Genomic DNA, 88,061 nt, shown 5'->3' on the forward strand with positions numbered 1-88,061 from the left:
CGACAACCTGTTAGGCAACTTAGGAAATGACACAATTAATGCTGGCAACGGCAACGATCTTGTGTTTGGTAATGAAGGTACAGACTTGCTGTTTGGTGGGGCAGGAAATGACACGGTTTATGCCGGCAAAGAAAACGACAGTCTCGATGGCGGTATTGGCAACGACTTGCTGGTTGGTAACGATGAAAACGATCTTCTCTGCGGCGATACTGGTAACGATACGCTTTTCGGCGGTAAGGGTAACGATCTCCTCGCTGGCGGTGCTGGTTCCGATTTCCTTTCCGGGGATATAGGAGATGATACTTTGACTGGCGGTTCGGGAAATGATGTATTTCTACTAAATCAAAGTTTGGGTAGTGACATCATTACTGATTTCCGCAAGGGCGAGGATTTAATTGGGTTGGCTCCCGGTTTGAGTTTCAATCAACTCAGCATTACATCTAGCAACAATCAAGCCTTGATTAGCGTCACAGGTAGCAATCAGTTGTTAGCGAAGCTTAACGGTGTTGCTGCGAATGCTCTCACCGCTACCGATTTTATCACTCTGTAGTTACCTCTTTTGTGCAGCAGTGCGATCGACAGTTAAAACCCCTGACAGTTGACAGTTAATAGTCTAAGATATTGTAGGGTGCGTCAGCGATTAGCCTAATTTTTAGGTAGTCCGCCATCCGTGCCTGACGCACCCTACTACTACTTTATTCCTTCGATTGCCAGGACTAAAGTCCTCACTACAAACTCATTCTATCGACAATGATATGAATTGTTAATTGTCAATTTTTCAATATTAAAAAATAAAAATAATTTGCAGATCCACTTCTGAATTTTCCCGAATTATTTCAATGCGATCGATAAACTCTCGAAAATAAAACCTGCGTTCCGATTCCGACAAATCCAGCCAAAATTGGGGAAGAGAAACAGTTTGAGCAGTTTCTCGCAAATTTACGGGGGGCATTTTCGCTAATTTACTTTGCAGTTCTGCAACTTCTGTGCGGATGTCCAAAATGCCGCTTTCAATCAGGGCGGGAAGTTGTTCTATAATTTTTTGTTTAGATGCGATCGCCCCGGCAATTCCGGCTTTGATTCCTTGGATGTCCGGCATTTGCAACTGGGCGATCGCATCGGGCAAATCGCGACAAATCCCTGCTATGGTTAATTGCAACACTTCTTCGTAGGAAATGCCGCTGCATTTAGGCTGTTGGGAACAGTTAATCGGTCGCAAATAAAGGTATTCTTTGTCTTTGCGGTAGGCTGTGACTTTCGCAACTGTCATGGACGATTTGCACTCGGCGCAAATTGCTAAACCTGCGAGGGAACGCGGGGCGCTGGCGCTGCGGGGAGCAAGGCGACTGTTACGCCGCAGCAATCTGTCTACTTGGGCGGCTTCTTCTCTGGAAATAATCGGGACGTGGGTGTTAGAAATTACTTCACCGTTTTGATATTCTAAATCGCCTCGGTAGGCGGGATTTGTCAGCCAGCGGCGGCCTGTGCTGACGGAGATTTTTTTGTTGTATTTCTTTGCTAAATGGCGCACGGAACCGCGCAGGGAACCGTAGATGAGAAAGTGTTCAAAAAAGTCTTTGACGGCGGGGGAGGCGGTTTTGTCGATCGCATATTTGTCTTTGCCGCGCCGATAGCCGTAGGGGGCTTTTCCGGGTGGGGGAAGGGATTTGATGCGGTTGCGGGCGTGTCCTTTGCGAATGCTGCGGCTGTGTTGGCTGCGCTGGAGTTCGGCGAGGAGTTTGAGCAAATTAACTCTATTTTCTGTTTGTTTTTCGTCTGTGACAATTAGTTGGATGCCGAGGTTTTCTAGTTGTTCGAGGTGGGCGCACACTTGCTGTACTGTGTCGCCGAGTTCTTCAAAACGCTGAATTAGCAGGTATTTGACTGGTTCTGTTTGGCAGTCTTTTAGCAGTTGCTGGAGTTGCTGGCGCCCTCCTAAGTCTTGGTAGGTGCGATCGACCTCTTGGCCCCAAATTTCGGCTGCTGGTGCGGCTTCTAGCAGCGGTTCGGTGTAAGAGTAGGCGATGATTTTCATCTGTTACTCGCTGAGTTCAATGATATTCCCGTCTGGATCTTGGGTAAATAATGCCGATCGACCTGACGCGCTCATTTGTACGGGGCAATTGTGAGCGATTAATTGCTCTTTGGCTGCCTCTAAGTTAGCCACAGCAAACGCTAGATGTCGATTGCGCCCCAATTTCTCATGGTCTACGGCATCTGGTATAATTGTTGCCGCTAGAATTAGGTGTATCTGGAAGTTACCGATTTGATACCAGATTCCGGAAAATTTTAATTCGCGATCGATTTTTTGCAGTCCTAATACATTGCTGTAAAAGTGTTGGGATTTTTCGAGGTTGGAAACGAGCAGGGCGCTGTGGAGGGCTTGATTAATTTGCATTTTTGTTTGGTATTTATTTTTGTTTTTATTTTAACCGCTGATGAACGCTGATTTGTTGATGTTGGTAGAATTTTTGATAGGATAACATTATTAGTCCCCCTTAATACCGTCACAAAAATTCATAAACTGTAGCTAGAGCTTTTAAAACGTAATTCCGTCCGTTGAAGATACCTATCTATTGTAGCATTTCTATTGAGCTGAGGTACTCTCGGCAGTTAATTAACAATTCCTCAATTCCCCAATCTCAAAGCAAAAAATGGAAGGGTGCATCTCAATGCAAGCGAATATATCCGTAGGGGCGAAGCATGACCGCAGTCAATATGAGATTATAACTAATAATTTATATGCGGTCATGCTTCGCCCTCTTCAAAAGTGAGATGCACCCTAAAATCTCAAATCTGAACCTGTACCTCATCTATCTGAGAAAAGCTATATGGCCTCAACTCTTTGGCAATTTCGCCTCCGCACCGCCCTCGTAGTTCCCTTTGTCCTGCAAATCGTTGCAGCCGTTGGCTTAGTCGGTTATCTTTCCTTCCGCAACGGACAACAAGCGGTAACGCATTTGGCTAACCAGTTAATGACTCAGGTGAGCGATCGCACTTATCGGCACTTAGATGATTATCTCTTAACTCCCCATCAAATTAATCAAATCAATATCGATGCGATCGAAACCAGATTGCTCGACATAAATAACTTAGATATTGCGGGACTTTATTTTTGGAAACAGGTGCAAGCATTCGATAATCTTGGCTTCATTTCCTATGGACTTTCAGATGGACGCTTCATTGGTGCTGGGCCAGTAAGACCGGGAGAAGGCATCAGCATTGCCGAAGTTTCAGCAAGGACAAACTGGAAAATTAACGCCCATTTAACCGACCGCCAGGGCAATCGAATTAAGGTAACACAGGTTGCTCCTTACGATACCGTGAAATTAGAATGGTACACTCAGGCAGCTCAAGCCGGGAAACCTATCTGGACTTCTGTTTATTCGCTAGATGAGCTTAACTTTATTGCTGTAGGGGCAATGCGTCCCATGTATGCCAAGGGCAAGCTAATCGGAGTGATCGGGGTCGATTTACAACTATCCAATATTACTACATTTCTGCACAACTTAAACTTTAGCAAATCCGGGCGAATTTTCATCATGGAACGAGACGGACAATTGATTGGAAATTCTGGCCCACAACCCTCTTTTATCAAGGTAAATAATCAAGTCAAACGCTTTAGCGCTCTCAACATCTCCGATCCTGCGATCCAAGCTGCTACTAAAGCGTTGCAAGAACGGTTCGGTAGCTTTAAAAATATTAAAAATAGCCAAAAAATTAATATTAAAATTAAAGGTGAAAATTACTTTGTCCTCGTTGCTCCGTGGAAAGACAAGTTTGGGTTGGACTGGCCGATCGTAACGGTGGTTCCAGAATCTGATTTCATGGATAAAATTAATGCCAATACCCGCACCACAATTCTATTGTGTGCGATCGCATTTACTGTGGCAACGGCAATTGGAATTTTCACAGCCCGCTGGATTGCTAGCCCCATTGAAGCCATCACCCAAGCTTCGGAAGACATGGCTAACGGCGCTCTCGACAGACAGGTAAAAACTAGCTCCCTCATGGAACTAAAAAAACTTGCCAACTCCTTTAACAGCATGGCAGGACAACTCAAAGAATCCTTTGAAACTCTAGAAGATAAAGTTACAGAACGCACCACTGAACTCGCCACAGCTAACGCCGAAATTGTGACGCTCAATCACCGACTAAAAGCCGAAAATATGCGGATGAGTGCCGAACTATACATCCTCAAACAAATGCAGCAGTTGATTTTGCCTAAACACCAAGAAATGGAGGCAATTGAAGACTTAGATATTGCCGGATTCATGGAACCAGCCGATGAAGTAGGTGGCGATTATTACGATATTCTCCAGACTGAAGGTGTGGTGACTATTGGCATCGGCGATGTCACCGGACATGGCTTAGAAAGCGGTATTTTGATGGTAATGACTCAAGCGGTTGTCCGCACTCTTCACGAAATGCCCGAATTAAATCCGGTGCGCTTTTTAGATATTCTTAATCGCACTATTTATCTAAATATTCAGCGCATGAATTCAGATAAGAATTTGACGCTTGCTATCCTCAATTATGCCAATGGCAAAATCTGCATCAGTGGCCAGCATGAGGAAACTATTGTCGTTAGAAAAAGCGGTCAAATCGAGCGGATAGATACAATGGATTTGGGATTCCCGATTGGTTTAGACGAAAACATTTCAGAGTTGATTGACCAGGTTGTAGTAGAGTTAGAACCGGGGGACGGGGTGGTGCTATATACCGATGGCATTCCCGAAGCCAGAAATATCAACAAAAAATTCTACGGAATTGAAAGACTCTGTGAAGTGGTTTCGATTAATTGGCATAAAAGCGCCGAACAAATTAAGCAATCAGCCATTGAAGATTTGCGGGGATTTATTGGAGAACAAAAGGTTTTTGATGACATTACCTTGGTGGTTCTTAAAAAAAAGGATTAAGTCCTGTCTATCCCATAGAGTGTTCTGGATACAATGTTGGCAATCTGAAAATGACACCAAATAGTCCCGATCGCCATTTATCTTTCATCGCTCAGGCCCAACACACTCGATCGCTATTATTGTACCCTTTCCGACAAAACAAATAGCGATGCACTAATAAATTTGTAGGGAATTCAACCAACAGGAAGCTGGATATCCCAGATGTGACTGGAACAGGCTCCCGCTTCCCGGAAGCAAGCGCTTCAAAGATTTTTAACAAAATTCATGAGACGTGCGATGGTTAGCGCTCGACATATCATTATTTTTTGTCAAATCTTCCCGAAATCTTGGGAGCAGTAGTAAACTAATAAATAATGAACACAAACAAGTTTGATAGTGCTTAAACATAACTTACGCGCAGGCAGCCAGAAACCGGGTTTTTTTACTACAATACAGAGGTTGTAGCCAGCGGATTAGGTAAAAAACCCGGTTATGAAGGTCGGAGTGCGTAAGTCCTCTTAAACCAAAAGCTGACTAGGATTTAGCAACTATGACCCCGATCTCAATTCCCGGCTACCGCATGAGCGAACAACTCTACTCCGGCACCCGAACCTTGGTTTATCGAGGTTTTTCGGAATCAGACAATCGACCAGTAGTCATCAAATTGCTCAAGTCTGAGTATCCGACTTTCACCGAACTGGTGCAGTTTCGCAATCAGTACACCATTGCCAAAAATATTGATAATTCCGGTATAGTCAAACATTTAAGTCTGGAAACATATCGTAACGGTTTTGCTTTAGTAATGGAGGACTTTGGCGGTATTTCTCTGGCTGAATACATCACCAACGATGCTTTTGGAGTCCAGGGTAAATTCACCAATCGCCTAGCCATCTTTTTGCAAATAGCCATTCAAATTTGCTCGACATTAGAAATAATATATCGCAGCGGCATTATTCACAAGGATATCAAACCACAGAATATTATAATCAACCCTACAACCAAAGAAATCAAACTTATAGATTTTAGCATCTCATCGTTTTTGCCTAAGGAAAATCAAGAAATCAAAAACCCCAATATCTTGGAAGGGACATTAGCTTATATGTCTCCCGAACAAACTGGCAGAATGAATCGTGGGATTGACTACCGCACCGATTTTTACTCGCTAGGAGTAACTTTTTATGAACTGTTGACAGGACAATTGCCATTCCAATCTAAGGAGCAGATTGAGTTGGTTCACTGTCACATTGCTCGCCATCCAATTCCCCCGATCGCCCTAAATCCTGCCATCCCCCAAGTATTGAATGACATCGTGCTAAAACTGATGGCTAAAACAGCGGAAGCACGCTATCAAACAGCTTTTGGTATCAAACACGATTTAGAAAAATGCTTAAAAGAATACTCAGATTGTGGCACTATTCAACTGTTTGAATTAGGCAGCAGAGACATTTCCGAATGCTTTGTGATTCCAGAAAAACTTTATGGCAGAGAAAGCGAAGTTTCGAGCCTATTAGCAGCCTTCGGGCGCGTTGCCTGTCTCCAGGAAAATCCCCCAGCATCCGATTTGGAGGTTTCCTCTTCTAACAGCCGAGAACCGCATAAAATCCCCCGTACAGCTACTACCGAAATCATGCTGGTAACGGGTTTTTCTGGGATTGGCAAAACCGCTGTGATTAACGAAGTTCACAAGCCCATAGTTCAGCAGCGGGGATACTTTATCAAAGGGAAATTTGACCAATTCAAGCGCGATATTCCCTTTTCGGCATGGGTACAAGCTCTGCAAAGTTTTATGCGGCAATTGCTGACAGAAAGTGCTGCTCGCGTTCAGCAGTGGCAAGCCCAAATTTTGTCAGCTTTAGGGGATAATGCTCAGGTAATTATTGATGTTATCCCAGAATTAGAACTGCTGATTGGCAAGCAACCTGTTGTACCGGAACTAGAACCAAATTCTGCACTAAATCGCTTCAATCTATTATTTCAAAAGTTCCTTCGTGTCTTTGCTACCAAAAATCACCCCTTAGTCATTTTCTTAGATGATTTGCAATGGGCAGATTCAGGATCTCTGAAATTAATGCAATTGTTGGTGGGCGAATCAGAAGGTCAACATTTGTTGCTAATTGGCGCCTATCGAGATAATGAAGTGTCCAAGGTTCATCCATTAATGCTGACTTTATCAGAGATTCGCAAGCTAGGTGGGGGTTCATCTTCTCTACAAAAACAGGGGAGCGCTCGCTCGGGCACTATAATTAATCAAATTACTCTCGCGCCACTTTCAATATTTGACTTGAATCGTCTGGTTGCTGATGCTTTAAGTTGTGCGATCGACAGAGCTCTTTCCTTGACAGAAATCATTTTCAAAAAAACTAATGGAAATCCTTTTTTTAGCAATCAATTCCTCAAGAAACTCCACGAAGATAAGTTAATCTATTTCGATTTTGCATCCCGATTGCCAGGGGGAGATAGGGGTGGTTGGCAGTGCGATCTTACTAAAATCAGAGAATTGGCAGTCAGCGATGATGTAGTCGAGTTTGTTGCGAATAACTTGCAGAAATTGCCGATCGCTACTCAAGATGTTTTAAAATTAGCTGCTTGTATTGGTAGCCAATTTGATTTAGAAACTTTAGCGCTAGTCTGCGAAAATTCTCAAATAGACACCGCAGCCTCCTTGTGGAAAGCATTGCAAGAAGGCTTAATTTTACCGCAAAGCGAAGTTTACAAATTTTTTGCAGACGATCGGGAGTCTGCACAATTGCCTGTTGCCGATCGTCAATTGCCAAGTTACAAATTTTTGCACGATCGCGTTCAACAAGCCGCCTATTCTTTGATTCCAGACGACGCAAAGCAGTCAACTCACCTGAAAATTGGCAGATTGCTGCTGCACAAGGGCGGGCACGCACCATCCACCGCCCCTACGGAAGAGCGGATATTTGATATTGTCAACCACTTGAACATGGGAGTGGACTTAATTTGCGATCGCACCGAAAGACATCAACTAGCTTCCTTGAATTTAATTGCTGGGCGCAAAGCTAAAAATTCCACAGCTTATGCTGCTGCTGTTGATTACTTAACTACCGGCAGAAATCTGCTACCAGATGATAGCTGGACGAATTTATACGACTTGACGCTCGATCTTTATGTAGAAGCGGTTGCAGCCGAATATTTGAATACCAATTTCGATTTATCGCACCAACTGGCCCAAATAGTTCTATCTCGATCGCACAATCTCCTCGATCAATTCCGAGTTTACGAAGCGCAAATTCAGTCTTATATTGCCCAAAATCAGATGAAATCGGCAGTGGATACTGGATTGCAAGTTCTGGGAATGCTGGGTGTTGCTTTGGAAACACAACTGCCGGCGGTGGTGCAGATACCCGCTTTAGCTAATCTGGCAGAAATCAACGATCGTTATAAAATTGCTGCTTTGAGGGTTTTATGTGCGATCGCATCTGCCGCTTATCTAGCTAGTCCAGAACTTTACCCAGCCGTTGTCTTTACAATGGCACATATTTGCAGCAAATACGGAAACTCTCCACCTGCTAGTTATGCCTATGCTTGTTGCAGCTTAATCTGTCAAACAATCGGAGACATTGAATTAGGCTATCAATACGGTCAACTATCTTTGCAAGTATTAGATAAATTTCCCTCCACAGAATTTGAATCTAAAGTTATAATGGTCTACAATGCTTGCGTGAGACATTGGAAAGAACCTAGTCGAGCGACAATACCGTCTTTGATGTCAGCAGTCCACAGCGGTTTAGAAAGCGGCGATATCGAGTATGCTTGCTATTCTGCTATGTATCTTTGCATCTACAGCTTCTTTAGCGGTGAAGATTTAACATCTGTAGATCTAAAATACGACCAATATCTTGAATTAATGCTCAATTCCAAGCAAGAATATCAGACTTATTATACCCAGATATGGCGACAGCTAACATTAAATTTACAAGGATTAGCTGAGGACAAATGTCGGTTAGTTGGCGATAGTTTTAATGAAGATGAACTGCTGCCTGTTTTGCTAGCAGCCAATAATGTTTCTTCCCTCTTTGGAGTTTATTTTGCTAAATTGGTTGTCAACTATTTGTTTGGCGATCGCGAAAGTGCCGTAGAAAATGCCCAGCTAGCAGAGCAATATGTCGTTGGTGTCGGTTCGCTGATGATGGTACCGCAGCACAACTTTTACCATTCCCTAGCCCTGCTGGCGCTGTATCCCGATGCTGAGCCGATCGCGCGATCGCAATATTTGACCCAAGTGAGAGCCAATCAGGAAAAAATGCAAACCTGGGCATTCCACGCACCGATGAATTACCAACACAAGTATGACTTAGTAGCAGCAGAAATAGCACGAATATTGGGAGACAGGCTCGAAGCCATCGATTTGTACGATCGCGCCATTGCTACCGCCAAACAAAACCAATACCTTCAAGAAGAAGCACTCTTCAGCGAACTTACAGCTAAATTCTACCTGGAATTAGGCAAAGATAAAATTGCCCGCGTCTATCTAACAGACGCTTACTACGCTTATGCTCGCTGGGGTTCCCAGGCAAAAGTCCATGATTTACAACAAAAATATTCCCAATTGCTCGGCCCCATTCTCCAACAAGACAACACTTTTTATACAGGAGAGACAATTGCTGAAACAATTGTGGCAGAGATTACTTCCAGCAGCCAAAATGTTTCCAATTTCCTCGACCTAGAAACAGTAATTAAAGCTTCTCAAGCCATATCGGGAGAAATCAATGTCGAGGAACTGCTATCAACCTTAATCCGAATACTGATCGAAAATGCAGGTGCATCCAAAGGCTCTCTGATCTTAGAAAGGGATAGTAAATTATTGATTGTTGCTAAATGTTTAGACAAACAGTCTTATTTGCCAAATATTCCAGTTTCTCAAAGCCAAGATCTTCCCATCACAGCCATTAACTACGTCTGGCGTACCAGAGAAACCTTGGTAATTAACGATATTGCTGTAGAAAATATCTTTGCAGCAGATCCCTACATTATTCAGCACCAACCCAAATCTGTATTGTGTACTCCCATTGTCAACAAAGGTCAAGCGATCGGCATTCTGTACTTAGAAAACAGTCTCGCCACAGGTGCATTTACTGCTGACAGATTAGAAGTATTAAAAATCCTATCTTCCCAAGCTGCTATCTCCATTGAAAATGCTCTGCTCTATCAAACTCTAGAAGATAAAGTAGAAGAACGTACTGCCGAACTTGCTCAAGCTAATCAAGCAATTTCTGCCCTCAACCAGCGCCTCAAAAACGAAAATGTTCGGATGAGTGCAGAACTCGATATCATCAAACAAATGCAGCAGTTAATTCTACCAAAGCCAGCGGAATTAGCAGCAATTGCAGAGTTAGATATTGCAGGATTTATGGAAGCAGCCGATGAAGTTGGTGGCGATTACTACGACGTACTTTTTAATGATGGGGTGGTAACGCTCTGCATTGGTGATGTCACCGGACACGGACTAGAAAGTGGTATTTTGATGGTGATGACTCAAACGGCTGTTCGCACTCTCCAGGAAGTTAAAGAACTTGACCCTGTGCGCTTTTTAGATATCCTGAACCGCACTATTTATAAAAATATTCAGCGGATGAACTCGGACAAAAACCTGACGCTAGCTCTCCTCAATTACGCAGACAGCCAAATTAGTATTAGCGGTCAACATGAGGAAACTCTCGTAGTCCGAAAAGGCGGTAAGATTGAACGCATTGACATGATGGATTTAGGATTTCCCATAGGCTTAGATGAGGATATTTCAGATTGGATCGGTCATCTTTTAGTAGACTTAGAGCCGGGGGATGGTGTCGTGCTTTACACTGATGGCATCCCCGAAGCTAGAAATATCCACAAACAATTCTACGGCCTGGAAAGACTCTGTGCTGTGGTTTCTCAAAACTGGCATTTGAGCGCCGAACAAATCAAGCAATCTGCGATCGATGATTTGCGAAAATTCATTGGAGCGCAAAAGGTATTTGATGACATTACTTTGCTAGTATTGAAGCAACAGGGAAATCTTGTGCATAATTTATGATTGACGGTCATCAACCAGGTTTATAACATCGCTGTTTCATTGAGTGGCGAAGCATCGAAGCAGAAGCCGGATTTGCAGAGCCGCCCGTGTAAGTTATAGTAATGAACAGCGAGCGAGTGAAACAATTTTACGTTCCCAGATTCGGGAGTATAAATTATGAACCCCAAAATAAATTTAGCACAATCTACATCTACAGAATCACTCAATACCCAGCTACAGAATTTGATGCAAAAACTTGAGGAAGCCGAAGAGGAAAAAAATAGCTATGAAACTTTAGTAGACATTATCACGGAACACTCCACCGCTCTGGAAAAGCAGATCCGTCATAAAAATAGAGAAATGCAGACTTACATTCACCAGGTAAAAAAGGTGATAGATGCAGCTATTGCTGTGAAAAACAACAGCTTTGAACCCCAGATATTGTCAGAGGTGGCGGCGCGCAGTGATGCACTGGGAGAACTGGCACAGGTGTTCTCGCATATGGTGCAAACGGTGAAAGCGCGGGAACAGGAATTAGAGAAACTTTTGCAAGCCTACGGACGTTTTGTCCCCGATGAATATCTCCAATTTCTGGGAAAGAAAAGCATTGTAGATTTCCAGCTTGGAGATCGCGTCAGCAAAGAAATGGCAATCATGTTTTCGGATTTGCGTTCGTTTACAACGATGGCGGAGCAAATGACTCCTCAAGAAAACTTCAATTTCATCAATACATACTTACAGCAAATTAGTCCCGAAATTCGCAAGCACAACGGTTTTATTGTCAAGTATATGGGAGATGGACTGATGGCAGTTTTTCCCGACGGCGTTGATGATGCTATTCAGGCGGGAATTATGAAGGTTGAACAGTTGCAAAAATTAAATCAAAGCCGTAAAATAAATGGGGAGATACCGCTGAATATTGGCATCGGTATCCATGTCGGTGATACGATGGTTGCAATTATTGGAGATGCCAATCGGATGCAAGCTGATGCGCTGTCCGATCATGTCAATCTCACGGCTCGTCTGGAAAGTTTAACTAAGTATTATGGCGTCTCTTTATTAATTTCAGGAGATGTGGTAAAACGTTTGAGTCAACCCGAAAAGTATCATATTCGATTTTTGGATCGGGCAATTGTCAAAGGTAGACAAGAAGCCATTACTGTTTGTGAGGTGTTAGATGTTGAAGTAGAACCTGTGCGATCGCTCAAAATTCAAACTTTGCCTATTTTTGACGAAGGTCTAGAACAATATTGTCAGGGAAATTTTGCTAATGCCCAAGATTGTTTTGAACATATAGTAGAGCTAAATCCTGCTGACAAACCCAGCCAAATTTACCTAAGACGCATCCAAGAATTGTTAGAAAAGAGTCTTCCCGCTAACTGGAATGGCGTCTGGAAATTTACCCAGAAGTGACATTGACACATTAACAGGAGGCAGAAAAATAATGACATCTGGAAGTTTACAAACTATGACACAAGTCTTTGGAGAATTCATCGACCAGTTTCCACCGGAACACGACTCCCTAGAACTTACATTTACGCCAAGTTCTCGCCCCATCAAGCAGCGCTGGCGCAACAATAGGGTATCGGCTCATTTTGTTGCCGATTATTTGTCCAGCTTTCTCCCGGTGGACGAGCAGGATGCTAGCAGCGAGAAACGGATTAAACAAAGTAAGGGAGCTGTGAGCTACATTGCTAATGAACTATTAGAAAATGCCATCAAGTTTACTGATGATAATTGCAATCATAAGGTAAGGTTTGGGATACACTTTATAGGAGAATCTGATGTGACTGCCGTAATTTTTGCCACTAACTATGTGCAGCAACCAGCGGCTAATAAATTGCAGGAATTCATTGCAGAACTGTTTAATTCCGACTCTGATGAACTATATTTACAGCAGCTTGAAAAGAATGCTGAATCTGAAAGTGAAACATCGGGACTGGGATTGCTGACGATGATTAATGACTATTCAGCTAAGATTGGTTGGAAATTTGAGAGGATCTCTGATGGTTCCAATATGCTAGCTATTACGACAATCGTTCAAATTAGCGTTTAATTTCAATTTTTTTAAGATTGACGAATTCACAAATGGATACAAGCCCCCCCCACACTTCTCAGTGGTTAACCCCAAATTTTAGACCGAAGTTGAACCTCCTAAATTGATCTGTGGAGTCAATCTCAAATCGAAAAATGGAAATCGACTGATTCTTTTGTCCCACAATAATTCACTCAGGAAACGACAAAACAATGGATATTCAGGAAATCAAAGGTCAAGACTACTGTATTCAATACGATCCAAAATCGGTGACAGTCTGTTTCCAAGGCGAACTCAGCTTAGATGGAGCGCCAGATTATAAGCCAATCGTCGATCTATTAGATGAGGTAGCTAATCCCGAACCGCCTACTATTACCTTGAACCTAACAAAATTGGATTTTGTTAATAGTTCTGGTATTAATATGCTGTCTAAGTTTGTGATTAGTGTACGGAAAAAGAAAACGATTCAACTTTTGGTAGTGGGTTCACAAGATGTTCCTTGGCAACAGAAATCTCTCAAGAATCTAGAAAAGCTATTGCCAACTTTGAAGTTACAATTGGAGTAGGTGATGTGTAATTTTTAAGCACAATTAATTATTTTCACGGGACGCCCGTGCCACACTTATTTTCACGGGACGCCCGTGCCACACTTATTTTCACGGGACGCCCGTGCCACAATTTATCATAAATTTGGATGCTTATCAACTGTTTAAGTTTGTTGTACTGGCAGTTCAATGATAAACTCGGTTCCCTTCCCCAATTCGGACTCGCACCTGAGCGTTCCTCGGTGATTTTCTACTAGGATTTTGTAGACAATAGATAATCCTAAACCAGTACCTTTACCGATCGCCTTGGTGGTAAAAAACTGCTCGAACATTCGTTTTTTTACCTCTGCTGTCATTCCCGATCCCGTGTCAGAAATCCTGACTCTGACGCAATCTAGCCCAGCGAGTTCTGTGCGTATCGAAATTCTTAGGGCTGGATCGGGCTGATTTTTTGCTGCCTCGTCCAAAGCATCGATCGCGTTACTAATTAGATTCATAAATACTTGATTTAGTTGTCCGGCATAACACTCTACACCAGGCAATTTTTCATAATTTTTAACTATTTGAATCTCGCGACGGTCTTTTTTAGCATTGAGACGGTTACGCAAAATTAGGATGGTGCTGTCAATACTGTCGTGCAAATCGCACAGGTTCATGTTAGTGTTATCTGTTCGCGAAAAGCTGCCCATGGATTTGACTATTTCGCGAATGCGATCGGAACCCATGTGCATGGAAGACATAACTTTAGGCAAGTCTTCAACTAGAAATTCGAGATCGATGTCTTGGATTTGATCTTTTATTTCGGAACAGGGGTTGGGATAGTGTTCTTGATATAGACGCAGCAGGTTCAGTAAATCTTGGGTATAAATTTCGGCATGGCTCAAGTTGCCGTAAATAAAACTAACTGGGTTATTAATTTCGTGGACGATACTTGCCATTAGGGCTCCCAGGGAAGACATTTTTTCGCTGTGGAGGAGTTGAGCTTGAGTTTGCTTGAGTTCGCGAAGTGCGCGATCGATTTGGGCTGCTTGAGCTTCGGCTTTGGAGGTGGCTGCACAGCTTTCTTGATAAAGTTCAACCTGTTTGAGGTCGATTTCAAATTGTTCGATTTCGCTTTCTTGCTGGTACTGACTCACGACGGCATCGAAAGCTGTTAACAATTCGCCACCGGCAGCTTCGATAATGTACTGTAGATGGGGATTCTCCTGCCTGAGTTCGGTGTCTGGAACTTGCACTAATGCTTTTATGCGATCGATATATTCGCGCAGTTGCTTGTCTAGATACAGCGGCGCCTCAAAATACATCGCTTTGACGGTGGGTGAAGGGGGACTCGCCAAGTTGATGCTGCTGTCAGTATGAATTAAATCGTGGTGAGATTTTTCCATAAGCTCGATCGCCTCTAACAAATTTCCGCGCAGTTTGGCTCTTTCTGGCGCATTCCCAGAGCCAACTAACCTCATGCAAAAAAATGCCGATCGCTGGGAAAGCATTCGCTGGCGGCCGCTGATGTTAATTACCGCTGCACTAACTTTTCTGGCTGTCGTAATTTCTTCCAGATTAAAGTAGTTTCTCAGTGCCGCCATTCGTAATACTCCAGAATCAACTAAATGTTTGTAGCTCGTGCTGATACAAGATTGTATAACCATAAAAAAAATTGTACAATACAGCAAGTAATATATGCTGTCTTTACTATTAAAGTAGTATACTTTAATACAATTATTTTTTATTGCTTGCTTGTAGCAGAAGAAAGAAGGAAAAAGAAGGAAAAAGAACAAGAATAAGCAATCAACTGCATGGGGAAAAGGCTATTCAGAGTGTTCTAACCGTCGAACGTGCCATATCATAATTTTCTAGAATTTCGCTTGTTGCAAAGGTTTTCTTAATTATCCAAAAATTTACTAATCAATTTTGCGATAATTTGAGCTTGAGTTTGCGGCAACCCGTGAGTGGCGTTGGGAATAATTGCTAACTCAGCTCCCGGTATCTCATTGGCGTAGGTTTGACAGTGCCATAGAGGAATTGTTTCGTCGCTATCTGCTGCAATGACTAAGGTAGGAATTTGCAATTTGTGAATTTCTTTTTCTACTGTGTCAACGGCGTCTTCTGGTCGCATCCGGCTCATTAAAAATGACCTTGCTACTGGTTGATACATTAGCTCCCTGCGCCACCCGGAAATTTCTTGCAATTTCTCACTTTTCCCCGCTAATCTAGCAAAAGGTTTTGCTAGCTGCAAGGCCCAATCAACGGCGGGTGTTTCCCACAGCAATGGTCGCAAAGCATCGTACTGACCGCAAAAACTGTCGTCCCGGATTCCCGCAGGTGCTGCTAACACTAAACTGCTGACAGATTTGGGATATTTTAGGGCGTATGCAGATGCTACCCAACCGCCAAAAGAATGTCCGATGATGCCGCATGGTTCGATGTTTAGTTGTTGTACAACTTGCCGCACAAAAGCAACTTCTACAGCTACGTCGTATTGGATTTGTGGTTTGCTGGATTCTCCAAAACCTAACATATCTAAACTGATGCACCGAAATTGAGATTGCAATAATTCAATTAAGGGTAGCCAGCAAGTCTTTTCTCCGAAAAAACCGTGCAGCAACAATAAGGGTGGGCCGTTTCCAATGTCGAGGTAGGTGGCTGTTTGGCTGTGGCTATTGACAAATGTACTTAATGTGTGCTTGTGTGCTACTGCTGCTTGGGACTGCATGGGCGATCGACTCCTGATCAGAAGGAAGAAGGAAGAAGGAAGAGGGAAGAAGGAAGAGGGAAGAGGGAAGAGGGAAGAGGGAAGAGGGAAGAAGGAAGAAGGAAGAGGGAACAGTGCCCTTCGGCTTCGCTCTAGGTAAAAAGAGGGAAGAGGGAAGAAGGAAGAGGGCTTTTTTTATTGTCGTGAGAGAAGGAAGAAGATATACACGGCAGGCTTGAGCGCGATCGGCATTTTACTTTTAATGAGGTGGATTTACTTAATTTAAGCAATACTTGTAAATAATTGTAACAAAAGAGCAGTCCAAAGGTTAAACTTCATTACAGAGTACAGAATTAGAAATAGAGCGTGATAGTCTCTATTATTATTTCAAAAATACTGCAAACTCAAAGCAGGAGAACACTTTGAACTCTACTTTAAAACGTTACCCGGCTTGCTCCCTGCGCGAAGATGTCAGTGAGTACGTAGCACACCTACAGCTTCACATGACTTTACAAGCTCGAAATTTGCTCCCTACGATTACTACTGCTAAGGACAGCCGCGAACAACTGTTGCAGCAGACTCAGGCTCATTTTGAGAAGCGTGTTTCTCGCCAATCTCTTTAAAGAATTTTTCGGTTTCCCAATTGTTACGATCGCCCACGATCGATTTTTCCCCAAGTTTCATCATCCCAGAAACCCGGTATCTTCAAAAATATCGGGTTTCTTTTCGCGGAATAGGCAGGAGACGCGGTTTTGGGTAAGATGCGTTGAGTATGCTTTAGTTTTATGTTTATGCGAATTCCGATTATTGCATTTTTGAGTTTGGCGGCGGTGGCTGGTGGGGAATTGGCGGCGCGGGCGATCGATGCGACAGTCGTACCGAGTGAGGTGGAGGTTAGAGAAGGAAGCGGAGAAGTTGACAGGCGAGACGCCTATTCCACAAGGGCGCAGAGGGAGGAGGATGAGGTAATTGGTGATAACTTAACGTCAAACCCACCGTCTCTCTTGTTTGTAGCCGAGTCTCGATCCCCCCTAACCCCCCTTAATCAGGGGGGGACAAGAGATATTCTCAAAGTCCCCCTTAATCAGGGGGGGACAAGAGATATTCTCAAAGTCCCCCTTATTAAGGGGGATTTAGGGGGATCTAGACTCGACTACAAGCGACATTTATTATCGGTTTCAGTCTTAAGTTCTCATCAATCGGATGAGGTGAGTGCAATTGTGCGGGATTTGCCAACATCTGATGAGATTGCTGTTGCTCCTGAAGTTCGATCGCCCTCAGCCCAGGACGATCGCCATAAAGATTTTACATCTCTGTTACCAACTGCGGGGACGATCGCCACCAAAGCCGAAATCCCGGAAGCAGTCAACGGCAACGCGCAACAGCTAGGCGGTACTCTACCAATCAGTCAAGGGAGAAATGTTGAGGGCGTTTACGTTGCAGAGGTGAAAATTCGCTTTGTTAATTCCCGAGGCGAAGCTGTTGATAAAAAAGGGAATCCGATTAAGGGGAGAATTTCGGAAGATTTTATCCGAGGCGAGCTCAAACTTAAGGCGGGGGATAATTACAGCCAGCAAGTTGTACAACTCGATTTACAACAGTTGCAACAGTTGGGATTGTTTGACAAGGTGACGGTTTCTACTGAAGAAGTTGGGACGGATATTAATGTAATTTACAATGTCGAAGAGCGATCGGCTCGTTCTGTTGGGGCGAGTGTCACTTTGAGTGATGATGTTGGTGTGGCTGTTCCTCTTTCCTATGTCGATCGCACTTTCGGCACAAACGGCCAGCGGTTGTCGGTGGAAATTCAGCCCAGCCTCCGAGGTGTGGAGTACGATGTGCGGTTTGTCAGCCCTTACGTTGCGGCCGATGACCGTTTGGGATACAGTGTGAGAGCTTTTGGCGATCGCAGAATCTCGGAAATTTTCAACAAGGATATTAATTTGCCCAATGGCGATCGAGTTCGAGAAATTCGGATGGGCGGAAATCTCGCTGTTACGCGGCCTTTGGGCGATTGGCGGGGAACTTTGGGACTGAATTATACCAATATCAGCACGCGCGATCGCAATTTAAATCTTGCCCGCCGGGACGTACTCGGCAATCCTCTCACATTCAGCGGTGCGGGCGTTGACGAATTGTATACTGTTTCTTTTGGCGCTACGCTCGATCGGCGAAACAATCCATTCAACCCAACCAGCGGCTCGATTCTCAGCCTCAGTACAGAACAGTCGATACCTCTCGGACGCGGCAACATTGTGAGCAACCGACTGCTAGCAAATTATATACAATATGTACCAGTAACTTTGCTGGGCATCAGCGAGTCGGAAGCTTTGCCAGAAATGTTGGCTTTTAATCTGCAAGGGGGAACGGTAATTGGAGATTTGCCACCGACGGAAGCGTTTCGCCTGGGCGGCCGCAATTCTGTGCGGGGCTACGACGGCGGGGAAATTGGCAGCGGGCGGAGTTATTTTTTGGCTTCCGGCGAGTATCGGTTTCCGGTTGGTAGGGATGTGGGTGGCGTGATATTTGTTGATTTTGCGTCGGATTTGGGAACGGGTGACAGCGTGTTGGGAAAACCGGCGGTAGTCAGGGATAAACCGGGGACTGGGGCGGGTGTTGGTTTGGGTGTGAGAGTGCGATCGTCCTTGGGATTAATTCGCTTGGATATGGGTGTCAGCGATGACGGGGACATCAAATTTGTACTCGGTACAAAGCAGCGATTTTAAATAGTTGACAGTTGTCAGTTGACAGTTGTCAGTTGGCAGTTGGCAGTTGACAGTTGGCAGTTGGCAGTTGACAGTTGACAACTGAAATTTGTCATATCAAATCCGGTAGCATCGGAATAATATATTTGAATTATATAGTGCGAGCGTCTCGCTCGCGAACCAATCGTTCGCTATGGACGCTCGCACTAATATCAGTTGACGATATCTGCTCATTGACACTCTCGGGAGCATCTCATTTTTGCAAAAAACATTTCTTTCTACAGTGCTGTCCCCGCTCGCTTGGTTCTATAAGCAAGCGAGCGGGGACAGCACTATTTTAAAAGCAAAACTGAGAAGCGACCAAAATTAAAGACACAACAATGTTGTGTCCCTACGGTGTTTTAGGCAATTGAGAATTGCTATATTTAGGCTCGTAACTGCTTAACGCTTTGGTTTCTTCATATCCATCAGTTTCGGTTTCACCGCCGGAGTGCGCGGGTAAAACTTAAACTTATTGAGCGCCGCACTTGCCGATTTGGCCACACCGCTATCTGTATCTCGCAAAGCTCTTTGCAAGAGCGGAATCACTTTTTCAGACTTAATCATTGCTAGTGCTTCCACAGCAGCTTCGCGCACTTCCGGGTTGAAATCTTGAGCTAATTTACCCAAGGTTTCTATGGCTCGCTGACCGTCGGTTCTCAAAGCATTAGCCGCACCCATTTTACCTAAAGCAGACGCTGCAAATTTGCGAGTTTCTGTGTCCTGACTTTGAACGCATCCCATCAACTGCGCCACCGATGAGTAGTTTGGTGTTTGTCTGGGAGATTCAAGCGTTTGTCTGATTTCGAGTTGTTCTAAATCAATTGATTGTGGTTCGGAAAATTCTGTGTAATTTAACTCTTGTTCAACTTCAGGTTGATTGAACTCAGGTTGATTGAACTCAGGTTGATTGAACTCACTTGATGGTTCTTCTTGCCAAACTTCTTGTTGTGGTAAATCCGATGTAAATTCTGTTGGATTTAACTGACTGAACTGTTGCTCCGGGATTTCTTGTTGTTGTACATTACTCTCGTATTGCTCTTGCAAAGACCTGATAGTAGCTTGCATCTGAGCTTCGCGAGCTTGAAACTGCTCGTGAGCGGCTTGCAACTGACTTTCGTATTGCTGTTGCAAAGCCTCCGTCGTTGATTGTATGTCAACTTCGCTGTTCCCATATTGCGAGGCAGCTTGTCTCAATTGAATTTCGTGTTGTTTTTGCAGGTTTTGAAAATGTTCATCCATCTGAGCTTGATAACTGTCATGCAATTCGTCAGAAAGTGTGAGTATATGACGTTCGTGTTCGGCTTGCAAAGATTGTATGTTTTCCTGAAGCTTAGCATTGTAAGCGGCTTCTAATTCCTGGGTGACTTGTCGGATCTGCTGCTCGTGGGAGCCTCCAACTTGTTGGAGCCGATCGCGTTCTGCTAAAACTTGTTGGAGTCGATTTTCGTATTGAGTCGCAACTTGTTGAATCTGATTTTCGTATTGAGTTGTAACTTGTCTGAGTAAATTTTCGTGTTCAACAGTAGCGCTTCTAAACCGATCTTCTCCTTCTCGGTGTGGAGATTCGGTAGTTTGTTGCATTCGAGATATCTGAGCTAGTTCTATATCCTGAGCTATTCTGCGAGTTTGCAGCAAGTGTTCTTGCTTTTGCTTGTGCAACCGCTTTTCCACTAACCAGTAAGCCGCTGCTATCCCCGCCAAAAAACCTACGATCGCTCCTATGATTTCCACAACTGAGCTCCTCCGGACAATATAGTGATGCTGGACTTTTTACAATTTAACCATACAGCCGGGAAGTCCCGCGCTCTACCTGTACAATCCGTGAGCGTCGGGCTCAAAGGCGAGCGAGTTGACGATTACAGCCGAGCCGCACAACGCGCAGCGTTTGAGGTTTGAGGCTTGATGAGAAAACGAGCCAACTTATTGACAACCGCAAAATCCTTGTGTTAATTTTTTACCAGAAATGCCGATAGCCGATAAATGCCGAAAGCTTACAAGTTCCGAATCTACCCAGCGCCCACCAGCAACAGTATTTTGCTGGTGATGAGAGGTTGTTGTCGATGGTTTTGGAACTATAGTTTGAATAAGAGCCAAGTAACCTATAAGGAAACTGGTAAGGGATTGAGCAGATTGGCTATTCAAGGTATGCTACCAGCGCTCAAGAAGGAATACCCTTGGTTGAAAGATGGGGCATACTCACAAAGCTTGCAAGTAGTAGCACTGAATCTATCAACTGCTTACAAAAACTTCTTTGAGAAACGTGGTGGGTTTCCTAGCTTCAAATCCAAGCACAACAGGCAATCTGTCAGCTATCCCCAGAATGTGAAAATTCTGGAGAGCACTATAAAATTTCCGATTATTGGTGAAGTCAAAGCCAAGATTCATCGCCAGTATGATGGCACGATCAAAACTGTAACGGTATCCCAAAATCGAGATGGTTCGTATTTTGCATCGGTACTTGTTGATGATAAAATTGGCACTCCAGATGCTAATATCGAAGGAAAAGCAATTGGCTTAGATGTTGGGCTAACTGATTTCTTGGTCACGTCTGACGGCTCTAAGTACAAGCATCCTAGAGCAACCGCTAAACATCGTAAAAATCTGAAGCGCAAGCAACAGAAGCTAAACCGAAAAGTCAAAGGCAGTAACCGACGGAATAAAGCCCGGAAGTTAGTAGCCAAGGTGAATTCTAAAATCAAAAGAGTGCGTGAGGATTTTCTGCACAAGCTATCCCGCAAGATAGTCAACGAAAACCAAGTAATTGTAGTAGAAGATCTAAATATCAAAGGAATGGTAAGAAACCATTGCCTAGCCAAAGCTATCTATGATGCTGGCTGGGGAATGTTTGGAACAATGCTTAAGTATAAAGCCGAGGCAGAAGGCAAGGTCTATTTAGAGATTGACCGATTCTTTCCTAGCTCCAAAACTTGTAACCATTGCTTGTTCAAAGTTTCTAAAATGAATTTGAAAATACGCCAATGGAAATGTCCTAAGTGTGATTCTGTGAATGATAGAGATATCAACGCAGCGCTAAACATTAGAGACGAAGGCTTGCGGTTTTTGGCGTTGGGAATCAGCGCTACTGCCAGTGGACGCAATGTAAGTCAACCCGGAAGAATCTCGGTTCTTTCGGATGCTGTTGCGGTGGAAGCTGGAAGCCCACTCTCTACCGCAAGGTGAGAGTTGGGTAATTCACCCATATAGCCTCTTGTAACCGCCCAAGAGCAGCAGCCAGACTGTCACTCCCAGCCAGTGAATCACCACCGCAGGCCAGATGGAACCGATGAGCAGGTATGCGATGGAGCACGCTACTCCCAAAACAGCGGCGAGTAGCAAAAACACGGGATTCTTGACATACCTCCTCGTCCTGAAGGAGCGAGGATTCCTTGACGCTTCACAGCAATGTGCTACCGAAGTAGTCTTACCCTCGCTCTGCGTCCGTTTAGAGTCTCCCAATGCCCTGTGGCGACTATGTTTCATTGTACTCAAGCCTAAAGCTTATTGTCTTCAGGGATGTAGTTAAACATTGCCCCTCGGAACTGTCTAGGTACGCTCTCATCGTAGCTATTTCAACGTGTCTTGAGCCTGTAGACTTCTCTATTTTAGCACAAAGCCGTCCTAAAAGGACGGGGTTTTAAACCCATTTTTCTGATAAAGGTCGATCGACCGATCGGATAAAAAGTCAGCGCGTTGAGCGGGTGGTAAGCTACAAACAGCACCAAACTGGAGCATCCCCAAAACCACAGCATTAGCCCAGAAGCATTCTCAAAAGCGTGCGGGAGCATTAACACGCGGAAAAAAACTTCCTCAGTCAGCCCCGGAGTTAACAAACAGCCCGCGAGCACTCCCGCAATTATCGGCCCGGAGGTTTGCACGTCTACTTTCAGAAATCCCGACCAAAAACCGATGGGAAGTGCGATCGCGCTATAAACTAGCACCAGCAGAGCTACAACCAGCCAATCGGTGAAATCGGGAATAGTTGAAAAAGCGTGGGTGAGGCGGCGTGCTAGCAAGTCGAAGGGAAGAAGCGAGAATAAAGAGAGAAAAGGAAGCATCTCAGTTTTTGCTTTTATAGTGCGAGCGTCCCCGCTCGCTTGGTTCTATCAACAAGCGAGCGGGGACAGCACTCAAACACAAAAAATGCTTTTTACAACAATGAGATACTACCGTTTATTTTAAAGCTTTTAATCGATCGAATAACTGAGCAACTTTGGTCAAATCTTTATCTCCCGGCGCTATTTCTACGCCGCTCGAAAGGTCAACACCGCTGAAGTTATTGCCGATCGCGCGATCGATCGCATTTAAAATATTATCCGGTGTTAAGCCGCCCGCCAGCAGCCAAGGACAAGCTGGTTTAAACTCTGCTAACATCATCCAATCTATAGTTTTGCCAGTACCGCCAAGTTGAGCCGGATGGTAAGCATCCAACAGTAAAGTATCGACACGCAGGGCGTAAATTGCAGCGGTGGCTAACGTTTCATGACTCTTAACTCTCAAAGCTTTGATAATTTCAATTCCCGGCAAAAACTCGCGCAGCCGATCGCAATATTCCGCTGTTTCATCTCCGTGCAGTTGCACCCCACTTAAATTTGACTCTGCCGTTACTTGACAGATATTTTCTATTGTGGTATTTGCAAACACGCCAATGCGATCGACATTTTTCGGCAACTGTTCGACAATCAGGCGAATGGTTTCGGGGCTGACATAGCGCGGGGAAGCGGGTACGCAGATAAACCCCAAAGCTTGGGCTCCCAAACGGGCGATCGCCATTCCCTGGTCTAATTTAGTGATTCCGCAAATTTTTACCCGCACTCTTTTTCCTCTGTGCTGAATTTGTATCAAAATATAAACGAATTGTTAACTATTAAAACAAATCTTAGTTTAATGCAAAATACTTTTTATAATTTTCTAAATCAATTAATCTGTGAAATCCGGAGCATATAAACATGATTAACTCATCTTTGCTGTTAGCCGTACCATCTGCCACTGCCTTAACGGTGGAGTGGACACCAATGGTAGGACTGACAATGATTATATGCAACTTGCTGGCGATCGCGATCGGCTACTACGGCATCAACAAACAAAACCGAGGCAAGGGCCCAGCTTTACCCGTTGCAGTCCCTGGAATGTTCAAAGGCTTCGGCATCCCAGAATTGCTGGCCACAACCAGCTTGGGCCACTTGCTCGGGGCAGGAGTAATCTTGGGCTTGGGTAACGCCGGAGTGCTTTAAAAATCACGGTTTGGGAAAGGCAAGGGTTTGAAAAGATATAATAGAAATTCATTCTTCCTCTCCTTTCCCAGGAAACTTTCATGCAGACAGGTTGGCGAATCGGCTCTTTATTTGGCATCCCGCTACTCATAGATTATTCGTGGTTTATAATTTTAGCCCTAGCAACCCGCGAATACGCCAGCAGTTACCGATTGTGGGGATCTGCGCTCTCCTGGAGTGCCGGGTTCGCAATAGCTTTGCTACTATTTGCTTCCGTACTGTTGCACGAATTAGGGCACAGCTTGGCGGCGATGTCGCAAGGCATTAAAGTTAATTCTATTACTCTATTCTTATTTGGCGGAGTAGCTTCGATCGACTCTGAATCAAAAACTCCGGGTCAAGCTTTTCAAGTAGCTATTGCTGGCCCTCTCGTCAGCTTTGCGCTGTTTTTAATCCTCGGTTTGGGTTCTCAAGTTTTCCCCCAGACAAGTTTGCTATCAATTATAACAGAAAAAGTAGCAGTAATCAATCTAGTTTTGGGATTATTTAACTTGATTCCCGGGCTGCCTTTGGACGGAGGACAAGTTTTAAAAGCAGCAATTTGGAAAATCACTGGTTCTCGATTTGCCGGCGTGCGTTGGGCTGCAAAAACAGGACAAGTTTTGGGTTGGTTGGCTGTTGCTTTCGGTGTCAGTTTATGTTTGTTAGCGCGCCAGTACGGCGGTTTGTGGATGGCGCTGATCGGCTCTTTTGCGATTCGGAATGCTAGTAGCTACAGTCGCTTTACTTCGTTGCAAGAAGCGCTGCTCAAAACTAAGGCCGCCGATGCAATGAGCCGCGAGTTTCGAGTTGTCGATGCAAATTTGAGTTTGCGAGAATTTGCCGATCGCTATTTGCTAGAAGTCAATCCCTTTCCATTTTACATCGCTGCGACCAACGGGCGGGATTTGGGCTTAGTGTCGATCGACGATATCCGCTGCACAGAGCGCAGTCAGTGGCAAATTCAGACTTTGCACAACATTTTGCAACCCCTGGAAAAAACCCCCACAGTCTCCGAAAAAGCATCCATTGCAGAAGTAATTAACAGCATGGAAGCCCGCCAACTCCCGCGAATCCTCGTCCTTTCGTCCATTGGTGCAGTCGTAGGGACGATCGATCGGGGCGACGTGATGAAAGTTATGGCAAAATACCTCAAACCCAAGATTTCCGAAGCTGATATCAAGCACAGCAAAGAAGAAAACAGTTATCCGCAGGGATTGCAGTTAAGTGCGATCGCTAAAACCGTACAAGAAAATTAATTTAAAATGGGGCATCAATAATCCAGATTAGTCACAATTTCAGGTTTCATTCAGTTGACAGTTGACAGTTGACAGTTGACAGCTTGATAGCTTGATAGCTTGATAGCTTGATAGCGACATCTACCTAGAAGGAAGAGAATTGGAATAATGAATAGTCTTCTTTTTTTAAAGTTATCCCGATGGGGGGAGAGGCTTTAAACCAATTATTTCTGCTAAATAGGCGTGCATAAATAAACTCAACCTAAAAAGCTAATTTCCTTGCTGTCAGGAACTTATGACCCACGGTATTGTTCTGTTAATTATGACCGCCTACATAGCACATTTTTTTGTCCAAGATGGTTAAAACAAAAATTCTTATGCCCAATCTTTTTAAGATATTTCATCAATTGGGAGAGAAACGTTGTAGTTGGAAAAAGTTAAGTTTTTCCTTACCCTTCGCTGATTTACAACCTCTTGCCGTCACCTGCATTGTCGTGACAGGAACTCTCTTAGGAGTGCGACATTTAGGTTGGTTGCAGCCCTTGGAATTGAAGGCTTTTGACTTGATGGTACAGTTGCGCCCCGATGCAGGCCCTGACCCGAGGTTGCTAGTAGTGACAGTCACAGAACAGGACATTCATACTTTTAAGAAATGGCCAATCTCTGATGGAGTTTTAGCTCGTGCGATCGCCTCCATAGCGCGTCTCGAACCCGTCGCTATTGGTCTGGATATAATCCGCGATATCCCCTACGAACCAGGAAACGCAGAATTGGCAGCTCAATTCACAAACCCCAAACTCATCCCGATTACTTTCATCGGCAAGTCAGAGTACGATCGAGCTCTACCACCTCCCAACATACCCAAAGCACGGATAGGATTTAACGATTTAGTAATCGATCCAGACGGCATAATTCGCCGGAGCTTGATCTTTCGTTCCAACGGACAATCAACTCTCAGCTCATTTGCGCTCCGGCTGGCTTTCAAATATATTGACAGTAAAAAAATTCCTTCAACACTCACAAAAGATCAAGAAATAAAAGCAGGAAACACAGTCTTTTCGCGACTGCGATCGGACTCAGGAGGTTATCAGACAATTGACACTGGAGGCTATCAAATCTTGCTCAATTACCGCTCTCCTGAAAATACCGCAAAAACCGTGACACTCACTCAAGTTTTGGAGGGAAAACTAGACCCCGAATTGGTGAAGGATAAAATAGTGATAATCGGGGTTACAGCCCCAACTACAAAAGATGTCTTTTCTACCCCTTACAGCGCCACTGCCAGCGACAACCGCATGATGCCTGGAGTCTTTATTCATGCAGCGGCAACTAGCCAAATTATTAACGCAGCTTTAGATGGCAAAAATCTATTTTGGTTTTGGGATGAATGGCAAGAAATGCTCTGGATAGCTGTTTGGGGAGCAGTTGGCGGCTGTTTAGCTTGGCGGCTAGAAAATACGATCAATTTCATAGTCAGCGCGATCGCGCTTGGCTGCATATTATGGGGATTCACATTTTTTCTATTCACTCAACAGGGGTGGATATCACTGGCCTCACCGACACTAGCATTTTTGATCGCCCCAGCAGTTATCATCACATACAAGTACCAGCAGTCAAAGCAGCAGCAAGAAATTGTGATGAAATTATTAGGACAGCAAACCTCACCGGCGATCGCCAATGCCCTGTGGAAAGAGCGCGTCCATCTCCTCCAGTCGGGCCTATTGCCGGGGCAAAGACTAACTGCTACAATGATCCTGACAGACTTACAGGGCTTTAGCACTATTTCCGAAAAATTATCCCCAGAAGTAGTAATGCCTTGGTTAAATGAATATTTATCAGCAATGGCCGAGGAAGTGCAAAAACATCATGGGGTGATTAATAAATTTACTGGAGATGGAATGCTGGCTGTATTTGGTGTTCCTATCCCCCGCACAACTCCCGAAGAAATTGCCGAAGATGCTCGCCTTGCGGTATCTTGCGCCCTAGCTATAAGTGCGTGCTTACCAGCCCTGAATCAAAGTTGGATCGATCGCGGTTTGCCGTCGGCAAAAATGCGAGTCGGAATTTTTACAGGGCCGATAATGGTGGGCAGTTTGGGAGGCAAAACCCGTTTAGAATATGGAGTAATCGGCGATAGTGTCAATATCGCTTCTCGCCTGGAAAGCTGTGAAAAAGATCGGCAAGAGGACACCTGCCGCATTTTAATTGCCGAAGAAACCTTAGTGCATATTCAAGGAAAATTTGAGGTAGAATCTTGGGGAGCTTTACCTTTAAAAGGCAGGGAGCAAAAAGTTAATGTCTATCGCGTCTTGGGAGGAGAAAGATCGTCCAAGTAAAAATAGACAACATATCTTACAAACATCATGCAAATCCTAGAAAAAAAATGACTAAATTTACACTAAAATCCCTCGTCTTTAGTTCCATATTGTTGATAGGAGCATTTAATGCTTGCCAATTTGCAAGTGTGGGACAGCCAACGCCAGATAATGTGGGCCAGCCGCGCAATACTGTACCGGGAGGGCCGCGCTTCGCTCAGCCCCGTGAAGATATGGAGCAATCGCCCCCTCGATCGCCCAGATCGACGACGCGCGGTAACTGTCGCAACAGCGAGCTAAATGCAATAAATCTCACAGGCTTAGTCCCTCAAAATAAAATCTCACGAACTGTTTCCGAATATCCAACATTCTTTTTCTACTTGCCTCCAACAAGGGCGGAATCAGCCGAATTTATCCTACTAGATCCAAGCGGCAAGCAGATTTATAAACAGACTCTCAAAGTTGCCAATTTATCAGGAGTAATCGGCGTTAGTATCCCCGCTAACAAGAATGTGCCTCCCTTGGAAGTAGGCAAAAAATACACTTGGAATTTTACAGTGATTTGCGAGGCTGAAGAGAGATCTGCCGATCTGCTCGAAATTGGTACTATACGGCGAGTTGATCTCAGTGCAGATATCCGCAGTGAATTAGAAAAGGCAGATCCGCGGCGGAAAACAGCTATTTATGCTGAAAATGGGATTTGGCAAGATGCTCTCAGCAATTTAGCTGCTGCTCGTCGCGATCGCCCTTCGGATACAATGCTGGATGCTGATTGGGAAAGCTTGCTAGATGCAGTGAAATTGACCAAAATTGCCAAACAGCCGATCGTCCAAGTGCAAACTGAGCCAAAACCATAAGCTCTACAGCATTTAAATTTAACTTTTTGGGTGTTGCCAAGAGCGCCCACCCCACAAGCATGATACCAAAAATCTTTTGTGGAACGGCCATCTTGGCTGTTCCCAAAAGATGAGGTACGTTGTTGGGCTTCAGCCCTCTTAGTAACAGTATTCGTAGGGTGCGTCGCCACCAACAATCCCTCAAAAAAATCGACAATTTCACGGCATCGACCTGTAGGAGATTACAGATTAAATTCTATAGAATTCTTTCAGCTATCAACAAATAGATTTTTTTTGAGTCAATTCCCAAATATCCTCCCATTCCTCCTCCGAAAGCGGCCGCACCTCCAAATCAATATCAAAACAGCGACAAGCCGCCGCACTCAAAGCATCAATTACAGTTGCAATCAAATCATCTCTCCCTTCAGATAGAGGTAATTTCACAGGAATTAATTCCTCCCCAAAAACCTGAGAAAACAAACCAATATCCGGCTGCAAACGCATCGAACCATGCTGCAAAATAGCATCACCACGGCGCAATTGCGCGCTACCAATTAACTTGCAGCCATCAACCGTCACCAAATCCGCACCCGTCGCCGTACCAAAACAATTGGGATTGTGAATGTAACCGCGCCCAGCTTCCCCGTAGTGCAAATCCACACCGATCGCCCGCCAACCTTCAATCAAAAACTCGCATATAGTGTGATAAGCTTTCAAGCGGCTGCTCTCAAATCCCGACGCCACAACTGCATAAGTCAAATCCCCTTGGTGGAGCACAGCGCGCCCACCGCTAGGGCGTCTCACCAACTCCAGAGGCTGTCCCTCCCAAGATAGCTGCTGCCAAAATTCCGGCCAGCGCTGCTGGTGGTAGCCCAAGGAAATCGCCGTCGGTGCCCAGGTGTAAAATCGCAGAGTTGGCGGATTTTCCCCCGCTAGATGCTTTTCTAACAGCCATTTGTCGATCGCCATCTGCACCCTACCAGACGCCGACAGCAGCGGAATTAAACGCCATACAGAATTAGCCATTAGCCCCCATTCCTGAGTTTATACTCAATAAGTTCGCAGGATGTTTTAAAATTAGAAACAGTTTTTTGTGCCTGTCTTTTAATTTGGTGCAAGTTTAACGCCCGCCCGTGCTTTAAAAATAATCAGGAAAAATCATCGTACAACCATGAGCAACAGTGTAATTGTCATTAACGACGAAAAATTTGAAACAGAAGTCCTGAAAGCAGAGCAACCAGTGCTTGCCTATTTTTGGGCATCTTGGTGCGGGCCTTGCAAACTCATCGCGCCCTCGATCGACTGGATGGCTGCCAACTACAGCGACCTAAAAGTGGTTAAAATGGAAATTGACCCCAATCCTAATACTGTCAAGCAGTATAAAGTAGAAGGAGTCCCAGCACTCAGACTATTTAAAAATGGCGAAGTAGTCCTTTCCCACGAAGGAGCTATTACCAAACAAACATTGCTCGGTTTGCTAGAAGGTCACTTATAAAATTTTGAAATGATTCGGGAGTTTCCAACTCCCCACCCACAACTAGATCCATCCCCAATAAATTTTCAACATCTCTCCTTTCTCTTCAATCTCTCTCTTCCTCTGCGCCCTCTGCGCTCTCTGCGGTTAAAAAAAAATGTCTGAAAAACATCAAAAATAATCAGTTTTTAGCAATTTTAAATGATTGATTAATATCAAGAAAAATACAAAAAATATGCAATTTGCCAAACGTTTACAACCCCTAAAATTTAATGTATTTGCCGATATGGATCGGGCAAAAGCTCTAGCAAGAGCCGCCGGACAAAATGCGATCGACTTGTCTCTGGGTTCTTCCGATTTGCCTGCGGCTGCTCACATTACAGATGCGATCGCCAATTCCCTATCAGATCCTAGCACCCACGGCTATTTACTGTTTAACGGAACCCGCTCTTTCCGGGAAGCAGCAGCTTCCTGGTACGAGCAAAAATTTGGGATTTCAGTCGATCCAGAAACAGAAGTGCTGCCGCTAATTGGTTCCCAAGAAGGCACCGCGCATATGCCTTTAGCTGTGCTCAACCCCGGAGATTTTGCTTTGCTGCTCGATCCGGGCTATCCTTCCCACGCGGGAGGTGTGTATTTGGCGGGCGGTCAAATTTACCCGATGCCAATATTAGCAGAAAATCAGTTTTTGCCTGTTTTTGAAGATATTCCGATGCCTGTTTTGGCTCAGTCGAAGATGATGGTTTTGAGCTATCCTCACAATCCTACAACTGCGATCGCCCCGCTGGCATTTTTTGAGAAAGCAGTGAATTTTTGTCGCCAACACGAGCTCGTTTTAGTTCACGATTTCCCCTATGTGGATTTGGTGTTTGACGATTCCGTAGGGGCGGTGGATGGTGCGCGCCCGCCCTCCGATATCCAGGAATTTCGTAAATTGATGGCGCCGTCGATTTTTCAAGCCGATCGAGATAAGAGTGTGGCGATCGAGTTTTTCACGCTATCAAAATCCTACAATATGGGAGGCTTTCGAGTTGGATATGCGATCGGCAATCCCGAACTAATTACAGCCCTGCGACAAGTAAAAGCCGCCGTAGACTTCAACCAATATCTAGGGATTTTGAACGGAGCCAGCGCGGCATTAACGGGCCCCCAAGATAGCGTCACCACCAGCGTCGAAACCTTCAGAAAACGCCGGGATACCTTTGTAAATGCGCTAAGGGCGATCGGCTGGGAAGTGCCCGTACCCCCCGCCACCATGTACGTTTGGGCGAAACTACCAGCACCTTGGGCGTCGGATTCGGTGAAATTTTGCACTCAGCTAGTACAGAGTACAGGAGTCGCAGCATCCCCCGGCGCCGGTTTCGGGAAATCAGGAGAAGGCTACGTGCGATTTGCCTTAGTTGAGTCACCTGAAATTTTGGAAGCAGCGGTTAGAAAAATTGCGGAATTTCTCAATTAATTGCTCAGTTAAAAAGATTGTATTCATGCACTCTCCTCTCTTGAAATTATCTGCGTTTATCTGCGTTTATCTACCTATATCTGCGGTTAATTTATCAATCCAAGATTTATTAAATCATCTCGTGCCGGCTCAATTAACCGCAGTAAGATTCGTTCGTAGTGCGGACTTCAGTCCGCAGCCTGAGTATAAGTAGATGAAACTAACGAAAAATTACCAGAAAGAATTGGTTGAAAGCAAGAAAGCGAGTGAGGAAGAAATTAAAATCAGACTATTCATTACTCCAATCCTCTTCCTTCTAGGTAGAGGTCGCTCTCAAACTGTCAACTGTCAACTGTCAACTGTCAACTGTTGAACAATTCTTAAAAGTAGCCCTACTCCTGGGAATTGGTATAAGTTGAAAATGCTAGAACTGAGGCACACCTAATCAGAAACCGGGTTTTTCACAAAAAAACTTCGTTACAGCCAATCAAAACCCTAAAAACCCGGTTTCCAGCAGTCGGAATGCGTAAGTATTCTCTCGTTATCTCTACCTAACGGAATAGATATTTACCAGTAATATCTGTCACAATTTATGTTGAAATGTTAAGGTGAGACATCTTGGGAATTGCCAGTTCCGCTCACCCACTCTAAAAATCCTTGAAATGAACTCTGTCGGGGTAGCGATTGTTCTGTAGCTGCGATCGCACATCCCAAAAATACCACGCTTCCCAAAATTGCCAGTAACGGAAAATGCTTGCCCAGCCCAAAGTCCCGCTGAAGGCGAGCTAACGGCCTGCTCTCGCGCCTGAGCATCTTTCCCACCGTCAGTTGTTTGAGACTAAAAGGATCGCGGACAAAATGGCCGCTCCAGCTAATTACCATATGAGAATGGCAGTGGGGACAGGTGAATAGTCCGCTGACCATTCCGACTGGGCCCACGACGCTGGAACGGTTGCAAATCGGGCAAGTGACAGAATGAGTGTTATAGGTGGGAGCGTTCATAACTGCTTTTCTTGAGTAAAAAACCAACAACCAATTGAGAGCCTGCGTTAACGCCTAGGGCATATACCTTCATAGGCACTTTATCCTTAATTCCTAGTTTACAGCGGCGATCGGGTCGATCGGAGCTCACTGCTTGGGAAAACTTTCAAATTGCCAATCTCGTAACGAGTGCAAATCGGGAACACAGGTGAGATTGTATTGCAGCGGAGTAACGGTAATTTTATTGTCGCGAATAGCTTGTACGTCTGTAGGAATATCATGCCAAACTGCCGATTCGGAGGTTTCTTCCACATCTTCTAACAATTCCCCAGCCAGCCAATAATAAGTTTTGCCGCGCGGATCGGTGCGCTTTTGAAATATGTCGAAATAGCGGCGAATGCCTTGACGGGCGATCGCAACTCCGGTAATTTCTGCTTGTGAGACTGCTGGTATGTTGACATTCAACAGTGTCGGTTTTGGCATTGGCTGTTTTTCCAACTGTCGTAGCAAGGTGACAGCGAAATCCACCGCCGGCCCAAATTCCTGCGAAGTATAGCTGGCGAGGCTGAAAGCAATGCTGGGAATGCCTTCCATAATTCCTTCCATCGCAGCCGAAACCGTCCCCGAACAGATGATGTCCGTGCCTAAATTCGGCCCGTGGTTGACGCCAGCAAGGACAAAATCGGGCGGTTTGTCAAGTAAAGCCCACAAAGCTAGTTTAACGCAGTCGGCGGGAGTACCCGAACAAGCCCAAGCTTTGACGGCGGGGTCAAAAACAGATTCGACAATTTCGGCGCGGATGGGTTGGTGCAGTGTAAGGCCGTGTCCGGTAGCGGAGCGCTCTCTGTCGGGACAAACTACGCTCACAGAGTGGCCTGCGGTGGCGAGAGCGTTGGCGAGGCTGCGGATGCCTTGTGCAAAGATGCCGTCGTCGTTGCTAATTAAAAGTTTCATTGAAATTTTTAGAGGCCTGAGAATAATCTTAAACTAGATTCAAGTAGGGCGATCGGTTTTACTTGCAATTATCTATTACCTATTACGCATTAAGCAGCCACCGGGTGCATCTCAGTTTTGCTTTTAACAGTGCTGTCCCCGCTCGCTTGCTTATAGAACCAAGCGAGCGGGGACAGCACTGTTGTAAAAAGAAATGTTTTTTGCAAACAAAAATGAGATGCTCCCCAGCGATCAATCTAAAATCTACAAGTCAGCCACACCAAAATTGCGCTAAACTCAGCTTGGCCCAAAATCGCCATCAATCTAAAATCTAAAACCTAAAATCTAAAATCAAAATGACTGTCCAGCTCAGCGACATTGAAACTCAACTAGAAACCCTGGGCCAAGAGTCCAAAAGTGCGATCGCAAGTGCGAATACCCTCGAACAACTCGAACAGTTACGCCTTGGCTACCTAGGCAAAAAAGGCCAACTCTCTCAAATTTTAGGCATGATGGGCAAACTGTCGGCAGATCAGCGGCCCAAAGTAGGCGCGATCGCCAATACCGTAAAAGAAGCCCTACAAGCCGACTTAGAAGACAAGCGCGCCGCTCTCCAAACCGCCCAAATAGAACTCAAATTAGCCTCAGAAACCCTTGATGTTACCATGCCGGGGATTTTTCGCCCTCAAGGTCGAATTCACCCCTTAAACGCCGTCATAGACCGCGCTCTCGATATTTTTGTCGGCCTCGGCTACACCGTCGCCAACGGCCCGGAAATGGAAACAGATTATTACAACTTCGAGGCGCTCAACACTCCGCCCGACCACCCGGCGCGGGATATGCAAGATACATTTTACCTGCCAGGTGGCGACTTGCTGCGGACTCAGACATCATCCGTGCAAATTCGCTACATGGAACAGCACAAACCGCCGATTCGGATTGTCTCTCCCGGCCGCGTTTATCGCCGCGATACTGTTGATGCTACTCACGCGGCAGTTTTCCACCAAATTGAACTTTTAGCTATTGGTGAAAATCTGACATTTACTGACTTGAAAGGCACAATTAAAGAGTTTTTGCGACAAATGTTCGGGCAAGATTTGCCGATTCGTTTCCGCACGAGTTACTTTCCGTTTACAGAACCTTCTGCTGAAGTTGATTTGCAGTGGAACGGCAAATGGCTGGAAGTTTTGGGCTGCGGTGTAGTAGATCCTAATGTTCTTAAAGGAGTCGGTTTAGATCCAGAAAAGTATACTGGATTTGCAGCCGGTTTTGGGGTGGAGCGGTTCGCTATGGTACTTTATGAAATTGATGACATTCGCCGGGTTTATGCTAGCGATTTACGATTTTTGCGGCAGTTTTAAGTAGTGGCTTGAGGTCGGTTTTACTCTGAAGGTACGTTGTTGCGCTTCAGCGCTCTTTAGCTAATATTAGAAAGAGCGCTGAAGCGCAACAACGTACCTAATTTGTCTGACGACAATAAAACCGCCCTGGGTTTTACTCTGACTGTAGGGGTTTTGGTTAATGTAGATCGATGTTTTGAGTTTCGATCGACCTGACAAGGCGAAAAAACCTAATATCCTGTCCGAAGAGAGCGAGCGCCGTAAGCTTGGTTTGTAGTGAGGACTAAAGTCCTCGGGAAAAGAAGGACTAAAGTCCTCACTACAAACCTACTGAGTATGATTTATTTTCTACTTGCTAAAAGCACCTTTGATACTGTCAACAGCGCGCTCCACAGCATTCTTTGTGTTATCTACTGCTTTCTGTGTGCGAGCTGAATCTTCTTCTGCTCTTTTCTCAATTGTAGCTGCATCTTTCTTGGCTTTGCGCTCGACTACACTACCATCTTCTGATGCTCGATCGACTTTAGCAGCATTTGTCTTGGCTGTTTCCTTCACCTTCTCTTCTGTATCTCGGATGAAGTTCTTGGCTCTTCCGGCATCTGTGCTGGCTTTGTCTTGAACTTTATCGCCTATATCTGCTGCTGCGATCGAGCTTACAGCAAGAGAGGCCATTGCTGCGGTGTTCGAGAAAAATGCACCCTGCCAAGCAAATGCCATCGCTGACACGCAAAGCACAGTTGCAGCCAGATAGCGCCCGAGAGTCGAAAGCCGTTTGGTAAAATAATTCAGTTTCATAGAGTACAAAATGAGATATAACATCCTATTTGTACTCGATTGGCGCGATCGGCTAAACCATTCTCCAGATAGAGGTTATCCTGCGCCCACTTCTTAGAAAAAATCCGTCTTTTGATAGATTGAAGCAAAAAACGTCAGTCGATTTGAGATTTGAGATTTGACTCCACAGCCGAGATTTGGGGATTCAACACTCTATTTTAGATTTGTTATTTGCTATTCAAAAATTGACTCCACAGCCGCGATTAGGGGACTTCAACTAATGCTAGCGATTGGCGCTCTTTGCGGTAATTTTAAGGTAAAGTGCGATCGCCTGCCACACATGTGAACTGTAGACGGTTGACTCTTCCCCTCTCCCCCTCTCCCTCTCTCCCTCTCGCCTTCTCGGGTTCTACCATAACGAGCAATTTACAGGTGCAGCAGCTTAATTTTTCCTCGCTTAAATCTTACGCTGCATTAATTTATACAAATAAAAATTGACTTGCAGGCAGTATTCTGTTATAGACAGTATTTTTCTGGAAGACAAATCGCTTTTTTTGCTATATTGACCAGCAATAAAGATAATGGTTTTGATTAGATTGAGGAGTTGAACGGATGAAAAACTTGAATTGCTGGAACAAACCCGCTGCATTGCTGGGCGCGATCGCCATTGTAGCCGGAAGTGTGCAGGCGACTGCGATCGGTGTTGCCACCTCACCAGCATCCACTACCAGTCAGGATGCTGAAAAAATTTCCTTTGAAGACAGCGCTACTTTTCAAATCGCCCAAGCTGACACGCTTTGCCGCAAAGTAACTCCCAAAGAAGGTTTGACAGTTCGCCAGAGCCCAGACCCCAAATCCGTGAGAGTTGGCGGTGTAGCCATGAATACTCAGGTAACGCTGTTCCAAGGCGCTACTTCTGTTAAAGCCTCCGACGGCCGCCTCTGGATTCAAATTACCGCTCCCGTAAAAGGGTATATAGCTACCGGATACCCGAACAACGAGGCTAATTTAGCTTCGTGCACAATTAGTCAAGCTCCTTCCCCAAGTCCAGCACCAGCACCAGCACCAGCACCTGCGCCTGCACCTGCACCTGCACCTGCGCCAGCGCCAGCACCAGCGCCAGCGCCAGCGCCAGCACCTGCACCAGCACCTGCACCAGCACCTTCCCCAAGTCCAGCACCAGCACCAGCACCTGCACCAGCACCAGCACCTGCACCTGCGCCAACACCAGCACCAGCACCTGCGCCAGCACCTGCGCCAACACCAGCACCAACACCAGCACCAACAACGGGCCCCGTCAGCCTGTGCCGCCAAGTAGAACCTCGCGTAGCACCGAAAGGTTTAGCTATTCGTGCGGAGCCTTCAAAGACTGCGACAGTTAAAGGCGGCGTACCCGCTAACGGTCAAGTAACGCTTGTGCCGAATTTCCAGTTAGTCAAAGATAAGAATGGAGAAGACCGCAATTGGGTTGAGATTTCAGCCCCTGTTCCGGGATTCATCTCGGCTGGAAACTTGATCATGTGCAAGTAAACTTCTGAGTTCTATCAGATCGAATTTGGTTTGTAGTGAGGACATTAGCCCACATTCAAGAAGGACTAAAGTCCTTACTACAAACCTTGCTACAGTCGAGTTTTAGATTATTGAAAATTATCGAAACGCCACAGAAATTGTAAGTTGCTGTGGCGTTTTCTTATGAGAAGAGGGTAATTTCGCGACCAATTATAACCCAATACGGTTTACTTAACGCTTTTGATGAATTTTATCTGACGATTTTTGGATTATAAAGAGGTGAAGTAGATATTAAGAAGATTTTACCGCAGAGAACACAGAGAACACAGAGAGGGGAGGGATAAAAGGTTTTTTTCCAAAACTTTCGCAATACTCTTGCCTCTGCGCCAAAAGCGCCCCAATACGGTTCAAAACTCTTCTCTTGATGGAGTGGATTGTATTTCAATACGGTTTACTTAATGCTTTTGATGAATTTTATCTGACGATTTTCTGGCAATATAGCCATTTTGGGCAAGTCAGATTTTTCTTAAGTAAACCGTATTGAATTATAACCCTAAGAAGGCAAGATAATTGATGACAGGAAATCCGAGGAGCCGATCGCCCCATTAATCCCCACCAGATTCGCTAAAACCCGATCGGTTCCTGCGACTCGCAGCAACGTACCGTCAGGAGTGGTGCTCAATTGCAACTGCTGGAAACTCAGGCCGCCAGTCAAAACAAACTTATCGACACCGGCCTCGAAGCCGATCGCAGTATCAGTACCACTGTCAGCACCCAAGACAAATCGATCGCTCCCAATACCTCCGATTAAAGTATCGTCGCCCAAGCCACCAAACAGCCAGTCATCACCATCACCCCCATTGAGCAAGTCGTTATCCTTACCGCCAATTAGGGTATCGGTGCCAGCATCTCCATTCAGGGTATCTTCCCCTTCATTGCCGTAGAGCAAATCATCGCCAGCATCGCCATTGATGCAGTCTTGCTGGTCGTTTGCGCCCACCGAGACAGCCCGGTTATCGGAGCGATCGCCATAAATGGTATCGTTGCCCTCGCCACCGCAGAGCTCATCGCTGCCGTCACCGCCGTAAATCTTGTCGTTGCCAAGATCTCCGTGAATGAGGTCGTTATTTTTACCGCCGTAAATGCTGTCATCGCCTTCACCGCCACTGATGGTATCGTCAGCTTCGTCGCCGAAGAGTACGTCAGCACCAATGTTGCCAAAGATCAAGTCCTGGCCGTTGACATCTTGAACTCGACTGCGAGCGCCACCGTATATCGTGTCATCGCCACTGTCGCCGACAAGGGTATCGGAGCCTAATTCGCCCCAAATCAAGTCATTCTCTTTGCCACCCCAAACGCAATCATTGCCTTTGCCTGCTTGCACGGTGTCATTGCCGTTGCCACCGGCGATGATGTCGTTGCCGGTGTCGCCAAAGATTAAATCTCCTTCGCTAGCACCGTTAACTGAGTTGGAACCGCCTTTGTCGCCTAGCAGAGTATCGTTGCCTGCGCCGCCGTAGAGGGTATCAGAGCCTAATTGACCGTAGATCAGGTCATTGCCTTTACCTCCGTAAGCGCGATCGTTACCTTTGCCTGCAACCAGGGTATCGTTGGCTTCTTGGCCGCTGAGGAAGTCGTTGCCGTCGCCTCCATAGAGCAAGTCGCGTCCCTGGGAATCGAAGTCTGTGTTGCCGTTGAAACCGCCAAACAAGGTGTCATTGCCGGTGCCCCCAATCAACGTATCGGAGCCGATTTGGCCCGAAATGATGTCATTTTCTTTGCCTCCAAGGGCAAGATCGTTACCTTTGCCGGCATGGATGGTATCGTCGCCTTCGTTGCCGTTAATGATGTCTGCGCCGTTACCTCCGAAGATCAAATCGCGATCGTCCGCAGCGCTGCTAGAGTTATCGCGGCCGTTATCTCCCAAAATCGTATCGGCACCTTCATCTCCAAACAGGGTGTCAGAGCCTAAGTCGCCTGCAATCCAGTCGTTCTGCTTGCCGGCATGGATGATATCGTTGCCCTCGCCGCCGTAAGCAATATCCGTGTCAGTGTCCGCAAAAATCCTGTCATTGCCTTCATTGCCGTAAATTTCGTCGGCGCCGTCTTTGCCTAAAATCAGGTCGTTCCCTTTTAAACCGATGATTTTTTGGTTGCCTTTGTTGTCTGCGATCGAGTCATTGCCGTCTGTACCTTTGGTGGTTTGTCCCTCTCCCAGTTGCGAAATTGGCCGGACAAATCGAACTCCGGGCGCTGGTGGCGGCGGTGCAAAGTTAATTCCTGGTTTTTCTACAATGGGTTCGCACAGACAGTCGGTATCTGGTTCGGCGATCGGATTTGATATTGGGGTTGGTGTTGGCGCCACCAGCCCCAAGATTGCAGCGACAGTAGCGGTAGCGGGACTAATGCCGCCGCGATCGTCTGTAGCGCTGTAGCTGAAAGTGGCTCCCGTAAAACTTCCTGTGGTTTGGAAAAATAATTGCTCAATTTGTGCCGGAGTTAGAACTTGGCCGGGTGTGACGCGAACGCCGCCGTTGGCTGGATCTCCTAAAAATAGAACTCCTTGGTTGGCTGGGGGCAGGGTGTCGATCGTGTAAGAGGCGATCGACCCGTCGGGATCGCTGCCTCCCAATCCCGGAACCTGGGCGCTGCCACTGGGAGCAATACTGAAGTTAGCATTGTTCACCAATGGCGGTAAGTTGGTCGTCGGGCGAATCGCAGCAACAGTAGCGGTGCCGGGACTAATCAGGCCGCCGTTGTCGGTGGCGCTGTAGGTGAAATTGGCTCCCGTAAATTCGCCCGTCGTTTGGAAAAACAGTTGCTGAATCTGTCCGGGAGTGAGAATTTCACCGGGTGCGATCGCTATCCCACCGTTAGCAGGATCTCCTAAAAACAGTGTTCCTTGGTTCGCCGGTGGCAAAGTGTTGATTGTGAAAGAGGCGATCGTCCCGTCGGGGTCAATTCCTCCCAATCCTGGAACCCGCACGCTGTTGTTGGGCGGAATGTTGAAGTTGACATTTATGCCAACTGGAGGTTGGTTGAGAACAATTGGCGCCGGAGTCGGAGTCGGAGTTGGAGTCGGTGCCGGAGCTGGAGCTATGGCAGCAACTGTAGCATTAGCGGGACTGGTAGCACCGCGATCGTCCGTAGCGCTGTAGTTAAAATTCGCTCCTGTAAAGTTGGCCGTCGTTTGCAAAAATATTTGCTGAAGCTGTGCGGGAGTCAGAACTTGGCCGGCTGTGACGCGAACGCCTCCGTTGGCGGGATCTCCTAAAAATAGGACTCCTTGGTCTGCTGGGGGCAAAGTATTGATGGTGTAAGAGGCGATCGATCCGTCGGGGTCGGTTCCGCCCAATCCCGTGACTAACCTGCTACTGTTGGGCGGAGTGCTGAAGTTGACATTTGTGGCAACTGGCGGTTGGTTCGGCACCGGAACCAAAGCGGTAACTGTAGCATTGGCGGGACTGGTGGCGCCTTGATTGTCGGTGGCGCTGTAGGTAAAATTGGCTCCCGTAAAGCTGCCCGTCGTTTGGAAATATATTTGCTGAATCTGTGCCGGAGTCAGAACTTGACCGGGTGTGAGTCGAACGCCTCCGTTGGCCGGATCTCCTAAAAATACCTGTCCTTGGTCTGCTGGGGGCAGGCTGTTGATGGTGAAAGAGACGATCGTCCCGTCGGGGTCAGTTCCTCCCAATCCCGGAACTCGCGGGCTGGTGTTGGGGGGAACAGTGAAGTTGACATTTGTGGCAACTGGCGGCTGGTTGGGAGGCGGCACTGGTGCAGGAGTTGGTGTTGGCACCGGTGCAGGAGTCGGTGTTGGCACTGGCGCAGGAGTCGGTGTTGGCACTGGCGCAGGAGTTGGTGTCGGCACCGGTGCAGGAGTTGGTGTCGGCACTGGCAGAGGGATTGCCGCTACAGTTGCGGTAGCAGCATTGGTGGCACCGCCGTTGTCGGTGGCGGTATAGCTGAAGTTGGTTCCCGTAAAGTTGCCTGTGGCTTGCAAAAATAGTTGCTGAATCTGTGCCGGAGTCAGAACTTGGCCGGGTGTCACCGCTACGCCTCCGCTGGCGGGATTGCCTAAAAATAGCTGCCCTTGAGAGACAGGTGGCACGGTGTTAATCGTAAAAGAGGCGATCGTCCCGTCGGAGTCCGTGCCTCCCAATCCGGTCAATAAAGCGGTGCTGCTGGGCTGCTGGCTGCTGTTGACAGGATTGGCAACCGGAGGTTTGTTGACCGGTGCGGGTGTTGGCGATGGTACTGGAATGGCGGCGGCAACGCTAGCGCTGGCGGGGGTGGTAGCGCCTTGATTGTCGGTGGCGCTGTAGCTGAAGTTGGCTGCGGTAAAAGTGCCTGTAGATTGGAAAAATAATTGATTGATTTGAGCGGGCGTGAGAATTTGACCTGCGGTGACGGCAATTCCCCCAGAGGCGGGATTGCCTAAAAATAGCACCCCTTGAGCGACTGTCGGCAGGGTGTTGATTGTGTAGGAGGCGATCGTTCCGTCGGGGTCGGTTGCTCCGAGTCCGACAATGTTGGCTGTGCTGTTCGGAGGTAGGCTGATGTTGGCGTTGTTGGCTACAGGAGGTTTGTTGGGTGTCGGCAGTACCGCAGAGACGGTAGCGGTGCCGGGACTGGTGAGGCCTTGATTGTCGGTAGCGCTGTAGGTGAAGTTCGCTCCGGCAAAGGAGTTGGTCGCTTGGAAAAATAATTGATTGATTTGAGCGGGTGTGAGAGTTTGACCCGCTGTGACGGCAATTCCCCCAGACGCGGGATTGCCCAGAAACAAGGTTCCTTGGGCTGCTGGCGGTAGGGTGTTGATGGTGAAGGAGGCGATCGTCCCGTCGGGATCTGTGCCTCCCAATCCGGTCAGTAAAACGGTGCTGCTGGGTGCGATCGCGCTGTTGGCGTTATTGGCTACCGGAGGTTGGTTCGCGGCAACGATCGCAGTTGTCACTTGAGCGTTCGCAGCCGTACCGTTGTTGTTGTCACTGTTAGGATCGGCGGTGGCGGCAGTGCTTCTGGCAGTGTTGACAACGCTGCCAGTGGCAGGAGCAACAACGCTGACAGTGCGGGTGATGGCGTTGGCTGCCCCGCTTGCCAAACTTGCGATCGCCGTCCAAGTGACAACACCTGTGGCAGGGTTGTAACTGCCACCGTTGGAAGCTGTCACTCCCGTTAACCCCAGAGGCAGAGTATCGGTGATGACGACGTTGGTGGCGCTGGAAGGGCCGGCGTTTTGGGCGGTGATGGTATAAGTGGCAGTGGCTCCCGGCGCGATCGATGCCGGGCCTGCTTTGGTGGTAACTACGTCGGCGCTGGGAGTGATCGTGGTGGTGACTTGCGCGTTTGCAGCCGTGCCGTTGTTGTTGGCAGTATTGGGATCGGCGGTGTCGGAGGTGCTTCTGGCGGTGTTGGCGACTGTGCCGCTGGCAGGAGCAACAATGCTGACTGTGCGGGTGACGGCGTTGGCTGCCCCGCTTGCCAAACTTGCGATCGCCGTCCAGGTGACAATACCTGTGGCTGGGTTGTAAGTGCCACCGTTGGAGGCTGTCACTCCGGTTAAGCCCACAGGCAGGGTATCGGTGATGGAAACGTTGGCGGCTGCCGAAGGGCCGACGTTTTGGGCGGTGATCGTATAAGTGGCAGTGGCTCCGGGCGTGACAGATGCCGGGCCTGCTTTGGTGGTAACTACGTCGGCGCTGCTCGTTATCGTGGTGCTGACTTGAGCGATCGCAGCCGTGCCGTTGTTGTTGGCACTATTGGGATCGGGAGTTTCGGCTGTACTCCTGGCAATGTCGATGACAGTGCCGGTATTTGGGGTACTGAAGCTGACTGTGCGGCTGACGGCGTTAGCCGCACCGATGCCCAAAGTTGCGATCGCCGGGAAAGTGACAACACCTGTGGCAGGATTGTAACTGCCCCCGTCGGAGGCTGTCACTCCAGTTAAGCCTGCGGGCAAAGCGTCTGTTACCGTCACATTGGTAGCGCTGCTCGGCCCGCTGTTTTGTGAGGTAATTGTATAGGTGACCGTCGATCCAGCCACGGCTGTTGTCGGGCCTGTTTTTGAGGTGATGATGTCGGCTGTAGCCGGAACGATCGCAGTTGTAGCTTGAGATACTATCCCTTCACCGGTGTTGTTAATCAGGTTGGGATCGAAAGTGCTGCTGCTGCTAAATGCCAGGTTAGTTACCGATCCGATTGTGGCAGGTGCAGTCACGGTAATACTGCGGGTAACGCTGGCACCGTTAGCCAGAGTCGAAATCACTGGCCAACTGACACTCCGCGTTGTCGGGTTGAAAATCCCACCATTATCGGCGCTGCTGAAAGTTAAGCCCGGAGGCAGGGGATCTTGAATCAGGACGTTGGTAGCGTCGTTGGGCCCGTTATTGGTGGACGTAATGGTGTAAGTAATACTGCTGTTGGGTAGGGCAAATGCGGGGCCAGTTTTAACCGTGGCAATATCGGCTGAGATGGTAGGTGCTGTGACAGTTTCAACGCTGAGATTGCGAATTTCGTGAATGTTGGTCACTGCCCCTGTCGAACTAGCAAAACCAAATTTGAAAGTCGGCGGAATTGTGCCATTTACAGCCGCCAAATTTGGGATGTCGATCGCACTTTCGCCCGGGCCGTTAAATAAGTTGTCGCCGTTTAAGTCGATGTTAACGAAAAAACGGCTGGGTATTGTGGGAGTAGACGGTTGTAAAGTAATTTGAACTCTTTTTCTGGCAAGAGTGCGATCGGTAACGGTAGGATTATCTATGCCGCCGGGAATTACATTGTTAGTTAAAAACTGATATCCTCCGGTTTGGCTGCCTCTAATTCCTACCGCATCAGGTATCGATCCCGGGCCACCTAAACGCCCTTCACTCGGATCTGAAAAATTGCCATATTCGTCAAATCCAACACCTAAATAACCTCCGACAATCCCCGGTATACCAGAACTGTTGTTGGGAGCATAACCGAGAGAACCGCCGAATCCACCTGCTTGAGTTGGTGTAGCAGCCCCGTCAATTAAGAAGAAACTAATGCCGTCGGCACCGGTGCCGTCATAGGCAAATAAATCAAAGGCAACTCTGATGCCGTCAGTCGAAGAAATTGGGTTGTTGTAGATGACAAAAGCTGCTTGGTTGTTCGCATTCGATGTTAATCTTAAAGCGCCACTGCCCGGAGGATCGCCCAGCCCTAAACTGGGAATGATGCCGGGGCCGCTACCTGAGGTTAATCCCGGTTGAATTGCACCGCCGCTAGTTCCGTAGATCCAAGGCCCTAATGCTGTGGGATTTTGAAAGCTTTCGGTAACTAATGTTCCGAGGACATGATTGTAGGTTTTTAAGACTTCTGGTTTAAAGGCTAGTTCGGCATCGATTTGTCCTGTGGTAATTTCTAATTCCCAGTCGCCGCCTAGTGCTGCACTCCCAGTTAAGTTGTTAGAAGCAGCAATATTTGCTCCAGTTAATTCGCTGAGTTTTTGTATGAATTTAATGCCCGATTCGCCGACAGCTACGTTACATCCATAAAGTAAAATGCTACCGGGTTTTCTAGGTTATCAATATTCAGTTCTGTCCGACCGATCGCGACTGCTGCTTCTCGGCCGTGAGAAACTACGTGCAGGCTGTTGATGCTGTGGTAATGCCCCAAAAATTCGGTGATTTGTGCGATCGCATCTCTGGTTGGATCGAGCACCAATACTTCGCTTCCGGGTTTGACTCCACGGATCAATTCCTCGTAGTTTTCTACTCGGGAGTCAACAACGACTAGATATGTTTTCGATTCTAGATACGCTGTAGAGTTTGCTGGCTTAAAAAATAAGTTGTTGGTAGTGGTAATATTAGTAGATTTGCGTATTTTTACGGCTGACACATTCGACGTATTGGGGCTCGTTTTCATAGTTCGCTGATTTAGTTACTTAGTTTTAAACTACCCCCTTTGAGAACATTCGATATACACGGAAATATAAATTTACTGTAAATTATATTTACGAAATAAATTAAACACTTACGTGTTTTGTTGAAGTTAAGATGTGAGGGAAGGATTGGATAGACAATGCTGTATCAGCTTCGCGCATTAACCTAGGTAATAAATCACTACACCCTTAGATATGCAAGCATTATCTGGTTTTGATTGCGCCACTCAAGTATTTTTCTTGAAAAGAAATTAATCCCATAACCTTGAGATTGCGATCGGCACTTACTTACGTATTGCTGACAAAAAGGCAGTGATTCCGGTAACGGGATGCTTCTCAGTACAGTTGGGAGTGTAATTTTTTCTGAAATCTTGACCGTAAATCCACTGAAAAAAACATTTCCGAGAATTAGAAAATTTTTTGATTGTAGCTTGGATTTACTACTTGTGGGAGTTGACATTGCCACGAACTTTACTTAATAGGGTTTCATCTCTAAAAAGCTCAGAACCAAGGCTAAACCATACAAAAAGTTACAGAATGTCAGGCAAATTAAGACAAGTGGGAGTTGACAAGTTACACTAATTTATGCTGTAGCGATCGGTTGTCCGCAGCCACAGGCCATGAAACGATCGCACAATTTCCACATTGAACATCAGGTTAGCAGCAAAAGATGTGTCAGATCATACCATCAGGTAAGTGGTGTTCACCAGCAGTTGAAGAGAGGAGTGCGGGTGCGCGCCTAGGGAATAGGCGCACCCAATCCCGCGCTGGTTAAACGTTAATATCGAGTTCGCGCACCAAAAAAGCCCATTCATCTGCCAATTCTTCAATGACTTTAGCGGTAGGTTTGCCACCCCCATGTCCCGCTTTTGTTTCGATGCGAATTAACACCGGTTTTTCGCCTGCGTGCGTTGCTTGCAAAGCCGAAGCAAACTTGAAACTGTGGGCTGGAACCACTCTATCGTCATGATCCGCAGTTGTAATCATTGTCGCCGGATAAGCAGTTCCCGCTTTCAGATTGTGCAGCGGAGAATAGGCGTGAATTGTGGGAAACTCTGCGGGATTGTCCGACGAACCATATTCAGGAACCCAAGCATGACCAATGGTAAACTTATGGAAGCGCAACATATCTAGGACGCCGACGGCGGGCAATGCTGCACCGAACAATTCTGGCCGCTGAGTCATGCAAGCCCCCACCAATAAGCCGCCGTTGCTACCACCTGCGATCGCCAATTTAGCAGGTTTGGTATACTTATTCTCGATCAACCATTCCGCAGCGCTGATAAAGTCATCAAACACATTTTGCTTTTTCAACTTTGTCCCAGCTTGGTGCCACGATTCGCCGTACTCGCCACCACCCCGCAAACAAGCTGTCACATAAACTCCGCCCATTTCCAACCAAACCAGCCTGCTAAGAGAAAAACTTGGAGTCAGCGAGATAGAAAAACCACCATAACCATACAGGTAAGTGGGGTTATTGCCATCTAGCTGCAAGCCTTTTTTGTGCGTGACAAACATCGGTACTTGCGTACCGTCTTTGCTGGGATAAAATATTTGTTTTGTCTCGTAATCCTCTGGATTAAAATCAACCTTTGGCTGCCGATAAATGCTACTTTCATCAGTCAGCATATTGTAACGGTAGATTGTGTTCGGAGTCGTGAAGCTGGTGTAAGCATAAAAGGTTTCGGTGTCGTGCCGCTTGCCGCCAAAACCTCCTGCCGAACCAATTCCCGGCAAGGCTACTTCTCGCGCAAAAGAGCCATCTAAGTTGAAGATTTTAATCTGAGTGTAGGCGTCTTTCAGGTAAGAAGCGACAAATTGATTGTTGAGAAGGCTAATGCCTCCCAGGGTTTCGGCTGCTTCGGGGATGATTTCGGTGAACCCCCCCTTGGTAAGGGGGGGATTCAGGGGGGTGTCAGCGCCCGCTAGGGATGAAGGAGGAGGGTTGTTAGTGTCGATCGCAATTACGCGGCCCAGCGGTGCATTCAAGTCGGTTTGAAACCAGAACAATGAGCCTTCGTTATCAATGAAACTGTACTCAGCCTCGAATTTGTTAATCAGTTCGACAATGCTTGATTCCGGCGCGGTTAAATCCTTGTAAAAAATCAGGTTTTGCGGGTCAGTGCCGAGCCAGACTGATATAATCAAATACTTGCCGTCTTCCGTAACACCACCGCTAAATCCCCATTCTTTTTGGTCAGGGCGATCGCAAATTAATACATCTTCAGATTGCGGAGTACCGAGCTTGTGATAGAATAGCTTTTGGTAATAGTTAACATCTTCGAGTTTGGTTTTTTCGTTGGGTTCATCGTAGCGGCTGTAAAAAAAACCTTTACCGTCGTGAGTCCAGGCTGCACCTGAGAATTTCAGCCATTTTAAATGGTCTGATAAATCTTCCCCAGTTTCCACATCGCGAACTTTCCATTCCTGCCAATCCGAGCCAGAAATTGACAAACCGTAGGCCATAAGTTGGCCGTCTTCGCTGAGAGCTATGCCGCCGAGAGCAACGGTTCCGTCTTCTGAGAGAGTGTTCGGGTCAATTAATACTTTTGGTTCGCCGTCGAGAGATGTTAAAGTGTAGAGTACGGATTGATTTTGCAGACCGTCATTCTTGTAGTAAAAATAGCGATCGCCCTGTTTAAAAGGTATGCCGTATTTCTCGTAATCCCACAGTTTAGTCAGGCGCTGTTTGATTTTTTCCCGCGCCGGAATTTGGCTGAGGTAGCCGAAAGTGACTGCGTTTTGAGCTTCCACCCAGGCTTGAGTTTCCTCTGAATCCGGGTCTTCCAGCCACCTGTAGGGGTCGGATACTTGGACGCCGTGGTAATCGTCTGTTTGCTCGGCTTTGCGGGTTGTGGGGTAGCTTAAAGGGCGATCGAATTGAGTCATATTTTTCACTCTCAGTAACTTTATTCAGTTTAACCTTTTTTACAAAATTGTCATTGCGAACCTCAATAAAGCAATCGCACTTTCTTCTCTCCCATCTTCCTACCCTTCGGGAACGGCTTCGCCGAACGTGTCCTTAGCGTCTTCGCGGTTCATTTCTCTTCTCTTTCAATTCACCTAATCCAATTCCCTCCTTCCTTCCAAAGCACGAGCCAAAGTTACCTCATCAGCATATTCCAAATCTCCCCCCATCGGCAAACCAAAAGCTATTCGCGTAACCTTGGTAAAAGGCTTTAATAAGTGACCGATATAAAGAGTAGTAGTTTCGCCTTCCACGCTAGGACTAATCGCAATAATAACTTCAGCGATCTTTTGCTGGCTGACGCGGCGGACTAATGGCTGAATGTTCAATTGTTCCGGGCCAATTCCATCCATCGGCGAGATGACACCGCCGACAACATGATATTTGCCGATGTATTCCCGCGTTTTTTCTAAGGCGATTACATCGCGGGATTCTGACACAACACAAATAGTAGAACCGTCCCGGTTAGTGTTGCGGCAAATTTCGCAAACAGGTTCAGCGGATAAGTGAAAGCATACTTTGCAAAAACCGACTTGTTTTTTGGCATCAATCAATGATTGAGCTAGGGCTTGCACGTCTTCTTCCGGTCGCTTTAAAATATGTAAAGCGAGTCGCTGTGCACTTTTTGGGCCGATTCCGGGCAAGCGCTGCAATTGTTCGATCAAACGGGCTAAGGGTCGAGTGTACATAAAATGAAGGAAGAGGGAAGAAGGAAGAAGGAAGAGGGAAGAAGGAAGAGGGAAGAGGGAAGAGGGAAGAATAACAGAAATTAACCGGGCGCATCTGGGGCGCATGAAAATATATCTGTAGGGGCGAAGCATGACCGCAGTAAATATGAGATTATAACTAATAAGTTATATGCGGTCATGCTTCGCCCTCTTCAAAACCCAGATGCACCCAATTAACCTCCGCTAATTTTAGCTTTGTAGCCCAATTTTTTGAGAATTTCGAGTAGCTTTTGCTTGTGTTCGCCTTGAATTTCAATTTCATTATCCTTAACTGTGCCGCCCGTGCCGCATTGGGCTTTTAGCTGCTTGGCTAAATCTGCTAAAGTTTCGGGTTTTTCTTGAAATCCGCTGATGACTGTAACTGTTTTGCCACCGCGTCCTTTTCGGGATGCTTCTACTTTCAAAGTTTGTTGATTCTGGGGAACTTCCGGGGTTCCTCGCTCGAGAGCAGCCGAGTTTTCGTAGTTACCAAACTCAGAGTAAACTACTCGTTTACCGTCGGTTGTTTTGTTGTCAGAATTTTTGCGTTTGGATGCTGCCATATGTTATACTGCCTGAACTTGTTTTACCATAAATAATTGGTTGAAAGCCCCAAGCCTGCTCGGGAGAAATACAAATCAGACTATTCATTACTCCAATCCTCTTCCTTCTAGGTAGAGGTCGCTCTCAAACTGTCAACTGTCAACTGTCAACTGTCAACTGTTGAAGGGTATTTCTAGTTTTAGTGGATTGGTGTAAGGTTGCGATCGCTCGTTTAGACTCTGATATTATACCTATTGTATTAGCCCATCAAGGGAGAGCGGGAATTATTAAGTGTCTGATTGTTATCGATCGCTTTTGAGTGTTGCGGGTAAAGGCGATCGCTCTTGAATCGGATAGCGGCGTTGGGCGATCGTTTGTGTTAACGTTAAACTGCGATCGCCAGGTGCCGGATGAGTCGATAACAAAGCAATATCTAAACCAGATTTTCGCGCTAATCGCTGGAAAAAGTCTGCTGCGCCCGCTGCGTGCCCGTAATGGGAAACCAGCAGTTGTAAGCCAAATTCATCGGCTTGGGCTTCCTGACTGCGAGAAAATTGGGCTTTGCTTAAATTGGAAGCGATCGCAGCGGCAACATTCACCAACCCACCTCCATCGCCTACGAACACCGCCACCACAAACTGTAACGCCAATCCCCGTCCAATTCCCCGCAAATGATCGCGATGGGCGAAATGACCCAACTCATGACCTAAGATCATCATCAACTCGTTTTCCGATTCCAATTGCTGTATTAAACCCCGATAAACAACTATTGTATCTCCAGGTAAGGCTAGCGCGTTTACAGTATCATCGGGAATGTAAAGTAGGCGATAATTGCGATCGATATTTTTTTGTTTAGGTAATTTAGTTTCCAGGCGATCGAGAAGTTGATTGAGGGTATCTTGTGCTGGAGAAGATTCCGCAAGACTTTCATAAGCTGGGATAACTAACGCCCCCAAACGCTGTTCGAGTTCGGGGGGAATTAATAAAATCAGCCCATCTACCAGTTTGAGGCTTCCCCAAAGCAATAAACATCCTATGGCTAAAAAGATTCCTAATAAGGTTAGCAGTTGCCTGTTGCTTGTGGGTGGATTGCGATCGGTCATTCGATTTTAGATTTTAGATTTTAGATTTTGGATTGACTTGCGTGAGTTTGTAGGGTGCATCGCTACGAGTTATTGAATAGCAGTGGCAGATTATATGGCGACGCACCTTACACGGAATTTCCCAAAATTGTGTGTACCAAATATACATGGAATATGCTGTATATAAAAGCACCAAACTAATTGTTCTTTGTCGGTCGGAAGGGATTTAAAAAATTAATCAGAGGAAACAGATTGCGAGACTGTATCCACAGTTTCCCCTGTCCACTGAAACGACAAACTAAGCCTTCTCCACCTAAAATTCCCGTTCTCAAATTTTTCCAGGATAGTCCGCCCAGGACTTCAACATCATACTTCAGCGTATCCTCAAAGGCAACGATATAACCGGTGTCCACGATATAACTTCCATTGACTGGAATTTCCAGAATTGCGCCATAGGAATTAAACCAGATATCGCCTTGTCCAGTTGCTTTGAGAAAAAACAATGATTCGCCACTAAAGAAACCTTTTAATCCCTGAAATTTAGTATCAAGGTCTACAGTAGAACTCGATGCCACAAAAGCAGAAGATTGCAGCATCAAGCTATTGCCATCGAGGTGATAATGTTGAATATCGCCAGGAACTCCAGGGGAAACGTAAAGTATTCCAGAACGTTCCGGCGAAGTAAATTCGCTGATAAACAAAGACTCACCTGCTAACATTCGCGTGAGGCCTTTCATCAAACCTCCTTTGACTTTTGATTTCAGGGTGATGTGACTATCCATTGCTGCCATTCCCGAAGATTCTACCAACACCGTTTGGTTGGCAGGAATTTTGAGTTTTAGTTGGGCATAGGATGGAGAATGTTCGATTGTATATGAGATGTTTTTAGGCATATAAGTTAGTTGACAGTTGACAGTTGACAGTTGACAGTTGGCAGTTGGCAGTTGACAGTTGACAGTTGGCAGTTGATAGCTCAATAACGTTCAGTTAGAATGATCGTTGCGAGGAACACTTTACATGAATGCGATGTTTTATGAGGGTGTATTTCAGTTTGGCAAATATGTCTGTAGGGGCGAAGCATGACCGCAATCAATATGAAATTATAATTAATAACTTATATGCGGTCATGCTTCGCCCTCTTCAAAAACCAGATGCACCCTTTTATGAAAGCAATCTCCGTTTATGTTTTGCATATCGCGAGTCTCCACGCTTGCTACCTGGGAGGTAAACGATTGCCGACGGCTTGACCGAATGCTGTGGTATTGTGGGTTTGACAGAACAGGCGACCGTTACCTTTAAATCGACAAACTAAACCTTCTCCACCGAGAAATGCACTCACCCAACTACTTCCTGGGGGCTTAGTAATTTCAAACTTTAAACTTTTCTCAAAGGCGACAATATGACCTGTATCAACAATGTATTCTCCTTTGACTGGAACTTCGTAAATTGCGCCGAAGGAACTCAATAGTACATCTCCTTGACCCCCCATATCTAGCCAGAAAATACTTTCTCCAGAAAACATCGATTTGAAGCCTTGAAAACCCAAGTCAATATTAACATCTGGTGTGCTAGCTAAATAAGAACCTGCTTGTACTACTAAGCCACTTTTGCCCATTTGATAGTGCAGCATATCGCCCAACATTTTGGGTGCTAAAAACAAGGTATTTTCCGGTGTTGGCGATCGAAATACACTTAAAAATAGCGACTCTCCGGCAATCATGCGTTTGAGTCCGCCGAAAATACCGCCACCTTTGCCTTGGCGCAATGTCGTACTTGCTTGTAGATTGCCACTCATCGCCACCATTGCACCTGCCTCAGCAACGATTTCTTCACCGGCATTTAGAGTGATTCGGGCGATCGTGCTATCGGGTTGTTGTAAAAGTTCAATTTTCATAAGTAGGTACTAGGTAATGGATATATTCGCTCGCAAGTCAAACTTTACTTGATAAAAATTGCACCAAACCATCGATACTTCTGGATTGCAAGTAAATTGTTCCTTTACCCGTCACTTTATTCACAAACCCTTCCCCGGATGTAATCGAACCTAATAATCCGCCTGCCATTTTTATCGACATTTTCATTCCCGATTCGTAAGCTACTAAATGCCCTGTATCGACAATGAAGTCACCATTGATTTGCTTGCTAGTCAAACCACCATAGGCACCAAAAAATACTGTTCCCTGTCCGCTGGCTTGCAATTTAAATAAGCCTTCTCCCGAAAACCAACTGGCAAATCCAGCCCAGCGCACGCCTAATTTGATATCGGGGGTACTGGCAATATAAGCACCGGGTTGAAAACAGAGGTTATTTTCATAGACTTGAGCTTCGGCAATATCTCCGATTGTAGATTGAGAAAGAACGACTTGGAGAGACTGCCGTGTTGGATTGATAAATCGATTGACGAACAGCGATTCACCACCAAAAAACTTTTTCAATACACCTGACAAAAAACCTCCATTAAATTCTGTTTTCATTGTGAGTGCTGCATCCATTGCTATCATCGCTCCTGATTCAGCAATAATGCTTTCTCCAGGTTCGAGTGTAAGAAAAATTGTGGCAAAGGAAGGTTTATAACGAATGTCGATATCCACGATTTTGGTTTCCTGTTGTGTAACAATAACTAAAGGAAGTGAGAATTGTAGGTCTACGCTTTTAGTTTACTACGATTGAATGAGCCAACTGTTGCGTTCTTCAATAATTTTAACATATTGCATAAGGGGGCGGGTTTATGTAGATTGTTTGTTGGTATTAAATATTATTTGTAAAACCCGCCCCCGCCCAAGGACATCATTGCTAGTTGGAACTTTTTGTCTTTTGAATCATCTCCTCTATTGTTTCGGTTTCGCCAATTTCATAAAGACAAATCAGACCATCCTCAATGGTAAAGATTTGATGAATTGTTGCATCCGCAAGCACATTGCATTGCAAATCTTTAATAATTTGATGAACGGTGACAATGTTCCGATTGTTTTCGTCAGTCTCGAATTTTAACGTTTCAAGCTCCGGTTGAATATCCTTAAATTGATTTGTCCAATATTCGCGCACCGCATCGCGTCCATAAACGAAACCGCCTTCCACTCCGTTCGCCCATTTCACGTCTGGGCGCATCAACGAGATGATTGTTTCAATTTCGCGTTTGTTAAAAGCATCGTATAAATTTTGCAGAAACTGCTGATTTGAATTCATAATTGTTCACCATTACGAAGTTTCCATTCAATTAGTTTCCCCAGCGAGCGGGAACACGTCAACCTACCAAAAGTAAAGGTCGGGAGATCCTAGTTTCCATTCAATTAGTTTCCCCAGCGAGTGGGGATCCCTCGATTATAAACCCCATACAGCGCAACGTGTCCAGAGGCTATTTGCGAGGACTCCCAAAAATCTCTGTACAAACAACCTCTCATCTACAGAAAAAATCCCTGAAACCCTTACAGGGCAATATCTCGAAGGCTCCGACGAACTTCCGCCATCCTAGCGATTTTTGGCAGCCCTCGCAAAATTACCCGATCGCCCACCGCCCCGCCACATCGACTAGATATAATAAAATCTGTCCCCTTATCCCCACAAAGTCCGTGACTGTCACACCCCTGCGTCTCACCACAGAAACCACCGAAACCACCGCCCAACGCCCCGACTCCCTCGGTAGATTTGGCAAATTCGGCGGCAAATATGTCCCCGAAACCCTGATGCCGGCTTTATTTGAGCTTGAAGCGGCTTTTCACAAATACCGCAGCGAACCGGAATTTCAACAGCAACTTCAAGGATTACTTAAGGATTATGTCGGCCGCCCCAGCCCATTGTATTTCGCCGAACGCCTCACGGAGCATTATGCTAAACCAGACGGCACTGGCGCCCAAATTTACCTCAAACGCGAAGATTTAAACCACACTGGTGCTCACAAAATCAATAATGCTTTGGCTCAAGCATTGCTCGCAAAACGCATGGGTAAAAAGCGCGTAATTGCTGAAACTGGTGCTGGCCAACATGGCGTTGCTACTGCCACTGTTTGCGCTCGTTTCGGTTTAGAATGCGTTGTCTACATGGGCGTTCATGACATGGAAAGACAGGCTTTAAATGTGTTTAGAATGCGCTTGATGGGTGCTGAAGTGCGACCCGTGGCGGCGGGTACGGGAACGCTGAAAGATGCGACTTCTGAAGCGATTCGCGATTGGGTGACAAATGTTGAAACAACTCATTATATTCTTGGTTCGGTGGCGGGGCCGCATCCTTACCCGATGATGGTGCGCGATTTCCATGCAATTATCGGTCAAGAAACTCGCAGTCAGTGTCTAGAAAAATGGAATGGTTTGCCAGATATCTTATTAGCTTGTGTGGGCGGCGGTTCTAATGCTATGGGTCTTTTTCATGAGTTTGTTGGGGAAGAAACTGTGCGGTTAATTGGTGTTGAAGCGGCGGGAGAAGGTGTGGATACGGATAAACACGCTGCTACTTTGACTAAGGGAACTGTGGGTGTTCTGCACGGGGCTATGAGTTATTTGTTGCAGGATAATGAGGGTCAAGTCATCGAGCCGCATTCGATTAGTGCGGGTTTGGATTATCCTGGTGTGGGGCCGGAACACAGTTATTTGAAGGATGCTGGCCGGGCTGAATATTACAGTGTAACCGATCAGCAAGCTTTGGATGCTTTTCAACGGTTGTCGCAGTTGGAGGGGATTATTCCGGCTTTGGAAACTGCTCACGCGATCGCCTATTTGGAAACTCTCTGTCCGCAGTTAACTGGCAGTCCGCGCATTGTCCTCAACTGTTCGGGACGGGGTGACAAAGATGTGAACACTGTGGCGAAGGTTCTGAATATCTAGTTTACCGGAATTTCGGGCGATCGCCCTGTAGGAATGGTCAGACGGCGGTTTCAACCGCGTCTATATAAATGATGTCCGCCTCCGCCGACTTAGAAGATAACGTAATTTTCATCATCCGTTCTTCAACCCGCGGAGGCGGGTTTTGTCTGTGTAGCCGCGGTTTCAACCGCCCGGTCTTCTTTATCTTTAATAGTTCATGTACAAACCTTTGATTTTAATGTCTCTAGGATTCCTGGCAATCCTACCTAATTGTACTCAACTCATTCCTACACAATCGCTCCCAGAAACTTCCATGAATACTAATATTGCTGCTACGAGTTCAATTGCTGAGTTAGAAAAAGCTGTTAACCAACAGATCAATCAATATCGAGCCTCGAAAAAGTTGCCGCCGCTGACTGTCGATCCGCGAATTAGTCAGATAGCCAGAATTCACAGCGAAAATATGGCAAGTGGGAAAGTTAAATTTAGCCACGATGGATTTGAAGGGCGGGCGAAAGCAATTACTGTTCCCTATCAAAGTGTAGCTGAAAATGTTGCTTACAATTTTGGCTACAGCGACCCGGTTGGCAATGCTGTTGAAGGTTGGATTAAAAGTGACGGCCACCGCAAGAATATCGAGAGTCAATTTAATTTGACTGGTATTGCGATTGCCAAAAATGCCAAAGGGGAGTATTATTTTACTCAGCTTTTTGTCCGTAGTCGATAAGAAGAAGGAAGAAGGAAGAAGGAAGAAGGAAGAAGGAAGAGGAAAGAAGGAAAGATTAATTATCGATTCCCGATTACCGATGCCCGATTACCGATTACCGATGCCCGATTACCAATTACCGATTACCAATTACCGATTACCAATAACCAAGAATGGAATTTCCAGATTTTCAAGTGTGCGATCGCGATATCTCCGATGATCTGCTATCTTATTATTTGACGGCGGAGGCGATCGCCGTTGATACGGAAACGATGGGTTTGATGCCCTGGCGCGATCGCCTGTGTTTGGTGCAGTTGTGCGATCCGCAAGGTAAAGTGGCGGCGGTGCGGATTGCTAAAGGCCAGACGGCGGCGCCAAATTTGAAAAAGCTCATGGAAGCTGAAAATATTGAGAAGGTATTTCACTTTGCGCGCTTCGATCTGGCAACAATGCGTTACAATTTAAGTATTGACATTGCACCTGTTTTCTGCACAAAAATAGCTAGCAAGTTAGCCAGAACTTATACTAACAGACACGGACTTAAAGAGTTAATCCAAGAGTTGGAAAAAGTAGAACTCAATAAAACTTCTCAAAGTTCGGATTGGGGAAATTCCGAGCATCTTTCTGATGACCAATTGAGCTACGCTGCTAACGATGTCCGATATTTGCTGGGCGCTAAACAAAAGTTGACTGCTATGTTGCAGCGAGAGGAACGCTGGGAAGTTGCACAGCAATGTTTTGGGTGTTTGCCAGTTTTTGTAAGTTTGGATTTGTTGCAGTACGATAAGATTTTCGAGCACGGTTCATCTTAGGTGCGATCGCACAACTGCACTCACATAGGTTTGTAGTGAGGAATGCGAGTCCTTCTTCAGATTTTGGATAAGGAAGGACTCGCATTCCTCACTACGAACCTAATTATTATTATTTATTTGATCGGGCTAGATTTGAGTTAAAGAAAGTTCAAAACTTACAACTATTTCTAATTAGAAATCCTCGGGATTCTGTTCTTGCATCAAAGCTTCAAGTTGGTCGTCAACATTTCTGACAACTTGTTCCAAAGCGGGTAAACCTTCCAAAGGTAAAGGAGAAAGCCGAGTGCGATCGCGAATTTGATTCACTTTCCGCTGCAATTCTTTGGCCAGTTGCAGTGCATCTCGACTCAGAGTAGACAATTGCTGCTGCTGGTAAAACCTCAAAGCTGCTCCCCGCAAGACTTGCAGCGTTGCTTCTTCCTTGCCACCCACGGGCATTACTCGCAAGCGCAACAGCAAATGAGTTTTTCCATAGATGCGTTCTACTTCGACTTGTTTGGGATGTTCCACCGGGGAAACAGGCATATCTGTCAGCCGTTTCAACTCGTCGATGACTTCTTGAAACAGGAAGGGAGAGAGACCTTCGAGGATCGATTTCAAAACGCCGTCTTGACTCCAAAGAATCCTACCTTGGGACTGGTGTCTCTCAAAAAACAGCCTACCGATACCGTCTACGAGCACTCTACCGAGCAATTCTTGCAGCAGTTGGGGCGCGGGTAAAGTTGCCAAAACTTCGACGGGGCTTGACAAGTGCACGGCCTCGACATCCAAAACCGAAAGTTCTGTCGGCGTCAGCAAAACCTCAGCATCGGGAGGTTTCAACCGATCGGGAACCCGAATGGAGGGTTCGGGTACAGACAGCAGGGTGTCTGCTTCGGAGCTTGATGTTGTTGGTGCGGGATTTATTGGTGTTGGGGCTGGTATCGGTGTTGGGGCTGGTGTGGTTTCTGTCAGGCTGGGTTCTCTGACTTGGTTCCCGTGGAGCAAGTAAGCTGAGAGCATCGAACGCTGAGTTTCCGGGGCAATTTGCTCCGTTGTCACCGAGCAATTCATGTATGCTAAAATCCGCTGCACGTAGTCCAAAGCGGAGTCATCTTGCACATCGACTACGCCCAATTTAAATAGATTGCCTTCTAGAGATAAAGGCAAAACTTGATAGTAAAGGCAAGCTTCAAAGGGAACAACTGTATCGATTAGTTGAAATATTCGATCGGAGTCCATTGTAGTCGCCGAGTCTGTTGAAGATGTATGTACCATTAGCTTCTCTGTAGTCGGAAGCGCGATCGCGCTATACCAACCTGATTTATAAAATTAAACCATGCAACTTCCCTGACGTAGCTAGGCATCTGAAACCCGGAAGCTTTTATGAAAGAAAAATATTGGGTCTCAGAATTTTCTCTCTTCTGTATTCCAGTCTCAAATTCTACAGAAAGATTGACAACTAGATGATCGCGGGCGGACTATCGACTAACTATCATTTATCGCCCAAGATTGATTCCTATGGCTGGCAAAGATAGAATTTTGTCTGAATGCCCAAGTATGACAGATACACCAGAACTGATGATTGACGTGCAACTGCTGAACTGAGGATTGGTTAAAAAATCCTGAAGAGTCGATCGTCCTACTAATATCTTACTCCACAAAGTTCACGGTGAGCATCCCCGATCGCGAGCGTCAGTCAATTTGAGATTTGAGATTTGAGATTTGAGATTGACTCCTCTAGATGAATCTGGGATGTGGATCTTTGGTCTAAAATTTGGGGATCAGCGCGATTTAAGTACGTGGGACGGTATCCGTTTTTGGGTGAGATCGCGGCAGCACGCGCGATATCCCGATCGATATTACCTGATTCGATCGCGCGGTTTCCACGGGGAAACTCGCAGCAAATCTGGCTGTTCGGGAATTGATTTGTAGCGCGAATTCGGAAAATTCCTACCGCCAATTAACAATTAGCAATTCCCTCCGCTACGCTTCGCCCGCCACTCATTACCAATCTACTCGTTTCGGAGGGATTGAGCAGCTAAATAGAGTTTGCTCCACTCGCCGATGACTTGATTGGTTTTTAACTTTAATTCAGAGGCGATCGTCTCTACACTTTTCCCTGCTTTGAGCGATTCTATCAACTGTCGCTGCACCGGCGTGAGATCTTGTAAATATTGCTGCCACTGGGCGGGAGTCAAGCCCAAACTGTGTTCTTTGAGCGAAATTTCCAGCCAGTTAGCGACTAATTCTGGTGCTTGTTTGACTGCAAACACCCGAATCGCGTGGTAACTGACTTTTTCTCGCAAGCGGTAAATTTGTTTGACTGGCACCTTCAAATCCTCAGCAATTGCCTCTTGGGAACGGCCTTGCAGGTAAAGCCGCAGCCATCGCGAAGCCAGCGGATCGACTTCAGCAGTCAAGTAATGCTCAAATTCTTGTTGGACAATCTGCCGCTGAGTTTGCCGTTCTTCCCAAGCTTGATGTTCTCGATAATCCGACATCGCCTGTTCGTCTAGCAAGCTGAGCGGTTCGTCTGTATCGTCAGGCAGAACCTGTTCCGACACCAGCCGCACCCAATCTCCCGCCGGGACTTGCGTCAACCCGCCCCGCTGGGAACGCCGCAGGTAGTTGACGAAGCGGTACACCAGCAGCGGCTGGTTGCGGATCGGCCGCAAGCAGTATTCTTCAGTGCTCGCTAGCAGCAAAGCATTTCGCAAGCGTTTATCTGTTGTGCATTCGGCAATCCAGGCGACTTGCTGCTGGAGGTAGCGATCGGAATTCAGCATTTCCTGAATCACTTCTTGCAGTACCTCTACCGCACTGCGCTGTCTGTCGCGCGAGAGAGAAACCCACGCTTGGATTTTTTGCCGGAGCACCACCAAACCGCCCAGGCGCCCGATCAAGTTGCGGTAAGCTCTTTCTGGCGCTACTCCCAGATAGCGCTGCTGCAAAATTCGATATAAAAAGTCGATCGCCCCAGAAGCGACAGCGAGTTGAGTCGGATTTAGAGTGTCAAATCTTTCTGGCTTGTCTCCCAACAGCCAGCGAACAACACTCTCGCGAGTGCTAGAGCTCTCGTCGGGGCAATCTTGTTCGAGTCGCGACTTCCAATCTTCTGCTAGTCTTTCCGCCAAGGTCATGAGCTGCTGAGAATATCTTTCACCCCCGATTTTAAGTGCTATGCTGATCATTTGAGTGTTTTTTAGCTCTAATCAGACCTGTGACCGGTAAAATAATTCTGTGATGTTATTATCGCGATCGTCATTCCAGGCTTTTTTGATTGCCGATCGCTAATTTTTGTAATAATTGAACTGGCAAATGAATTGCCTCTTGACAAAAAACCATAAATTTGTTATGTAAAGGTTTTCTGTCAACTAACGCACTCCCCAGCCGATTACCAATTACCGATTACCAATTACCAATTACCCATTACCCATTACCAATCCGTAGCTCCCTCACTTCACAATTTCTATATGCCTAACTTTTTATTAGAACTCGGTACCGAAGAATTGCCCGCATCTTTTGTCGCAGGCAGCGTCCAACAGTGGCAGGAACTCGTACCTGCAACTCTGGCAGAACAATCTTTGACAAATGAATCAATTAATGTATACGCAACTCCGAGGCGTTTGGCCGTTCTTGTTAAAGGACTGCCACTCAAGCAATTAGACAGAGAAGAAGAGGTAAAAGGGCCGCCCGCAAGTTCGGCTTTTAAAGATGGCAAACCCACGAAAGCAGCCGAAGGTTTTGCGAAAAAACAAGGCGTAGAAATCGATGCTTTGGAAGTTCGCGCTACCGATAAAGGCGATTTTGTGTTTGTTCTCAAACAGATTCCGGGGCGGATGACGGCGGATATTTTGGTCGAACTTGTGCCGCAGTGGATTAACAAGTTAGAAGGCAAAAGATTTATGCGGTGGGCTGACGGAGATTTGAAGTTTCCGCGCCCGATTCGATCGATCGTAGCGCTGTTTGATGATACTGTACTGGCGATCGCATTGGTCAGCGGTTCAGATACCGTCAAGAGCGATCGCATTTCCCAAGGACATCGGGTGTTGCACACCCCCCCTACACCGGAGATGGGGGGGGTCTCGATTCCGCAAGCCGAGGATTATGTCGAGTGTCTGCGGGCTGCTGGCGTGGAAGTCGATCGACAACAGCGCAAAATCCAAATTCAAGCACAAGTAGAAGCCGCCGCCACCAAACAAGGCGGTTACGCCGACATTACCGAAGATTTGTTAGAAGAAGTCACCGACTTAGTAGAATGGCCCAACGCCGTAGTCGGCAAATTTGACGACGGTTTTTTGATGTTACCGCCGGAAGTAATCACCACAATTATCGTCACCAACCAGCGCTATTTTCCAATTCTCAAAAGCCCAGAATTCCCCGAACTCCTACCCTATTTCATTACAATTTCCAACGGCGATCCGGCAAAATCGGCGATTATTGCCGCAGGTAACGAGCGAGTCGTGCGGGCGAGATTGGCAGACGGTCAGTTTTTCTACAAAGCAGACTTGGTAAAGCCTCTAGAGGATTATTTGCCAAAGTTGGAGACGGTCACTTTCCAGGAAGATTTGGGTACAGTGCGCGCAAAGGTCGATCGACTGTGCAAGATTGCCTCTCTCATCACCAAGCAACTGCAAATCACCGCCGCAGAACAAGCTTACATAGAAAGAGCAGCATTGCTTTGCAAAGCCGACCTTGTAACCCAAATGGTTTACGAATTTCCCGAAATGCAAGGAATTATGGGTCAGAAATACGCCTTAGCTTGCGGCGAACCGGAAGCCGTAGCAACAGGAATTTTCGAGCATTATTTGCCCAAAGGTGCGGGCGATAATTTGCCGCAAACTCTCACAGGTCAAGTTGTCGCAATCGCCGATAAATTAGATACATTAGTCAGCATCTTCGGCTTAGGAATGCTGCCGACTGGTTCCTCCGATCCCTTCGCCCTGCGCCGCGCCGCCAATGCAATAACTAACATTATTTGGGCGTCTCAGTTGCCAATCAATTTGCACCAACTACTTGCAGAAGTTGTCGCAGAATTTACCGCGGTGCGCCCCCAAACATCGGCGGAGTTGCTATCGCAATTATACGAGTTTTTCCTGCAAAGAATTCGCACTTTGCTGCAAGAAGAAAAGAATGTAGATTATGATTTGGTGAATGCAGTTTTGGGAGAAAACGACCCAGAATATACTGAACGAGCATTAAGAGATTTGTTGGACGCGCTGGAAAGAGCAATTTTCCTGCAACAAATCCGCAATGACAAGACTTTGGATCTGATTTACGAAACAGTCAACCGTTCGACTCGTTTGGCGGCTCAAGGTGATTTGGATAAGGTAGAATTGGAACCGAAAACGGCGGTGAAACCCGAGTTATTTCAAAAGTCTTCCGAACAAGCTTTTTACGATGCTGTGGTGCAGTTAGTGCCGCAAACGCTGCTATCGAAGCAAACTCGCAATTACCAACAGTTGGTAGATAGTTTGACGGAGATTGCTCCGGCTGTGAGCAGCTTTTTTGACGGGCCAGAAAGCGTTTTGGTGATGGATTCTGACCCGGAAATTAAGCGCAATCGCTTGAATTTACTGGGTTTGTTGCGGAATCACGCGCGGGTGTTGGCTGACTTTGGGGCGATCGTCAATCGATTTTAAATTTTTAAGGTACGTTGTTGCGCTTCAGCGCTCTTTCCTGCGGGATCATCTCATTTTTGTAAAAAGCATTTTTTCTTTGAGGTGCTCGCACTATAATAAATGCAAAACTGAGATACTCCCCTTTCATACATAGATGAAAGAGCGCTTAAGCGCAACAACATACCTTTTTTCGTAAATTAAGCATAATGGCCAATAGGCAAAAATTCATGCAAGGTTAAGATATAAACTTAGAAAACCAGGGAAATTCGCTCCATCACACACATAACGTATGCCGATCGCTCATATAATTGGATTAGGAAAATCAGGGATTGCCGCCGCCAGACTGCTCAAACGCGAAGGATGGGAAGTAACGCTGAGCGATCGCTCATCGGCCCCAAACTTGCTCGAACAACAACAGGAACTAGCTAACGAAGGCATCAACCTAGAATTAGGTAAATCTTTTGAACCTGACAAATCCATAGAATTAGTAGTAGTAAGTCCGGGCGTTCCCTGGGATATTCCAGCATTAGTACGCGCCCGAGAATTGGGAATTGAAACAATCGGAGAAATGGCTCTCGCATGGCGCTATCTCAAATCTCCTTGGGTAGCAATTACTGGTACTAACGGCAAAACTACAACTACTGCTTTAATTGCTGCGATTTTTGCCGAAGCAGGGCTTCATGCTCCCGCTTGTGGCAACATTGGTTATGCTGCGTGCGAATTAGCTGCTTCCGAGAAACCGCCGGATTGGGTAATCGCAGAAATCAGCAGCTATCAGATAGAATCATCGCCGTCGGTAGCGCCGCGCATCGGAGTTTTGACGACTTTGACGCCGGATCACCTCAGCCGCCACAAAACTTTAGAAAATTACTACAACATTAAAGCCCATTTGCTAAAAAATTCGGAATTGCAAATCATCAACGGTGACGATCCTGGTTTGCGGCAGCAAGGAGTTGACATTTGGCCGGATGCGTGTTGGACGAGTGTCAAAGGTGAAAAAGATTTGTTGGGAAAACACGCTTTTGGAGCGTACATCGAAGACGGTTGGGTAATCGCTCAAGGTGATAAAATTTTGCCTGCTGAGTCTTTGCGGATGGTGGGCGAACACAATTTGCAAAATTTGTTGATGGCGGTGGCGGCTGCTAATTTGGCGGGGATAGATAAAAGTGCGATCGCCCGGGCGATCGCGAAATTCCCCGGAGTGGCGCACCGCCTCGAACACATCCGCACCTGGGAAGGCATAGATTTCATCAACGACAGCAAAGCGACTAATTATGATGCGGCGGAAGTTGGGTTAGCTGCTGTCAGCGCGCCGGCGATTTTGATTGCGGGCGGCGATCCCAAAGAGGGCGATGATAACGCTTGGATTGATACAATCAAGGCGAAGGCTGTTGCAGTGCTGTTAATTGGGGATGCAGCGGGCCTTTTTAGCGATCGGCTAGAACAAGCAGATTATAACGCTTGGGAAATCGTCGAAACAATGGAAAGAGCCATTCCCAGAGCCGCAGAATTAGGCAAACAAAACAAAGCTAAAGTCGTACTGCTTTCGCCAGCTTGCGCCAGCTTCGATCAATACCAAAGCTTCGAGCAACGCGGCGATCATTTCCGTCAATTGTGTCTCGAATCGCTTCCCAAAAAGTAGGGCTGCATTACGCGATATCCGCAGGGACACGGCAATGCCGTGTCCGGTGCTGGAACCTACAACTTTATAAACAGGCCATCCCTCAAACACTCTTCCAAATATCCTTAATTTTTGCCTGCTGTTCCCATTCCAGCTCATCAAAAACTAGCATCATTTCCTCATGAGTGTAATCAATAATAATCGCAGCCAACTGAGCCACCGTTTTCGCTTCCAGCAGCGCTAGTTTCAATTTAGTCATTACTTCTTTATCCATTAACGCTAAAACTTTAATCTTGACCTCACTTTGACTTTATTTCTGCCTGCAAATCTCATTTAATTTTGGCTGAAAACTGGCAATCTCAGCAGCACTGATTGTATCATGATACCGCGAGGAGATTAAAAAATCTTCCCGACAAAGCTGAGAGCGCAATTTTTCATCAATCTCCAGAATCTTGCCTTCGGAAGCAACATTTTTTCGCAACAAAGCTGCGATTTCCCGTTCCAGTTGGCGATTTCCTTGCTCGAAGAAATCTTGAGAGTTAGAACGAAATAAACCGCTATTAACTTGTTGAACTTGGCTGATTGTCAACGATTGAGCCGAGACAGCAGCCGGAAATACAAAAAAGAATACTGCCAGCCACAAGCTAGGAATTATTGGTTTGAGAATGCTGTTCATCACTATCGGGAGGACTTTTTACCTCTATTGGTTTCTCGTCTTCTGACTCGCTGGCTAATTCATCTTCTAGTGCGAGTTTTTGTTGCCACTCGGTAAGCTGTTGAAAAAGTTGCTGGTTAATTTGAAATACAGGTTTGTTAGTTTCAGACATATTGACTCCTGAACGAGATTGAAAGAGTTAGATTTACATAAAAAGGTGCGCGCGGCGCACCCTACTAATATAAATTATAGCTGTGAAACTTTTACCAGGGACATGATGATGCCAATCAATGAACCGCCAAGCAAAGTTAAAGTAGCTAAGGTACTAATACCAAATCCTGCGGCTCGTTTTTCCGCCGCTTGGTAATAACCCCAAGCAAACAAAATGCGTCCAACTATCCAAACTGCACCGATACCGGCTGCCCAAATTGGGCTGACAAATTGCGAAAACAGCCATAGCGAGGGCAAAAATAGAATCATTTGCTCTAGGGTATTTTGCTGAACTCGCACTACTCGTTCAAAGTCCGGGTTTCCTGTCATCTGCGGGGGAGAAACTTTGTATTTGAATCTGGCTCTGCCAACGTTGATGGTAACAACGAAGTATAGAATTAATGCTGAAACAGTTATTAGACTAGGCCAGAGTGTGGCGTTTGCTTCTGCGAGCATGATTGGGGATTATTGGGGTGGACTAGATATATTCATTATACTATTTTTCTTGACGACGATTGTAGACTGCGTGGAATCGCAGACGAGGAATTTGTTAACTTAGGTGCGCTGACAGACAAGCTTCAAGAGCACCAGCAATTTTCCGAAATCCTTCTCGGTTGGGATGAACGCCATCGGGGAGATCGTCAAGGCTGAGGATATTATATAAATCAACAAAATCTATGGGCTTCCCTGCTTGTTGTTTTTCCTTGACTAACTCCTCGCTGTTTTGATTGTATAGTTTAACTCGCTGATTTAAGGTGGGTTCAGACATTGGCGGAATTGCAGCGACAAAGAGTTTAACATTGGGTGCAGTTTCAAAAATGCGATCGATTAATTGGTTGAGGCGATAGCTTGCAGTTTCTACTTGATACCATTGTCCGATATTATTGGTGCCGATGAGGAGCAAAATAATATCGGGTTGGAAGGTTTGCAGCCACTCCACAACCCGATCGCAAATTTGTTCGATCAGCCAACCGGAATGTCCCTCGTGATGCTGAGAGAGTAAGGTATCGGGGCCATTGCTTAGGGAACCGACAAACTCAATAGCATAGCCTCGATTCTCCATTGCAGGCTGTAAATCGATGCGATATCCTCCTGGTACGAAGTATCCATCGGTAATTGAGTCACCTAGGGGCATTATTTTGATGGGACTATTTCCCGGTGAATCAGTGTTGCTGGAGAGGCTTGAAGGATCGGGATTTTGATTTTCCACGACTATGTTTGATAAATAACTAAGTTAACTACGCTTCAGTTTGTAGTGAGGACTTCAGTCCTTTTCCCTTTGTCTGAAGAAGGACTAAAGTCCTCACTACGAACCTGGATGAAGAAGGACTAAAGTCCTCACTACGAACCTGGATGAAGAAGGACTAAAGTCCTCACTACGAACCTGTCAGTGCAGCAATTCTTCTAGTTTTTGCTGGTTCCACAAATACTGATAAAGCCCTGTTTCCTTTACCAATTCTGCGTGAGTGCCGCTTTGCACTATTTCTCCCTTTTCCATGACGAATATGCGATCGGCACTCGCGGCTGCTGACATTTGGTGCGAGATAAAAATTACGGTTTTGCGATCGGTTCCGGTTGCCAAGTTCTGCAAAATATCGGTAGCAGTTTGATTGTCCACGCTGGAAAGAGCGTCATCTAAAATTAGCACGGGAGCGTCAACTAACAAGGCTCTAGCTAGTGCTGTTCGCTGCCTTTGTCCGCCGGATAAGGTAATGCCGCGCTCGCCGACAACTGTTTTGTACTGTTGCGGAAAGTTGAGGATTTCGGGGTGGATTTGTGCCTGTTTGGCGGCTGCTTCAATCTGGGGTTCTTCTGCTAAAGGATTGCCGTAGCGGATGTTATTCTTGATGGTAGTACCGAACAGAAAGCTTTCTTGGGGCACGTAGGCGATCGCCCCGCGCAACTCCCTCAACTTCACCTCGGTAATATCCTGCCCGTCTACAAACAACTCACCCGCATCGATATTCAGCAAGCGCGGCAGGGCATTAGCCAAGGTTGATTTGCCAGAACCGATCGCCCCAACAATCGAGACTGTTTCGCCCGGTTTGATGGTAAAATTGACATCTTTGAGCGCGGGTATCTTAGCGCCTGGATAGGTATAATTCAAATTGCGAGCGACTATTTCACCTTTGACAGGAGTTGGCAAGTCCGCTGCATCGGGAGCATCCTTAATTTGCGGTTCCACAGTCAAAATTGATTCTATGCGATCGACACTGACTTCTCCGCGCTGGTAAGCAGTAATGGTGAAACCCAACAGCGCCGTCGGAAATACCAAACGCTCGACATAAATCAGCAATGCCACAAAATCGCCGATGCTAATTTCGCCCTTAGCAATTGCTCCGCCACCTGCTGAAAGTAGTACCAACAAACTGATGCTGGCTAAACCGCCCAGTAGTGGAAAAATAAAGTTTCTAGTTTGGGCTAATGTCAAATTTGCTGATAGCAACTTGGCGTTACAATCGCGAAAAGCTCGACGTTCGTTTTCTTCTTGAGCATAGATTTTAATTACGGACATTCCGCTCATATCCTCTTGAATTAAATCGCTCATCGCCGATAGTTCTTCTTGGACTGCTAGTTGCTGGATGCGAAGTTTGTCGCTAAATAACTGTACCAAAACTAGCATTAATGGATAAACTGCGATCGCCAACAGCGTCAGCCGTACATTAATCCCCAGCATCACCGGCAAAGTCAAAGCATAAGCAAAGGCTGTATTCGCCAAACTCAGCACTGCAAAACCCACCAAGCGGCGAATATTGTCCAAGTCGGAAGTAGCGCGATTAATTAAATCCCCTACAGTATTGGCAGCAAAATAAGACGGTTCTAATGTTAATAAATGATTAAATATTTGCTGTTTGAGGTCAAATTCTACTTGACGCCCGACGCCAAACAGCAGAATCCGCGATGCCATCCGAATTCCCCACATGATTGAAGCTAGTACGAGAATCAGTATCACGTAGTTGAAAACTTGGTCAAATTTAGTCGCCACTTGGAGTGTGTCAACTGCATTCCGAATCAGTAGGGGAATGTAAACGCCCACAGCATTGACAATTAATAAGGAAAAAACGCCCCAGAATGTCGGTTTCCAGTGCGGGCGCATATAAGAAATGAGTTTTTGCAGTCGAGAATAACGAGCCATAGGTATAACAGTTGACAGTTGACAGTTGACAGTTGACAGTTAGTACCGAATTTAACCGTTGATGCGTATAGCAGTTGACAGTTGACAGTTGACAGGGGGCACTCCAATATCCGATCGGGCGATATGTCACAAACCACATTATATCTATGAGGACACGGCAGTGCCGTGTCCCTACAGCGGGTATGTAGGGACACGGCAGTGACGTGTCCTGGGCCACCGTTGGGGCCCGCCCTTTTCCCCAAATCCGCCCCCGCCAGCCCCACACTTCTGAGGGACACGCTACAATCTAAAGTCGATCGACTTAGCACTCAGAGTCAGAGAGTGCTAAATTTGCTAATGTAAGCGCAAGGAGACAAACATGACCAAAATAGTTGCATTTAGCGACAAATCTCGGCGGGCACTGGAACGCGGCGTCAATCAACTCGCCGATGCAGTCCGCATTACCTTGGGCCCCAAAGGCCGGAATGTCCTACTCGAAAAGAAATTCGGCACTCCCCAAATCGTTAACGACGGTATCACCGTTGCTAGGGAAATCGAACTCGAAGATCCTCTAGAAAATGCTGGCGCTCGCTTAATTCAAGAAGTCGCCTCCAAAACTAAAGATATCGCAGGCGACGGCACCACCACCGCTACCGTGATTGCCCAATCCCTCATTCGCGAAGGTTTGAAGAATGTCGCAGCAGGCGCCAATCCAGTCGCACTGCGCCGCGGGATTGAAAAAACGATCGCCCATTTAGTCCTAGAAATCGCTAAATTAGCGAAACCAGTCGAAGGATCTGCCATTGCTCAGGTCGCCACTGTCTCCGCCGGTAACGACGAAGAAGTCGGCGACATGATTGCTCAAGCAATGGAAAAAGTCACCAAAGATGGCGTCATTACTGTTGAAGAGTCGAAATCTCTGTTGACAGAATTGGAAGTTGTCGAAGGGATGCAGTACGATCGCGGATATCTTTCCCCGTATTTCGTCACCAACAACGATCGCATGGAAGTTGAGTACGAAAACGCTCGCATCCTGATTACCGACAAAAAAATTAACTCCATTCAAGAACTAATTCCGCTTCTTGAAAAAGTTGCCCGCACCGGTTCACCGCTGATCATTATCGCCGAAGATATTGAAGGTGAAGCTTTGGCAACTTTGGTCATCAACAAAGCACGCGGTGTATTGAATATCGCAGCTACCAAATCTCCTGGTTTTGGCGAGCGACGCAAAGCCATGCTACAAGATATCGCCGTTCTGACCGGCGGTCAACTGATTTCTGAAGAAGTCGGACTCAGCATTGATACCGCAACACTAGAAATGCTCGGTACCGCCCGCAAAATTACGATCGACAAAGAAAACACCATCATTGTCGCTGGCGACGAACACAAAGCAGACGTGTTATCACGGATCGAGCAAATCCGCAAGCAGCTAGCAGCGACGGATTCTGACTACGATAAGGAAAAATTAACCGAACGCATTGCCAAACTTGCTGGCGGTATTGCTGTAATTAAAGTAGGCGCAGCTACCGAAACCGAACTCAAGGATCGCAAACTCCGCATTGAAGACGCCCTCAACGCTACTAAAGCTGCTGTGGAAGAAGGTATCGTCGCTGGAGGCGGTACGACGCTGATTCACCTGATTACAAAAATTGATGCCATCAGAAGCACTTTAGACGCTGAAGAGCAAATTGGCGCTGATTTGGTTGCAAAAGCTTTGGAAGCACCTTTGCGTCAAATCGCTGATAATGCCGGTGTTGAAGGTTCGATCGCGATCGAGCGAGTGCGGGCTAGCGAGCTGAACATTGGCTACAACGCTCTCACCGACGTTTACGAAGATATGATTGCCGCTGGAATTATCGATCCGGCTAAGGTAGTGCGATCGGCTTTACAAAATGCCGGTTCCATTGCTGGCATGGTTTTGACCACTGAAGCTGTAATTGTCGAAAAACCCGAGAAGAAAAAAGCTGGTGGCGACATGGGCGACATGGGCGGCATGGGCGGCATGGGCGGCATGGGCGGCATGGGCGGCATGGGCGGCATGGGCGGCATGGGCGGCATGGGCGGCATGGGCATGATGTAGTCATTAGTCATCAGTCATTAGTGCGAACGTCCCCCCCCCGAGCGAACGGGGAGCATCTGGGTTTTGCATTTGTAGTGCTGTCCCGCTCGCGTGCTTTATAAAGCACGCGAGCGGGGACAGCACTGAAAGAAAAAATGCTTTTTGCAAAAATGAGATGCTCCCGAGCGAACGTTATTAGTCATCAGTCATCAGTTAGCAGCTAAAAACTGCCTGGTGACTGCTGGCTTTTGATCCCAAAAATGTCTCTAGCGTCTTTCGGGTGCGCACTGCCCACCTGAAGCTATTAAAGATTTTTCCAAGCAAACGCCTCTTTCCCCATCTCCCCCTCTCCCCCTCTCCCTCTCTCCCCCTCTCCCCATCTCCCCCTCTCCCCATCTCCCTCTCCCCCTCCCTCTTCTCCTTTTGTATCCGATGCGTCTTGTTGAAAAAAAGAGCAGATGCTCTAATTAAGTTATATTCCAAAACATACTATTTCCTGAAATTTTTTGTATTATAGGGAACGGGCCGAAAATTGTACCGGGAACGCCAGCAGTAAAGTGCGAAAAAATATTTGAGTGAGTTAAACTAACTTTAGGAAAAATTTAAAGCTTAACTTGCAAGTGATCAAAAAATACCCATGCAGGAAGTTATCAACTCGTTACAGTCTTTTTTCTCTGACTCTGTTGATGCTTTCCTAGAGTGCGATCGACAGCAAAAGTACATATCGATTAATCCTGTAGCTGCTGCTTGGATGGGATTGGATCCGGCTGAAGCAGTCAACAAAACGAATCGGGAATTGTTGAAATTATATCCCAATAATACAGCTCTAAAAAATATAATCTCTCAGATTGATTCCTGCCTGCAACAAGTATTTATCACAGGGGAAAAAAAGCTGGCAATTCACGAGGTGACGGCGGCAGATGGCGGGATTAAAATTTACGAAACGGCTTACACGCCAGCGCTGGATGTCGCTAACAATCAGATGCGGGTGTTGGGTGTCGGTAGAGATATAACCAGGCACTACCGCTGGCAGCAGCAGAAAACTCAACAGTTGCGTCGCTCGAATCATTTACTGTGGTTGAATGCAGCTAACAGTCCCCTGGCAATGGTAGGCTGGGATGAGAATTTTCGGATCGTTCAGTGGTCGAAACGTGCTGAAGAAATATTTGGCTGGACTTCCGATGATATGCTGGGCAAGCATTTCGGCGATTTGGATTTGGTTTGCGAGGACGATCGAGAGGCTGTAAGTGCGATCGAACTCGAACTAGCCTCCGGTAACGGCAATACTTCAATCAATCAAAATAAAACCAAATGCGGACAAGTTATTTGGTGTCGTTGGTTCAACTCGATTATTCGCAGCGGCGACACTTTTACAGTGCTTTCTTTGGTGGAAGATATCACGGATCGCAAACGGCTGGAAGCAGAAAAAGCCCAAGCTTCTCGCCTCACAGCAATGGTAGCCGATGTCGGTATTGCCCTCACCAAACACCCTCAAGATATCCTGCTTCCCTGTTGCGAGGCAATGGTACGAAATCTCGATGTCGCCTCTGCTGAAATTTGGACTTTTAACTCTCAATACAATATTTGCGAGTTGCAAGCAACCTCTGGAATCTACAGCCGCACAGACGAGGTTGCTAGATTTATTCAAAATAAGGTTAACTCGATCGCCGAACAGCAAAAACCACTATTTGACTGCCGATTTGAACTGAATCATTTGGGGCTAGAGGAGCAAGAATGCGGGGAAGCCACGCCAGCACACAGTTCGCAATTAGCAATTATCGACAGCAGTCACAATCGGGGAAATTGCCAAATCCCCAAGCAAATTCTTACCTTCGCCGGCTATCCTTTAATTGTCGAAGAAAGGCTAGTGGGAGTCATGGTAATTGTCAGCCACCAGTCGCTGACAGTACCCTTTGAAGAAACTTTAGGATCCGTTGCCGATGTCATCGCTTTAGGCATCGAACGCAAGCGTGCAGAAGCTGAATTAAAATCAGCTAGAGGGTTCCTCAATTCCGTAGTAGAAAATCTGCCGTTGGGAGTTTTTGCTAAAGATGCTTCTTCGCTAAAATTCGTGCTGTGGAATAAGGCGGGGGAAACGATCGCAGGTGTGACATCTCAAGAGGCGATCGGCAAAAATGACTACGATATTTACCCGAAAGAGCAAGCTGACGTTTTTACCGCTCAAGACAGGGAAATATTGACCAGCCATCACAACCAATCTCTGGTTAAAGAAATAGCCGAAGAGCCGATCCAAACTCGCCACAAAGGTATGAGAATACTGCACACCCGCAAAGTGCCAATTCTCGACGCTCAGGGCGAGCCTCAGTACGTTTTGGGGATTACAGAAGATATCACCGAACGCAGGCAGGTAGACGAAAGCGTGCGCCTCTACGACCAAATTGTCGAGAATATGCAAATTGGTTTGTACGTCTACCATTTGGAAAATATAGACGATGATAGCACCTTGAGGGCGATCGCCTCGAATCCCGCTGCTACGCGGTTTACCGGGCTAGAAATGGCCGACGTTTTGGGCATGACAATCGACGAGATTTTTCCGCATTTGCGATCGAAAAACATTCCCCAAGCATTTGCTGAAGTAATTCGCAACCAAAAAGCTGTAGAAGTTGAAGATATTGACAGCGACGAATCGGGAAAAATAACTCGTGCTTTTTCTATTAAAGCTTTTCCGTTACCTAACAACTCCGTAGGCGTGGCATTTGAAAACATTACAGATCGCAAGTGCCTGGAAGTAGAACTGCAAGTAGCATTGGCACAAACCGAACGTTCGGAACAACTTCTGCGGACGGTAATCGACAAAACCAGTGACTGGATTTTTGCCAAGAATAAACAATTTCGCTACATTTTGGCCAACAACAGTTTAGCCGAAGCGATCGGTAAAACAGTCGAAGAAATAATTGGCAAATCAGATTTAGAATTAGGATTCTCAGAAGAGCTAGTATTTGGAAATTCCGCACAAAATATCCGAGGATTTCGCACAGACGACTCTGCTGTACTGGCAGGCGAAATCATCCACAATCCCTGCGATGCCGCAACAGTTGCTGATGGTTCAATACATATTTTAGATACCAAAAAAGTCCCTCTGCGCGATACTGAAGGTAATATATTTGCAGTGCTAGGTTTTACTAACGATATTACAAAACGCCATGAATCGGAAGCAGCTTTGCGTAGGAGTGAAGCCAGATTTAGGTCTTTGGTTGCTAATATTCCCGGGGTGGTTTATCGCTGGCAGTGCGATTTTTCAACAAGTTTTATTAGCGAGGCAATTTACTTAATAGCGGGCTACCCGGCTGGGGATTTTATTTCGCGTTTGGACAGCAAAGGCAGAACTTTTGCTAGCATTATTTACCCCGAAGATTTGGCAAAAGTAGAAGCAACTATTCGGCAAGGAATAGAAAATAAACAGTCTTATAATTTAGAATACCGCTTGCTAGCAGCAGACAGCACCGTTAAATGGGTGTGGGATAAAGGTTCTCCAGTGTTCGACGCCGATGGGAGCGTTTCCTGTTTGGATGGGGTAATTTTGGATATTAGCGATCGCTACTACGCCCAAGAAGCATTGCGCCAAAAAACTTCTGAGTTGGAATCTGTTTTTCTAGCATTGCCGGATCTGTATTTCCGCCTCAATGCTGACGGCATTATTTTGGATTATTTGTCAGGAAATTCAGGGGATTTGTACCTGAATTCCGACTCTTTTCTTGGCAAACAAGTGACCGATATATTGCCAACAACCGCCGCTAGCCAGCTAGAACAGGCTCTACTGGAAGTTGCCAAAAATAGAACTCCAGTTAGTCTAGAGTATTCCCTATCCATGCCGTCTGGGGAAGAAACCTATGAAGCGAGATTGCTACCTTTTAACTCGAATCAGGCAATAGTTATCGCCCGCAATATTACCAAGCGCAAACAAGCCGAATCAGAATTAAAAGATAAAAATCGCGAACTAGAGCAAACCTTGGAACAATTAGGCCGGACTCAAGCTCAATTAATTCAAGCAGAAAAGATGTCGAGTTTGGGACAGCTAGTAGCCGGAATTGCTCACGAAATCAATAATCCTGTTAGTTTTATTTACGGCAATATTATTCACGCTAACGAGTATGCAAAAAATTTGCTGCAACTGTGTAGTTTGTATCAAAAAAATTACCCGCAACCAGTGACGGAAATCGCGAATTTTGCTCAAGAAATAGAAGTAGAATTTATGCAAGAGGATTTCCCGAACCTGCTGAATTCAATTGAAAATGGAGCCGATCGCATTCGCGAAATTGTTCTGTCTTTGCGAAATTTTTCCCGGCTGGAAGAATCTGATATTAAGCGTGTTGATATTCACGAAGGAATTGACAGCGCGCTGTTAATTTTGCAACACAAAATCAAAGAAAATGGTAAAAATCGCCAGATTGAAATAGTCAAAGAATATGGAATACTGCCACCGATACAGTGCTATGTCGGACAGTTAAATCAAGTGTTTATGAATATACTAAGTAATGCAATTGATGCTTTGGCAAATGTTAGAAATAGAAAATTGGAATTCGCGAGTGCAACGGATGGGGAACGGCAAAATTTTCCTACTTTACCTTTGGCTTGTGACGCATTTCCTTTGATTCGGATTCGCACGGAGGTGTTGGATAACAATCGAGTGGCGATCGCAATTTCGGATAACGGGTCGGGAATGGCAGAGTCTGTTAAATCTCGGATATTTGACCCGTTTTTTACTACTAAACCCGTCGGTAAAGGTACTGGTTTGGGACTGTCCATCTCCTATCAGATTGTGGTGGAAAGACACAGGGGCAAGCTGGACTGTATTTCCGCGCCCGGTGGTGGCACTGAATTTGCGATCGAGATTCCTATTAAGCAAAGGTAATTGGTAATTGGTAATTGGTAATTGGTAATTGGTAATTGGTAATTGGTAATTGGTAATTGGTAATTGGTAATTGGTAATTGGTAATTGGTAATTGCGAATATATCCGTAGGGGCGAAGCATGACCGCAATCAATATGAGATGATAACTAATAACTTATATGCGGTCATGCTTCGCCCTCTTCCTCTTCCAAAACCAGATGCACCCGTGATTGGTGATTGGTGATTGGTGATTGGTGATTGGTTATTTAATATAGCGGAGGCAAAACAACAGATTTATTATAAAACATTTATTTGGCTGCGATAATTATACAAAAAAAACTGGTTTTCGATACCTCCCTAATAAGTCACATTCAAACTTATTCATGCCAGATTTAATTGGTAATTATCCAAAAAAAATGATAACCTAATTAAAGATACTAAAAGTAAGGAATATCAACATGGTATACAAAAGCATACATACTTCTAGTGCCGTCACCAAACCAATTAAAGATGATGATGATTCCTACGTTGACTATTTTTATGACGATCCGGGAGCGCTACCGGGAACTCTCGATTTAGAACCCGATGCGCCACCTCCTGAGATTGTATTAATTGACTATTGCGAGACAGGAGCTACCCGAGTCCAATTGGCAAATCCTAGAGAAGCTGCTGCCTATTTAGATACAGAATCTGTTTCTTGGGTGGATATGTTGGGATTGGGAAACAAAGAAACCTGGAGACAAATGGGCGAAGTATTTAATTTGCACGTTATGGCTCAGGAAGATGTAGTTAATGTTCCTCAACGACCGAAAGTTGTAGACTATGAAGAACACCTTTTAATCATTGCTTGGATGGTGATGATTAAACCAAATTCAGATAATTTTCATAAAGAACAAGTAAGTTTTATTTTGGGCAAGCATTACCTACTAACTGTTCAAGAAGAACCGGATTATGATTGTTTTGACCCGGTGCGAGTTCGCATTCGCAAAGGACAAGGAACTATTCGCAAGCACAAAGCAGATTATCTGGCTTATACTCTCCTAGATTCGATTATAGATGGATTTTTTCCTGTATTAGAAGTTTACGGAGAGCGGATTGAAGAGTTAGAGGATGAAGTGGTGGTGCGCCCAACGCGAAAAACTCTTGAAAAAATTTATAAAATCCGGCGAGAATTGCTGACGCTGCGCCGCGCCATTTGGCCGCAGCGGGATGCAATTAATGTTTTGATTCGCGATAGCAGCGATTTGATTAGTCCTGAGGTGCGAATTTATCTGCGCGATTGTTACGATCACACGGTGCAGGTGATGGATATGGTGGAAACTTATCGGGAGTTGTCTTCGGGTTTGATGGACGTTTACTTGTCTTCAGTGGGGAATAAAATGAATGAAATCATGAAATTGCTGACGGTGATTTCGAGTATCTTTATTCCTCTTACTTTTGTGGCGGGAGTATACGGGATGAATTTCAATACAGAGAAATCACCGTTGAATATGCCGGAACTGAATTGGTATTTTGGCTATCCACTTTGTTGGGGGCTGATGCTAGCGATCGCCTCTACTTTAGTTTACTTCTTTTGGCGGCGCGGATGGTTTGAGAATTTTTCTACTCTTAAGGATGACTGAACCCAGGAATTCGATAGAATGCGATCGCCACCCAGGACATTTTTCGGGAGAGGGTGTTGATATGTTTGTTAGCTCTGATTTATTTTAATGGGAGATGCTTCGGTTCAGGTACAATAAATCTGGGGAAAAAGTAGGCGCAGGCGGTTGCGGATTAGCGAAAGCTAGTCTGAGGAAAGTCCGGGCTCCCGAAAAACCAAACTTGCTGGGTAACGCCCAGTGCGAGCGATCGTGAGGATAGTGCCACAGAAAGATACCGCCCCCCATTTAGAGATTGGAGATTGGAGATTGGAGATTGCATCAAAAATCGATCGTCAAAAATCGCAAAGTGTTAGGGGTAAGGGTGCAAAGGTGCGGTAAGAGCGCACCAGCAGCATCGAGAGGTGCTGGCTAGGTAAACCCCGGTTGGGAGCAAGGTCGGAGGGACTATGGTTGGTTTTTTACCGGTTCCGTTCTTTGGTACCGCTTGAGGCGTCTGGTAACAGGCGTCCCAGATAGATAACTGCCCTCGAAAACTGCTTGCAGTTGAGAGAACAGAACCCGGCTTATGTCCGACTTTTTCCCCTCCAATTTTTCGGTAAGGTTCGCCCATCAGCACCCGCACAAATATTTGGGTAACGGAACATTTGGTTTTGTAATGACAAGCTTTTTTCTTAAAATGAATTTGATATTCTTTTCAACAATTCATGCTACTTTATACAAGCTCTAAACCTGGATAGTCATCAGCAAAGGAAATTCGCAATTATAATAAAATCCTAAATGCCCAATCCCCAATCCCCAATCCCCAATCCTAAATCCCCAATCCTAGGGTGCATCTGGTTTTTCAAGAGGGCGAAGCATGACCGCATATAAATTATTAGTTATAATCTCATATTTACTGCGGTCATGCTTCGCCCCTACAAACATATTTGCAAAACCCAGATGCACCCCAATCCCCAATCCCCAATCCCCAATCCCCAATCCTAAATCCTAAATCTAAAATCTAAAATCTAAAATCTAAAATCTAAAATCGTATGATTTATCCAGGTCGCCAAAAGCAACTTGAAATATTAATTGAAAAATTGGGGCTACCGAAGGATGCTTCGATCAAATGGCATCTTGTAGATTTAGCTTTGACTCATGCTAGTGCGTCTGCTAAGGCAAATTACGAGCAATTAGAGTTTGTCGGCGATGCTGTGGTGCGGCTGGCGGCTTCGGAATTGTTGTTTGAAATTTATCCTGACTGTGCGGTGGGGGAATTTGCTGCTATTCGATCGATCTTGGTGAGCGATCGCATCCTTGCTAAAATCGCTGACAGTTACGGGTTCGATCGCTATTTAATCGTTTCCAGCAGCGCCGCCTCGGACAAAACAGGCGCAGTGCCCAGGCTGGCGGATTCTTTGGAAGCCTTGCTGGCCGCCCTTTATTTGAGTGCCCAGACGTTAGAATTAATTCGCCCTTGGCTAGATCCTCACTTTCAGCGCCTAGCGGCGGAAATTCGCAGCGATCCGGCCCGCCAAAACTACAAAGCTGCCCTCCAGGAGTTGACTCAAGGCAAATATAAAACTTTGCCCAAATATAGCGTGCGAGAAACCGGGACAGTACAGGGCGGCGAGGATCGTTTTACCGCCGAGGTTCACATTCAGGGAGAGTTGGTAGCAGAGGGAAAAGGTCGATCGATCAAAGCCGCAGAACAAGCAGCGGCTCAGGCAGCTTTCAATAAATTAGTCAGTAGTGAGTTGACAGTTGACAGTTGACAGTTGACAGTTGTAATTGGGGATTGGGGATTGGTAATTGGTAATTGGTAATTGGTAATTGGTAATTGGTAATTGGTAATTGGTAATTGGTAATTGGTAATTGGGGATTGGGTGCAGCGGCTTGTGCAAGCAAATATGTTTGTAGGGGCGATCGCATGACCTCCGTCAATATGAGATTATAACTAATAAATTATATGCGGTCATGCTTCACCCTCTTCAAAAACCAGATGCACCCTTGGGGATTGGGGATTGGAATTGGCATTTTTTAGGATTCAAAGAGATCCAATTATTACCAATAATGCTATAATTGGCGTGCGATTTTTGAAATTATTATCAATGAAAATCGGAATAGCTGTATTGGGTGCCGGACGCTGGGGAGTTAACCTAATTCGCAACTTTCTCGAACATCCCAACAGCGAAGTTTTAGCGGTGGTAGACCCGAATCGAGATTCATTGGTGGCTGTCCAAAAACAGTTTCATCTGCATCCCTCGGTGATTCTAGCTACCGATTGGTCACAAATAGAAGCATTGCCGGGACTAGATGCTGTGGCGATCGCCACTCCAGCCTCCACACACTACACCCTCGCAACCGCCACGCTGCAACAAGGCTACCACGTCTTAGTAGAAAAACCCCTCGCCCTCAACCTCAGTGAAGCAATAGAACTCTGTAAATTAGCCCAAAAACAGCAGCGACAACTCTTCGTCGATCACACTTATCTGTTTCATCCCGCAGTCGATCGCGGCCAAACGATTATTCAGCAGCATCAACTCGGAACCTTGCGCTACGGTTACGCCCAGCGCACCCATTTTGAACCCGTGCGGCATGATGTTGATGCCCTTTGGGATTTGGCCGTTCACGATATCGCTATTTTCAATACTTGGCTGGAACAAACCCCTATTCAAGTCAGGGCGACTGGTACTGTATTTCCGAAGTCAGAAGTCAAAAGTCAGGGGGAAGAAGCAATAAATCAAGCAGAAGGATTAGCAGATTTAGTTTGGGTAACGCTGACTTATCCCGACGGATTTCAAGCATTCATTCACCTGTGCTGGCTAAATCCCGACAAACAGCGGCGCTTAACAGTTGTTGGCAGTTTGGGAACTTTGATTTTTGATGAAATGTCGCCGGAAACTCCTCTAATTTTGCAGCGTGGTGGTTCAAATCGGGGGGGCGATGAGGATAATTTTGGCGAAAGTGCGTTAGCGAAGCCCGCCCCTACGGGGGCTACGCCAACGAAGAGGATCGGGACACCACCCACAAATCTCAGGTACCGGGAAGTGTTAAATTTAGAACCAGCAGAGCCACTGCGGCGAGTGTGCGATCGTTTCCTCAACTGCGTGCAAACAAATACCCCTTGTCCTAGCTCTTCCGGTGCGGCTTCCGTCGAATTAATCCGCATTCTCAGCACTTTGAGCAAATCCCTCGAACTTGGCGGACAACCCCTGATACCATTTTAGATTAAGAAAATCCGATCGTGTCCGTTGGAACGATCGCCCTAAAATTGGTTTCTAGTGAGTAATACCCATTTGAAGAATTAATGCAACAATATTCGTAGGGTGTGTCGCCATTCATAGTACCGAAAAAAAACAGAAAATTGAGCGAGCGACGCACCAGCCACAATATTTGAGTAAACCAACTTAACTAAGAGTATTGTAGCAAGGTTTTTTTATTGGTATAACTTATTCCTCATAAAAATCTCATAACTAACATCCTCACTGCGAACCTTTGATTAAGGATAATTAACCAGACATATAGCCTTTCGATCTCCCATATGAGGTACGACTGGGAATAGGGCATAGGGCATGGGGCATGGGGCAAACAGGTCATGGGGCATAGGGCATAGATGGGTAATAGGGCATAGGGCATTGGGCATAGGATAATGGGTAATAGGGCATAGGGCATAGGATAATGGGCATAGGATAATGGGTAATAGTTAGTGGTTACTTGTTAGTCATTTTTCTAATAACCAATTCCCTGCGCGGGCCTTCTTCCCAATTCCCAATGCCCCATGACCTGTTTGGCCCATGCCCTATGCCCCATGCCCTATGCCCCATGCCCAATTCCCAATTCCCAATTCCCAATTCCCAATCTATTGGAGAACTGCTATATCAGTCATAACTTTTGAAATTTCCCTTTTCCTTTACCAAGTCCGGGCTGTGAAAATAAAAACTTGACTGCTGATTGACAGGCAAAGAAATCATCACCGCAGTACCTTGATCCACACCCGCGCTGTGCAGGGTAATGCTTCCGATCATAGATTCCATGATCCTTCGGGAGATAGCCAAGCCCAAACCGTTACCGCCAAACTTGCGAGTTGTAGAACCATCCGCCATCACAAAAGGTTGAAACAATTTCTGCTGCTGCTCGGGATCTATACCAACTCCGGTATCTTTAATTGTCACCACAACCCAATCGCTTTGGGTGTTGTTGGCGATCCTCTCCGAGGGCTGCGCTAACGCATTTTCCGGCACACTCCCGTTAAAACTACCAGAATTAGTCCTGGCTTCTAACCGCACAGATATACTAATGCTGCCCGACTCTGTAAACTTAACGGCATTGCTCAACACGTTTAAAAATACCTGTTTTAGCTTCTCCGGATCCGCATGAACAATAATCGGATCGTGAGCAGGTGGCAAGTTTAATTTTAAACCTTTTTCCTCAATTTGAGCCGCTTGCAAATCAATCGCGTCTTCAAGTACCTGAGTAATATCAACTACTTCTAACATCAGGGAGAAAGTGCCGGATTCTATTTTAGCAATGTCCAAAATATCATTAATAATATTGAGCAATTGCATTGAAGAGTCATGGGCGCGCTGCAAGAACTCCATCTCTTCATCTCGGTCATCGCAGTAGCCGTCACGCACAATTTGAATAAAACCAATAATTCCGTTGAGTGGCGTTCTCAATTCGTGAGAAATATTTCCCAAAAATTCATTTTTTAACTGATTGGCAACTTGCGCTTCCTTGGTTGCGATTTCCAATTCTCCTGCCCAGGTTCTGAGGCGCTGCACCATGCTGTTGAGAGCTTCTGATAGTTGATTAAATTCTCTAATTTGAAAATTTTCCGGCACTGCTAGGGGCGCTTCTGCTGTATCCACTGTCTGCGCGTAGTCTCTCAGTTTTTCCAAAGGACGCGCTAAGTCGCGAGACAGATATAAAGTCGCGATGATACTAGCAGCAACCAAACCCACAATTAAATTAAATAAAACTTGCTGAATTTCTTCCAAACCTGACAGAGCATAATCTAAACGAGAGACAGCTAAAATAATCCACTTGCTGTTCTCCTTTCTAGTTGAAGGACTCGGGATAGCAGCGTATCCTGCTAGCAACTCTACGCCATTTCTTTCAAAGGAAAATAGGTGGAGAAAAGCCTGTCCGCCAGCCATCGCCCTTCTGAGAATACTTTTTAGTCGATCGGCATCTGCCTCAGCATCGATATTGCGGCCCACGCGGTTGATATTCGGATGCGCCAAAATCGTCCCATCTTGGTCTATAGCCACCGTATAGCCAGCTAGAGAACCCTTGGGAGCACTGGTTTGCACCGGCAGGGCCGACTGCAAACTCAAAGCATAACTCAACTGCCGGGTGTTGCCCCGACGAGTGTAAACTGGAGCGCTCAACACCAAACTAACTTGGCTGTCGCGAGCTTCTTTACTCGCATCTGGAAAATCCTCAGCACCCGAAGCCACCTTCTTGCTGCTGGCTTTTCCCTGTCGCTGGAGAGGCCACGACAGACTGATGTAAACGCTCTTGTCATCCAGCAGAGTTTGCTGCTGCTGCACAGGCGGCCAAAACTTGGCAGGTAGCGACTGAATCGGCTGCTGCCCGCAAGTGCTCGCTATCACTTGATTTGTCTGTACATTAGTCAATTGCAAGCAATCAACCTGGGCTGGCAACCGCTGCCCTAATTGCGCGATAAACTTTTGATAATCCTTCGGCTCTACAGACTGCAACATTGAGTTTTCCGAAGCGCCGATCAGATTGGACTTCAGCGATTTCGACCACTGTTCAATAGTTTCTGCTTTTCTGACCGCACTTTCTGTCAAGTTTAGACGAGCAGTTTCCAGAAGCGTCGAGCGTGCCTTGCGATAGGTAACATACTCCCCCACCAGTAGAACAGGTACGCTGAGCAACAAAATCCGCGACAGTAAAATACGGCGAAAGGAGGATTGACCTAACTTAACCATAGGACATATCAAAATTAAGGTGCAACACCAACAGCGACCATAGTGCAATCAACCAGACGGAAAGCGCGAATCGGTCTAGGGTGCCCTGCTGACCAGACAACACAGCTTCAAAACAACATTTAAACACAATTATAGAAGCCACTGTAGTAATCTCGATTCTAAGTGTGCAACACAAAACTTACTCAAATCAAGCATTTGGCTTAAATTGACGTTTGCTTCCTGCTTCAAGCAAGGATGACGGCATCTTGTTGTTCGCAGGCCTTAATTGGGCGCTTGCCTCAGGTACAATGCTCTGGCGGGCATTTTCCAGAATTATTGCTGCATTTAGATTGCAATTGAGGGAAACACCACATCGATCGCAGCTATATACAGGTTCCTTGAGAGGCATTTGCTGAATATTGCCACAGCAAGAACAGGTTTTAGACGAAGGAGACCACCTGTCAACCAGTTCTACCTTGGTTCCCCAAAATGCCACTTTGTAGGTCAAAATTCTGCGGAATTCATCAATACCTAAGCTCTCCAGGTCGATCGCTAATTTTTGATTAGCGATCGTGCCAGAGATATTGAGGTCTTCAATCCGAATCTGGTAGTATTTTCGGCTGATAATATCAGTTGTTATTTTTTTTTGCCCCAAAATTCGTCTGAGGTTAGCAATATCTGCGGGTTTTATTGGTAATTTTTGGTAGTATTTCCAGCCATTGTTAGATGCTCTAATTGTTTGAGTACGGTTCCCTGATTTCTGGTTGCGGTTGTACCACCGATTCTTGATCGACTTGATTTTTGATATTTTCAGGATTTGTGGTGCGATCGTGAATAAGCCATCTGACAACGTGGCAAAGCATTTGACACCTAAGTCAACACCAACAGTCTGAACTTGATGCACTCTGTGTAAATTTTTGTCATCAACAGGCAGATTCCAGGAGACCAACCCTTTGTCTGCTGCCCTAGAGATAGTGAATGTTTTGCTATAACTCACAAATGCTATTGGTTGCTTGAGTCTGAATTTTTCCAAACCAGGGATTGTGCTTTGCTTCCTCTTGAGTCGGACTTGGCGATTAGTAAATGGCATCATTGCTTCACCCTTTGCAGGATATACTCCTGATTTGTTTTTGCTGGTGAAACTATCACCTTTCTTTTTAAATTTGAATCGAGTCAAGCCTGATTTACCTAGTCGCCACCCTTGGATAGCTTTACCTAAATTATTCAGTGCTGATGGATAGATAGCTAATGGATAGCCTTTTATCCAAGCATACTCAGGCTTGATTTTTACCTGATTGGTAAAGACTTTCTGAATATCAGCTAATTGTTGAGAATCACTGGCTTTGATTTCTTCAAATTGCCATGACTGGGTTAGTATGGATAATCGCAAGTTATAAACAAGCCTCGCCAAACTTGCACAGCCATCTAGCAAAGAGCGTTCTTTATTATTCAGTTTTAGCTCTTGTTTCAGACTGTACATTGTTTTACCCTATTTGCAGGTATATCTGCAAATATATCAACAGCTAATAGAAAATGTCAATGACTTTCAAAAGGCACAATAGATTAGGTTTCCTCCCACACAATGAAGAACCATTTGATAAAATTCCACTACAAGCCAATGTAAAAGTAGGTGTGAGATCGAAAATAAAGGCGAGAGGGGATTGGCACAACCGTCTGAGACAAAAATTGGATGAATGGCTGCAATAATGGGAGCGAGATACGGAGATTTGAGGGATTTAGGCAGAAATTTTGCACGTCTGGTGACCAGTCTTTACTTAAAGATGCTCAGCAATTTGTTGGGCAAATGGCTGTGATTTGAATCACACTTCCATTTTCAATTCTCGGCTCGATTTGCAGCCGATCGCCCAGGGGTAAAATCTTTCAGGCTGACAGACGGCAGTGGGTTGAAGGTAGAATGGCATAGATGCACGGTTGCGACCGAAGGTAAGAGGCAAAAACTTGTGTCTCGGGCTAGCGATCGAGAGAGACTTCTGGCTCGATCGCACTTTGGGTCGCGAATGCCTTCGAGGGATACCCCATCAAATGGGCGATGCGAGATTTTGCACCCTGGGAAAGATTTTTTGTGACATAGGATTGATGCGGTAACAATAATTTACCTGTCAAACAATGAGACGATCGAGTCGCCGATCGACTCTCACAACCGTAATTCTGACGAACATTAGCCCAAACAGTGCATCCACGCCACGTCAATTTGCGACCTCGACAATAGTCTCATAGAGCGATGAAAAAAAACTCCACCAATTATACGTATTATTACACAAACAACCGTCCCAGATATCATCACGCTTATTTGGTATCTCCCCTTCTAGAAATGCTGGCGACACTTCAGGATGCCAGCCCGACAAAACTCCGAGTTTTGGATCTCGGCTGTGGCAATGGCAGCCTCAGTCACGTCATCGCAGAGTACGGCTGCGAAGTTGTCGGCGTTGACACTTCTGCACCCGGAATTGCCATCTCCCGTCAAAGTTTCCCAGAGTGTCAGTTTATCCAAGCAGATATTTATGAACTCCCCGATACCGATATGCTGAACTCATTTGATGTTGTCTTAGCCATTGAAGTAATCGAACACTTACTTTATCCGAAAGAACTGGCTAAAAATGCCAAATTATGTCTAAAGCCGGGAGGGATGCTAATTATTTCCACACCCTATCACGGCTATTTAAAAAACCTGATATTAGCTATTTCCGGCAAGTTAGAAAAACATTTTACCGTGCTTTGGGACAACGGACACATTAAATTCTTTTCAGTAAAGACCCTGACTAAATTATTGACTACAGAAGGATATACCGACATTAATTTTAAATTTGCTGGTCGGTGTCCCTATCTTTGGAAATCAATGCTATGTTCTAGTAAATTCAAAGAAAAATCTGAAAATTTATAAACTTTTATTGTTTTTAGTGGCGCTCAGTCAGCCGAATTAATTTCCTTAATTGACAATCAGCCATCAGTCCAAGTAAAAGATAAATTTCAGATTCAAAAATAAAATGACTGTTGGCGTTTGGCGATCGAAAGGCTATGGCGGTTCTCGAAAAAGTAAAGTATGCCCACGGAAGCCACTCCAGGCCTATGCCTTATGTACCTCATCTTTTTGAGAAAGGCTATATTGTCGGGTCGGGGGTGCAAGTTCGATCGCGCTCGATCGGGCGAAAATGCCTGAAAAGACCAATGACCAATGACCCATGACCCATGACCAATGACCCATTAATCGCCTTTGCAATTCTTATTTTTTCCCTGACTTTTCCCTCAACATTCCACAGCGTTTCCACAGGCAAGTCTGAGGTTTTCCACAGATTTAAAAAAGTTTTCCACAGAAATTAACGGCACGGTCGGATCTTGCTGCGGAATTGGGGATTTCGTTAACCTCTTGCCAAATCCCTGATATAAACCTCTCATATGTAAACTTATGTAACAAAAAAGCCTCAAAAGGCTTATTTTTGCGTAAATCTTTTTTTTACATAAAGGAGTTTGTAATATTTTGCAACATTGACAAACCCACCTATTGATACGCACAATGATGCGACCGACCTAAAAAAAGCGCTCTGATTTCGGCTGTGCCTGTACCTGTATCCGGCCGAAAAGGGGGTTCTATTTTCAATTTATTAGCGAGACTAAAAAATGATGAACCCAACAGTCAGTATTTTTGCCGAAATTCCCGAAACGCTGCACGATTCTCTCAAAATTTACCTGGAAACTCATCCCGAATGGGATCTCGATCGAGTATTCTCCGCCTCCCTGTCGCTGTTTTTGTTGCAGAATGCCGATAGCGGTACGCCGGAAGCTTCCCGCAGCTACCGCCAAGCTGCCAGGGTTTATCTGGAAACTCTGTTTCAATCGCCTCAAGACTTGCACAGCAATAATGTAAGTCCTTTTTAGTTAAAGAGAGGGAGAGGGGGAGAGGGGGAGAGGGGAAGATTAATCGACAATTTTTGAGAAAAATGCTTTAGAAATACGGGAGAATTTACCGATTTTCAATTCCCGATTCCCAATTCCCAATTCCCGATTCGCGATTCCCAATTCCCGATTCCCGATTCCCGATTCCCGATTCCCGATTCCCAATTCCCAATTCCCAATTCCCAATTCCCGATTCTCAATTCCCAATTCCCAATTCGTTAATCTGCAAGCGGTTTTGCGGTATGCCCAGCAAAGAGCACAAGCCGTGCAAACCCATGTAACATAAAGATTGCGATATTTTTATATATGTAACATGGAAGTTTTAGATACCTTGATTGTGGGTGCGGGGATTAGCGGTTTGAGTTTGGCGCACGCACTTCAAAAGGAAGCGAGGAGTGCATCGCCTCGGGCGATTTTGGTGGCTGAGAGTCAGGGACGTGTGGGCGGAAATATCACGACTGCGACAGGGGAGGGGTTTCTCTGGGAGGAGGGCCCGAATAGTTTTTCGCCGACGCCGGAGTTGCTGAAGTTGGCTGTGGATGTCGGTTTGAAGCAGGAGTTGATTTTTGCCGATCGCAAATTGCCTCGTTTTGTTTATTGGGAAAAGAAGCTGCAACCGGTGCCGATGACTCCTGGGGCGATGATTCAGTCTCAGTTGCTGAGTTTTCCGGGGAAACTGCGGGCGCTGTTCGGGGCTTTGGGGTTTGTGGGGCCGGCAATGGGTTCTCAACTTTCGCAGCAGGGTGATGAGGAAACTGTTTCTCAATTTTTCCGCCGTCATCTGGGAAAGGAAGTGATGCAGCGCTTGGTGGAACCTTTTGTGTCTGGGGTTTATGCGGGGGATCCCCAACAACTTAGCGCGGCGGCTGCTTTTGGCCGGGTAACAAAGATGGCTGATGCGGGTGGCGGGCTGGTGGCGGGGGCGCTGCTTTCTGCTAGGAAAAGACCCCCCCAACCCCCCCTTACCAAGGGGGGGCTAAAGACTGTTGCAGACCCGAATATTCCGAAGACTAAGCCGGGGGAGTTGGGCTCGTTTAAAGGGGGGTTGAAGGCTCTGCCAGAGGCGATCGCTGCGAACTTGGGCGATCGACTGAAACTCAACTGGCACCTGACTCGACTCGATCGCACGGAACGCGACACTTACATAGCTGTATTTTCTACGCCCGACGGACAGCAGGAAGTTGAGGCCCGAACCGTAGTTTTGACAACACCGGCCTATGTTACAGCGGAGTTGTTGGAGCCTCTGCAACCTTCCGTTAGCAGCGCTTTACAAGCTTTTACTTATCCTACGGTTGCCTCCGTTGTATTGGCATATCCGATGTCGGATCTCAAGGGTAAATTAGTGGGATTTGGAAATTTAATTCCGAGGGGGCAGGGAATTCGCACTCTGGGGACGATTTGGACATCGAGTTTATTTGCCGATCGCGCCCCTGCGGGCTGGCAAACTCTCACCAGTTATATCGGCGGGGCTACTGATTCGGGAATTGGCAATCTTGACGCCGAACAAATTGTTGGGGAGGTGCACCGAGATTTGTCTCAGATTTTGCTGAAGCCGGAGGCGGCGCAGCCGAAAGTGTTGACTGTGAAAATTTGGAAGCGGGCGATTCCTCAGTACAATTTGGGTCATTTCGATCGCCTGGAACAGATCAATCGGGGCTTAAAATCTTTGCCGGGGCTGTATTTGTGCACCAACTACTTTGGCGGTGTGGCTTTGGGAGATTGCGTGCGGAGAGGTTTTGAGCGGGCTCAAGAAGTGGACGAGTATTTGAACGGATAGTATCGATAGTTTTGAGTTGCTCCGGGTGAGCCACAAGCACTCGATCTAGCGCGTGGGAAGGGTTGGCTTACAAATATCTGGATGTCAATCGAAGATATTGGTTAACCAACCGCTCGTAAAAACCTGGACAAAGCTACCCAAAAGTAGTCAATGTTAGACATCTACGTTAGTAATTTTAGTCCACAGTCCTAAAACTACAGGAATA

The 88,061-nt window shown here is 46.0% G+C and carries 69 protein-coding genes, 1 other RNA gene and 1 pseudogene; 35 read left to right on the top strand and 36 right to left on the bottom strand.

Annotated elements, in window-relative coordinates; all coding sequences use genetic code 11:
- The coding region (locus JGK07_RS19220; protein WP_293204856.1) for a calcium-binding protein at positions 1–550 on the top strand (550 nt) is incomplete at its 5' end.
- A 234-nt stretch (positions 551–784) separates the two neighbouring features.
- On the opposite strand, the gene JGK07_RS19225 is transcribed toward JGK07_RS19220, so the two are convergent.
- Both JGK07_RS19225 and JGK07_RS19230 read right to left on the bottom strand, forming a co-directional pair.
- On the bottom strand, positions 785–2,035 hold the full coding sequence (locus JGK07_RS19225) for a recombinase family protein (protein WP_293290998.1): 1,251 nt from the start codon (positions 2,033–2,035) through the stop codon (positions 785–787).
- Between the two features lie 3 nt (positions 2,036–2,038).
- Positions 2,039–2,398, bottom strand: coding sequence for a VOC family protein (locus JGK07_RS19230; RefSeq protein ID WP_293185933.1), 360 nt, complete (start codon positions 2,396–2,398; stop codon positions 2,039–2,041).
- A gap of 433 nt (positions 2,399–2,831) precedes the next feature.
- Here JGK07_RS19230 and JGK07_RS19235 point away from each other — a divergent pair, with 433 nt between their 5' ends.
- From JGK07_RS19235 to JGK07_RS19255, 5 genes are all read left to right on the top strand, one after another.
- Complete coding sequence (locus JGK07_RS19235) at positions 2,832–4,919, top strand: SpoIIE family protein phosphatase (RefSeq protein WP_293193470.1); 2,088 nt, start codon at positions 2,832–2,834, stop codon at positions 4,917–4,919.
- Between the two features lie 529 nt (positions 4,920–5,448).
- Positions 5,449–10,935, top strand: a complete 5,487-nt coding sequence (locus JGK07_RS19240; protein WP_293241530.1) for an AAA family ATPase — start codon at positions 5,449–5,451, stop codon at positions 10,933–10,935.
- Positions 10,936–11,091: 156 nt separating this feature from the next.
- Entirely contained in the window at positions 11,092–12,327 is a 1,236-nt protein-coding gene (locus JGK07_RS19245) for an adenylate/guanylate cyclase domain-containing protein (RefSeq protein ID WP_293241527.1), read from the top strand.
- Between the two features lie 55 nt (positions 12,328–12,382).
- On the top strand, positions 12,383–12,970 hold the full coding sequence (locus tag JGK07_RS19250) for a DUF6272 family protein (RefSeq protein WP_293185927.1): 588 nt from the start codon (positions 12,383–12,385) through the stop codon (positions 12,968–12,970).
- A 191-nt stretch (positions 12,971–13,161) separates the two neighbouring features.
- Positions 13,162–13,515 (top strand): STAS domain-containing protein, encoded by a 354-nt coding sequence (locus JGK07_RS19255; RefSeq protein WP_293185925.1) that lies wholly within the window; start codon positions 13,162–13,164, stop codon positions 13,513–13,515.
- A gap of 143 nt (positions 13,516–13,658) precedes the next feature.
- Here the strand turns inward: JGK07_RS19255 and JGK07_RS19260 are convergent, their stop codons facing one another.
- Both JGK07_RS19260 and JGK07_RS19265 read right to left on the bottom strand, forming a co-directional pair.
- Complete coding sequence (locus JGK07_RS19260; protein ID WP_293193467.1) at positions 13,659–15,140, bottom strand: ATP-binding protein; 1,482 nt, start codon at positions 15,138–15,140, stop codon at positions 13,659–13,661.
- Between the two features lie 233 nt (positions 15,141–15,373).
- Complete coding sequence (locus JGK07_RS19265; RefSeq protein WP_293226064.1) at positions 15,374–16,204, bottom strand: alpha/beta hydrolase; 831 nt, start codon at positions 16,202–16,204, stop codon at positions 15,374–15,376.
- Here JGK07_RS19265 and JGK07_RS19270 point away from each other — a divergent pair.
- The 3 genes from JGK07_RS19270 to JGK07_RS19280 all read left to right on the top strand — a co-directional run bounded on the left by JGK07_RS19270 (position 16,203) and on the right by JGK07_RS19280 (position 18,909).
- A complete protein-coding gene (locus JGK07_RS19270) occupies positions 16,203–16,343 on the top strand; it encodes a hypothetical protein (protein WP_293185919.1) in 141 nt (46 codons plus the stop codon). The genes JGK07_RS19265 and JGK07_RS19270 overlap by 2 nt on opposite strands.
- Positions 16,344–16,605: 262 nt before the next feature.
- On the top strand, positions 16,606–16,806 hold the full coding sequence (locus tag JGK07_RS19275) for a hypothetical protein (RefSeq protein WP_293155365.1): 201 nt from the start codon (positions 16,606–16,608) through the stop codon (positions 16,804–16,806).
- A 168-nt stretch (positions 16,807–16,974) separates the two neighbouring features.
- The gene (locus JGK07_RS19280) at positions 16,975–18,909 is read left to right on the top strand and encodes a BamA/TamA family outer membrane protein (protein WP_293241524.1); all 1,935 of its coding nucleotides are present in this window, start codon (positions 16,975–16,977) and stop codon (positions 18,907–18,909) included.
- A 420-nt stretch (positions 18,910–19,329) separates the two neighbouring features.
- Here JGK07_RS19280 and JGK07_RS19285 read toward each other — a convergent pair whose 3' ends face one another.
- On the bottom strand, positions 19,330–20,661 hold the full coding sequence (locus JGK07_RS19285) for a HEAT repeat domain-containing protein (protein ID WP_293241521.1): 1,332 nt from the start codon (positions 20,659–20,661) through the stop codon (positions 19,330–19,332).
- Between the two features lie 249 nt (positions 20,662–20,910).
- Between JGK07_RS19285 and JGK07_RS19290 the strand changes: the two genes are divergently transcribed.
- The gene (locus JGK07_RS19290) at positions 20,911–22,110 is read left to right on the top strand and encodes a transposase (protein ID WP_293193479.1); all 1,200 of its coding nucleotides are present in this window, start codon (positions 20,911–20,913) and stop codon (positions 22,108–22,110) included.
- Between the two features lie 12 nt (positions 22,111–22,122).
- Here JGK07_RS19290 and JGK07_RS19295 read toward each other — a convergent pair whose 3' ends face one another.
- From JGK07_RS19295 to JGK07_RS19305, 3 genes are all read right to left on the bottom strand, one after another.
- The gene (locus JGK07_RS19295; RefSeq protein WP_293177818.1) at positions 22,123–22,272 is read right to left on the bottom strand and encodes a hypothetical protein; all 150 of its coding nucleotides are present in this window, start codon (positions 22,270–22,272) and stop codon (positions 22,123–22,125) included.
- Between the two features lie 260 nt (positions 22,273–22,532).
- The gene (locus JGK07_RS19300) at positions 22,533–22,985 is read right to left on the bottom strand and encodes a CPBP family intramembrane metalloprotease (RefSeq protein ID WP_293193478.1); all 453 of its coding nucleotides are present in this window, start codon (positions 22,983–22,985) and stop codon (positions 22,533–22,535) included.
- Positions 22,986–23,100: 115 nt separating this feature from the next.
- Positions 23,101–23,742: a phosphoribosylanthranilate isomerase gene (locus tag JGK07_RS19305; RefSeq protein WP_293196565.1), complete on the bottom strand. Its 642-nt coding sequence runs from the start codon at positions 23,740–23,742 to the stop codon at positions 23,101–23,103.
- Between the two features lie 134 nt (positions 23,743–23,876).
- On the opposite strand from JGK07_RS19305, the gene psaK reads away from it, so the two are divergent.
- From psaK to JGK07_RS19325, 4 genes are all read left to right on the top strand, one after another.
- Positions 23,877–24,161 (top strand): photosystem I reaction center subunit PsaK, encoded by a 285-nt coding sequence (psaK, locus tag JGK07_RS19310; protein WP_293177824.1) that lies wholly within the window; start codon positions 23,877–23,879, stop codon positions 24,159–24,161.
- A gap of 80 nt (positions 24,162–24,241) precedes the next feature.
- Positions 24,242–25,438, top strand: coding sequence for a site-2 protease family protein (locus JGK07_RS19315; protein ID WP_293224093.1), 1,197 nt, complete (start codon positions 24,242–24,244; stop codon positions 25,436–25,438).
- 356 nt (positions 25,439–25,794) lie between these two features.
- On the top strand, positions 25,795–27,753 hold the full coding sequence (locus JGK07_RS19320) for an adenylate/guanylate cyclase domain-containing protein (RefSeq protein ID WP_293224092.1): 1,959 nt from the start codon (positions 25,795–25,797) through the stop codon (positions 27,751–27,753).
- Between the two features lie 47 nt (positions 27,754–27,800).
- A complete protein-coding gene (locus JGK07_RS19325) occupies positions 27,801–28,589 on the top strand; it encodes a DUF928 domain-containing protein (protein ID WP_293177831.1) in 789 nt (262 codons plus the stop codon).
- Between the two features lie 255 nt (positions 28,590–28,844).
- On the opposite strand, the gene JGK07_RS19330 is transcribed toward JGK07_RS19325, so the two are convergent.
- Positions 28,845–29,594 (bottom strand): biotin/lipoate A/B protein ligase family protein, encoded by a 750-nt coding sequence (locus tag JGK07_RS19330; RefSeq protein WP_293177834.1) that lies wholly within the window; start codon positions 29,592–29,594, stop codon positions 28,845–28,847.
- 145 nt (positions 29,595–29,739) lie between these two features.
- On the opposite strand from JGK07_RS19330, the gene JGK07_RS19335 reads away from it, so the two are divergent.
- Positions 29,740–30,063, top strand: coding sequence for a co-chaperone YbbN (locus tag JGK07_RS19335; protein WP_293177837.1), 324 nt, complete (start codon positions 29,740–29,742; stop codon positions 30,061–30,063).
- Between the two features lie 214 nt (positions 30,064–30,277).
- Positions 30,278–31,501, top strand: coding sequence for an LL-diaminopimelate aminotransferase (locus tag JGK07_RS19340; RefSeq protein WP_293177840.1), 1,224 nt, complete (start codon positions 30,278–30,280; stop codon positions 31,499–31,501).
- Between the two features lie 582 nt (positions 31,502–32,083).
- Here the strand turns inward: JGK07_RS19340 and JGK07_RS19345 are convergent.
- Together JGK07_RS19345 and surE are read right to left on the bottom strand one after the other, a co-directional pair.
- Positions 32,084–32,482, bottom strand: a complete 399-nt coding sequence (locus tag JGK07_RS19345) for a hypothetical protein (protein WP_293152109.1) — start codon at positions 32,480–32,482, stop codon at positions 32,084–32,086.
- 126 nt (positions 32,483–32,608) lie between these two features.
- Positions 32,609–33,415: a 5'/3'-nucleotidase SurE gene (gene surE, locus JGK07_RS19350; protein WP_293177843.1), complete on the bottom strand. Its 807-nt coding sequence runs from the start codon at positions 33,413–33,415 to the stop codon at positions 32,609–32,611.
- A gap of 335 nt (positions 33,416–33,750) precedes the next feature.
- Here surE and pheS point away from each other — a divergent pair, with 335 nt between their 5' ends.
- Positions 33,751–34,755 carry a phenylalanine--tRNA ligase subunit alpha gene (pheS, locus tag JGK07_RS19355; RefSeq protein ID WP_293177846.1) on the top strand — a complete coding sequence of 335 codons (1,005 nt, stop codon included), beginning with the start codon at positions 33,751–33,753 and terminating at the stop codon, positions 34,753–34,755.
- A gap of 327 nt (positions 34,756–35,082) precedes the next feature.
- On the opposite strand, the gene JGK07_RS19360 is transcribed toward pheS, so the two are convergent.
- Positions 35,083–35,529 (bottom strand): hypothetical protein, encoded by a 447-nt coding sequence (locus JGK07_RS19360; RefSeq protein ID WP_293177849.1) that lies wholly within the window; start codon positions 35,527–35,529, stop codon positions 35,083–35,085.
- Positions 35,530–36,120: 591 nt separating this feature from the next.
- Here JGK07_RS19360 and JGK07_RS19365 point away from each other — a divergent pair.
- A complete protein-coding gene (locus JGK07_RS19365) occupies positions 36,121–37,038 on the top strand; it encodes an SH3 domain-containing protein (RefSeq protein WP_293177852.1) in 918 nt (305 codons plus the stop codon).
- A 532-nt stretch (positions 37,039–37,570) separates the two neighbouring features.
- Here JGK07_RS19365 and JGK07_RS19370 read toward each other — a convergent pair.
- Positions 37,571–43,546, bottom strand: coding sequence for an Ig-like domain-containing protein (locus JGK07_RS19370; protein ID WP_293291001.1), 5,976 nt, complete (start codon positions 43,544–43,546; stop codon positions 37,571–37,573).
- On the opposite strand from JGK07_RS19370, the gene JGK07_RS19375 reads away from it, so the two are divergent.
- Positions 43,536–43,730 carry a hypothetical protein gene (locus tag JGK07_RS19375; RefSeq protein ID WP_293291003.1) on the top strand — a complete coding sequence of 65 codons (195 nt, stop codon included), beginning with the start codon at positions 43,536–43,538 and terminating at the stop codon, positions 43,728–43,730. The genes JGK07_RS19370 and JGK07_RS19375 overlap by 11 nt on opposite strands.
- Positions 43,731–44,386: 656 nt before the next feature.
- Here JGK07_RS19375 and JGK07_RS33230 read toward each other — a convergent pair.
- The 10 genes and pseudogenes from JGK07_RS33230 to JGK07_RS19420 form a co-directional block, all read right to left on the bottom strand.
- Positions 44,387–44,542: pseudogene (locus JGK07_RS33230) on the bottom strand (DUF4347 domain-containing protein); the annotation flags it as partial.
- Positions 44,518–44,904: a DUF4347 domain-containing protein gene (locus JGK07_RS19380; protein WP_293291005.1), complete on the bottom strand. Its 387-nt coding sequence runs from the start codon at positions 44,902–44,904 to the stop codon at positions 44,518–44,520. The gene JGK07_RS19380 and the pseudogene JGK07_RS33230, both read right to left, overlap by 25 nt.
- A gap of 787 nt (positions 44,905–45,691) precedes the next feature.
- Positions 45,692–47,809, bottom strand: coding sequence for a prolyl oligopeptidase family serine peptidase (locus JGK07_RS19385; protein WP_293177958.1), 2,118 nt, complete (start codon positions 47,807–47,809; stop codon positions 45,692–45,694).
- A gap of 174 nt (positions 47,810–47,983) precedes the next feature.
- A complete protein-coding gene (gene recR, locus JGK07_RS19390) occupies positions 47,984–48,577 on the bottom strand; it encodes a recombination mediator RecR (RefSeq protein WP_293177858.1) in 594 nt (197 codons plus the stop codon).
- Between the two features lie 212 nt (positions 48,578–48,789).
- The gene (locus tag JGK07_RS19395) at positions 48,790–49,158 is read right to left on the bottom strand and encodes a translation initiation factor (RefSeq protein WP_293177861.1); all 369 of its coding nucleotides are present in this window, start codon (positions 49,156–49,158) and stop codon (positions 48,790–48,792) included.
- A gap of 282 nt (positions 49,159–49,440) precedes the next feature.
- Positions 49,441–50,241: a M48 family metallopeptidase gene (locus JGK07_RS19400; protein ID WP_293241515.1), complete on the bottom strand. Its 801-nt coding sequence runs from the start codon at positions 50,239–50,241 to the stop codon at positions 49,441–49,443.
- Positions 50,242–50,417: 176 nt separating this feature from the next.
- Complete coding sequence (locus tag JGK07_RS19405) at positions 50,418–51,113, bottom strand: TIGR00266 family protein (protein ID WP_293177961.1); 696 nt, start codon at positions 51,111–51,113, stop codon at positions 50,418–50,420.
- Positions 51,114–51,433: 320 nt separating this feature from the next.
- Complete coding sequence (locus tag JGK07_RS19410) at positions 51,434–52,114, bottom strand: TIGR00266 family protein (protein ID WP_293177867.1); 681 nt, start codon at positions 52,112–52,114, stop codon at positions 51,434–51,436.
- A gap of 37 nt (positions 52,115–52,151) precedes the next feature.
- Positions 52,152–52,811, bottom strand: a complete 660-nt coding sequence (locus JGK07_RS19415; RefSeq protein ID WP_293177870.1) for a TIGR00266 family protein — start codon at positions 52,809–52,811, stop codon at positions 52,152–52,154.
- Between the two features lie 202 nt (positions 52,812–53,013).
- Positions 53,014–53,406: a nuclear transport factor 2 family protein gene (locus tag JGK07_RS19420; RefSeq protein WP_293177873.1), complete on the bottom strand. Its 393-nt coding sequence runs from the start codon at positions 53,404–53,406 to the stop codon at positions 53,014–53,016.
- Positions 53,407–53,789: 383 nt separating this feature from the next.
- Between JGK07_RS19420 and trpB the strand changes: the two genes are divergently transcribed.
- From trpB to JGK07_RS19440, 4 genes are all read left to right on the top strand, one after another.
- Entirely contained in the window at positions 53,790–55,037 is a 1,248-nt protein-coding gene (gene trpB / locus JGK07_RS19425; protein WP_293177876.1) for a tryptophan synthase subunit beta, read from the top strand.
- Between the two features lie 292 nt (positions 55,038–55,329).
- Positions 55,330–55,743, top strand: a complete 414-nt coding sequence (locus tag JGK07_RS19430; RefSeq protein ID WP_293177880.1) for a CAP domain-containing protein — start codon at positions 55,330–55,332, stop codon at positions 55,741–55,743.
- A complete protein-coding gene (locus JGK07_RS19435; protein ID WP_293177883.1) occupies positions 55,727–55,942 on the top strand; it encodes a hypothetical protein in 216 nt (71 codons plus the stop codon). Before JGK07_RS19430 ends, JGK07_RS19435 begins: the two co-directional genes overlap by 17 nt.
- Positions 55,896–56,534, top strand: coding sequence for a ribonuclease D (locus tag JGK07_RS19440; protein ID WP_293177886.1), 639 nt, complete (start codon positions 55,896–55,898; stop codon positions 56,532–56,534). The genes JGK07_RS19435 and JGK07_RS19440 overlap by 47 nt, the downstream gene beginning before the upstream one ends.
- Positions 56,535–56,705: 171 nt before the next feature.
- Here the strand turns inward: JGK07_RS19440 and JGK07_RS19445 are convergent, their stop codons facing one another.
- Entirely contained in the window at positions 56,706–57,791 is a 1,086-nt protein-coding gene (locus JGK07_RS19445; RefSeq protein WP_293177889.1) for a hypothetical protein, read from the bottom strand.
- A gap of 447 nt (positions 57,792–58,238) precedes the next feature.
- Between JGK07_RS19445 and JGK07_RS19450 the strand changes: the two genes are divergently transcribed.
- Positions 58,239–58,448 carry a hypothetical protein gene (locus JGK07_RS19450; protein ID WP_293291007.1) on the top strand — a complete coding sequence of 70 codons (210 nt, stop codon included), beginning with the start codon at positions 58,239–58,241 and terminating at the stop codon, positions 58,446–58,448.
- A gap of 80 nt (positions 58,449–58,528) precedes the next feature.
- Here the strand turns inward: JGK07_RS19450 and JGK07_RS19455 are convergent, their stop codons facing one another.
- Entirely contained in the window at positions 58,529–59,707 is a 1,179-nt protein-coding gene (locus JGK07_RS19455) for a HetZ-related protein 2 (RefSeq protein WP_293177894.1), read from the bottom strand.
- 282 nt (positions 59,708–59,989) lie between these two features.
- Between JGK07_RS19455 and glyS the strand changes: the two genes are divergently transcribed.
- Both glyS and murD read left to right on the top strand, forming a co-directional pair.
- The gene (gene glyS, locus JGK07_RS19460; protein WP_293177897.1) at positions 59,990–62,158 is read left to right on the top strand and encodes a glycine--tRNA ligase subunit beta; all 2,169 of its coding nucleotides are present in this window, start codon (positions 59,990–59,992) and stop codon (positions 62,156–62,158) included.
- Between the two features lie 268 nt (positions 62,159–62,426).
- Positions 62,427–63,779: a UDP-N-acetylmuramoyl-L-alanine--D-glutamate ligase gene (gene murD, locus JGK07_RS19465; protein ID WP_293191221.1), complete on the top strand. Its 1,353-nt coding sequence runs from the start codon at positions 62,427–62,429 to the stop codon at positions 63,777–63,779.
- 82 nt (positions 63,780–63,861) lie between these two features.
- Here the strand turns inward: murD and JGK07_RS19470 are convergent, their stop codons facing one another.
- The 6 genes from JGK07_RS19470 to JGK07_RS19495 form a co-directional block, all read right to left on the bottom strand.
- On the bottom strand, positions 63,862–64,017 hold the full coding sequence (locus tag JGK07_RS19470; protein WP_293177903.1) for a hypothetical protein: 156 nt from the start codon (positions 64,015–64,017) through the stop codon (positions 63,862–63,864).
- A 51-nt stretch (positions 64,018–64,068) separates the two neighbouring features.
- Positions 64,069–64,434, bottom strand: a complete 366-nt coding sequence (locus tag JGK07_RS19475; protein ID WP_293204828.1) for a hypothetical protein — start codon at positions 64,432–64,434, stop codon at positions 64,069–64,071.
- Entirely contained in the window at positions 64,403–64,585 is a 183-nt protein-coding gene (locus tag JGK07_RS19480) for a hypothetical protein (protein WP_293204826.1), read from the bottom strand. Before JGK07_RS19480 ends, JGK07_RS19475 begins: the two co-directional genes overlap by 32 nt.
- Positions 64,586–64,659: 74 nt before the next feature.
- Positions 64,660–65,079 carry an MAPEG family protein gene (locus tag JGK07_RS19485; protein WP_293177912.1) on the bottom strand — a complete coding sequence of 140 codons (420 nt, stop codon included), beginning with the start codon at positions 65,077–65,079 and terminating at the stop codon, positions 64,660–64,662.
- Positions 65,080–65,173: 94 nt separating this feature from the next.
- Positions 65,174–65,833, bottom strand: a complete 660-nt coding sequence (locus JGK07_RS19490) for an SGNH/GDSL hydrolase family protein (protein WP_293196543.1) — start codon at positions 65,831–65,833, stop codon at positions 65,174–65,176.
- Positions 65,834–66,010: 177 nt separating this feature from the next.
- Positions 66,011–67,759, bottom strand: a complete 1,749-nt coding sequence (locus JGK07_RS19495; protein WP_293177918.1) for an ABC transporter ATP-binding protein — start codon at positions 67,757–67,759, stop codon at positions 66,011–66,013.
- A gap of 358 nt (positions 67,760–68,117) precedes the next feature.
- On the opposite strand from JGK07_RS19495, the gene groL reads away from it, so the two are divergent.
- From groL to rnc, 5 genes are all read left to right on the top strand, one after another.
- Positions 68,118–69,818 (top strand): chaperonin GroEL, encoded by a 1,701-nt coding sequence (groL, locus tag JGK07_RS19500; RefSeq protein WP_293152181.1) that lies wholly within the window; start codon positions 68,118–68,120, stop codon positions 69,816–69,818.
- A gap of 616 nt (positions 69,819–70,434) precedes the next feature.
- Positions 70,435–74,670, top strand: coding sequence for a PAS domain-containing protein (locus JGK07_RS19505; RefSeq protein WP_293177921.1), 4,236 nt, complete (start codon positions 70,435–70,437; stop codon positions 74,668–74,670).
- Positions 74,671–75,106: 436 nt separating this feature from the next.
- Complete coding sequence (corA, locus tag JGK07_RS19510) at positions 75,107–76,270, top strand: magnesium/cobalt transporter CorA (protein WP_293177927.1); 1,164 nt, start codon at positions 75,107–75,109, stop codon at positions 76,268–76,270.
- Between the two features lie 126 nt (positions 76,271–76,396).
- Positions 76,397–76,831: RNase P RNA component class A (gene rnpB / locus JGK07_RS19515), an RNA gene on the top strand.
- 449 nt (positions 76,832–77,280) lie between these two features.
- Positions 77,281–78,003: a ribonuclease III gene (rnc, locus tag JGK07_RS19520; RefSeq protein WP_293224077.1), complete on the top strand. Its 723-nt coding sequence runs from the start codon at positions 77,281–77,283 to the stop codon at positions 78,001–78,003.
- On the opposite strand, the gene JGK07_RS19525 is transcribed toward rnc, so the two are convergent.
- The gene (locus JGK07_RS19525) at positions 77,975–78,160 is read right to left on the bottom strand and encodes a hypothetical protein (protein ID WP_293196537.1); all 186 of its coding nucleotides are present in this window, start codon (positions 78,158–78,160) and stop codon (positions 77,975–77,977) included. The genes rnc and JGK07_RS19525 overlap by 29 nt on opposite strands.
- Before the next feature lie 179 nt (positions 78,161–78,339).
- Between JGK07_RS19525 and JGK07_RS19530 the strand changes: the two genes are divergently transcribed.
- Positions 78,340–79,458, top strand: a complete 1,119-nt coding sequence (locus tag JGK07_RS19530; RefSeq protein ID WP_293196535.1) for a Gfo/Idh/MocA family oxidoreductase — start codon at positions 78,340–78,342, stop codon at positions 79,456–79,458.
- Positions 79,459–80,109: 651 nt separating this feature from the next.
- Here the strand turns inward: JGK07_RS19530 and JGK07_RS19535 are convergent.
- The 3 genes from JGK07_RS19535 to JGK07_RS19545 all read right to left on the bottom strand — a co-directional run bounded on the left by JGK07_RS19535 (position 80,110) and on the right by JGK07_RS19545 (position 84,378).
- On the bottom strand, positions 80,110–82,188 hold the full coding sequence (locus JGK07_RS19535; RefSeq protein WP_293224075.1) for an ATP-binding protein: 2,079 nt from the start codon (positions 82,186–82,188) through the stop codon (positions 80,110–80,112).
- A gap of 187 nt (positions 82,189–82,375) precedes the next feature.
- Positions 82,376–83,647, bottom strand: coding sequence for a transposase (locus JGK07_RS19540; protein ID WP_293224073.1), 1,272 nt, complete (start codon positions 83,645–83,647; stop codon positions 82,376–82,378).
- Between the two features lie 491 nt (positions 83,648–84,138).
- Positions 84,139–84,378 (bottom strand): hypothetical protein, encoded by a 240-nt coding sequence (locus tag JGK07_RS19545; protein ID WP_293177946.1) that lies wholly within the window; start codon positions 84,376–84,378, stop codon positions 84,139–84,141.
- A gap of 31 nt (positions 84,379–84,409) precedes the next feature.
- Here JGK07_RS19545 and JGK07_RS19550 point away from each other — a divergent pair, with 31 nt between their 5' ends.
- A complete protein-coding gene (locus JGK07_RS19550) occupies positions 84,410–85,069 on the top strand; it encodes a class I SAM-dependent methyltransferase (RefSeq protein WP_293216777.1) in 660 nt (219 codons plus the stop codon).
- A gap of 737 nt (positions 85,070–85,806) precedes the next feature.
- A complete protein-coding gene (locus JGK07_RS19555) occupies positions 85,807–86,061 on the top strand; it encodes a DUF2811 domain-containing protein (RefSeq protein ID WP_293152247.1) in 255 nt (84 codons plus the stop codon).
- A gap of 39 nt (positions 86,062–86,100) precedes the next feature.
- On the opposite strand, the gene JGK07_RS19560 is transcribed toward JGK07_RS19555, so the two are convergent.
- Complete coding sequence (locus tag JGK07_RS19560) at positions 86,101–86,286, bottom strand: hypothetical protein (RefSeq protein WP_293224044.1); 186 nt, start codon at positions 86,284–86,286, stop codon at positions 86,101–86,103.
- A gap of 106 nt (positions 86,287–86,392) precedes the next feature.
- Here JGK07_RS19560 and hemG point away from each other — a divergent pair, with 106 nt between their 5' ends.
- A complete protein-coding gene (gene hemG / locus JGK07_RS19565; protein WP_293224042.1) occupies positions 86,393–87,856 on the top strand; it encodes a protoporphyrinogen oxidase in 1,464 nt (487 codons plus the stop codon).
- Positions 87,857–88,061 lie beyond the last annotated feature (205 nt).

The sequence above is a fragment of the Microcoleus sp. PH2017_24_DOB_U_A genome (assembly GCF_020738205.1).
In the GTDB taxonomy this organism is placed as follows: domain Bacteria; phylum Cyanobacteriota; class Cyanobacteriia; order Cyanobacteriales; family Microcoleaceae; genus Microcoleus.

What these genes read in the sequence shown, in the direction of transcription:
- JGK07_RS19260 (WP_293193467.1), bottom strand. Translation starts at nt 15,140, where the DNA reads ATGGTTATACAATCTTGTATCAGCACGAGCTACAAACATTTAGTTGAT.
- JGK07_RS19245 (WP_293241527.1), top strand. Translation starts at nt 11,092, where the DNA reads ATGAACCCCAAAATAAATTTAGCACAATCTACATCTACAGAATCACTC.
- JGK07_RS19270 (WP_293185919.1), top strand. Translation starts at nt 16,203, where the DNA reads ATGGGCGATCGACTCCTGATCAGAAGGAAGAAGGAAGAAGGAAGAGGG.
- JGK07_RS19360 (WP_293177849.1), bottom strand. Translation starts at nt 35,529, where the DNA reads ATGAAACTGAATTATTTTACCAAACGGCTTTCGACTCTCGGGCGCTAT.
- JGK07_RS19235 (WP_293193470.1), top strand. Translation starts at nt 2,832, where the DNA reads ATGGCCTCAACTCTTTGGCAATTTCGCCTCCGCACCGCCCTCGTAGTT.
- JGK07_RS19290 (WP_293193479.1), top strand. Translation starts at nt 20,911, where the DNA reads ATGCCGAAAGCTTACAAGTTCCGAATCTACCCAGCGCCCACCAGCAAC.
- JGK07_RS19375 (WP_293291003.1), top strand. Translation starts at nt 43,536, where the DNA reads ATGTTGGTCACTGCCCCTGTCGAACTAGCAAAACCAAATTTGAAAGTC.
- groL (WP_293152181.1), top strand. Translation starts at nt 68,118, where the DNA reads ATGACCAAAATAGTTGCATTTAGCGACAAATCTCGGCGGGCACTGGAA.
- JGK07_RS19405 (WP_293177961.1), bottom strand. Translation starts at nt 51,113, where the DNA reads ATGCCTAAAAACATCTCATATACAATCGAACATTCTCCATCCTATGCC.
- JGK07_RS19395 (WP_293177861.1), bottom strand. Translation starts at nt 49,158, where the DNA reads ATGGCAGCATCCAAACGCAAAAATTCTGACAACAAAACAACCGACGGT.
- JGK07_RS19555 (WP_293152247.1), top strand. Translation starts at nt 85,807, where the DNA reads ATGAACCCAACAGTCAGTATTTTTGCCGAAATTCCCGAAACGCTGCAC.
- corA (WP_293177927.1), top strand. Translation starts at nt 75,107, where the DNA reads ATGGTATACAAAAGCATACATACTTCTAGTGCCGTCACCAAACCAATT.
- JGK07_RS19440 (WP_293177886.1), top strand. Translation starts at nt 55,896, where the DNA reads ATGGAATTTCCAGATTTTCAAGTGTGCGATCGCGATATCTCCGATGAT.
- hemG (WP_293224042.1), top strand. Translation starts at nt 86,393, where the DNA reads ATGGAAGTTTTAGATACCTTGATTGTGGGTGCGGGGATTAGCGGTTTG.
- rnc (WP_293224077.1), top strand. Translation starts at nt 77,281, where the DNA reads ATGATTTATCCAGGTCGCCAAAAGCAACTTGAAATATTAATTGAAAAA.
- JGK07_RS19250 (WP_293185927.1), top strand. Translation starts at nt 12,383, where the DNA reads ATGACACAAGTCTTTGGAGAATTCATCGACCAGTTTCCACCGGAACAC.
- JGK07_RS19410 (WP_293177867.1), bottom strand. Translation starts at nt 52,114, where the DNA reads ATGAAAATTGAACTTTTACAACAACCCGATAGCACGATCGCCCGAATC.
- JGK07_RS19255 (WP_293185925.1), top strand. Translation starts at nt 13,162, where the DNA reads ATGGATATTCAGGAAATCAAAGGTCAAGACTACTGTATTCAATACGAT.
- JGK07_RS19485 (WP_293177912.1), bottom strand. Translation starts at nt 65,079, where the DNA reads ATGCTCGCAGAAGCAAACGCCACACTCTGGCCTAGTCTAATAACTGTT.
- JGK07_RS19380 (WP_293291005.1), bottom strand. Translation starts at nt 44,904, where the DNA reads ATGAAAACGAGCCCCAATACGTCGAATGTGTCAGCCGTAAAAATACGC.
- JGK07_RS19495 (WP_293177918.1), bottom strand. Translation starts at nt 67,759, where the DNA reads ATGGCTCGTTATTCTCGACTGCAAAAACTCATTTCTTATATGCGCCCG.
- JGK07_RS19240 (WP_293241530.1), top strand. Translation starts at nt 5,449, where the DNA reads ATGACCCCGATCTCAATTCCCGGCTACCGCATGAGCGAACAACTCTAC.
- JGK07_RS19480 (WP_293204826.1), bottom strand. Translation starts at nt 64,585, where the DNA reads ATGTCTGAAACTAACAAACCTGTATTTCAAATTAACCAGCAACTTTTT.
- JGK07_RS19385 (WP_293177958.1), bottom strand. Translation starts at nt 47,809, where the DNA reads ATGACTCAATTCGATCGCCCTTTAAGCTACCCCACAACCCGCAAAGCC.
- JGK07_RS19455 (WP_293177894.1), bottom strand. Translation starts at nt 59,707, where the DNA reads ATGATCAGCATAGCACTTAAAATCGGGGGTGAAAGATATTCTCAGCAG.
- JGK07_RS19265 (WP_293226064.1), bottom strand. Translation starts at nt 16,204, where the DNA reads ATGCAGTCCCAAGCAGCAGTAGCACACAAGCACACATTAAGTACATTT.
- JGK07_RS19535 (WP_293224075.1), bottom strand. Translation starts at nt 82,188, where the DNA reads ATGGTTAAGTTAGGTCAATCCTCCTTTCGCCGTATTTTACTGTCGCGG.
- JGK07_RS19365 (WP_293177852.1), top strand. Translation starts at nt 36,121, where the DNA reads ATGAAAAACTTGAATTGCTGGAACAAACCCGCTGCATTGCTGGGCGCG.
- recR (WP_293177858.1), bottom strand. Translation starts at nt 48,577, where the DNA reads ATGTACACTCGACCCTTAGCCCGTTTGATCGAACAATTGCAGCGCTTG.
- JGK07_RS19470 (WP_293177903.1), bottom strand. Translation starts at nt 64,017, where the DNA reads ATGACTAAATTGAAACTAGCGCTGCTGGAAGCGAAAACGGTGGCTCAG.
- JGK07_RS19230 (WP_293185933.1), bottom strand. Translation starts at nt 2,398, where the DNA reads ATGCAAATTAATCAAGCCCTCCACAGCGCCCTGCTCGTTTCCAACCTC.
- JGK07_RS19315 (WP_293224093.1), top strand. Translation starts at nt 24,242, where the DNA reads ATGCAGACAGGTTGGCGAATCGGCTCTTTATTTGGCATCCCGCTACTC.
- JGK07_RS19505 (WP_293177921.1), top strand. Translation starts at nt 70,435, where the DNA reads ATGCAGGAAGTTATCAACTCGTTACAGTCTTTTTTCTCTGACTCTGTT.
- JGK07_RS19445 (WP_293177889.1), bottom strand. Translation starts at nt 57,791, where the DNA reads ATGGTACATACATCTTCAACAGACTCGGCGACTACAATGGACTCCGAT.
- JGK07_RS19430 (WP_293177880.1), top strand. Translation starts at nt 55,330, where the DNA reads ATGAATACTAATATTGCTGCTACGAGTTCAATTGCTGAGTTAGAAAAA.
- JGK07_RS19550 (WP_293216777.1), top strand. Translation starts at nt 84,410, where the DNA reads ATGAAAAAAAACTCCACCAATTATACGTATTATTACACAAACAACCGT.
- JGK07_RS19225 (WP_293290998.1), bottom strand. Translation starts at nt 2,035, where the DNA reads ATGAAAATCATCGCCTACTCTTACACCGAACCGCTGCTAGAAGCCGCA.
- JGK07_RS19320 (WP_293224092.1), top strand. Translation starts at nt 25,795, where the DNA reads ATGCCCAATCTTTTTAAGATATTTCATCAATTGGGAGAGAAACGTTGT.
- JGK07_RS19330 (WP_293177834.1), bottom strand. Translation starts at nt 29,594, where the DNA reads ATGGCTAATTCTGTATGGCGTTTAATTCCGCTGCTGTCGGCGTCTGGT.
- JGK07_RS19280 (WP_293241524.1), top strand. Translation starts at nt 16,975, where the DNA reads ATGCGAATTCCGATTATTGCATTTTTGAGTTTGGCGGCGGTGGCTGGT.
- JGK07_RS19300 (WP_293193478.1), bottom strand. Translation starts at nt 22,985, where the DNA reads ATGCTTCCTTTTCTCTCTTTATTCTCGCTTCTTCCCTTCGACTTGCTA.
- JGK07_RS19325 (WP_293177831.1), top strand. Translation starts at nt 27,801, where the DNA reads ATGACTAAATTTACACTAAAATCCCTCGTCTTTAGTTCCATATTGTTG.
- psaK (WP_293177824.1), top strand. Translation starts at nt 23,877, where the DNA reads ATGATTAACTCATCTTTGCTGTTAGCCGTACCATCTGCCACTGCCTTA.
- JGK07_RS19345 (WP_293152109.1), bottom strand. Translation starts at nt 32,482, where the DNA reads ATGAACGCTCCCACCTATAACACTCATTCTGTCACTTGCCCGATTTGC.
- glyS (WP_293177897.1), top strand. Translation starts at nt 59,990, where the DNA reads ATGCCTAACTTTTTATTAGAACTCGGTACCGAAGAATTGCCCGCATCT.
- JGK07_RS19420 (WP_293177873.1), bottom strand. Translation starts at nt 53,406, where the DNA reads ATGAATTCAAATCAGCAGTTTCTGCAAAATTTATACGATGCTTTTAAC.
- JGK07_RS19530 (WP_293196535.1), top strand. Translation starts at nt 78,340, where the DNA reads ATGAAAATCGGAATAGCTGTATTGGGTGCCGGACGCTGGGGAGTTAAC.
- surE (WP_293177843.1), bottom strand. Translation starts at nt 33,415, where the DNA reads ATGAAACTTTTAATTAGCAACGACGACGGCATCTTTGCACAAGGCATC.
- JGK07_RS19475 (WP_293204828.1), bottom strand. Translation starts at nt 64,434, where the DNA reads ATGAACAGCATTCTCAAACCAATAATTCCTAGCTTGTGGCTGGCAGTA.
- JGK07_RS19340 (WP_293177840.1), top strand. Translation starts at nt 30,278, where the DNA reads ATGCAATTTGCCAAACGTTTACAACCCCTAAAATTTAATGTATTTGCC.
- murD (WP_293191221.1), top strand. Translation starts at nt 62,427, where the DNA reads ATGCCGATCGCTCATATAATTGGATTAGGAAAATCAGGGATTGCCGCC.
- JGK07_RS19525 (WP_293196537.1), bottom strand. Translation starts at nt 78,160, where the DNA reads ATGCGATCGCCCCTACAAACATATTTGCTTGCACAAGCCGCTGCACCC.
- pheS (WP_293177846.1), top strand. Translation starts at nt 33,751, where the DNA reads ATGACTGTCCAGCTCAGCGACATTGAAACTCAACTAGAAACCCTGGGC.
- JGK07_RS19335 (WP_293177837.1), top strand. Translation starts at nt 29,740, where the DNA reads ATGAGCAACAGTGTAATTGTCATTAACGACGAAAAATTTGAAACAGAA.
- JGK07_RS19540 (WP_293224073.1), bottom strand. Translation starts at nt 83,647, where the DNA reads ATGTACAGTCTGAAACAAGAGCTAAAACTGAATAATAAAGAACGCTCT.
- JGK07_RS19400 (WP_293241515.1), bottom strand. Translation starts at nt 50,241, where the DNA reads ATGACCGATCGCAATCCACCCACAAGCAACAGGCAACTGCTAACCTTA.